Annotated in this window: 74 protein-coding genes and 1 riboswitch (1 of these 75 running past the window's edge); of the genes, 39 read left to right on the top strand and 35 right to left on the bottom strand. The window is 63.9% G+C overall.

Annotated features, from left to right (window positions below; genetic code table 11):
• The coding region (locus AC4D1W_RS13025) for a VOC family protein (protein ID WP_490899008.1) at positions 1 to 194 on the top strand (194 nt) is incomplete at its 5' end.
• 123 nt (positions 195 to 317) lie between these two features.
• Here AC4D1W_RS13025 and AC4D1W_RS13020 read toward each other — a convergent pair.
• Both AC4D1W_RS13020 and AC4D1W_RS13015 read right to left on the bottom strand, forming a co-directional pair.
• Entirely contained in the window at positions 318 to 461 is a 144-nt protein-coding gene (locus tag AC4D1W_RS13020; protein WP_490892308.1) for a hypothetical protein, read from the bottom strand.
• Positions 462 to 647: 186 nt separating this feature from the next.
• Entirely contained in the window at positions 648 to 1,592 is a 945-nt protein-coding gene (locus tag AC4D1W_RS13015) for a PLP-dependent cysteine synthase family protein (protein ID WP_490893011.1), read from the bottom strand.
• Between the two features lie 145 nt (positions 1,593 to 1,737).
• On the opposite strand from AC4D1W_RS13015, the gene AC4D1W_RS13010 reads away from it, so the two are divergent.
• Together AC4D1W_RS13010 and AC4D1W_RS13005 are read left to right on the top strand one after the other, a co-directional pair.
• Positions 1,738 to 1,926, top strand: coding sequence for a hypothetical protein (locus tag AC4D1W_RS13010; protein ID WP_490893012.1), 189 nt, complete (start codon positions 1,738 to 1,740; stop codon positions 1,924 to 1,926).
• 112 nt (positions 1,927 to 2,038) lie between these two features.
• Complete coding sequence (locus tag AC4D1W_RS13005) at positions 2,039 to 2,770, top strand: DinB family protein (protein WP_490899007.1); 732 nt, start codon at positions 2,039 to 2,041, stop codon at positions 2,768 to 2,770.
• A gap of 118 nt (positions 2,771 to 2,888) precedes the next feature.
• Here the strand turns inward: AC4D1W_RS13005 and AC4D1W_RS13000 are convergent, their stop codons facing one another.
• The 4 genes from AC4D1W_RS13000 to AC4D1W_RS12985 all read right to left on the bottom strand — a co-directional run bounded on the left by AC4D1W_RS13000 (position 2,889) and on the right by AC4D1W_RS12985 (position 7,163).
• Entirely contained in the window at positions 2,889 to 3,386 is a 498-nt protein-coding gene (locus AC4D1W_RS13000) for a hypothetical protein (protein ID WP_490899006.1), read from the bottom strand.
• A gap of 185 nt (positions 3,387 to 3,571) precedes the next feature.
• Complete coding sequence (locus tag AC4D1W_RS12995; RefSeq protein ID WP_490893015.1) at positions 3,572 to 4,663, bottom strand: SDR family oxidoreductase; 1,092 nt, start codon at positions 4,661 to 4,663, stop codon at positions 3,572 to 3,574.
• A 143-nt stretch (positions 4,664 to 4,806) separates the two neighbouring features.
• On the bottom strand, positions 4,807 to 6,120 hold the full coding sequence (locus AC4D1W_RS12990) for an Nramp family divalent metal transporter (protein ID WP_490893016.1): 1,314 nt from the start codon (positions 6,118 to 6,120) through the stop codon (positions 4,807 to 4,809).
• A gap of 107 nt (positions 6,121 to 6,227) precedes the next feature.
• A complete protein-coding gene (locus AC4D1W_RS12985) occupies positions 6,228 to 7,163 on the bottom strand; it encodes a dihydrodipicolinate synthase family protein (RefSeq protein ID WP_490893017.1) in 936 nt (311 codons plus the stop codon).
• 168 nt (positions 7,164 to 7,331) lie between these two features.
• Between AC4D1W_RS12985 and AC4D1W_RS12980 the strand changes: the two genes are divergently transcribed.
• Together AC4D1W_RS12980 and AC4D1W_RS12975 are read left to right on the top strand one after the other, a co-directional pair.
• Positions 7,332 to 8,369 (top strand): LacI family DNA-binding transcriptional regulator, encoded by a 1,038-nt coding sequence (locus tag AC4D1W_RS12980; RefSeq protein WP_490893018.1) that lies wholly within the window; start codon positions 7,332 to 7,334, stop codon positions 8,367 to 8,369.
• A complete protein-coding gene (locus tag AC4D1W_RS12975) occupies positions 8,362 to 8,658 on the top strand; it encodes a hypothetical protein (RefSeq protein WP_490893019.1) in 297 nt (98 codons plus the stop codon). The genes AC4D1W_RS12980 and AC4D1W_RS12975 overlap by 8 nt, the downstream gene beginning before the upstream one ends.
• Before the next feature lies 1 nt (position 8,659).
• Here AC4D1W_RS12975 and AC4D1W_RS12970 read toward each other — a convergent pair whose 3' ends face one another.
• Positions 8,660 to 10,381 (bottom strand): FMN-binding glutamate synthase family protein, encoded by a 1,722-nt coding sequence (locus AC4D1W_RS12970; protein ID WP_490893020.1) that lies wholly within the window; start codon positions 10,379 to 10,381, stop codon positions 8,660 to 8,662.
• Positions 10,382 to 10,494: 113 nt separating this feature from the next.
• Positions 10,495 to 10,968: a cupin domain-containing protein gene (locus tag AC4D1W_RS12965; protein ID WP_490893021.1), complete on the bottom strand. Its 474-nt coding sequence runs from the start codon at positions 10,966 to 10,968 to the stop codon at positions 10,495 to 10,497.
• A 255-nt stretch (positions 10,969 to 11,223) separates the two neighbouring features.
• On the opposite strand from AC4D1W_RS12965, the gene AC4D1W_RS12960 reads away from it, so the two are divergent.
• The gene (locus AC4D1W_RS12960; protein ID WP_490893022.1) at positions 11,224 to 11,853 is read left to right on the top strand and encodes a hypothetical protein; all 630 of its coding nucleotides are present in this window, start codon (positions 11,224 to 11,226) and stop codon (positions 11,851 to 11,853) included.
• A 38-nt stretch (positions 11,854 to 11,891) separates the two neighbouring features.
• Here the strand turns inward: AC4D1W_RS12960 and AC4D1W_RS12955 are convergent, their stop codons facing one another.
• Entirely contained in the window at positions 11,892 to 12,914 is a 1,023-nt protein-coding gene (locus tag AC4D1W_RS12955; RefSeq protein WP_490893023.1) for a DUF808 domain-containing protein, read from the bottom strand.
• A 376-nt stretch (positions 12,915 to 13,290) separates the two neighbouring features.
• Here AC4D1W_RS12955 and AC4D1W_RS12950 point away from each other — a divergent pair, with 376 nt between their 5' ends.
• From AC4D1W_RS12950 to AC4D1W_RS12935, 4 genes are all read left to right on the top strand, one after another.
• On the top strand, positions 13,291 to 13,632 hold the full coding sequence (locus tag AC4D1W_RS12950; RefSeq protein ID WP_490899005.1) for a YciI family protein: 342 nt from the start codon (positions 13,291 to 13,293) through the stop codon (positions 13,630 to 13,632).
• A 178-nt stretch (positions 13,633 to 13,810) separates the two neighbouring features.
• Positions 13,811 to 14,569: a VldE C-terminal domain-containing protein gene (locus AC4D1W_RS12945; protein WP_490893025.1), complete on the top strand. Its 759-nt coding sequence runs from the start codon at positions 13,811 to 13,813 to the stop codon at positions 14,567 to 14,569.
• Positions 14,570 to 14,616: 47 nt separating this feature from the next.
• Positions 14,617 to 15,309 carry an LmeA family phospholipid-binding protein gene (locus AC4D1W_RS12940; protein ID WP_490899004.1) on the top strand — a complete coding sequence of 231 codons (693 nt, stop codon included), beginning with the start codon at positions 14,617 to 14,619 and terminating at the stop codon, positions 15,307 to 15,309.
• A 112-nt stretch (positions 15,310 to 15,421) separates the two neighbouring features.
• Complete coding sequence (locus AC4D1W_RS12935) at positions 15,422 to 17,989, top strand: rhamnogalacturonan lyase (protein ID WP_490899003.1); 2,568 nt, start codon at positions 15,422 to 15,424, stop codon at positions 17,987 to 17,989.
• Between the two features lie 66 nt (positions 17,990 to 18,055).
• Here AC4D1W_RS12935 and AC4D1W_RS12930 read toward each other — a convergent pair whose 3' ends face one another.
• Positions 18,056 to 19,099 carry a hypothetical protein gene (locus AC4D1W_RS12930; RefSeq protein ID WP_490893028.1) on the bottom strand — a complete coding sequence of 348 codons (1,044 nt, stop codon included), beginning with the start codon at positions 19,097 to 19,099 and terminating at the stop codon, positions 18,056 to 18,058.
• A gap of 77 nt (positions 19,100 to 19,176) precedes the next feature.
• Positions 19,177 to 20,163 carry an acetylxylan esterase gene (locus AC4D1W_RS12925; protein ID WP_490899002.1) on the bottom strand — a complete coding sequence of 329 codons (987 nt, stop codon included), beginning with the start codon at positions 20,161 to 20,163 and terminating at the stop codon, positions 19,177 to 19,179.
• Between the two features lie 184 nt (positions 20,164 to 20,347).
• Here AC4D1W_RS12925 and AC4D1W_RS12920 point away from each other — a divergent pair, with 184 nt between their 5' ends.
• The 6 genes from AC4D1W_RS12920 (at position 20,348) to AC4D1W_RS12895 (ending at position 27,406) form a co-directional block, all read left to right on the top strand.
• Positions 20,348 to 21,646 (top strand): ABC transporter substrate-binding protein, encoded by a 1,299-nt coding sequence (locus AC4D1W_RS12920; RefSeq protein WP_490893030.1) that lies wholly within the window; start codon positions 20,348 to 20,350, stop codon positions 21,644 to 21,646.
• Between the two features lie 38 nt (positions 21,647 to 21,684).
• On the top strand, positions 21,685 to 22,671 hold the full coding sequence (locus tag AC4D1W_RS12915) for a carbohydrate ABC transporter permease (RefSeq protein WP_490899001.1): 987 nt from the start codon (positions 21,685 to 21,687) through the stop codon (positions 22,669 to 22,671).
• Positions 22,668 to 23,573 carry a carbohydrate ABC transporter permease gene (locus AC4D1W_RS12910; RefSeq protein ID WP_490899000.1) on the top strand — a complete coding sequence of 302 codons (906 nt, stop codon included), beginning with the start codon at positions 22,668 to 22,670 and terminating at the stop codon, positions 23,571 to 23,573. The genes AC4D1W_RS12915 and AC4D1W_RS12910 overlap by 4 nt, the downstream gene beginning before the upstream one ends.
• Positions 23,570 to 24,196, top strand: a complete 627-nt coding sequence (locus tag AC4D1W_RS12905) for a hypothetical protein (protein WP_490893033.1) — start codon at positions 23,570 to 23,572, stop codon at positions 24,194 to 24,196. Before AC4D1W_RS12910 ends, AC4D1W_RS12905 begins: the two co-directional genes overlap by 4 nt.
• Before the next feature lie 30 nt (positions 24,197 to 24,226).
• Positions 24,227 to 26,200: a beta-galactosidase gene (locus AC4D1W_RS12900; RefSeq protein WP_490898999.1), complete on the top strand. Its 1,974-nt coding sequence runs from the start codon at positions 24,227 to 24,229 to the stop codon at positions 26,198 to 26,200.
• An 84-nt stretch (positions 26,201 to 26,284) separates the two neighbouring features.
• Positions 26,285 to 27,406, top strand: a complete 1,122-nt coding sequence (locus AC4D1W_RS12895; protein ID WP_490898998.1) for an AI-2E family transporter — start codon at positions 26,285 to 26,287, stop codon at positions 27,404 to 27,406.
• A gap of 55 nt (positions 27,407 to 27,461) precedes the next feature.
• Here the strand turns inward: AC4D1W_RS12895 and AC4D1W_RS12890 are convergent, their stop codons facing one another.
• The 6 genes from AC4D1W_RS12890 to AC4D1W_RS12865 all read right to left on the bottom strand — a co-directional run bounded on the left by AC4D1W_RS12890 (position 27,462) and on the right by AC4D1W_RS12865 (position 33,651).
• A complete protein-coding gene (locus tag AC4D1W_RS12890) occupies positions 27,462 to 28,532 on the bottom strand; it encodes a hypothetical protein (RefSeq protein WP_490898997.1) in 1,071 nt (356 codons plus the stop codon).
• Positions 28,529 to 29,635 (bottom strand): AI-2E family transporter, encoded by a 1,107-nt coding sequence (locus AC4D1W_RS12885; protein ID WP_490891791.1) that lies wholly within the window; start codon positions 29,633 to 29,635, stop codon positions 28,529 to 28,531. Before AC4D1W_RS12885 ends, AC4D1W_RS12890 begins: the two co-directional genes overlap by 4 nt.
• Positions 29,632 to 29,943: a hypothetical protein gene (locus AC4D1W_RS12880; protein ID WP_490891792.1), complete on the bottom strand. Its 312-nt coding sequence runs from the start codon at positions 29,941 to 29,943 to the stop codon at positions 29,632 to 29,634. Before AC4D1W_RS12880 ends, AC4D1W_RS12885 begins: the two co-directional genes overlap by 4 nt.
• A 1,332-nt stretch (positions 29,944 to 31,275) precedes the next feature.
• The gene (locus AC4D1W_RS12875; protein ID WP_490891793.1) at positions 31,276 to 31,689 is read right to left on the bottom strand and encodes a MarR family winged helix-turn-helix transcriptional regulator; all 414 of its coding nucleotides are present in this window, start codon (positions 31,687 to 31,689) and stop codon (positions 31,276 to 31,278) included.
• Between the two features lie 132 nt (positions 31,690 to 31,821).
• Positions 31,822 to 32,244 carry a hypothetical protein gene (locus tag AC4D1W_RS12870; RefSeq protein WP_490898996.1) on the bottom strand — a complete coding sequence of 141 codons (423 nt, stop codon included), beginning with the start codon at positions 32,242 to 32,244 and terminating at the stop codon, positions 31,822 to 31,824.
• Positions 32,245 to 32,643: 399 nt separating this feature from the next.
• Positions 32,644 to 33,651 (bottom strand): M20/M25/M40 family metallo-hydrolase, encoded by a 1,008-nt coding sequence (locus tag AC4D1W_RS12865; RefSeq protein WP_490898995.1) that lies wholly within the window; start codon positions 33,649 to 33,651, stop codon positions 32,644 to 32,646.
• A 203-nt stretch (positions 33,652 to 33,854) separates the two neighbouring features.
• Here AC4D1W_RS12865 and AC4D1W_RS12860 point away from each other — a divergent pair, with 203 nt between their 5' ends.
• From AC4D1W_RS12860 to AC4D1W_RS12845, 4 genes are all read left to right on the top strand, one after another.
• The gene (locus tag AC4D1W_RS12860; RefSeq protein ID WP_490898994.1) at positions 33,855 to 35,003 is read left to right on the top strand and encodes a baeRF3 domain-containing protein; all 1,149 of its coding nucleotides are present in this window, start codon (positions 33,855 to 33,857) and stop codon (positions 35,001 to 35,003) included.
• A gap of 111 nt (positions 35,004 to 35,114) precedes the next feature.
• Complete coding sequence (locus AC4D1W_RS12855) at positions 35,115 to 35,579, top strand: hypothetical protein (RefSeq protein ID WP_490891798.1); 465 nt, start codon at positions 35,115 to 35,117, stop codon at positions 35,577 to 35,579.
• A gap of 83 nt (positions 35,580 to 35,662) precedes the next feature.
• Positions 35,663 to 36,082, top strand: a complete 420-nt coding sequence (locus AC4D1W_RS12850) for a nuclear transport factor 2 family protein (protein ID WP_490898993.1) — start codon at positions 35,663 to 35,665, stop codon at positions 36,080 to 36,082.
• A 175-nt stretch (positions 36,083 to 36,257) separates the two neighbouring features.
• Positions 36,258 to 37,946, top strand: coding sequence for a thiamine pyrophosphate-binding protein (locus AC4D1W_RS12845; protein ID WP_490898992.1), 1,689 nt, complete (start codon positions 36,258 to 36,260; stop codon positions 37,944 to 37,946).
• Positions 37,947 to 37,963: 17 nt separating this feature from the next.
• Here AC4D1W_RS12845 and AC4D1W_RS12840 read toward each other — a convergent pair whose 3' ends face one another.
• Positions 37,964 to 38,677, bottom strand: a complete 714-nt coding sequence (locus AC4D1W_RS12840) for a TetR/AcrR family transcriptional regulator (protein WP_490898991.1) — start codon at positions 38,675 to 38,677, stop codon at positions 37,964 to 37,966.
• Positions 38,678 to 38,906: 229 nt separating this feature from the next.
• On the opposite strand from AC4D1W_RS12840, the gene AC4D1W_RS12835 reads away from it, so the two are divergent.
• Genes AC4D1W_RS12835 through atzF form a run of 5 tightly spaced genes read left to right on the top strand, consistent with a single transcriptional unit; the run spans position 38,907 to position 47,482 of the window.
• A complete protein-coding gene (locus AC4D1W_RS12835) occupies positions 38,907 to 40,412 on the top strand; it encodes an amino acid permease (protein WP_490898990.1) in 1,506 nt (501 codons plus the stop codon).
• A 44-nt stretch (positions 40,413 to 40,456) separates the two neighbouring features.
• On the top strand, positions 40,457 to 41,338 hold the full coding sequence (locus AC4D1W_RS12830) for an urea amidolyase associated protein UAAP1 (RefSeq protein ID WP_490898989.1): 882 nt from the start codon (positions 40,457 to 40,459) through the stop codon (positions 41,336 to 41,338).
• A complete protein-coding gene (locus AC4D1W_RS12825) occupies positions 41,335 to 42,015 on the top strand; it encodes an urea amidolyase associated protein UAAP2 (RefSeq protein ID WP_490898988.1) in 681 nt (226 codons plus the stop codon). Before AC4D1W_RS12830 ends, AC4D1W_RS12825 begins: the two co-directional genes overlap by 4 nt.
• The gene (gene uca / locus AC4D1W_RS12820) at positions 42,012 to 45,722 is read left to right on the top strand and encodes an urea carboxylase (protein WP_490898987.1); all 3,711 of its coding nucleotides are present in this window, start codon (positions 42,012 to 42,014) and stop codon (positions 45,720 to 45,722) included. The genes AC4D1W_RS12825 and uca overlap by 4 nt, the downstream gene beginning before the upstream one ends.
• Entirely contained in the window at positions 45,719 to 47,482 is a 1,764-nt protein-coding gene (gene atzF, locus AC4D1W_RS12815) for an allophanate hydrolase (RefSeq protein ID WP_490898986.1), read from the top strand. The genes uca and atzF overlap by 4 nt, the downstream gene beginning before the upstream one ends.
• An 85-nt stretch (positions 47,483 to 47,567) precedes the next feature.
• Here atzF and thiC read toward each other — a convergent pair whose 3' ends face one another.
• Positions 47,568 to 49,292: a phosphomethylpyrimidine synthase ThiC gene (gene thiC / locus AC4D1W_RS12810; protein ID WP_490898985.1), complete on the bottom strand. Its 1,725-nt coding sequence runs from the start codon at positions 49,290 to 49,292 to the stop codon at positions 47,568 to 47,570.
• Positions 49,285 to 49,394: riboswitch (TPP riboswitch) on the bottom strand. Its footprint overlaps the gene before it by 8 nt.
• A gap of 46 nt (positions 49,395 to 49,440) precedes the next feature.
• Positions 49,441 to 51,624 (bottom strand): alpha-xylosidase, encoded by a 2,184-nt coding sequence (gene yicI, locus AC4D1W_RS12805; protein WP_490898984.1) that lies wholly within the window; start codon positions 51,622 to 51,624, stop codon positions 49,441 to 49,443.
• Between the two features lie 109 nt (positions 51,625 to 51,733).
• On the opposite strand from yicI, the gene AC4D1W_RS12800 reads away from it, so the two are divergent.
• Entirely contained in the window at positions 51,734 to 52,741 is a 1,008-nt protein-coding gene (locus tag AC4D1W_RS12800) for a LacI family DNA-binding transcriptional regulator (RefSeq protein WP_490898983.1), read from the top strand.
• 14 nt (positions 52,742 to 52,755) lie between these two features.
• Here the strand turns inward: AC4D1W_RS12800 and AC4D1W_RS12795 are convergent, their stop codons facing one another.
• The 3 genes from AC4D1W_RS12795 to AC4D1W_RS12785 are packed head-to-tail and all read right to left on the bottom strand — an operon-like array spanning position 52,756 to position 56,368.
• Positions 52,756 to 53,679: a carbohydrate ABC transporter permease gene (locus tag AC4D1W_RS12795; protein WP_490891811.1), complete on the bottom strand. Its 924-nt coding sequence runs from the start codon at positions 53,677 to 53,679 to the stop codon at positions 52,756 to 52,758.
• Positions 53,676 to 54,680 carry an ABC transporter permease gene (locus AC4D1W_RS12790; protein ID WP_490898982.1) on the bottom strand — a complete coding sequence of 335 codons (1,005 nt, stop codon included), beginning with the start codon at positions 54,678 to 54,680 and terminating at the stop codon, positions 53,676 to 53,678. Before AC4D1W_RS12790 ends, AC4D1W_RS12795 begins: the two co-directional genes overlap by 4 nt.
• An 11-nt stretch (positions 54,681 to 54,691) precedes the next feature.
• Positions 54,692 to 56,368 carry an extracellular solute-binding protein gene (locus tag AC4D1W_RS12785; RefSeq protein WP_490898981.1) on the bottom strand — a complete coding sequence of 559 codons (1,677 nt, stop codon included), beginning with the start codon at positions 56,366 to 56,368 and terminating at the stop codon, positions 54,692 to 54,694.
• Positions 56,369 to 56,606: 238 nt separating this feature from the next.
• Between AC4D1W_RS12785 and AC4D1W_RS12780 the strand changes: the two genes are divergently transcribed.
• Complete coding sequence (locus tag AC4D1W_RS12780; RefSeq protein ID WP_490898980.1) at positions 56,607 to 59,387, top strand: glycoside hydrolase family 3 C-terminal domain-containing protein; 2,781 nt, start codon at positions 56,607 to 56,609, stop codon at positions 59,385 to 59,387.
• Positions 59,388 to 59,390: 3 nt separating this feature from the next.
• Here AC4D1W_RS12780 and AC4D1W_RS12775 read toward each other — a convergent pair whose 3' ends face one another.
• The gene (locus tag AC4D1W_RS12775) at positions 59,391 to 59,675 is read right to left on the bottom strand and encodes a hypothetical protein (RefSeq protein WP_490891817.1); all 285 of its coding nucleotides are present in this window, start codon (positions 59,673 to 59,675) and stop codon (positions 59,391 to 59,393) included.
• A 190-nt stretch (positions 59,676 to 59,865) separates the two neighbouring features.
• Between AC4D1W_RS12775 and AC4D1W_RS12770 the strand changes: the two genes are divergently transcribed.
• The 6 genes from AC4D1W_RS12770 (at position 59,866) to allB (ending at position 67,108) form a co-directional block, all read left to right on the top strand.
• Positions 59,866 to 60,807 (top strand): type IV toxin-antitoxin system AbiEi family antitoxin domain-containing protein, encoded by a 942-nt coding sequence (locus AC4D1W_RS12770; protein WP_490898979.1) that lies wholly within the window; start codon positions 59,866 to 59,868, stop codon positions 60,805 to 60,807.
• Between the two features lie 201 nt (positions 60,808 to 61,008).
• Positions 61,009 to 61,809 (top strand): hydroxypyruvate isomerase family protein, encoded by an 801-nt coding sequence (locus AC4D1W_RS12765; protein ID WP_490898978.1) that lies wholly within the window; start codon positions 61,009 to 61,011, stop codon positions 61,807 to 61,809.
• A gap of 18 nt (positions 61,810 to 61,827) precedes the next feature.
• A complete protein-coding gene (locus AC4D1W_RS12760; protein ID WP_490891820.1) occupies positions 61,828 to 62,715 on the top strand; it encodes a 2-hydroxy-3-oxopropionate reductase in 888 nt (295 codons plus the stop codon).
• Between the two features lie 105 nt (positions 62,716 to 62,820).
• On the top strand, positions 62,821 to 64,599 hold the full coding sequence (gcl, locus tag AC4D1W_RS12755) for a glyoxylate carboligase (protein ID WP_490898977.1): 1,779 nt from the start codon (positions 62,821 to 62,823) through the stop codon (positions 64,597 to 64,599).
• A 20-nt stretch (positions 64,600 to 64,619) separates the two neighbouring features.
• Positions 64,620 to 65,768 (top strand): glycerate kinase, encoded by a 1,149-nt coding sequence (locus AC4D1W_RS12750; protein WP_490898976.1) that lies wholly within the window; start codon positions 64,620 to 64,622, stop codon positions 65,766 to 65,768.
• Positions 65,765 to 67,108 (top strand): allantoinase AllB, encoded by a 1,344-nt coding sequence (allB, locus tag AC4D1W_RS12745; RefSeq protein WP_490898975.1) that lies wholly within the window; start codon positions 65,765 to 65,767, stop codon positions 67,106 to 67,108. The genes AC4D1W_RS12750 and allB overlap by 4 nt, the downstream gene beginning before the upstream one ends.
• A 98-nt stretch (positions 67,109 to 67,206) precedes the next feature.
• On the opposite strand, the gene bcp is transcribed toward allB, so the two are convergent.
• On the bottom strand, positions 67,207 to 67,677 hold the full coding sequence (bcp, locus tag AC4D1W_RS12740; RefSeq protein WP_490891825.1) for a thioredoxin-dependent thiol peroxidase: 471 nt from the start codon (positions 67,675 to 67,677) through the stop codon (positions 67,207 to 67,209).
• A 158-nt stretch (positions 67,678 to 67,835) separates the two neighbouring features.
• On the opposite strand from bcp, the gene AC4D1W_RS12735 reads away from it, so the two are divergent.
• Positions 67,836 to 68,681 carry an HpcH/HpaI aldolase/citrate lyase family protein gene (locus AC4D1W_RS12735; protein ID WP_490891826.1) on the top strand — a complete coding sequence of 282 codons (846 nt, stop codon included), beginning with the start codon at positions 67,836 to 67,838 and terminating at the stop codon, positions 68,679 to 68,681.
• A 41-nt stretch (positions 68,682 to 68,722) separates the two neighbouring features.
• Here AC4D1W_RS12735 and AC4D1W_RS12730 read toward each other — a convergent pair whose 3' ends face one another.
• The 6 genes from AC4D1W_RS12730 to AC4D1W_RS12705 all read right to left on the bottom strand — a co-directional run bounded on the left by AC4D1W_RS12730 (position 68,723) and on the right by AC4D1W_RS12705 (position 76,251).
• Positions 68,723 to 69,352, bottom strand: a complete 630-nt coding sequence (locus tag AC4D1W_RS12730; protein ID WP_490898974.1) for a polysaccharide deacetylase family protein — start codon at positions 69,350 to 69,352, stop codon at positions 68,723 to 68,725.
• Positions 69,353 to 69,690: 338 nt separating this feature from the next.
• A complete protein-coding gene (locus AC4D1W_RS12725) occupies positions 69,691 to 70,773 on the bottom strand; it encodes a fatty acid desaturase family protein (protein WP_490891830.1) in 1,083 nt (360 codons plus the stop codon).
• A 221-nt stretch (positions 70,774 to 70,994) separates the two neighbouring features.
• The gene (locus AC4D1W_RS12720; protein ID WP_490898973.1) at positions 70,995 to 72,326 is read right to left on the bottom strand and encodes an ABC transporter substrate-binding protein; all 1,332 of its coding nucleotides are present in this window, start codon (positions 72,324 to 72,326) and stop codon (positions 70,995 to 70,997) included.
• A 69-nt stretch (positions 72,327 to 72,395) separates the two neighbouring features.
• Entirely contained in the window at positions 72,396 to 73,229 is an 834-nt protein-coding gene (locus AC4D1W_RS12715; protein WP_490892074.1) for a carbohydrate ABC transporter permease, read from the bottom strand.
• A gap of 65 nt (positions 73,230 to 73,294) precedes the next feature.
• The gene (locus tag AC4D1W_RS12710; RefSeq protein ID WP_490898972.1) at positions 73,295 to 74,227 is read right to left on the bottom strand and encodes a carbohydrate ABC transporter permease; all 933 of its coding nucleotides are present in this window, start codon (positions 74,225 to 74,227) and stop codon (positions 73,295 to 73,297) included.
• Positions 74,227 to 76,251, bottom strand: coding sequence for a beta-galactosidase (locus AC4D1W_RS12705; RefSeq protein WP_490898971.1), 2,025 nt, complete (start codon positions 76,249 to 76,251; stop codon positions 74,227 to 74,229). Before AC4D1W_RS12705 ends, AC4D1W_RS12710 begins: the two co-directional genes overlap by 1 nt.
• A 166-nt stretch (positions 76,252 to 76,417) precedes the next feature.
• Between AC4D1W_RS12705 and AC4D1W_RS12700 the strand changes: the two genes are divergently transcribed.
• From AC4D1W_RS12700 to AC4D1W_RS12685, 4 genes are all read left to right on the top strand, one after another.
• The gene (locus tag AC4D1W_RS12700; RefSeq protein ID WP_490891837.1) at positions 76,418 to 77,434 is read left to right on the top strand and encodes a LacI family DNA-binding transcriptional regulator; all 1,017 of its coding nucleotides are present in this window, start codon (positions 76,418 to 76,420) and stop codon (positions 77,432 to 77,434) included.
• A gap of 127 nt (positions 77,435 to 77,561) precedes the next feature.
• Complete coding sequence (locus AC4D1W_RS12695) at positions 77,562 to 78,695, top strand: Re/Si-specific NAD(P)(+) transhydrogenase subunit alpha (protein WP_490898970.1); 1,134 nt, start codon at positions 77,562 to 77,564, stop codon at positions 78,693 to 78,695.
• Positions 78,695 to 79,006 (top strand): NAD(P) transhydrogenase subunit alpha part 2, encoded by a 312-nt coding sequence (locus AC4D1W_RS12690; protein ID WP_490898969.1) that lies wholly within the window; start codon positions 78,695 to 78,697, stop codon positions 79,004 to 79,006. Before AC4D1W_RS12695 ends, AC4D1W_RS12690 begins: the two co-directional genes overlap by 1 nt.
• The gene (locus tag AC4D1W_RS12685) at positions 79,003 to 80,376 is read left to right on the top strand and encodes an NAD(P)(+) transhydrogenase (Re/Si-specific) subunit beta (protein WP_490898968.1); all 1,374 of its coding nucleotides are present in this window, start codon (positions 79,003 to 79,005) and stop codon (positions 80,374 to 80,376) included. Before AC4D1W_RS12690 ends, AC4D1W_RS12685 begins: the two co-directional genes overlap by 4 nt.
• 114 nt (positions 80,377 to 80,490) lie before the next feature.
• Here the strand turns inward: AC4D1W_RS12685 and AC4D1W_RS12680 are convergent, their stop codons facing one another.
• From AC4D1W_RS12680 to AC4D1W_RS12665, 4 genes are all read right to left on the bottom strand, one after another.
• Complete coding sequence (locus AC4D1W_RS12680; protein WP_490891842.1) at positions 80,491 to 80,757, bottom strand: GlsB/YeaQ/YmgE family stress response membrane protein; 267 nt, start codon at positions 80,755 to 80,757, stop codon at positions 80,491 to 80,493.
• 94 nt (positions 80,758 to 80,851) lie between these two features.
• A complete protein-coding gene (locus AC4D1W_RS12675) occupies positions 80,852 to 82,702 on the bottom strand; it encodes a pectinesterase family protein (RefSeq protein ID WP_490898967.1) in 1,851 nt (616 codons plus the stop codon).
• Positions 82,699 to 84,063, bottom strand: coding sequence for a pectate lyase family protein (locus AC4D1W_RS12670; RefSeq protein WP_490898966.1), 1,365 nt, complete (start codon positions 84,061 to 84,063; stop codon positions 82,699 to 82,701). The genes AC4D1W_RS12675 and AC4D1W_RS12670 overlap by 4 nt, the downstream gene beginning before the upstream one ends.
• 135 nt (positions 84,064 to 84,198) lie before the next feature.
• The gene (locus tag AC4D1W_RS12665; RefSeq protein ID WP_490898965.1) at positions 84,199 to 85,212 is read right to left on the bottom strand and encodes a LacI family DNA-binding transcriptional regulator; all 1,014 of its coding nucleotides are present in this window, start codon (positions 85,210 to 85,212) and stop codon (positions 84,199 to 84,201) included.
• A gap of 154 nt (positions 85,213 to 85,366) precedes the next feature.
• Between AC4D1W_RS12665 and AC4D1W_RS12660 the strand changes: the two genes are divergently transcribed.
• Positions 85,367 to 86,290, top strand: the 5' portion of a protein-coding gene (locus AC4D1W_RS12660; protein ID WP_490898964.1) for a Gfo/Idh/MocA family protein. The gene runs 495 nt beyond the window's last position; 924 of the gene's 1,419 nt are visible here — the first part of the coding sequence; its start codon is at positions 85,367 to 85,369; its stop codon lies beyond the right edge, outside the window.

The following is an 86,290-nucleotide window of genomic DNA, read 5'->3' as shown; positions in this document are numbered from 1 at the left end:
GGCCCAACGAGATCGGCATGCACCGCGTTGCCTTCTCGGTCGACGATATCGACCACGCCCTCGAGATTGCCGCAAGGCACGGCTGCCACCCGTTGCGCGGCGTCGCAACATACAGTGACGTCTACGAGCTCACCTATGTCCGCGGCCCCAGCGGCATCATTGTGATGCTCGCCCAGGAACTGAACAAGAGCTGAACGCAGTCAATTCGTCAGCGCGTCTATCCACGCGGACCTGATTGCAACGGACTGCCTCATCTGGCGCCGGTGCTTTCTGAACGATGTGTTCATGGAGAGGGGCGCGGCCGGGGGGAAGCTGGTCTATTTGTCCGGGCCGTTGAACAGTGGGGAATCGATGTCGTCGGTGTCGTGTTCTTCTGCGCCCTGATCGTTGTGCACCCGCTTCAGGGAGATTCCCTCTAGGTAAGACGGTACGGGAGGATCCTTCTCTTCATCACTTGTCATGGCGAAATTCTATGGGCCATTGGCAGGCTTGGCGGCCGTAGCGCTCCCGCAGTTAGGGGCAGTCTTCGATTGCCCCTAACTGCCGAACCCGGCGGCTGGTCCCGCAGGATCCCTCAACGTGCTCGGACGGGTCAATCGCGACGGACTTGAGACCCAAGTGCACTGTCACAATCTCCTGTGGAGCGATCAACTGCTTTTCTCGGGCCGGTAAAGGTCGGTGGAGAGGTAGCGAAGTCCGGAGTCGCAGAGAATAGTGACGATTGTCGACCCCGGGCCCATACGTTCAGCGGCCCGAAGAGCCGCGACGACATTCGCGCCTGAGGAAGTTCCGGCAAAGAGCCCCTCCTGCCGGGCGAGGCGCCGCGCCATATCCATCGCCTCGTCGGCAGATACGGTGAGGATGTCGTCGACGCTTTCCGGTTCCCAGAGCGGGGGAACAAAGCCGATGCCGATGCCCTCAATTCGATTGGCTCCAGTCAATTTGCCGGACAAGACAGCGGATTCGGCCGGCTCCACCGCGAAGACGCTGATGTCCGGGTTATGCGCGCGCAGCGCGCGCGTGACCCCGTGAATAGAGTGCGCGGTGCCAACCGCGTGCACGAAGGTGTCGATCTTGCCCTTTGTCTGCGCCCAGATTTCTTCCCCCATGGGGAGATACCCCGTTATCGCATCATGATTATTCAACTGGTCACACCACCACATGCCCGGTTCTTGGGATACTTCAGCGGCACGGGCGATCATCTGCTTGATCAGCGCTTCGGTGATTGCGCCATTGTCGCTGGGAACATCCTCGACGGTAGCGCCAAAGGCAAGCATCGTCCGCCGTTTTTCCTCGCTGAACGCATCCGAGAAAACGACGTGAAGGCCGAAGCCGAGCGCAGCGCATACAAACGCAAGCGAAATGCCGGTCGTACCAGACGTATATTCGACAACCGTCCCTCCCGGCTGAAGCCGACCATCCCGCACTGCGCCTTCAACCGCCGTACGGGCCATGCGGTCTTTCATACTCCCCGTCGGATTGGCCCACTCCAACTTCACAAAGACTCGGGCGCCGTTAGCCGGCACCACCCTGCGCAACTCCACCAGGGGCGTGTTTCCAATTCCCGCAAACGCTCCAACTGAATCGTTCATCTCCGAAGACCCTCTGCTTGTGCAGGCCGATAAGAGACATCGTGGCACTCCGGTAGGTCCGATACAACCGCTTCATGGCAGGCCACGTTGCAAGCGACCAATGAAGTTCGAATGCATGTGGAATCAAGTGCATTGGACCGACGGAATGCACGAGAATGTCGACGAAGACTACAGTCCCGAATGGTTCGCCGTGGAGGAGTTGTTGAGCGGACACTTCACCACTGTCGATTCCCGGTTCAATCGGGATGGAACCTGCGACGCCGTCGTCGTTACGGGCGCCGGGCGGGACCGCCTTTGGGCCCAGCTGGGATTCTTGCCCTTTTGCTTTCTGTGAGACTCATCGGGCCGCCGGCAGTCCATGGTGGAGACTGGGCCAGTGGGCCTGCCCAAAACTGTGGTGGTTTGCTGACGTAGCTCTTAGCGCCCCGTCACCGGATAATGAGGTGATGAAGACCTATTTCGGCACGAAGGAGTTCGAAGGCGCGACCTTTGTCAGGGCGAGTTTCAAGGGCGCCAGCCTGCGATTCTCCGATGTCAGCGGTGTGTCGATGCGCGGCGTCGACGTGGACGGACTCGACATTGACAGCCACGACCCGTTTTTCGGCAGCCTCTTCGTCAACGGGGTCGACGTGGTGCCGTTCGTGGACGCCGAACTCAACCGGCAGTTCCCGGGCCGCGAGCTGCAGAAGGCGCAGACGCCTGAAGGCCTGCGTGAGGGGTGGACCGCAGTGCAGTCTGCGTGGCAGGAGACGGTGACGGGTACACCGCTGGACCTAGTGGACGCGCACGTAGAGGATGAGTGGTCTTTGTCTCAAACCCTGCGGCACCTCATCCTGGCGACCGATGCCTGGCTGCGCGGGGGGATCCTGCGGAAGGAGCAGCCGTTCCACGAGATCGGACAGATATTCACCGGCGCCGGCGAGATGGGCTTTGACATGTCGATCTTCCGCGTGGACCCGCCGGCGTACGAGGAGATTCTCGCGGTTCGAGCGGAACGACAACGACAGGTAACGGATTTCCTGGTCACAGCCACGGCGGATTTGCTCGCGGAGGAACGCGAGGACCCATGGGGTGGCGGTGACTGGCGTCCCAGCGTCGGCGATTGCATTCGCGTGATCCTGGAGGAGGAGTGGGCGCACCTGCGCTACATACGACGGGATCTCGCTCGTATTCGCTAGAACGGGAGGCAGCAGCCAGACGGCGTGTTGGGAATCTTGGCCCACCACGGTTCCGGCCTTCCACAGCGCCGCTACACCTGTCGCCGACGGAGGATCCCTCGCCGTGCCTGTCGGCTCATTACGAATCCGTGATTACGAGTGGCTCTATTCGAGCTGCGCACGATGCTCGAATGAAAGGCTCCTCTGCGCCACCGACGCGGTTGTTCCTTCCTGTGTCATCACACCAGTCGATGTTGTGCGGGTAAGCCTCAACGGCCGCCTCCCCGGGCGTGGCAGTAGCCGGCAGCTGGAAGGAATAAGCAAAACCGCCGGCATCGTTCATCGGTGCGGTTTCATTGATGATCTTCTGTCCTCCCGCGTCCGTGACCGTCACTTTGACCCGGGCGTTCTCGCCGTAGCGAGGATCACAATCCGAGTCCTGCGCTTCGACGGTCACCGTCTCGCCAATCCCCGCACTCGACGGACTCACGGAGTAGGGCGGCGGCAGACAAGGAGGCGCTCCCACGAACGATGAACTGCAACCGGCTAGTACGGCGGCAATTCCTGAGAGCGCAAAGGTTGTGAGCAATGCTGCGGTATGCCTGCCGGGTGCGAGCCTTAATTCCTGCCGCTTCACTTCCCCAGTATGAGGAAGCCCCAAACCTTTTCTCGTGACATCCCTAGATTCGTCGCCGTATCGTTGCATGCCAAGACCGACAGGGCTGAGGGATACCTCGCGTTCTTGGTTCCGTGGTTGAACCTAGCCAGCAGGATCAGCGGCTATTGCTTGTTCCCCGCGGATCAGGCAGATGGCGTGGTGCCTCAGGGGATGAGGCCGTCTGCGCGGTAGCGGTCGAAGAGCGCGGTGAAGGCGTGCAGGGTGCGGCGGTACCCTGTAAACCCGGCGGTTCTGCTTTTGCCCATGTCCGTCACCACCTCGATGTTCCGGCCGAGGTCGCCGTCGGTGTGCCACCAGGACGCCACGCGGTCCAGACGCGGTTCGACGAGCCCGTGGTGTGCCGCGAGCTCCGCCCACTCGTCCTCGCGCCCGGCCATGGCCTGCTCGAGTGGCCGGGGGGCGCTCTCATACCCCTCCCAGGCGACGGCGAAGTACTCGGCGAGCCGTGGCCACATCCACCGCCACCGGAAGACGTCCCCGTTGACGATGTTGAACGCCTCGTCGGTGGCGGCCGGTGTGGTGGAGGCCCAGAGCATGTGCTCGGCGAGGAGCCCGGCGTCGGTCATGTCCGTCAGACCGTTCCACTGCGTCTCCGAGCCGGGGAAGACGAACGGCTCACCGGACTTCCTGCACAGTGCCGCCTGCACTGCGAGGGTAAGGCCCATGTTCATGGCGTTGCCCACTGCGTGGCCGATCACGGTGTGCGCGCGGTGCACGGACCAGGTGAATCCCTGCTGGGCCGCCGCCGCGAACAGTTCGTCCTCCTGCGCGTAGTAGAAGTTTCGGACCGGCAGCCTCGGCTCCTCCTCGTGAAATGGGGTGTCCGCCATCTCGCCGGCCGCATAGGCCTCGAAGGGTCCGAGATAGTGCTTCAGCCCAGTCATGAGGGCCACGTGGGCCACGTCCTTGCCGCGCAACGCGGCCAGAAGGTCGCGCACCATCCCTGCGTTGACCCGGATGTTCTCCTCTTCGGTGTCCTGCCGCGACCACGCCGTGAAGAACACATGCGTCGGGTTCTCGGAAGCGAGGACCCGCTCCAGCGACGCGACCGAGGTCAGGTCCGCCGAGAGCCAGCGCACACCGTCCCGCTTCGACCCGGGTGTGCGCGAGAGGGCCAGGACCGGCCACCCTTCCGCGGTGAGCGTGTCGATCAGGGCCGAGCCTGCGATCCCTGTGGCCCCCACCACGAGCGCCGTCCGCCGTTCACTGGGTACTGCCGCATCGCTAATAGTCATACGGGCGACAAGACGAGACGCCGGAGGGATATTCCTGAACACCCATGGTCCCTGCATTTCGTATCACCTAGTAAGCAAACAATGACTTCGACGAGGAGAGGCCCTGCGATCAGAATCGCAGGGCCTCTGGTTGACTCAGGTATTCAGCCTAAGAGCGTTGTGATGAGTCGGAGCGACAATGCCAGGATGGCGACTAGGCCGATGGCTGCGAAGATGTTGTGCCACCAGCGGTTTCGGAGGTCTCCCATGAGGGTGGACTTGTTGCTCATGATGACCAGCAGGACACCCAGCATGGGTGCTATAAGGACGGTCAGTGATTGTGCGATCACGATTAGTCCGACTGGTGACGTCTGGAAGGCGAGTGTGATGGTGAGGCCGAAGGCCAGGATTGTTCCGGTGACGATTCGTGCGGTGACTGATCCGGCTGCTGGTCCACGTCCGAGGGCATCGGAGAGCATGGTGCCGCCGGCGGTTGCGTTGGCGACCATTGATGAGAAGGCAGCTCCGGAGAGTCCGAGGGCGAAAATGGTGGCTCCGACCGGTCCTGCGAGTGGGGCGAAGACTGATGCGAGGGCGTTGATGGTGGCTGCTTCTTCGCCGGTCTGGCCTAGGACGGATGCGGCGACAATGATGACGAGGGCGGTCATGATTCCGGGGGCTACGATTCCGGGGATGGTGTCGACCAGGGTGATGTCTCGGTAGTCAGCGCGCGTGCGGCGATGCTCTTTGATGCCGTAGGAGTTGTAGAACGCGGCGTTGATGGAGAAGTTCGTGCCGACAAGCGCGACAACGAGTATTTCGCTGCCGGCTGGGAGGCGTGGTGCCATCCCTTCTAAAGCTAGGTACCAGTTGGGTTGGGCGACGAAGGCACTGGCCACAAATGCGAAGGCCATGAGGGCGACGATGACCAGGAGGACTTTTTCCACGATGCCGTAGACGTTCCGGAAGGCCAGGATTATGGCGACCGCGACGGTGCACACGACGCTCCAGAATACGGGGGAGCCGCCAAATATTAGGGAGAGCCCGAGACCGGATCCGACCGCGTTGCCCACTGAGAACATGAGGGTGATGCCGAAGACGCCGAAGCCGGCGAGGAGGCCGACGGGCTTACCCAGATGGTCCTTGATCGAGGTGATCAGCGAGGTTGGTACGGAGATGCCTAGCCGGACGCTCATGTCGGTGAAGAAGATCATCAGTACGGTGGATACGGCGATGACCCAGACGAGGGCGTATTGGTATCCGCTGCCGGCTTGGACTGCGGTGGCTAGATTGCCGGGGCCGAACTGCCATGCTCCGACCACGAACGCGGGCCCCATAAGGGCGAGGTAGCCCAGTAGCGTTCTGTGTCCGCCTTTGGCCGGTTTGGCGGGCGTCGCTTGAGGGTTGGTGTCTTTCGATGGCGCCCTCTGCTCTGATGCTGCAGGGGAATGGATCGTGTGGTTGTTTTGCTCGCTCACTGCGAGTCCTCCTTCTACAGCGTCGCTGCTGTGGGTCGTCATTGACCAAGTGGGGGAGTAGCTAAAGGAGGGGTGGCGGGCTGATCTGAACCCGCCACCCCTTGATGTTAGACCCGGGAAGTAACGTCGCCGAGGTTCGCTGACTTCAACGCTTCCGCGATCTCCGCTCCGGCGCCCGGTGCCAGCGGCAGCAGGGGAGAACGGACCGTAGCGTGCTCGAGGATGCCACGTGCGACGAGGCCTTCCTTGAGAGCGACGGTTCCTTCCATGTGCGAGCCGCGGTGGTAGACCGTCTTAGTAACGGGGAGGAGCCGGTCGTGAATAGCGCGGGCCGCGCGGTAGTCGCCTGCCTTGCCGGCTGCGATCAGTTCGACCAACGGCTCGGGGGCGAGTCCGCCGTATCCGACGAGGGCCCCATCAACATCGAACATGGTGTGAAGAAGGTATTCGTCGTGGCACGTCAGGATCTGCAGGTCGGGGTTCTCACGGCGGAGGACAGGAATCTCGGTATCCCAGCGCTTCATGTTGCGCACGCCGTTCTTCGTTGCGAACACACCCTCCTGGGAGGCGATGTCCAGCTGCGTCTGAAGGTTGTAGCTGGCCTTGGTCACGTCAGGGTACTGGAAGAGGATCAGCGGAAGGCCGCTGGTCTCATAGATTTCCTTGTACCGGTCCTGAGGAGCACCGTCCTGGAAGCCGAAACGGAGCCAGCCATGTGAGGGGTATACGAGGCCCGCGGATGCGCCGGCATCAACGGCACGCTTCGCTTCGAGAGCAGCGACCTTGCTGCCTTCGCCGGTGATACCCGCAATGATCGGAATTCGTGAATCGACTGCTTCCTTGAAGGACGCAATGACCTCGGCCTGCTCCTCGATGGTAAGGAAGGTTCCTTCTCCAGCGTGACCAAGGACGACTAGGCCCTTGACGCCTTCAACGGAGGCAAGCCATGCACCGAGCCGGCGAATCGCGTCGTGGTCCACGGCGCCATCGGTGGTGAAGGGTGTTACTGGGGCGGGAGTGAGGCCCCGGAGATCGATGGACATCGGATCTTCTTTCTGGTCGAGAAATTAGCGGCGGTATAAGCTGATGAGAACGTTTGCAGGAACGTTTTCAAGTATGTGACTTACAGCACGCCGATGTCAAGAGAATTGTTTTCGTGCCGCATCCGCGGTCCCTATGAGGGATACACTCGCCAATGATGGAGAGCTCCAATGAACCGAAACTTAGCCGCCATGGGTGATCGGCAACCCGTGACTTTGAAGGAAGTTGCTGACGCGGCCGGCGTCAGCATTTCCACAGTCAGCAGGATCCTGGACGAGCGCACTCCGCACTCCCGTTCTGCCTCCGCCGAGCGGGTTAGACATATTGCCCAGTCCATGGGGTACCGGCGGAATGTGTTCGCGTCCGTCCTACGACGCGGAACAACTGGAACCATCGGCGTCGTCGTTCCCCGTCTCAGCGATACCGTCATGGCCTTGATGTACGAGGCGCTTGAACGCGCAGCAAAACTGCGCGGGTACGTAACGATCGTGGCCACCAGCGGCGATGACGCTGAGGGAGAAAAAGCAGCCGCGGAAACCCTGTTGAATCGCAATGTCGAAGGACTCATCCTCGCCTCCACACTTCTCGGCGACACCTTCCCGCAGATTCTCGATCAGGCGGCTGTGCCCTACGCCCTGGTTCTCCGTACCGACGGAAAGAGCCCGTCATCACTCGGTGATGATGAAACGGGCGGATACCTGGCGGTTCGTCACCTGATAGACCTCGGTCATAGAGACATTGCGCTGGTGACCGGACCAGCGTTCGCATCAACAGCCCGCGATCGCCTGACGGGCGCACGACGAGCGCTCCTCGAGGCCGGGCTGGCGCTTCCCGAAGATCGTGTAGCGGGGGAGGGCTACCGCATCGAGCACGGCATCGCGGCCGCGCAACTGATTTTCCAGGCGCGCGCCGAGAAGCCAACGGCGGTGTTCGCCGCGAACGACAATCTCGCTCTTGGCGTGATGTCATCCGCACACAAATACGGCATGCAGATAGGACGCGATCTGGCATTGGTCGGGTACAACGACATCCCCCTCGCCGAAACGCTCCCAGTGCCACTCACCTCCGTGCGGGTGCCGTTCGATCAAATTGCAACCACCGCCTTCGAGCTGCTCCTATCATCTGATCAAAAGAACCCCATCCGACGGGCACTGCCAACCCTGATTCCGCGTGCTTCCAGCGGGGAGCACGTAGCAAGTCATGCATGAGTCCAGACTGGCACCCCGACCTGGCGGTAGCCCCTGGCTCTTTGTGGTCGCTGCTGTTTTCGCCGCTGCCGGTCAGCTTGGCGCTGGGTATCTGTACCTGGTGAGCGGTCTCGTCGCCCCGGGCTGGGCGGTCCTGTCGTTCCTCGTGTGGTGGCTGGTGCTCACATCTATCGGGGTTCGATTGGCCCTTCGCCGGTCATACTGGGTGCTTCTTGTTCCTGTTGTCGCGGTGGCGACGTGGGTCGGTGCGCTGTGGCTCGGCGGTGCAGTTCTGGGCTGGACGGCCTGAACTACTGTCCCGGCTCACCTTCGGGCCTGCCCACTTGGCCCTCGGGCTGGTGCTCGGTCCCGGGGATCCGGGCCTGATCATACTTCGGGCTGCCTGCCACCGCTTCCGCTTTTTGCTCGTCCTCCTCTGCTTCCTTCGGCGGTTCGCGGAAGTAGTCTGCATTCGCGAGGTTCCAGTCCTCGGCCCAGCTCCCGGGAGGGTTTCTGAGCAGTTCCCCCGGTTCCATCCATTTATAGATGTTGGCGTAGGAGCGCGTTGTAAGGTGGTCCACCCGGCGGCGGAGCATTCGTGGCGAAAGTTCGACTGGCGAGGCGCAGCCCATCGATGCCATGATCTGGACGCTCTCGTCGACGGTGAGCTTTTGGTAGTTGAAGACGCGTTCGCCTTTGTCTTCAACATTGAGCCCCCGCATGAGCCGAGGATTTTGGGTGGCTACTCCAACAGGGCATTCGTTGGTATGGCATTTCTGGGCCTGAATGCAGCCGGTGGCCATCATCATGGTCCGCGCACTGAGAGTGAAGTCGGCCCCTTCGATCAGGCGTTTTACGATGTCCGAGCCGGACGCTACCTTACCGGCGGCGCCGATACGGATCTGGGGGCGTAGACCCACACCTACCAGGGCGTTGTGCATGAGCATCAAACCTTCGGTCAGGGGCGTGCCGACATTGTCCTGATACTCCAGCGGTGCGGCGCCGGTCCCACCTTCGGATCCGTCGATGACGATGAAGTCCGGTGCTGTGTCCTCCTCGAGCATGGCTTTGCAGATAGCCAGCACGTCCACTCGGGAGCCCACGCACAGCTTGAAGCCGATCGGCTTGCCGCCGGAGAGTTCCCGTAGCTGTCTTACGAAGCGGATCAGCTCTCTCGGGGTGCCGAAAGCGCTGTGGCTGGCAGGGGAGACACAGTCCACTCCTACCGGCACTCCGCGCGCTTCGGCAATCTCCTGAGTGACCTTCGGGCCCGGAAGAACACCTCCCAGCCCGGGTTTGGCGCCCTGCGAGAGTTTTATGCTGATGCCCTTTACCTCGGGCCGGGCTGCCTTTGCCGTGAATGTCTCGGGGCTGAAGTGCCCGGTCTCATCCCGGGTGCCGAAGTACCCGGACCCTATCTCCCAGATCAGGTCCGCCCCATATTTGAGGTGGTATACCGTTAGCCCGCCCTCGCCGGTTTCATGAACAAAACCGCCAATCGCGGCGCCTTTGTTCATGGCCAGAACCGCATTCTTCGACAGCGAGCCGAAACTCATGGAAGAAATGTTCATCAGCGAAATATCATAAGGTTTCGTGCAGTGCGGACCGCCCAGACGGACGCGTGGATGCTGATTTGGCGGAGCGACCGGGGCGGTGGAGTGGATGAGGTATTCATAACCGATTTGGTTGACATCCCGCTCGGTACCGAATGCTTTGTGACTGTTCTCGCCCTTGGACCGCGCATATACCAGTGATCGCACGTCCCGGTTGAATGGTTTTCCGTCGACGTTTCGTTCAACGAAATACTGTTGAATTTCCGGCCGGATCGATTCCAGCAGGTATCGCATGTGCCCCAGGACGGGAAAGTTCCGGAGTACTGAGTGGCGGATCTGGACCACGTCCCACACGCCGATCACCAATATGGCCACTACCACGACTGCCAGAACCAGCCAGCCTACGGGACCGAAGGAGGCCGCCACGATTGTGGCGAAGCCCAAAAACACGAGGCTGACAAATACGAGGAAACGTGTCATATCTCGACTCTACGCTCGGTACGAGATCACCTTTGGGCCTGGTTCCACCTATTCAAAACTGACGCGCGAAGACGCCCGCAGTTGCTCTGCGGGCGTCTTCGAATTGCAGCGGCTCAGGCGGTCTCTTCTCCCTTGTCGTCGACTTCCTCGACCCACGACGGCGGTTCGTCGCGACCCTGGTCCTCGTCCTTCTCGGCGTCCTCCGGCGTCTCCTGCACTATGCCCTGGGCGTGGTGCGTGGGCGCGTAGATCGTGTAGAGGCGAAGTGGTTCGTCTCCGGTGTTCTCGACGTCGTGCCAAGTGCCGGCTGGTACCTGAATGCTCCAGCCGTCCTCGACATCCTGCTGGAAAGAGAGATTGTCTTTAGCGGGTCCCATCTTCACCCGGCCCTTGCCTGCATCGATGCGCAAGAACTGGTCGGTGCCGTGATGCACTTCCAGACCTATCGCACCTCCCGGCTCGATTGACATGAGCGTGACCTGCAAGTGCTTGCCCGTCCAGGCGACCCGGCGGTAGTCAGCGTTCTCCGTTGTGGCGCGCTCGATGTCGAAGGCGTTCGGCTTTGGTCCGTTGTCTGTGATGTCCATGAGTTCATTCTTAACCATCCCCCTGAGGATCACCACAACCGGGGGTGCGCTTTGCCTATATCCGCGTTCCCAGGGACCGCAATGGAGCGGTCCGTGGCCTCGTTGACAAGGGTTGGCGGCAGGAATAGATTAGCCGCGTCGGCCATAGGGCCGTTCTGCTCCACAGTCACTGGTCTCGGCGTCGCCTTGCAGGCAACCGATTTTTGCATCCATCAGGCAGGACCCGGACGCAGGATCCTGCGGTGCACAGTCCCCGTGAAAAACCCCAAGAAAACCCTTTGCTTTCCCCTTTTGCTCGCGCTCGCCTTCACAGTCGGCGCGCCTCCCGCTGCCGTCGGGCACGATGAAGAGTGGCACGAGCATTCGGGCGGTTTCCTACCAGTCCCGGCTGAGTACTACGACCCCATTGAGATCTCGGCTTGCGGCACCATGGTCACTCTCACCTCTGGCGATGTCCGGGAGGTGGAGATGAAAGAAAAAGTGAGGTGGGACGGCACAACGGTTGTGAAGTACCGAGGGGATGCCACTATTGATCTGCTCCGGGCCTCTGATGGAGCGTTCATCGACGAACTCGACATCTCAGGCGCAGGTAGCGACCGGCTTTCCTCAGATCAACGCAATCTAAGAATTCTACTGAAGGGACCATCCATCGTCTGGGCGTTGAGCGACCTTGAAGCTGAGTCCTTACGGGACGCCGGCCTACCCGAGTTCCTCTACTACAAGAGGGGCAAGCTCATTCTCGAGGCCGACTTCCCCGAGAGCATTGTGGAGAATCCGGAAGTCGCGCCCACTTCAGTGGAGATCGTCAAGAACACCATCCGCCATGCGAAAGATGTCTGCAAGATGCTCGATTACGCAGCCGAGAAGGACGGGCACCGGCACTGAACCGTTAGGGAAAGTCTGACTACACTAGTGGGTTCGAGCTAAGAGGCGGGATCGACGTTAGTTTTCCCCGGTCGATGGCCCGCGATCGCGGCGCGGACGTCGCCCTCTTCGTGCTCGCCCTTTTCCTTGCCGAACGGCAGCGCTTTCAGCAACGGGTGCACGATAGCCATGACGATGAGGCCCCAGGCGAGTCCCAGGATGGCGGAGCAAAGGGTGTTCACGAGCCAGGCCAGGAAGCCGCCCACAACCGCGATCCCGACGAAAGGGGCCTCGAGGGCATGGACCAGGTCATACGGCAGATGCCAGCCGAGATCGTATGCCCCCTGCAGCATGATGTGACCACCAACCCACAGCATGGCGACCGTCCCGATCAGGGTTATCGCTGCCAGCACGGCGGGCATCCCTTTGACGAGCATCTCGCCGAAGCGCTTGGAGCCCGCGGAATCCTTGGTGGTCAGGTGCAGGCCGATGTCGTCCATCTTTACAATCAGTGCGACGGCACCATAGACGATCACTGTGATCGCCAGCGCCACGACGACCAGAATTATTGCCCGGGCCCACAGGGACTCAGCAGCGACCTCGTTCATGGAGATGACCATGATCTCGCAGGACAGAATGAAGTCGGTGGTGATGGCACCCTTGATGACCTTCGCCTCGGCCTCAGGGCCTTTTTCAACTGCCGGCGCATCTTCGGCCGCGTGGTGGCCGCGGAACTTGTGCCAGACCTTCTCTGCGCCCTCGTAGCAGAGGTAGGTGCCGCCCAGCATGAGGATGAACGGAATGACCCAGGGTATGAAGGCGCTCACGAGGAGCAGCGCCGGCAGGATGATCAGCAGCTTGTTCCGGAGCGAACCCCAGAAGATTCGCTTGATCATCGGCAGTTCGCGGGACGGATCCGCACCGGACACGTATTGCGGGGTGACCGCGGCGTCATCGATCACTACGCCGGCTGCCTTGGTGCCGGCTCTGGCGGCGCCGGCAGCGACGTCGTCAACCGAGGCGGCGGCTATGCGGGCCAGCGCTGCGACGTCGTCCAGCAGGGCGACGAGACCGCCGCTCACAGTCCGCCCTCCAACTGCTCAAGGGGGGTCTGCTGGGCATAGGTGCCACGGGCAAGGTGCGTGATTGGCATGCTCAGAGTATAGGTGCAGGCGGCCGTCAACGGGGTGCCCTATCAGGACGGTTGCCCATCTCGGGTCCGAATGCTTTGAGGGCGTCGGTATCGGTTGCAGGACGGCGAACGAAGCCCGACGCTGCCGGGATTGATGATCATACGGTCGATGGCGAGCCGCATGAACGGCATGTGCGTGTGCCCGCAGACAATCGTCTGGATCTCGGCCAGCGTATCCTGCAGAACTGCAAGCGAGTCTGATGCGCAGCGTACCCGCATCGACGACGATGGAACGGTCCCTATAGTGCGAAGAAGGAGTCCACGCGATGACGAAGTGCCTGATCTCGTTCCCGAGCAGCGCCATGATGGTTTCCGACGAGGATCTGGAGGCAGTTTCGGATGCAGCGCACGCAGTCGTGCAGGAGGCGAAGGAGGCCGGCGTCTGGGTGTTCGGTGGCGGCATCGATGAGAGCGTTCCGCCTGTCATGGTCGATGGTAACGGGACCCTAATAGAGGGCACATACCCGCAGACGAAGCAGCTAGAAGGCGGCTACAGCGTACTGGAATTGCCCTCCCGTGAGGCAGCATTGGAATGGGCTGCGAAGATTGCAGGCGCCTGCCGATGCGCGCAGGAGGTGCGTGCGTTCCAGTACGATCCCGCCAGCTGACCGACCGCGGACTCGCTCCTGCCGTGGACAAGGAGTAGTGCATCCTCCCCGCGTGGGAACTAACAGCCCCAGTTGTCGATTAAGCCTGTAGCGGTTCCCTCCTCTTTCGATTACTGGAGTACTTCACCGCGGCGAAAGGGCACGTCATCGTAGTCAGAGCATCACGTCTGCACCTGTCATGAGGACCGGCGAGACGCATCGTGGCAGGAGCCATCCCATTCGTTGGCTCGCGGCCCTTTTGCTGCTCGGGCTGCTCGCGCTTGTAGGGGTGTCCTGCAGTTCCGGCTTGCGCACCGAGGGCGGCCCCCTGTCGGCACCCGCGGAGTGCACCGTCGAGACCTCGGAGGGAGAAGTCGGACTCGACCGTGATGAGGCGCAGCTGGCCACGACGGCCGTGGCGCTTTCGGCCCGAGGACTGGAGGCCCCGGACACCTCCGGCATCGACGAACGGGTGTTGGAGCGGCTGGCCAACGGACCGCCGGAAGACGCCGGTCCCAGCTTGACCTGTCGAGGCTCAGCGGCAAGTGACCTGCCGGAGCAGCAGATGACTGCCACGGGGTTGACACCGCGCGCCGAGCAGTTGCTCGAGGCGATGACCGAAGTGTTCGGTGAGCAAAGTCTTGGCGGGTTCGCCCCGGGCGGCGTTGACCGGGGACACGGAGCCGACTCGACGCACTACGACGGCCGGGCCATCGATATCTTCTTCCGTCCGGTCACCGAAGAGAACCGGCGTGAAGGGTGGATATTGGCCCACTGGCTCGTCGCTCATGCCGAGGACCTCAACATTCAGTACGTTATCTTCGACGACCGGTTCTGGAGCGCACACCTGTCTCGAGGGCAATGGCACGACTACGACGCACCCGAACCCGCCAATGAGATCCTGCGGCATCTCGACCACGTGCACGTGGACGTGCTCGGTGGAAGCGCTGAGTCGTGACCTGATTGGGACTCGCGCCTTGGACGGCGAGCCACCAGACTGTCCTCATGGAGTGGACGCGTGCGAAGGACTGGCTGATCGGTGCTGCTGGGATGCTCCTGCTCCTGGTGGTCACGGTCGCGATCTTCTGGTGGGTTGTGAGCGACCCGGTCGGCGGGGACGAAGGGGGACCAGCGCCGTCCCCGACGGTGGGCGCGGAAGGCCCTCCGAGCGAAGAGCCTCCCGCTGACCTTCGCGAGGATGAGGTGTGGTTCGCTGACCTCAGACTGGACGCTGGGACGGTAGTGACCTCGGGGTCGACGCTCCGCGATGTTCGGGCCGTCGGGCAGGACGTGGTCACGGGTCCGGACGGGTTGATCGCTACGCGGCTCACCGTAGACGCAACAGTGCCGTTCGGGGCTGTTGCCGATGAGCTCGGCGACGGGACCGAGGTCCGCGCCGCCGACGACGGCCAGGCCACGGTGGTTCGCACCGTTGAGGCCCTGGGTCGCGAGTTGCGTGTCACCGCCACCGGGACAGTCGAGGTTGAGGGCGGCAGGCTCGTTATGGAGCCACGCTCGATTGACATTGGCGGGCCCGACTTCCTCTCCGATGTCATCGCCACCGTCGTGCGCAGATTTGTGACCATTGAGCACGACATCGAAGGCCTGCCCGAGGGTCTAGTGCTCCAGGACGTCGCCGTCCAGAGTGACGGTTTCCGTGCCAACCTGCTGGGCGAGGACGTCAAGCTCGTCCCATAACGGCCCTCAACGGGAGCCCGAACCGGATACACATCAACGTTACAAAAACCTTGACCACCTCCTGCAGTTCGCCTAACGTTGAGAAAGCGCTTTCCGTTGAAAGGATTCAAAGATGAACTCGCGCTTTCGCTTCATCCCCGTACCAGCAACGCTCGCTCTCAGTGCAGCCCTGATCGCCGGAGGTGGCGGCGTTCCGGCCGCTGCAGCGCCGGCCCCCGATGCCCTGGTTGGCATCCAACTCGAACACCTCGACCGTGGACTCGTAGCGGCCAGTACCTCGGAGGGCACGTTCCTCAGCTGGCGGCTCCTCGCCACCGAAGTCACCGGTGCAAGTGAGACCGGCCAGACCGGAGCCGACTTCGCCGTATACCGCAACGGCGAGAAGATAGCCACGGTGACCGACAGCACCAACTACATCGACGCTGAAGGCGCGGCTGACGCGACCTACCAGGTTGCCGCCGTCGTCGACGGTGTGGAACTGCAGCGCAGCGCAGAGGTGAGCCCCTGGGCACAGGGACACACCGACATCCCGCTGCAGAAGCCGGCCGACGGCGTCACCCCCGCCGGTGAGAGCTACACCTACTCCGCTAATGACATGAGCATCGGTGATGCGGACGGCGACGGCGAATACGAGTACGTCGTCAAGTGGGATCCCTCGAACTCGAAGGACGTTTCGCAGGTGGGGTACACCGGCAACACCTACATCGACACGTACACGATGGACGGCACGCTACTGCACCGCATCGACCTCGGCGTGAACATCCGCTCCGGCGCGCACTACACGCAGTTCATGGTCTACGACTTCGACGGCGACGGCCGCACGGAAATGATGATGAAGACCGCGCCGGGCACCAAGGTTCTCACCTACGACGACGCCGGCAACGTCACCAACGAACGCTTCATCACCATGCCGGCCGATGACATCGCCGCCGGCTACAGCAACGAAGACGACTACCGGAAGAGCGCGGCCGACTACTACGAGCACGTGGTCGACATGTTCGCCGGCTGGCACGAGCACCCCGAGGTTGTCGCCGGCAACTGGCCTGCAACGCTCGAGGCGGCATTCGGTATCGAGGAGCGCTACGAGTACCCGCTTTCCGATGCTGACGCCCGTGCAATGGCCGACTATTTCATCGACGAGTACGCCCCGGGCCGCAGCACCCGCAACAACCTCCGCGCGTTCGAGGGCTTCATCCTCGACGGCCCCGAATACCTCACCGTGTTCGACGGCGCTACCGGCGAAGAGCTCCAGACCGTCGACTACGAGCCGGGACGGCACGACGACGGCCTCATGTGGGGCGATTACGCCATGAGCCGCATCGAGCCGGGCAACCGCGTGGACCGGTTCCTCGCCGGCGTCGCCTACCTCGACGGCCAGCGCCCGTCGGCGGTCTTCGCCCGCGGCTACTACACCCGCTCCACCCTTGTCGCCTACAACTGGGACGGCAAGAACCTCTCCAAGGTCTGGAACGTGGACAGCGGCTGGACGCCGATGACCAACCCGTTCAACGACGGTCCCCACGGTGTTGACGGAACGGACCCCGAGTTCGGCTCCATCACCACGCAGGGCTTCCATTCGCTGAGCGCAGCTGACGTCGACGGGGATGGGCGGCAGGAAATCGTCTATGGCGCTGCCACAATCGACGACGACGGCTCGCTCCTCAACAGCTCGTTCGCCGAGATGCCCGAGGGCAGCGGCGCACCGGGCACGCAGGCCCGACTGGGCCACGGCGACGCCATGCACGTGACCGACATCGATCCCAACCGCCCCGGCCAGGAAATCTGGACGGTTCACGAAGGTGGCCGCTGGGCCCCTTACGGCTCGGTCATGCGCGACGCCGCAACCGGTGAGGTCCTCTTCGGTGCGTACTCGGGACGTGACACAGGCCGCGGCATGATCGGCGATGTGCGCGCCGACGTCGAAGGCATTGAAGTGTGGGCCAGTATGCCGGGCGGCAGCGACGGATCGGGTCTGCTCAGCGCCGAGGGTGAGAGAGTCGATTCCAAGACTCCGGGCACCAACATGAGCATCAAGTGGGCAGCGGACCTGACCACGCAGATCGTCAACCGTTCAAAGAACGGGAACCCGACCATTGACGACTGGACCCGCGGGACGCTGTTGACAGCGGAAGGTACCCAGACCAACAACGGTACCAAGGGCAACCCCTCGCTCGTGGCCGATGCATTCGGCGACTGGCGCGAGGAACTGTTTGTCCGCACGGATGACAGCTCCGCAATCCGCGTGTACCTCAGCACCGAGGTCACCGAGCACAAGCTCACCACGCTGATGCAGGACCCGCAGTACCGCGCGGAGGTGGCACGCCAGAACACCACCTACAACCAGCCGTCGTACACGAGCTACTACCTGGCGTCGGACATGGACTTCGCGAACGTCCCGGTACCCGATGCCTGGACACCCGGTCTGGTTGCCTACCTGCAGGCCACGCTTGAGTCGCTGATTGCCAGCGGTGATGTTGCCGGTCCGGTTGCCAAGCAGCTCGAAACGTCGCTGGCCCAGGCCCAGGAGGCCGTCGAGCAGGGCAACCTCGAGAAGGTAGGAAAGGCGATGGACCGCTTCGAGAAGGCGCTCAACCAGGGCAAGAAGCCGGACGTCGTGTCCGATTCAGCCCGCGCCATTCTCGACAACGGAGTGCAGACTGTCCTCAATATGGTCCGGTAGCTTCCGGAAATTTCGGTCAGATAAGGCGGGTCCGGCGCAGCTGGACCCGCTTTATCCGCGCAATTTTCAGACGTCGTTGCGGGTGAAGGCGGCGGCGCGGACGACGTCGTCGTTCTCCAGTCCCGCTCCCAGCGCACCGCCCACCGTCGCCAGCGCTGCGGTCAGCAGGCTGAGCTGCGCGTATTCCGCGAAGCCCACCGACTCACCGACGACGGCGGCAAACACACCGGAGTCCACCAGCAGCACCGCTGCCAGGAAGGACAGGACGAAGAGCGCCCCGAAGAAGGTGACCACGCCGACCACCACGGTCGCGGTGGTCGCTAGGTTGAACAGCGCCACCTGTTCGCGCTCAATACGCCGCCGCGGACGCTCCCACAGGTCAGCGCCGATCATGAGGGTCAGCGTGACCGCGCCGACCGCAAGAACGGTCAACAGGATGAGCCGCAGCGGCCCGTAGGCGGTGGCCAGCAGCCAGAGGTCGCTCGTCGCAAGGGTCACCACGCCGGCGGCAGCCGCGGCCGTCAGTGCACGGGATAGCGTGACCGCCAACCGCCAGGGCCGGTTCGCGAGGATGAGCCCTAGCAGCACGCGAACGTTCCCCGCCACCACCCGCCCGGTGAACTGGATGGGGTTTTCATCCGCAAGGTCGGGTAGGTCCTCCACCAGCTCGCGGGCGTAGCGGGCGCGGTCCTCGGGCTCGTCGTCCTCGTCCCAGCCGACCAGCGGGCCGACCAGCCGCGCCACCGCCGTCGGAACGCTCTCCTTGCGGCCAACTGCACGCAATGCAGGCAGCGCCACCAGCCCCACCCTGTGAACGGGGCTGATCTGGGTAAGTACCGGCTTCCGCCCGCTGCGGAGGGCAAGATCGCTGACGACGACGGCGAGATCCCAGTCCTCGTCCAGCAGCCGGTCCCGCGCCGTTTCCAGCAGCTCCGACGGCGCCCGGCCATCGAGCGTTTCGACCGCGACGGACACGCGCCACCCGACGCCGGGGTGCTGCTCATGGAGCAGCCGGGGGAGGGCCTCGCCCAGTTCCTGCACGGACGCCGGGTCAAGGGATGGAGGTACGACGACGCCGAGCGTCAGAAGCGGTGGGGCACTATCGGGCACCGATCAATGATCCCCGGACCGGGCCGTCCGCGGAAATCCGGGACTGCCAGGACGGCTTCAGCTCCTCGAACCTGACCTCAGGCCGAAGCGAACACCTCGCGCTGGAAACGGATGTGCTCAGCGTTCTGGGCCGCGCCGCCGTTCTCATGCCCGTTATAGGGGAAGACGTTCATCGACTTCTCGCCGGCGTAGTGGTTGTAGGCGGCGTAAACGCACGACGGCGGGCAGACGTCGTCGAGCAGGCCTACCGAGAAGAGCGCCGGCATGGTGGCGCGGGCGGCGAAGTTGACGCCGTCGAAATAGTTCAGGGTGTTGAAGATTTCCTCCTCCCGTCCGCGCTGGATCCCGAGGTAGCGCACAAGTTCGCTGTACGGGGCGGTGTCGACGATCTCGGTTGCGCGCCGGATATGCGAGAGGAACGGCACGTCCACAATCGCGGCCAGCGGTGCATGCTCAAGGACGGTGGGGGAGAGCGCAGCCGACGCGAGCGCGATGGCCCCGCCCTGGCTGCCACCGGAAATGAGCACCTTCGTCGGGTCAACGAACGGGTGGGACTGGGTGGCCTCCACAGCCCGCACCGCGTCGGTGAACAGCCGCCGGTAGTAATACGTCTCCGGTGAGTCAATGCCGAGGGTCAGGTGGCCACCGACGTGTGGGCCGCTCACGCCCTGGTCAGGGGTGTCGCCGCTCCTGTGGCCGGCACCCTGTCCGCGGAGGTCCATAACAAAATGCGCGACACCGGCGCTCGGGATGGCGGTCCACTCGCCGACGAGGCTCCGCCCGCCGCCGTAGCCGATGTAAGTAACGACGGTGGGCAGGGGGCCGGAGGCGGAGCGGGGCCGAAGCATCCATCCCTTGATGGGGTGCCCGCCATAGCCTGCGAAGGTGACGTCCTCGGTGACCAGCTCGGAGTAGCCGGCGTCGATCTCGTCGAAGCGGGCATCTAGAGCGAAGGACGAGGCTTCGGCGAGCGTCTTCTCCCAGAAGGCGTCGAAGTCCGCGGGTTCAGTGCGGTCCGGCGCGTACTGCTCGAGCTCGCGGAGAGGGAGATCAAACTGCGGCATGTAAGGAGTCCTTCGCTCTTTTCGGTCTCGGAAGTATCACAAGTCACACTATTCTAGGAATAGGTCTTGCGCATTGAGACGATTCAATTTAGTCTCTTTGGAGAGCGCTTTCCGTGATGTGCACCACTGTACCAGCGGACCGAGAGCTTCACCTCATATCTGAGCCGTTCCCAGGAGGACAAAGATGTTCAATAAGATCTCACGACGCGCCGGATCCGGCGTAGCAGTCACTGTCGCAGCAGCTCTCATGCTGACGGCATGTGGCGGCAACGGCGGCGGCGAAGCCGGCGGCACCCCTGACCCGAACGAGGAAGTCACCCTCAACTTCACCTGGTGGGGCAATGACGACCGAGCCGAGCGTTACAACGAGGCCATCGCACTGTTCGAGGAAGAAAACCCGAACATCGACATCAACGGCACGTTCATGGACTTCCCCGCCTACTGGGAGAAGCGCCAGACAGAAGCCGCAGGCGGCGGTCTTCCTGACGTCATGCAGTTTGATTACAGCTACCTGCGTCAGTACGGGCAGAACGGACTGCTCCTCGACCTGTCGGAGTACGTCGGCAACGGTTTGACCACCGACACGATCGACGAGACCCTGCTGGCCACCGGCAAGCTCGAGGATCAGACTCTCGGCGTTCCCACCGGTTACAACGCCTGGTCGCTCTTCGAGAACCCGGCACTCATCGAGAAGGCCGGCGTCGAAGGCTACGAGGGCGGAACGTCCTGGGAAGAGTACGAGGAGTACATGGTTCGCGTCAGCGAAGCCAGCGACGAGGTGTGGGGCGGAACCGACTACACCGGCCGCATCCAGAACTTTGAGCTCAAGCTCCGCCAGGAGGGCCGCGAACTCTTCACCGAAGACGGTCAGCTCAACTTCACCCAGGAAGAGCTGGCCGAATTCTGGGGCAGCACGGCTGAGCTTCGCGAAAGCGAAGCAGTCATCCCCGCCCGCACGCTGGAGGAAGTACTCCCGAAGTCAGGCTTCGGTTCGAACCTCACCGCAAGCGAAATGACCTGGTCCAACTTCATGGGCGGTTACCTCGGTGACACCGGAGCAGAAGATCTGACCATTCTCGCTCCTCCCACCAGTGATCCGTCAGTGAAGGACCTCTACCAGAAGCCGTCCATGCTGCACGCAGTATCCGCTGGAACCGAGCACCCTGAAGCTGCTGTCGCCTTCGTCGAGTTCCTGGTCAACAGCCCCGAGGTCGGCAAGATCTTCGGCGCATCGCTCGGCGTCCCCGCTTCGGAGACTGCCCTCGAAGGCGCAGCCCTTGAAGGCCCCGAGCTTGAGGTCAAGGAATACCTGGACTCGGTTGCTGACCGCATTGGTGATCCCCCCGCCGCACCGGTTGTCGGCTACGGCGCACTGGAGAACACTTTCCTCACGCTGGGTACCTCAATCGGCCTGGGCGCTACAACTCCTGAAGAAGCCGCACAGCAGTTCTTTGACGAGGCCGCCGTTACGCTCGGCAGCTGAACATCGACCTTAGCTATCACCGCTATTAGGAGCAGTTCATGATCACGGGATCGGCGCATGCGCCAACAAACACCCGCACCAACGCCGAACCCGGCACCCGTCCGGCGGGCAACCGCCGGACGGGTGGGCAGCCCAAACGCAAACGCAGCAGGGACACCGTTGCCGGTTACGCTTTCCTTTCACCATGGCTGCTCGGGCTCTTTGCACTCACCCTGGGCCCGATGCTTTATTCGCTGTACCTCGCCTTTACGGACTACAACCTCTTCACTGCACCGAAGTGGACCGGCCTGGGCAACTTCGAACGCATGGCCGGCGACACCGTGTTCTGGGGATCGGTACAGATCACCCTGATCTACGTCCTCGTGGGAACACCTATCAAGCTGGCCGCAGCACTCGCCGTGGCCATGCTGCTGAACTTCAAGACCAAGGGCACCGCGTTTTTCCGCTCGGCTTTCTACGCACCGAGTCTCATCGGCGCCTCGGTCAGCATCGCGATCGTATGGCGGGCAATGTTCTCCGCCGACGGTCCCGTCGACAGCGGACTGAGCCTGTTCGGCATCAACCTTGGCGGCTGGATCGGCGTGCCGACCCTGATCATGCCAATGATGATCCTCCTGGCTGTGTGGCAGTTCGGCGCACCCATGGTCATCTTCCTTGCCGGCCTGAAGCAGGTACCCGCCGAACTCTACGAAGCCGCCTCCGTGGACGGCGCGAAGGCATGGCGCAAGTTCCTCAGCGTCACGCTGCCGATGCTCTCCCCGGTGATCTTCTTCAACCTGCTGCTCGAGATGATCGGAGCCTTCCAGATCTTCGCTTCGGCTTACATCATCGGCTCGGGTACCGGCGGCCCTGCCGGCGCCACCAACTTCTACACCGTCTACCTCTACACCCGCGCATTCACGAACAACCAGATGGGCTACGCCTCGGCGATGGCCTGGGTGCTGCTGATCGCGGTAGGCATCCTCGCGTTCATTCTTTTCCGCACCTCCAAGAGTTGGGTGCACTACGGAGGTGACACAAAGTGACCACGATCGAATCTAACCCCACGGCAGTACCCCCGGTCCAATCCGATCGCAAGCGCCGCCAGCCCCGACGCAAGACTGCGGCTACGGCGGCCTGGATTGTCGGCATAGTGTTGCTGACTGCGCTGGTGCTCTATCCGCTCCTGTGGATGATCTCGGCTTCCTTCAAGCCCAGCGCCGAATTCGGTTCGAACAATAGCCTCCTGCCCGAAAACCCCACCTTCGAGAACTTCGTCAAGGTCATGGAGGGTGTAGCAGGCATTCCCACCTGGAAGTTCTTCTGGAACTCGACCATCCTCGGCATCGGCGCGGTGATCGGCACAGTCATCTCCTCCTCAATGGCTGCCTACGCTTTCGCCCGTCTCGACTTCAAGGGCCGGCCGCTGTTCTTCACGATGATGATCGGAACGCTCCTGCTCCCGTTCCACGTGCTGATCATTCCCCAGTACATGATCTTCCGTAACCTCGGCATGGTGGACACCTTTTTCCCCCTCCTGGTTGGCAAGTTCCTGGCCACTGAAGCGTTCTTCGTGTTCCTCATGGTCCAGTTCATCCGCAACCTGCCCAAGGAACTCGACGAAGCGGCACGCATCGACGGCTGCGGCCACTGGCGGATCTTCTGGTCCATCACCGTTCCGCTGATCAAACCGGCGCTCATCACCTCCTCGATCTTCGCGTTCATCTGGAGTTGGAACGATTTCCTCGGCCCGCTGCTGTACCTGAACTCGCCGGAGAACTACCCGCTTCCGCTGGCACTGCGTGTCTTCAATGACCAAACCAGTGGTTCGGACTACGGCGCAACGGTTGCGATCGCCGTGCTCGCTCTGCTGCCGGTCATGTTGTTCTTCGTGATCTTCCAGCGGTTCCTCGTGGATGGCGTTGCCACCCAGGGCCTGAAGGGATGACACCCCGCAGCGCACGCAAACGGCGCGAACGACCCCAGCTCGACGGCACCCAGCTCAAGTGGCCGGGCGCCGAGGGGAAGTTCGCGCTGTTCGCGGAAGTGCTGTGGATAGGCATTCTCACCGTTGCCGGCGGACTGCTGCTTATTACCCTTCCGGCGGCGATGGCAGCCTCCACCCGGCACCTACACCGCTATCTGCTGGCCGAGCGATCCACGCTCGGCCAGTGGTGGTCGGACTTCCTTTCCGCCCTCCGTACCGGTTGGGTTGTGGGATTGGCGACGGCGGTGCTAGCCGCGGTCCTGCTCTTCAACCTCCTGCTCGCCGGCACCCAGGTGCTACCGGGCTGGCAGGCAGTACTTCTTGTCGGGCTGCTGGCACTGACCGCATTCGCGTTGGCGTTGCTGCAGGCCGCTGTCCGCTGGAGTCCCGAGAAGGGCTGGCGGCAGGCCGTGCGGGACGGGCTGCAGGCCTTTGTTGCGGACCGCGGGGCGATTGGCCCGCTGATCGTCGCGCTGGTGCTCACCGTCGTCGTAACGTGGCAATTGCCGCCGTTGATCGTGCCCGGAATGGGCTGCCTTGTTTTTGCTGTACTCGTTGTGAAGGAACGCGAGCGCAAGCTTTAGAGCTTTCCAACTCTTGAAAGGAACACCATCGTGCACTACGGCGGCGATTACAACCCTGAGCAGTGGCCCGAGTCAGTCTGGCCCGAGGACATCGAGCGGATGCGTGAAGCCGGGGTCACGATGGTGAGCCTCGGCATTTTCGCGTGGTCCCGGATCCAGCCCGCTGAGGACGTCTACGACTTCGAATGGCTTGACCGCATCATCGGCATGCTGCACGAGGCCGGCATCGCAGTCGACCTCGCGACGGCGACGGCGTCGCCCCCGCCGTGGATGACCGTCGCCTACCCGGACATCCTCGCCGCTGACGAGAACGGTGCACCGTACTGGCACGGAAGCCGGCAGCACTACGCCCCGTCGTCGCCTTCGTACCGCCGGCTGGCCTCGGCACTGGTGCAGCGTATCGCCGAACGGTACGTCGACCACCCGGCGGTGGTCCTGTGGCACGTCAACAACGAGTACGGATGCCACCTGAACCTCGATTACTCCGACTCCGCACGGGATGCCTTCCGCGTCTGGCTGAAGCGCAAGTACGGCACACTCGAAGAGCTGAACGCCGCCTGGGGAACGTGGTTCTGGGCGCAGCACTATGAGTCCTTCGATCACGTCTTCCCGCCGCGCAAGGCGCCCTACAGCCACAACCCGGGCCAGCTGCTCGACTTCCGCCGGTTCACCTCCGACATGCTGCTTGAGTGCTACCGGATGGAGCGGGACATCATCCGTGCCTCCGGAGCCACCCAGCCCGTCACCACCAACTTCATGGGTGCGTTCAAGCCCGCCAACTACTGGGAGTGGGCGGCGGAAATGGACGTCATCTCCGACGACTGCTACCCGGACCCCAACGAACCCGAGAGCTTCCGTGCCGGCGCGTTCCAGCGCGACCTGATCCGCTCCTTCAAGCCGGACACCCCTTGGCTGCTCATGGAACAGTCCACTAACGCGCTCAACTGGCGGCCCACCAACGCGCCGAAGGCCCCCGGGCAGATGCAGGCGCTGTCCATGCAGAGCGTCGGCCGCGGCGCCGACGGGGTCCTGTTCTTTCAGTGGCGGCAGTCCCGTGCGGGCGCCGAGAAGTTTCACTCCGCGATGCTGCCGCACGCCGGCACCTCCACGCGGACCTGGCGGGAGGTTGTCCAGCTGGGTCAGGATCTCGCGTCGCTGCCCGATCTTCCCGCCGGCTCCAGGGACGCCCGCGTGGCCATCGTCTTCGACTGGGAAAACTGGTGGGCGATTGAGAATCCCGACCACCCGGTTGTCCTCGACTACGTCGAGTGCGTGCAGCGCTGGTACAACGCCATCCACCGTCAGCACGTGCAGGTTGACTTCGTGCAGCCGACGTCGGACCTGGCGCAGTACGCCGTCGTCATCGCGCCGCAGCTGTACCTGCTGACGGACGACGGCGCCGCGAACCTCACGCGTTTCGTCGAGGGAGGCGGGCATCTGCTGCTGACCGCATTCAGCGACGTCGTTGACGCGTACGACCGCTTCCGCGAGGGCGGGTACCTCACCCAGTTGGGTCCGCTGCTCGGTGTATCACTTGAGGAGTTCGGCGCATTGGTGCCGCCGCAGTCAACCGGTCCGGGACAGCGGACGGCGCCCGTGGCATTCGGATCGGATACGTTCGACGGCCTGTACCTTGCCGAGGAGATCGCCGCCGTGGACGCTGAAGTGCTTGCTTCCTTCAGCGGCGGCCGCACGGAGGGTCTGCCTGCCTTCACCGGCCGCGCTGCGGGCGCCGGCCGCGCCTATTACCTCGCAACAGTGCCAGACGACGACGGCGCACGCCTGGTGAGTGCGCAGGTATTCGAGGGTGCCGGCGTCGTGCCAGTGCTCCAGGGGCTGCCCGAGAATGTGGAGGTCGCCCAGCGCGGCGATGTGGTGACACTGATCAACCATGGTGCGGACGCCGTCGCAATCGAGGTATCCGGTACGGACCTGTTGACGGATGAGGCCGTGGACAAGGTGCACCTGGAGTCCTTCGGATACGCGCTGGTGCGTCAGTCCTAGATTCCCCGAGGCTGGCGGGCGACTGGTCCGGCCTCACCACCCGCGCGGGTTTTGAATACCCGCATGGCGGTGGAGAATGGGCGGATGCAGCCCACTGATCCGGCCACGCCTGACGGAGTTCCGCCGGAATCAGCGACGTCCGGCGTGGGCGGGAGGAAAAAGCCGAAGAGATTCAGGGCGTTTCGTGTCGGGCTTACGGGCGCCCTGGGTGTGGGTGTCGGGCTTGTAGTTTGGGGTGTCGTTTCATCCCTTGCCATGCTGCTGACCTATGTGGGGCTGGCTTTTTTCGCCGCGCTGGGAATTGAACCGGTAATCCGCGCCCTCAGCAGGCGACTCCCTCGGCCGGCGTCGGTCGCCGTGGTCTTCCTCATACTGCTCGCAGCCTTGGCCTCAGTGCTGTACTGGTTGATTCCGCTGCTGGTCAGGGAAGTGGGCGATCTGATACGGGCGGTGCCGGCCTTCATCGCCTCGGTGATGGCCTCGAGCTGGTTCCGAACGACTGAGGCGCTGCTGGGCGACTTTGTGGACCTCGGTGCGGTGACCGGACAGCTGTCCGTATTCCTCAGCCGCCCGAGAAATCTTGCAATGGTGGGAGGTGGGGTCCTGTCCTTCGGAGTGGGACTGGCCGAAGCGGTCACGGGCGTCATCCTGGTCCTGATCCTCACCCTCTACTTCTCCTCCTCCCTGGGGGCAACCAAAGCGACCCTGTATGAGCTCGTTCCTGCCAGCGTACGGGCGCCCTTCGCGAGTATCGCCGAGGACATTTCCGAATCCATCAGCCGGTATATCGCCGGACAGTTCCTGTTGTCGCTGATCAACGGAGTCCTCACGGCCATTTTCCTCACGACCATCAACGCTCCCACTCCATTGCTGCTGGCACTAGTTGCCTTCCTGGGATCGGCGATACCGCTGGTGGGTACCATTGCTTCTTCCCTGATCATCACCGGAGTGTGCCTGCTCGCCTCACCGCTGACTGCGCTGGCGGCCGCCATCTACTACCTCATCTACATGCAGATCGAGGCCTACCTGCTCACGCCCCGGATTATGGACACAATGGTCAAGGTGCCCGGACCATTGGTCGTTATCGCCGTGGTGGCAGGAGGCACATTGGGCGGAATCATCGGGGCCCTCGTCGCGGTTCCCGTGGCAGCTGCGGCAGTCATTGTGCTGCGAAAAGTTGTCATCCCGAAACAAAACCAGCGATAGAGCCGTTCCGGCAGGGGCAAAGGAGCAACCGCGGTTTGCAGCGTCGCGGGGAGGGTCAGTCCTCTTCGGAATCAGCCAGTTTCCTTCGTTCGTGTTGTCGGCGGCTGTAGGTTGCTTCCCGGATTGCCTCGTCGCTGTCGAAGTTTGAGCCGAGCGCTCCTGCAGTTGTGCCGAGGGAGGCGGCAAGCCATGAAAGTTCTATGTAGTCCGTGAAGTTCACTGGGTGTTGGAGTTCCGATTGAAGATATTCAGTCGAGATGACGGCTACGGCACCGAAGAAGACCAGCGCAAAGAGGGCGGCGTACATCATTGTGACGCTGAGCAGGACTGTGAGGATTGCAGAGGCGTTGTCCCAGGCGGCATTCCGCGGTGTCGAGACATGGCTCGACGAGTTCCACAGCCCGTTGTGGACAATGAGCCAAATGCTGAGGGCCGAAATGGCAAGGGCGCTGATGAGGAGTAGCCGCACGGGTGGGAGCGCGTCAGCCATCCGCCAGATAGATGCGTAGAAGATACCGAACGCTCCGGTCGCTGCCGCTGCGGCCATGGAGCTAGAAAGCGCGGGGACCAGTCGTCCCGGACGATTGCTGCGGATCGTTCCCGTCAGCAGCCGAAGACGGTTCCACACGCCCGGAGCAGTGAGGTAGGCCACCTCACTCGGCTCTTCCAGGAACTGGAAACGAGTCCTCCCGAAACCCATGTCCTTCGACAATTGGGCGTTGTCAGGACGTTGTTGATCCTTCATAAGGTGAATCAGCGTCAGTATGAGCCTCTGGACCGAGGATTTGATGGCCACTGCCCCGAGAGTGGGAAGCGATATGAGCGCCGCGTTGGTTGCATAGTCGATCTCGCAGAGCATGGGAGTGTCGTCTTTGAGCCGGGGCAGGTCAGTCAGATAGATGAAGTAATCCCAATGCTTCTCTGCCTGCAGTCTCCTGGCCAGGGAAAGAAAGGGGATTTCACCTTCGGCGTTGAGGGGCAACTTCTCGCTGCTGGTCTCCACCTGCCAAACAGCCTGACCGGCGAAACGGTTTTCCAGCTGTTGCTTGAAGCCATTCATCAGAGAATCAACAATCTCTCGGGGAAGTCCGGGATCAGCGACCAACCCAACGGTCACATCGGTCATGAATGCTCCTCCCCGATTGATCTTCCCAGAGGCATCGGTTGATCGGGTGTGGCCATGTTCCAGCCTTTGATGACGGTCCAAATCACCGCAGCTACGGGCACGGCAAGGACTGCTCCGATGACACCGGCGAGGATCCCCCCGACGCCCAGTGCCAGGAGGACCACCAGCGGGTGGAGTTTGACGGCTTTGCCCATGATGACCGGTTGCAGGAGGTTACCTTCGAGTTGTTGGACGATGATGACGGCGGCAGCCATGGCTAGGGCCGTGCCGGCGCCATTGGTGACGAATGCGACCAGGACGACGAAGATCCCGGTGATGGTTGCCCCGACGACCGGGATAAAGCCGCCGAGGAAGACGATGGCAGTCAGGGGTAGAACGAGGGGAACCCCGAGCAGCAGCATGGCCAGTCCGATACCTGCCGCGTCGATGGCGGCGATGATCGTGATTCCGCGGACGTAGGCTCCCATGGTTTCCACGGCGTTCCTACCTGCGCGCATGGTCCGCTCGCGCCGGTCCCCGTGGAGGGTTTGGGTGAGGAAAGACCACATGGCTTTGCCGTCTTTGAGGAAGAAGAACAGGACCACAATCGTCAGTAGCAGGGCGGTCAGGAACACCGCGACGGTGTTGAGGGCTGCGATGGCATCACCAGCGGAGAACCCCCCGGTGAGGGACTGGATCGCATTCTCCCGCGCCTGCCGGATCTGTTGTTCTGAGAACGGTAGCGGGCTCTGGGCGATGGTTCTTTCAAGCCTGCCGAAGCCTGCATCAGTGTTGGCCCTCAGCTCATCCCACCGAGCGTAGATGGAATAGGTCACCGCTGCTCCCAAGCCGACCAGGGCGAGGATGCCCGCTAGCAGGGAGATGAAGGTGGCCGCCGGTTTTGGCATGCCGCTGCGTTGAAGGAAGTGAACCAGGGGACTGATCGCGGCGGTCAGCAGCAGCGCGACCAGTACTGGTACGAGGACCAGCTGCACCGCGGTCAGGGCATTGATCGCCATGACGGCAGCGAAGACGGCGAGGATCACCAGAAGTAGCTTGACCGTGGCGTGGCCGGCGCGCGTGTTCCAGATGCTGGTCATGCCGGCGGGGTTGGAGGCGCTCATGGTTTCGCTGAACTTTGGATGTCGGCGGCCTGGTTTTTCCAATGAGCCAGCAGGGCGCCGGCGATGATCGCCGCAGCCCCCGCGCTCCAGGAAGCAAGGAGTATCGTCGCGCTGAATGCCGCGTCGAAAAGCCCGGCGAGGTGGTGGGGCCGGGGAAACATCAGCCCGACTGTGAGGATGCTGAAGCCGATGGTTTCCGGTATCCCGAACCATATGGCGGCGGCCACGACGCTGAGAACGGCTGCGGGCCTGCACGCATCACCGATACGTTGCCCACGGACGTGGGCGCCATTCCTATGAGTATGCAAGGCTTATTTCTCCTTCTTATGTGCTTTCTACTGAAGGTTAGCCGTGAGGCGGCCAGCGTTGTCGAGAAATTTATCCGGGGACGCCCACCCGGGTGTCCACGACGAGAACTTTCCGGTGATTGCGCAGATCCGGCCGTTGAGGTGTCGACCGTGCTCGCTTGGACGTAGGTCTCGCCCTCCCAGTCCTCGTAGAGAGCATCGTCGAGGTCAACTCCCGACGTCCGCTCCTTCTTCCGAACCCGATGTCCCGTCGCAGGCCGTTACTCCCAGAGCGCTGATCGGCAGGATCGATAACGCCGCTGCTCTCTTCATCCAAGTGCGCTTACTCATAGTTCGCATGTCCTCCTCTAAGTTGGGTCCGGCCCATCTTGTGGATTGGTAATTTCGAGGGCGACCCTAACACCGTAAGCATCCTTAGTAGGCCGGGTTCTAGCTGAGCAATTCGCTCGTTACCTCTGTCGCAGGAGTCGATATCGCGGCGTAACCCCAGCTTTACCTACTCGTTATTCACACCGTTGCGACGTCACATACCCTGTGTCTCGCGTCAGCCGCGCTGACCTTCACACCCCGTACAGGGAATCCCGAGCTAGCTTTCCGCATCCTCCCTGAATTCTTCCACTCAGTTCCCAGCCATTTACCTGCCTCTAGCCATGCTCGCTCGATAGCTTAGGAGGCCATTGCTTCAAAGATAGGAATAGAACATGGCACGCCTAAGCAGGATACGTATTGGTATGGCCGTGTTGGATAGGACAGGGACGATCGTCGGGGTGGTGAAGGCTTTGGAGCTTGCGGAGGGCACCAAGCCACCACTGAGTCTGGTTCTTGGTGGGAGTCAGAGTCAGCCGATGCTGGAAGCAAGCTTGCGGGAAGTGGCGCGAACAAACCGGCCCGCTCGTAGGGGGCGCCTGTTGATAGAGACGAGCGAGGGCAAGGAAATCGTTGAATCTTTGGAGTCGGTTGACCGTGTCGCGGACACTGGTGTTCATCTTGCGGTGGCCAGACAGATTGACAAGACGGGTGAGGGGTCACTCGAGGGCGTATAAGACTCATGAAGCCCGGGGAGGAAACGAATGGCGCAACTGTTTCGCGTCGGACGCGGACGGCTCGAATAAAGGGTGGTCGTCACCGTCACTCAGCAGACATAGCGTCATATGTCTCGAAGCCACCCGAAACCGTGTAAGTCACTGGGCTTAGCACTTCAGGTTCCGGCGATTCAGTGGTTTCCGGCACAGCGCTTGTCGGAGCCTCGCTTGTCGGCGCTGCACTTGTCGGCCCTGCCGGCTGTGGTTCCGCGGCAGGCTCCCCGCCCCCACACCCCGTCAACAGAACGTACTAGATCACGCCTGGCTGCAGAAGTTGGGGAAGGACTTGCAGGAGTTGGGCACGTAGCCCCTCGGCTCCTGTCAAGAGAGATTTCTCGATGTCGCGGCCGACCTGTAGAACCTTTCGCCCGCGAGGAGTGATGTGGACCATCCGGCACCTATTGTCGTTTGCTGGATGGTAGGTGATGACGTGGCCTTGCTGTTCCAGCCTATCCAGGATGCCGCCGGCGGTGGGGGTTTTGACGTGAAGTGATTGTGCTATCGCAGATTGGCGAGGGGTCGGGCTGGTGGTTGCTGCTGACAAGGCGAGGTAGCCGGCATAGGTGATGCCAAGGCCGGTAAGGCGTCGGTTCCAAACGCTGGCCAAGAGGCGCGATGCGTGGCTGAGTAATTCCCGGGATGTTTCCGGTTCAGGATGCGTCACATCGTCACCTCTTGTGGTTGCCTGTAGTCGCGTGCCGCTACTAGGCTGCTTGGTTTTCGGATTCTGAGAACATGTGGTCGGCCCACGTTCCCCCTCGAGACGTCCGTTACTTACTGGGATGGCGGGCGATGATTACTCGTCCTCGAGGATCTCTCCACTCGTGGCCTCAATGTAGGGCTCTCCCACATAGTCGGCGTAGAGCTCGTCCTCCAGGTCGATCCCCAGCTTCTCCTCCGCGGTCACGACGTCAAACCCTTGCTGGACTGTGCCGGTCAGTTCGACGACCTGGCCCTCATCGAGAGGAGGAATCTCCTCCATCTCGAGGATCAGCAGCGGATCAACGGCGGTGCCGGCGGCACCGGCAATCACGAACGTGTCATCCGAGAGGGTTTCCGTCACCTCCGCGGAGACTGTGACCTCCTGGCCCACGTAGGCGTCGGCTTCGTCGTAGAAGTTCTGGTCATACGGGCCGGCAAAACCCGGCATGGGTTCGGCTACCGTTTCTTCAGGTACCGGTGAAGTTTCCGCGATGTCGCCCTCGGAGATGTCCTCCACATCGGTGCCCTGTTCGGGTGTTACACCCTGCGAGCCCGAATGCAGTGATCGGCAGGATCGACAGCGCGGCGGCTCTCTTCATCCAGGTCTGCTTGGTCATAGTGCCCATGACTCCTCCTTTGGGTTCGGGTCCGGCGGCGCGAGCCGGCCCGTCGTGCGGTTGGGTTTGTTCAGCCCCTCCCAACACCGTAAGCAGGCTTAGTAGAGAGAACCCACGAGAGCTATCGACCCGTTACCGCCGTCGCGGTCTCCGTTATCGCGGCGTTACCCTTTCTCTACTTGGACGTGACGCTGCCTGGTTCTCCGAAGCGAATTCCCTTTCCAGCATCGCGGCAGATCCTTCGATTTGGACTACACCCCGGCAAGCATGCCCAAGTACTCCCAGGGATCGAGGTAGATTCACTTGGGTGTGGCAGAGGCGAACGCCGCGGTCACATGTGCAAGGGCGGCTGTCATTTCGGCGAGCAAGTCAACGTCGACGTTGTCCAATGTGTCGCAGCGTCGGTGGTAGCACGGGTCATGTTGCTCGCCGGCAGTTCCGCCATACGCTTGTGCTTCCTGCGCCGTTTTGATTCCTACGTCGCCTGTGAAGAGGCCGCCCACGGGTATGCCGGCTTCTTCGAATGCGGCGTAGTCGGACCCTCCGTCTAAGACCGCGGGTTCGACGCTTAGGCCGGATGTGGCGAAATAGTCGAGGAACATTTCCTCGATCTGAGCCGAACCGTCGGGATACCGGCCGCCGAAGGTGGATCCGTCGCCATCATGGACAAAACGCGCGCCGTTAGGTGATCCCGCTATATCGATGTTCAGGTTCATCGCAGTCTGATCGATTTGAGCGTCGGTCAACTGATTCACGTAGTGCGTGGAACCTTCCAGGCCATCCTCCTCGGCACCCCAGAAGGCGAACCGCACGCGGTTGGCAGGCTCTTCGCCGGCCGCGGCGATCCACCTGGCAACTTCCAGCATCGCTGCAACACCGCTGCCGTTGTCGTTGATTCCTGGGCCCTTGAGCACCGAGTCCAGATGACCTCCGACGACGATGGTGTGGGCATCGCTGCCGGGCGTGTCGGCCAGTATGTTGAAGGATTCGACCCATTCGCCGTCGTCCTGGTAAGAGAAGGGTTGCCGGACGGGCGTATAACCGGCTTCCTGAAGGACCGCCTCGACATATTGGGCGGACTCCTCGTATCCGGATGTACCTGCTGCACGGTTCCCATTATTCGAATCGGCGATGTCCTGCAGCGCTGCGAGGTGCACCCCGTAATCAGCGGCCTCCAACGACTGTTGGACGGCGCTCGCGTTCGGCGCCTGATCGGGCACCAGGGGAAACGGTGCAGAACACGCAGCGGCGCCGAACAACACCGTGGACACGGCCATGATCAGACCGGTCTGGGAGAGGGCTCGCATGAACGGAAACATAGCCCCAACCGGCACCAAACGGAAGCACACTCTAACAACGATCGAGATCAATTACGCAGCTGGGAGGGTGGCCAGCAGCGAATACAAACAGTAGCGTCGAAGGTAGTGAGGAACTGACCGGTGAGATCGAGTCCGCCGTCAGTTGTCACCGCTAAGGCAGTACGGAACACGCTCTGCGGAAGGACCTTGAATTGTTCACGCAAACCGATCTGACCCGACTGATGACCATTGACTCAACCACTGCGGTATCGATTTTCATGCAGACACATCCCAAAGGGAAAGAAGTGCGGCAGGACCCCATTCGCCTGAAGAATCTCCTGGCCGAGGCCCGGACAAGGCTCATCGCCGCAGACCTGTCAGAAGCAGACGCCGACTCTATCCTTGAGCCCGCCGTCGCCCTTCTGGAAGACCGCGATTTTTGGCAGCACCAGAACACTGGATTGGCTCTTTTCATCAACACGGAACAAACAAGAGAGTTCAGGGTTCCCCTCAGCTTCGAGGAACTCGTGGTGGTGGGAGAGAAGTTTCATATCAGGCCTCTGCTGCCCCTCCTGGCTGCAGACGGTCGCTTTTCCGTCCTGACAGTGACGGCCGATGAAGCTGTTCTCTTCGATGCGTCACGTTATGAAATCACTGAGGACACAACCGCCGGTCTTCCTGAGAGAACGTCAGTGGAAAACGATTATGAGAATCCGGTGCAGGCCAGTCCTCCTGCGCGTCCCAATGTAGGGACAGCGAACATTCCGAATGCACAGGTTTATGGAGACAGCCCACCTGATTTCCGGAAAGCACGCCTCCAGGAATTCGTCGCCGACGTGGCGAAGGCGGTTGAGAATCGGCTTTCCTCGGACCCCCAACCCCTGGTGCTCGTCGCGGATGCTGAACTCAGCGGGCATTTCCAGCAAGCGAGCGGCCTTGGCGAGCTCCTGGCGGGCGTCGTGGAGACCAATCCGAGCTCACTTGATACTTCAGCGCTGCACAATCTGGCTTACGAGCAGGCGAAGGAACGGCTGGAAAGCGGACAGATGGAAGCCATCACCAACGCCGCTGAGCTTCTGGGCAGAGGCGACAATGCAGCAACGAGCCATATCGGGGACATCGTTCGCGCATCACACCAGGGGCGGGTCGGCACTTTACTCATTAACGACGGCGAGCCGATCTGGGGGCATTACGACAGCGAGGCTGACAGACTTGAGACAGGGCCCGTCTTCGAATTCCGGGGAGAGGATCTCTTGGGCGTCGCCGCAACCGAGACACTGCAACACGGAGGGATTGTCCATGTTGTATCGCCGGATGAACTTCCCAAGGAAACCGATGCAGTAGCGCTCCTGCGCTACTGAACCATAAGGCGTCTCTTCTGGATCCTTCGTTCGTGGTTCTACCCGAACCCAGAATGTGCCGGGCGGGAAAGTTGAAGGATGCGCGACGTTCGGGCGGGCTACTCTGGTTCCATGTCGCGAGCACTCCTTCGAGCCTGGGGAATTGCGCTCATCGTGCTGACCTCCGGATGTGCCTGGATCCCGCAGCCCAAGCCCGGTACGGAATCAGGACCCAACGGTGAGCTGCTGGTGGTGTCGCGTACCGGGCCGGTGGACGCCGTCATGGAAGCGCTCTTCGAGGGCACACTCTTTCTCAATGAGCACTCCTGCGTTGCCGGTCGCACCTTCGACGGCCAGGAAGTGACGATGCTCTTTCCGCAGGGCAGTTCGCTGGAGGGTGCCGACGAGTTGGTGATCCGCTCCGGGGATCATCGGATCGCCCTTCAGGTTCCTGTCGCGCTGGGTGGGGGCTTCTTACCTTCCGATGAGGACAACCTCTCGGACGTCCCGGACGGATGCAAGTACGACGAGACGTTTCTCGTCCAGACGATCGGGGGGCCGGGACCGGTGGCCGAACCGTCAGCTTCGCCTGACTGATCAATGGACAAGGTGCACCTGCAGTTCTTCGGGCAGGGAATCGAAGGATCAAAGGGAACCAGTCAGCCGAAAGGATAGCCCAGATGCGTGAAGTTATAGATCGGCTTGTGGCGGCGTTGAACACGCACGATCTCGAAGCGGCAGCGGCGCTGTTCCACGAGAAATACCATAGCGAGCAGCCTGCCCACCCTGGCCGGGCCTTTGTGGGCAGGGAACAAATGCGCGCGAATTGGGCGGCAATGTTGGCCGGGATTCCTGACCTCCACGCAGAATTGATCCGCTCGGTCGAGGACGGGAACACCACATGGACCGAATGGTTCTGGTTCGGTAATCGCACCGACGGTCAATCGGTCCAGGTGCGCGGAGTGACCCTTTTCGAGATCAGGGGTGGCCTGATCACGGCTGGCAAGCTGTACATGGAGGACGTCGAACGCGAGGCTGTGGGCATCGAGCAGGCGGTGGAGGATCTGTCCGGGCGTCGACCGGACCATGCCGGGGACTGAGTAGCATCACGGCCGACGCGGGGCACCGCCCACGGCTTCCCAGGTGCCAAGGGACTCCCATTGGCCGGCCAGCGTCGCCGCGTCGCTGGCCGGTGGCGTTTTCGGCACCCGATGCGAGCGGCCTGCCCATGACCGATAACCTATTCACGACGACACGAAGGAGTGGATAGAACCAATGACGAGCGCCAGCACACACGTTCCACAGTCCGGCAAGACTCCCACGCTTCCGGATGAGGGCCACGTTTCGGCGGCGGTGGCTGACGCGGTCGCGGAGCGGGCCGGGCACCTGTTCGGGCTCATGGGCAACGGCAATGCGCACCTGATCAGCCGGCTCACGAGGCGCGGCTTTCCGTTCACTTCCGCACGGCATGAATCCGCTACCGTCGCGATGGCTGACGCGTATCACCGGGCGACCGGCGGAGTCGCCGCAGCAACCACTACGTACGGCGCCGGTTTCACGAACGCCTATACAACCCTTGCCGAGGCGCGCTTTGCCCGCATCCCACTGGTCCTTGTTGTCGGCGACGCGCCGTCCAGCGGGCCGCGGAACTTCGACCTCGACCAGACGATGGCCGCCGAAGCGGTCGGCGTGACCACGCTCGTTGCCCATCCCGGCAACGCAGCCGAAATCACCCATCGCGCCTTCGACCTGGCGCTGCAGACGGTGCAGCCCGTCATCGTCGCCATCCCCTATGACCTGGCCACGGCACCGCTCACCGAATCCGAACCCCTCGACCCGCTGCCCGCCAAGGCAGAGTGGCCACCCAAAACGGATGACCTCGAACGCGTCGCCGACCTGCTCGCCTCGGCGCAGCGTCCGGTGGTAATCGCCGGCCGCGGTGTCGTGCTCGCGGACGCAGCCGCTGCGCTGCGGACCATCGGTGACCGCCTCGGCGCGCTCTTCATGACCTCAGTGATGGCGATCAACGCGTTCGAGAGCGAGTGGGACCTTGGCGTCGCGGGCGGATTCACCCGACGCCACCGCCTCGACGTGGCACGCCAGGCCGACGTCGTGCTGGTGGTGGGAGCGAGCATGAACATCTTCCAGACGCGCTACGGAACCCTCTTCCCGCCGGAAACACGCATTATCCGGGTGGACAACGAACCTGACGAGCATCATCCGATCGTCGTGGACTACATCCGCGCCGACATCCGCCCCTTCGTTGAAAGCCTGCTGGAGCGGGTGCAGGAAGCACCGACCACGTGGCGCGACGGCGTTCCCGAGGTCGCCGGGGAGGAGTTCCATTCTTCCTCGCCCATAGAGGATCCGGTCGAGTTCGGCCCCGACGGACGGCTGAATCCGCGGGCGGTGGTCGCTGCCCTGGAGAGTATCCTGCCGGTAGAGCGGTCGGTGGTCATGGATGGCGGGCACTTCATCGGCTGGGCGCCGATGTATCTGTCGGTGCCGGATCCGCACGCCATGATCCTCGTCGGCACGGCCTTTCAGGCCATCGGCATGGGCTTCGGGTCCGCCGCGGGGGTCTCTGTGGCGCGGCCGGAGCGCACCACCGTCCTGGTCAGCGGCGACGGAGGCGGCCTGATGGGGTTGGCGGACTTCGAGACGTTCCTCCGCGCCACCCGCAGGGGAGTGGTGGTGGTTTTGAATGACTCAGCCTATGGCGCCGAACTGCACCAGTACGCGGCCAAGGGACTGCACAACGAGGCGATGCTGATCGATGAAGTGGACTTCGCCGCCGTCGGGCGAGCCCTCGGTGCCGAGGGCGCCAAAGCCCGCACCCTGGCGGACCTCACGGAACTGAGCGACTGGCTGGCCGCCAACGACGACGGCGTCTTTGTCCTCGACGTCGCCATCTCCCAACAGGTCGTCGCCGAATTCATGGCCGAATCGGTGGCCAAGAAGTAGGAACGACGACGGCGGCGTCACCTCTCGGTATTTGCGCAGGGAACGGCGTCTGCGTGGACCGTACCGTGGGCGGCAATGAGCGCCCTGCTTTCCGCGCGGATCTCCTTCAACCGGTCGCCCAGGCCGCAAAGAATGATGCCGGCGTCTGCCACCTGCATCGGGGAGTCCGGCGTGCTCAGCCCATCGGCCCGCAGGCTCACCAGAGACTCGATCAGCCGGAAAGCCAGGTCACCGTTATGGGCGGCGTCGGATGCGCCGCTCCCGGGAAGCTCTGCGCCGAGGCGCTGATACAGGCCCCGTAGTTCCCGCCTGTCCTCCAGGAAGCTGCTGAAGCGCTCACTTCGCGCTTCCGGCAGGTGGTAGAGGACGCCCAGGTTCCAGCGAGCGGCGCACAGTTGGGTTCCGTCGTAAAGCGCCGTTGCATGTAGGCGGGCAGCCGTGGCGAGTGGTTTCTCGTGTGGAGGACGGTCCCCGGTGATCTCGCGGGCGAACGCCAGCCCGCCTGCGACCGTGCCGGAGAGCAGGACTTCGAGGATGTCGTCCTTGGTTTTGAAGTGATGGTACAGAGAGGACTGACGGATTCCGACGGCGTCGGCGATGGCACGCGTTGATGTGTTCGCGAAGCCCTGTGTGGTGAAAAGTTCCGCGGCGGCGTCGAGAATCTCATCGATGGCGGTCGCTCCGGGCCGGGAGGACTGCTGTTTGCGGGGGCGGCCCGGTCCTGTGGTCACTGCATCATTCTTGCATCACTCCTGAGGCACGATCCGGGTGGCCCCAGTTGGTGAGAAAGGCGAAATATCCGGGAAACAAGCTCTCAATGAGCCTTTCACAGAGGTGAAACCGTTCGGGCATATCCGCTTGGAAAACTATCAAGTGACCGGTATTCAGCAGCTATCGGCTTCATCGCTGCATTTGCCGGAACGATCCACTGCCTGTCCCGTTCCAGCTACGGAGATCCCGATGACGTCCACTGCTCTCCCCGCGTCCGCACATGCGGACGATGCCGACCTTTCTTCCCTCGGCTATGAACCTGCCCTGCACCGCAAGCTGGGGCGATACGCGTCTTTCGCGGCCGGCTTCTCCTTCGTCTCGATCCTGACGACCATCTTCCAGCTCTTCGCCTTTGGCTACTCCTTCGCCGGCCCCGCCTTCTTCTGGACCTGGCCCGTGGTGCTTGTGGGACAGCTCCTGGTCGCCCTCAACTTCGCCGAGCTGGCCGCGCGGTACCCCCTCTCGGGGGCGGTCTACCAGTGGTCTCGGCGCGTCGGCGGTGAAACCGTCGGCTGGTTCGCCGGTTGGTTCATGGCACTGGCCCAGGTGGTCACCGCCGCTGCTGCCGCCATCGCGCTGCAGGTAGTGCTGCCCCAGCTCTGGGACGGCTTCCAGCTCGTAGGCGGGGACCCTGCACTGAACACCGTAACCGGCGCCACGAACGCCGTCGTCCTCGGTGCGGGCCTCCTCATCGCCACGACGATCATCAACTGCCTCGGCGTCAAGCTGATGTCCCACGTCAACTCGATCGGCGTCACCTGCGAGATCGTGGGCGTCATAGCGGTTGTCCTCGCTCTGGCGACTGCCGCGCAGCGCGGTCCCGACGTGGTCATGGAAACCACAGTCCTCCAGGGCTCCGAGTTGGGTGCCGTGGGCGCGTTCCTGGTGTCCGGCCTGATGGCCGCATATGTGATGGTCGGCTTCAACTCCGCAGGAGAACTGTCCGAGGAAACGAAGGATCCGCGCCGGACTGCTCCCCGGACCATTCTTTCGGCGCTCATCATCTCCGGCATCGGTGGAGCGCTCATGATCATCACCGCGCTGATGGCGGCACCCAGCCTTGACGACGGCCGACTCGCCACCGAGGGGCTTCCCTACGTGCTTACGGCAGTCCTGGGAACCTTCTGGGGCAAGGTGCTCCTGGTGGACGTTGCCGTGGCCATCTTCGTCTGCACCCTGGCCATCCAGACCGCCGGATCACGGCTGGTCTTCTCGATGGCCCGGGACGGCAAGCTCCCGGCCTCCGCACTGCTGTCCTCCGTCCATCCGACCCGCGGCACACCGATGTGGCCCTCCATCGCCATCGGCGCCCTCGCCGTAGCAGTGCTCGGCATCAACGTCGGAAACGCTGCTCTCTTCACCACCCTCACCAGCGTCTGCATTGTCATGGTGTACCTCGCCTACCTGATGGTCACTGTGCCCCAGCTGATCAACCGCCTGCGCGGTGACTGGAACGGCGTTGGGCAGACCATGCCCGCCGGCCTCTTCTCCCTGGGGCGCTGGGGGCTTCCCGTAAACATCCTCGCCGTCCTCTACGGCGCCGTCATGGTGCTCAACCTGGCCTGGCCCCGACCCGAGGTCTACGACCCCTCCGGGGAGAACGGGATCCTGCTCTATTCGGCGCCGCTGATGGTGGGACTGGTCCTGTTCCTCGGGATCTGGGTCCGCCGCCGCACCCTGGCCGTGAAGGCCTGAAACCCGTCCGCTCCGCACGTACCCGTACCACTTACAGGATTGATATGACACAGACAGTAGAAACCGCACCGACCGGCACGGCCACCACGGCCGGTGCCCGCGCGCACGCCCGCAGCCAGCACGGACGCTCCGCCGACACCATGCGCCATGTTCCCGCTGCTTCCGCACCTGAGGATTTGACCGCCGGGCTGCCCGACGGCGGCCGCCACCGCCTGGTCTGGAGCGAATCCCTTGCCTTCGGCCGCTACACCACCCTCCCGCTGGCACGCGGGACACGTGTGAGGATCACGGACACAAGCGGGGACGCCTGCGTGCACAGCCTCCTCTACCGGGCGGGAGCAATGCATGAGCGCCTGAACATTGCGGACACAGTGAAGGTTCCGTGGCAGGCGTATCCGACACTCGGCCACCCCCTGCTGTCCGACGCGGGGCGCCTGATGTCCACCATTGTGGCGGATACCTCTTCCAGCCACGACGCCCTCACCGGCGCCACCACCGTGGCAGGCAACACCGCCCGGTACGGTACGGGCAGTGCGCACAGTGCATCACCGGCAGCCCGTGAGCTTCTCACCCTGGGGGCACTCAAGTGTGGTCTCGGCCCCCGGGACGTGGCGCCGTCGTTGTCTTTCTTCAAGGGCATCACCGTTGACCCAGCCGGCACTATCGCGTTCACCGGAAGCGCCGGTCCCGGTGCTTCGGTGGACCTGCTGCTCCAAATGGACGCCGTGCTGGTGCTGGCCAATACTGCGCACCCGCTGGACCCGCGGCCGCGCTTCACCGGCACCGCCGTCGACATTCTCGCCTGGAGCGCGCCCGAGGACCTCGACGCGTTGGCTGAGGGGCAGCTCGCCGGTCCGCTCTCACCGGAACACCTCCAGGCGCTGAACAACACCGAACACGACCTCACAGCAAGGAACGCCCGATGAACCCCGTCACGGAAATCCAGGAAACCAAGCCGGAAGCCGGCAGCACCGCCCTTGTACCGGGCGCAGTCGTCCTCGATGAGTTCGTCGAGGCCCGCGGTCCCTGGTCTGCGGTGGTCAGGGCAGGCGATGTGCTGACGATCGTTGACCTGGAGGGAAACCAGGCCGTGGATTGCCTGCTCTACGCCGCCGGAGATACCTCAGTACGCTACTCCGCAGCAACAACCATCGCCGCACAGCAGTCCATCGTCCTCACCACCGGATCAGTGCTCCGCGCCGACACCGGTGCGGCACTGATGACGGTGGTTGCCGATGAGGTGGGCGTGCACGACACCATCGGCGGGGCCTGCTCGCAGGAGTCGAACACCCTTCGCTACGGCCAGCACACCCGCGAGCAGCACGCCTGCGTCGAAAACTTCCTCATTGAAGGCTCCCGCTGGGGGCTCGGTAAACGGGACCTGGTCTCCAACATCAACTGGTTCATGAACGTGCCGGTGGACCCTGACGGCGCTCTCGGGATCGTTGACGGGCTGTCTGCTCCGGGCAAGCGCGTGGCACTCCGGGCAGAAGAGGACACCCTGGTCCTCGTTTCGAACTGTCCGCAGATCAACAACCCGTGCAACGGCTTCAACCCAACTCCCGTCCGAATGATAATCACCCGTCCGGAGGTTTCACAGTGACCCGCTTCGACACCCTGCTGGTCGCCAACCGCGGCGAGATCGCCTGCCGGATCATCGAGTCGGCAGGCGATCTCGGACTGCGCACCATTGCCGTCTTCTCAGAAGCCGACCGCGGCGCGCGCCACGTGCAACTCGCGGACGAGGCTGTCCTCCTGGGCCCGGCCCCCGCCAAGGACTCGTACCTTCGGGTGGACGCACTGCTGGCTGCCGCCGCTTCAACCGGGGCCGGCGCCATCCACCCCGGCTACGGCTTTCTCTCCGAGGATGCAGACTTCGCTGAGGCCGTGGAGCGCGCGGGCCTGGTCTTTGTGGGACCCACTGCTGAACAACTGCGAATTTTCGGCACCAAGCACACCGCGCGCGACGCCGCACGTGAGGCAGGCGTACCCATGATCGCCGGGTCCGGACTGCTGCCCGACGTCGATGCGGCCCTGACAGCCGGAGCAAACATCGGCTACCCGCTGATGCTCAAGGCAACCGGCGGCGGCGGCGGGATCGGAATGACAATCTGCCGCAACGAACACGAACTCGCCGAGAACTTCCCCCGCGTCGCCCGCATGGCCAGCGCCAGCTTCGGCACCGCAGGCATCTTCGCCGAACGCTACGTCGAGAACGCGCGGCACGTGGAGGTGCAGATCTTCGGTGACGGGAAAGGCCGGGTAGTCAGCCTGGGGGACCGTGACTGCTCCCTGCAGCGCAGGCACCAGAAGGTTCTGGAGGAAGCACCCGCACCCGATCTGGCGGATGATCTGCGCGAGGAACTGCATCGCAGCTCACGCGCGCTCTGCGCCTCCCTGAAGTACCGCTCCGCCGGAACTGTGGAATTCGTCTACGATCCGGTCCGCGGGGAAGCGTCCTTCCTGGAGGTCAACGCCCGGCTCCAGGTGGAGCACCCGGTCACCGAGGCCGTCACGGGAGTGGACCTCGTCGAATGGATGCTTCGCCTGGCCCAGGGCGGCGAGGACGCCGCCGCCGTCCTCGCAGACATGCCCGACAGTGTGCCCGTGTCCGGCGCAGCAGTCGAGGCTCGCCTCTACGCCGAGGATCCCGCCCGGGGTTTCCAGCCCAGCGCCGGAACCGTTACCAATGCCGTCTATCCCGACGCCTCAAGCGCTCGCGTTGATGCCTGGGTAGAGACGGGCAGCGAGGTCTCCACCAATTACGACCCCCTGCTGGCAAAGATCATTACAGCTGGAGCCAGCCGTGACGAGGCCTTCGACCGGCTGGCTGCGGCTCTGAGCGTGACACGCATTGACGGCATCGAAACCAACCTCGGCATGCTTCGCGCAGTCAGCGGCCTCGACGTCGTCCGCAGCGTCCTGCACTCGACGAGCACGCTCGACAGCGTCGGTGATCCCGAGCCCCGGATAACAGTGGAACGGCCCGGCCTGCAGACCACCGTCCAGGACTGGCCTGGACGCACCGGACTCTGGCAGGTGGGCGTCCCACCGAGCGGTCCCATGGATGACCTGTCCTTCCGCCTCGGCAACGTGGCGCTTGGCAATCCGGAAGGTACTGCGGGCCTGGAATTCACCATGGCAGGCCCCAGGCTGCACTTCACCCATAACACCACCGTGTGCGTGGTGGGTGCCGATGTCCTCGTTAGCGTGGACGGCAAAGCTGCACCCGCCTGGGAGCCGCTCACCGTACCGGCGGGCGGAACACTCGACGTCGGTACCGCCGACGGTGCCGGCCTCCGCGGGTACATCCTGTTCGAGGGAGGCCTGGACATCCCCGAATATCTCGGCAGCGCGTCCACGTTCACACTGGGACAGTTCGGCGGCCACGCCGGCAGGGCGCTGCGCACGGGCGACGTGCTCCGCGCGGTCCCGACCGAGCCGGTTGCCGGGGAGGTCGCGCGGCCGCACGGTCCGGTTCCACTCGATTCCCGCCCGGTCCTCACTACCGACTGGGAACTCACCGTGGTCGAGGGACCACACGGAGCCCCGGAGTTCTTCCAGCGCGAAGACATCGAGGAGCTTTACTCAGCCAAGTACGAGGTGCACTTCAACTCTGCCCGCACGGGCGTCCGGCTGATCGGACCGAAGCCGCGCTGGGCCCGGAACGACGGCGGCGAAGCGGGTCTCCATCCCTCCAATATCCACGACACCGCCTACTCGGTGGGAGCCCTGGACTTCACCGGTGACACCCCGATCCTGCTTGGGCCCGATGGGCCGAGTCTGGGCGGGTTCGTCTGCCCCGTCACCGTGGTGGCGGCAGACCGCTGGAAGCTCGGCCAACTACGGCCCGGCGACAGGGTCCGGTTTGTGCCCGTCCAGGTGAGTCAAACAGCCTCCATCAAGGATCTTGGACCCGGCCGGCAGCTGATCCTGCCCGGTGATGTGGCCTGGGCAACCAATGGGAACAGTGCCGCTACGGGACGGGGCGACGGCGACGACGGCGTACTCGGCCGGGTGCCGGAAAATACCGGACGGCCTGCAGTCACCTACCGTCGCTCCGGCGACGACAATCTCCTGGTCGAGTTCGGCGACATGGTCCTGGACCTCGGTCTGCGGGCACGTGTCCATGCCCTTCACCAGCACATCGCCGGGTTACAGCTGCCCGGCATCGTGGACCTGACTCCGGGTATCCGTTCCCTGCAGATCAAGGTTGATCCGTCCGTCCTGCCCACCCGCCGCTTGCTGGGCCTGGTGCAGGAAATTGAGCAGGCCCTGCCCGCGAGTTCGGAGCTGGTGGTGCCCAGCCGTTCGGTCCGCCTGCCATTGTCATGGGACGACCCAGCCACCCGCGAGGCGATCGAACGCTACATGGCCGGCGTTCGCGACGACGCCCCCTGGTGCCCGTGGAACATCGAGTTCATCCGGCGGATCAACGGGCTGGAGTCGGTGAATGAGGTGTTCGATACCGTCTTCAATGCCGAGTACCTGGTCCTCGGACTGGGTGATGTGTACCTCGGCGCACCCGTGGCCACACCGCTGGATCCGCGGCACCGCCTGGTGACCACGAAGTACAACCCGGCGCGGACCTGGACCCCCGAAAACGCAGTAGGAATCGGTGGCGCCTACATGTGCATCTACGGCATGGAAGGCCCCGGCGGCTACCAGTTCGTGGGACGCACCACCCAGGTGTGGTCCCGCTATGCCGATTCCGCGCCGTTCGAACCGGGTTCCCCCTGGCTGTTGCGATTTTTCGACCGCATCTCCTGGTATCCGGTAAGCCCTGAGGAGCTGCTGGACCTGCGCGCGGATATGGCAGCCGGCAGGGGAAGCGGCGTCGAGATAGAGGACGGCACCTTCTCCCTCGCCGAGCACGAGCTGTTCCTCGAGGAGAACCGCGCCTCCATCGCGGCGTTCCGTTCCCAGCAGGCGGCCGCGTTCGCAGGGGAACGGCAAGCCTGGGCCGATGCCGGCGAGTTCGACCGCGCAGACGCTGCCGCCGTCGTCGTACCCGCCACGGATGACGTGGTGGTTCCTGACGGGGGGTCCCTGGTCTCCGCGCCGTTCGCGGCGAGTGTATGGAAGGTGGATGTGGAAGTCGGCGAGCGGGTGGTCCGCGGCCAGACCCTGGTCTCCCTCGAGGCGATGAAGATGGAAACCGCACTGACCGCCCCTGACGACGGGGTGGTAGTCAGCGTCCTTTCCGCGGCGGGAGCGCAGGTAGTAGCCGGCGAGGCCGTGGTGGTCCTGGGCAGCGCTCAGGACGCCGACGTCGAAGGCGACAGGGAACTTGAAGGAGTAACAGCATGAGCGCCATAACAACCACGACGACGGCCGCCACCGAGCGGGTCCGCGCAGCTCTTGCCGCAGTGGAGGCCGTGCAGCGGCCCGAGATCTGGATTGCGCTACGGGACGGCGACGAGTTGCTGGCGGAGGCTGCCGCGGTCGACACGGCTGTGGCGGCCGGCGAGGAACTGCCTTTGGCGGGCCTGCTCCTGGCGGTGAAGAACAACGTGGACGTCCAGGGCATATCCACCACCGCGGCGTGCCCTGGTTTCGGCTACCTGCCCGAAGCCGATGCCCCCGCTGTAGCCCGGCTGAAGGCGGGAGGAGCGATCGTCCTCGGGGTCACCAACCTGGACCAGTTCGCCACCGGGCTTGTCGGCACACGGAGCCCGCACGGAGTCGTCCGCGATTCGCGGCGCCCGGACCGGATCTCCGGCGGTTCCAGTTCCGGTTCGGCAGTGGCTGTGGCACTGGGCCTGGCGGACATTGCGATCGGCACCGACACCGCCGGTTCCGGCCGGGTGCCCGCAGGGCTTCAGGGGATCGTGGGCATCAAGCCGACGTTGAATGTCGTCTCTACTGACGGCGTCGTACCGGCATGCCGTTCCTGGGACGCAGTCACGATCTTCGCGCGGGAACTGACCACCGCCGAACTGGCCATGGGCGTGATGGCAGGGAGTGCACGGCCCTGGCCGGCGGATATCCGGCTGGCAGCACCAAGCGCGCCGCGGGTTGCTTATCCGGCGCGGCTGCCGGAGCTGCCCGAGGCCTGGGCTGACGAGTTCGGGCGCCGGATCACCCGGCTTGAGGATGAGGGCGTGGTTGCCGAAGCGATCGAGTTCGACGTCTTCCTCGAAGCCGCGCGCCTGCTGTACGACGGCGGCCTGGTGGCCGAGCGGTATGCGGCCGTCGGTGAGTTCGTGAAAACGGCCTCGGGTCTATCCGGGAACCCGGAAGGTCTGGACCCAACCGTGGGCGGAATCATCGGCAGGGCCGGTGACGTGCCTGCCCACCGGTATGTCGCAGACACGGCAAGGCTGGAGAGGCTGAGGACGCAGGCGATGGAACTGCTCGACGGGTTCGATGCGCTGATTGTTCCCACGGCACCGTTCCACCCGACGCTGGCCGAGGTGGCCGCGGATCCCGTGGGGGTCAACTCGCGGATGGGGACGTATACGAACTTCTGCAACCTGTTCGATCTGTGTGCGGTCGCCGTGCCGGCCGGGGAGGTGGAAGGTTCCCAGTTCGGCCTGACGGTGGTGGGACGTACCTTTGACGACGCCGTGGTGGCGGACATCGCACGCAGGATCGAGGACACGCCGACTTCGCCGGCACTGTTCGCCGATGGTGCGGCGGTCCGTCTGACGGCACCCGGCACGCCTTGGCCCCTGGCTGCAGGAGCGACGGCGGTACCCCTCGTTGTGGTCGGTGCGCATCGCCTGGGCCAGCCGCTTGCACGGGAACTGGAAGCCCTCGGAGCGTTCTGGGATGGGCCCGTGCGAACCGCTGCCCGGTACCGGATGGTGTCCCTGGATACCCAGCCCCCGAAGCCGGGGGTTTACCGGTCGGAGGACGGAGCTGAGCTCGTCGGTGAGCGCTGGCTGCTCTCGGAGGCGGCGCTGGGCCGGTTCCTAGCGGCCCTGCCCGAGCCGATGCTGCTCGGTTCGGTGCGGCTGCAGGATGGTTCTTCCGCAGTTGGATTCGCCTGTGATGCGGTTGCCGCCGCTCAGGGCGCCGACATCACCCACCACGGAGACTGGCTGGCAGTGCGGCAGGAAGCCTAGTACTTCCGCAGATCCCAGGCGCCGTATCATGGAGCGGCCGGTTCCCCGAAGGGAACCGGCCGCCGTCGTCCGTTGAATGATGCTCCTATGAGTGAGGCAGGGCCGGAGCCGGGAGGTAGACCTTGCTGCCGGCGGCACGGAATTCGGCTGATTTGCCCGCCATGCCCGCTATGGCTTCCTGCGCGGACACTCCACCGAACTGGTCACGGATGTCCTGGGAGATGCGCATGGAGCAGAACTTCGGACCGCACATCGAGCAGAAGTGGGCGGTCTTCGCCGGCTCGGCGGGGAGCGTTTCATCGTGGAATTCCTCGGCGGTGTCCGGGTCGAGGGAAAGCGCGAACTGGTCGCGCCAGCGGAACTCGAACCGGGCCTTCGACAGCGCGTCGTCCCGCTCCGATGCGCCGGGATGGCCCTTGGCCAGGTCAGCGGCGTGGGCGGCGATCTTGTAGGTGATCACGCCGGTCTTCACGTCGTCCCTGTTGGGCAGGCCGAGGTGTTCCTTCGGGGTGACATAGCAGAGCATCGCCGTGCCGTAGCGGGCGATCTCGGTGGCCCCGATGGCTGAAGTGATGTGGTCGTAGCCGGGTGCGACGTCGGTGACCAGCGGGCCCAGCGTGTAGAACGGGGCGCCGTGGCATAGTTCCTGCTGTCGTTCCACGTTCTCCCGTACCAGCTGGAAAGGGATGTGGCCCGGGCCTTCGACCATCACCTGGACGTCGTACTTCCAGGCCCGCTCCGTCAATTCCGCGAGCGTGTCCAGCTCGGCGAACTGGGCGGCGTCATTCGCGTCGGCGATGGAACCGGGGCGCAGCCCGTCCCCGAGCGAAAACGCGACGTCATAGCGGGCGAAGATCTCGCACAGCTCGTCGAAGTGGGTGTACAGGAAGTTCTCGCGGTGATGGGCAAGGCACCAGCCGGCCATGATGGAGCCGCCGCGGGACACAATGCCGGTGACCTGCTCCGCAGTAAGCGGGACGTAGCGCAGCAGGACGCCGGCGTGGATGGTCATGTAGTCCACACCCTGCTCGCACTGCTCGATGACGGTGTCGCGGAAGATTTCCCAGGTCAGCTCATTGGCCTCGCCGTTGACCTTCTCCAGCGCCTGGTAGATCGGAACAGTGCCGATCGGCACGGGCGAGTTGCGGATGATCCATTCCCGGGTGGTGTGGATGTCGTCGCCGGTGGACAGGTCCATGACGGTGTCCGCTCCCCACCGGGTGGCCCACTGCATCTTGCTGACCTCCTCGGCGATGGAGCTGGTCACCGCGGAGTTGCCGATGTTGGCGTTGATCTTCACGAGGAACGCCTTGCCGATGATCATGGGCTCGGACTCGGGATGGTTGATGTTGTTCGGGATGATCGCCCGTCCGGCGGCAAGCTCGCTACGGACCAGTTCGACGTCGCAGTTCTCCCGCAGCGCGACGAACCGCATCTCCTCCGTGATGACGCCGTTCCGTGCGTAGTGCATCTGGGTCACCGTTTGGCCTTCACGGGAGCGCAGCGGTACCGATTGCTCACCCTGCCACTCCTGGGAGGCGCGGCCGCGACGCACTGCGGACTTGCCGTCGTCGTGCAGGTTTCTCTCCCTGCCGCGGTAGGGCTGTGCGTCACCGCGGCCCTGGATCCAGTGCCGCCGCAGCGGAGGCAGGCCGCGGACCGGGTCGCTGCCCGGGCCTGCCGTGCGGTACACGCGCAGAGGCGGGTTCGCGGTCCCGTCGGGGGAGGGGGAGAGGCTTATCTCGGTGACTGGAACAGCGAGATCGTGTTCCAGATCGCGGACATAGGCGATCGAATGTGAATTACTCAAGGTTCCTACTTCCTTCGCCGGAATTACCCGGACAGGTTCGACGGTCGCAGGCTGCATCAGCCCGATCTCAGCCCCTGCAATGGGGCACCCGTGTGGATGCTGTAGACCCTAGCACCCGACCTGCGGAAAGAAAGGATTCTCCTTTCCCTTACGAACCCACGACGACGGCGCTCACCTCGCCCCGCGCAACTGCCACCTCGTAGGAGGTCAAGGAACCGTCGGGGGAAGGCACCTGAACAGTGCTCCGATGCCCCTCCCCAACTGCGAACGCCCTGAACTCGACGTTGCTTGCCCAGTTGTAGTCCGGCCGGGTTGAGACCGTGCCCATCGGCAGCACCGTTCCGGGCCGAACGAATACCGGAGCCTCCAGAACCGGAAAGAACCGGCTGTGCCACCGAGGACCCTCCAGGGTTTCGCCGGTTTCGAGGTGGGTCCACGTTCCCTCGGGGAGGTAGAAGGAGTGCTCGCCGTCGGCCTCCAGCACCGGCGCAACCAGGAGGCTGCTTCCGAGCATGTACTGCCGGTCCAGGTGGGCGCATCCCGGATCGTCAGGGAATTCAAGGAACATCGGGCGCATCAGCGGGGTGCCCGATGAGTACGCCTCTTCCGCGGCACCGGCCAGGTAGGGCATCAGGCGCATCTTCAGTTCCGTGAAATGGCGCAGCACGTCCACCGACTCTTCATCGACCAGCCAGGGCACCCGGTAGGAGTTGGATCCGTGCAGGCGCGAGTGCGAGGACAGCAGCCCGAACGCTATCCATCGCTTGAAGATCTCCGGCTGCGGGGTGCCCTCGAATCCGCCGATGTCATGGCTCCAGAACGCGAAGCCCGAGGACGCGAGGGACAACCCGCCGCGCAGGGATTCGGACATTGCGGCGAACGTGGATTCACAGTCCCCGCCCCAGTGCACGGGAAGTTTCTGTCCGCCCGTGGTCGCGGACCTGGCAAACAGGACCGCTTCGCCGACACCCAGCTCCTTCTCGAGGAGCTCGAACACCGCTTCGTTGTACAGCTGCGTGTAGTAGTTGTGCATCCGCTGCGGATCCGAGCCGTCATGCCAGACGACGTCGGTGGGGATGCGCTCGCCGAAGTCGGTCTTGAAGGAGTCAACTCCCTGCCCGAGCAGCACCCGCAGCTTGTCCTGGTACCAGAGGACTGCATCGGGATTGGTGAAGTCCACCAGGGCCATGCCGGCCTGCCAGAGATCCCACTGCCACACCGACCCGTCAGCCCTGCGCACCAGGTAGCCGAGCTCCTGCCCCTCCCGGAACAGGTGGGAACGCTGCGCAATGTACGGATTGATCCACACGCAGACTTTCAGGCCGCGTTCGTGCAGCCGCCGCAGCATGCCCTCCGGATCGGGGAAGGTGGCCGGGTCCCAGACGAAGTCGCTCCAGTGGAACGCCCGCATCCAGTGGCAGTCGAAATGGAAGACGGAGAGCGGCAGGTTCCGCTCGGCCATCCCGTCGATGAAGGACATCACGGTCTTCTCGTCATAGTCCGTGGTGAACGAGGTGGAAAGCCACAAACCGTAGGACCACGCGGGGATACGTGCGGGCCTGCCGGTCAGCTCGGTGTACCGGCGCAGAATCTTCTTCGGGGAGGGCCCGTAAATAACGAAGTACTGGAGTTTCTGGCCCTCAACGCTGAACTGCGCCCGTGAGACGACCTCGGACCCGATTTCGAACGAGACGCGCTCCGGGTGGTTCACGAACACCCCGTACCCGGAGTTGGTCAGGAAGAACGGCACGTTCTTGTAGGCGAGGTCGCTCGAAGTTCCACCGTCCTCATTCCACACATCCACCGACTGGCCGTTCTTCACGAACGCCCCGAAGCGCTCGCCGAGGCCATACACATTGGTACCGACGCCGAGGGCGAGCTGCTCGTGCACAAAGAAGCGTCCGGCGTCGTCGGTAATGAAACCGACGCTGCGCGGCACCGAACTGGTCAGGTGCCTGCCCTCACCGGTGAAGTCAACCGTCCAGTCGCCGGTGAGACTGACAGACGCGGTCAGCGCGCCCGAGGTGAGGGTCGCGTGTGTTTCACCGACCGACACGTCGACGGCGGGGTGCGCTTCCTGTACATCGAACCGGGGACCGGGGTCGAGTGTCCCCTGGAAGTGCTCGATGGTCACGCCGATGACGCCCTCAAGCGGTGACGTGAAGGAAACCGTTAGTTGCGGGCAGTTCAACGCATCGCCGCGCGCATTGATCTGCCGGGTCGGTGCATAGACTTCCAGGCCCGAATCGGTGGCAACGACGTCGGAAATGTCCCGCGGGTGCAGGGCCGTCAGCCCCTTGCGGTACATCCAGTAACCGTCAGTGAATTTCATGCTGTTCCTCTATTTCGTGCGTGAAAGTGTGCGGGTGAGTGTCGAAGCGCTTCTGCACTCACACGTTGGTTTCCTCGATGGATAGGGATCGAACGGTGTCGAAGATAGGATGGGAGCTGTGGCCACCATGAATGACGTCGCCCGGGAAGCCGGAGTATCGCTGAGCACCGTCTCCTATGTGCTGAGCGGCAAACGGACCATCTCGGAGGAGACACGGCTGGCCGTCCAGAACGCCATCCGGAAGCTGAACTACAGCCCGCACTCCGGAGCGCGGGCGCTCGCTTCCAACCGGTCCAACGTGCTGGGGCTGATGGCACCGCTGCGCGCTGACGTGAACGTCAGCGTCATCATGCAGTTCGTCGCCGCTGTTGTCACCACCGCGCGCACCTACAACCAGGACGTCCTCCTCCTGACCCAGGACGACGCCGGTGGGCTGGAACGCGTCACGTCGCAGTCGATGGTGGACGGGCTTCTCATGATGGACATCGAGGCCCGAGACCCCCGCATCCCGCTTCTGGCGAAGCTGCGCAAGCCCGCGGTGCTGATCGGCTTGCCCGACGATCCGCAGGGGCTCAGCTGCGTCGATTTCGATTTCGCCGGCGCCTCCCGCACCGCCGTGCGGCACCTGGTCGATCTGAACCACCGCAGTATCGGCTTCATCGGGTCCCCGCAGGCCTCCCTTGAGCGCCACGCGACCTACGCGGACCGCGCCAGGAAGGGATTCACTGAGGCCTGCGATGCCGCCGGCGCGGACTCTGTGCTGCGCGCCTGCGAAGCCTCCATGCCGGCCCTCGCGGAGGCGCTCAACGCAGTGCTCGACGGCGATGCCCCGGTCACGGCTCTCGTGGTCCATAACGAGGGGCTGCTGCCGCTGCTGCACGAGGCGCTGGCAGCACGAGGTCTGCGTATTCCCGAGGACATCTCCGTGGTGGTGATCGCCCCCGAGGATGTGGCCCTTGCTGCGGTCAGACCGTGGACCGCGGTGTCCATCCCCGCGCACGACATCGGCCGTGCCGCCGTCGAAATGGTCATGGACCGGCTCAACTCGGACAAGCCCGTGGAGGTCCGGCTGATCGTTCCCAGCCTGGCGCAGCGCGAGACCACAAGCGCCCGCTGACCCTGACGTCTCCGTCATCCCTTCACCGCGCCGATCATGACGCCCTTGGTGAAGTGCTTCTGCACGAGCGGATAGACGAGGAGAATGGGCACCATCGCGATCACAATGACGGCCATCTGCAGCGCGAGCGAGGGTGCTACGCCCTGGCCGAGGTCAATCTGCCCCGGCACGGATACGCCCTGCAGCACATAGGAGCGCAGGACCACCTGCAGCGGGTTCTTGGCGCTGTCATTGATGTAGAGCACCGCGTTGAAGAAGGCATTCCAGTAGCCGACGCCGTAGAACAGCGCGATCACGGCGGTCACCGCTTTCGACATGGGAAGTACGATCTGGGCCAGGATGCGCCACTCGCTCGCCCCGTCGATGCGCGCGCTATCCAGAATCCCGCGGTCGATGCCCATGAAGAATCCGCGCAGGATGATGATGTTGAAGACCGACACCGCGCTCGGCAGGATCAGCGCCCAGTAGGAGTTGATGAGTCCCAGCCCTGAGACCAGGAGGTAGGACGGGATCATGCCCGCGCTGAAGAACATGGTGATCAGCAGGGTGAACAGCAGCGGCGTGTGGGCGAAGGAGCCGGGCCGTGAGAGGCCGTAGGCGCACAGGATCGACACCACCATGCTGAGCAGCGTTCCGACGACGGTGACGCCGACACTCACCATCACGGCGCGCGTTACGACGCCGCCGTTGAGGATCTGGCGGTAGGCGTCGACCGTGATCTCGCCCGGAATGAGGACGAGGCCGCCCGCCTGGGTGATGGTGCCCTGCGAGGAGATGCTGGTGAGCACGATTGTGTAGAGCGGGCCGAGCACCGCGAGCACCACGAGGCACAGCAGCACCGCCTTGCCTGCCTTGGCAGCTATTCCCGGTTCTTCTTCCCATGCCGGTCGTGAAACACCTGTCCGGCGGGCCGGGGCTGGTTTGATGATCGTTGTCATGACTTGGAATACACCCCGTTTTCACCGAAGAGATGTGCCACCTTGTTGGCGGCGAGAATGAGGGCGAGCGAGATGACGCCCTTGATGAGACCGGCGGCAGCCGCGTAGCTCCAGTCGCCGTTCTGGATGCCGGTGTAGTAGACGAAGGTATCGAGCACTTCTGCTGCCTCAGCGCCGACCGCATCGCGCTGCAGTATCAGCTGCTCGAACCCGACCGTCAGCGCGTCGCCGAGGCGGAGGATGAGCAGCAGGACGATAACCGACCGCAGGCCGGGGAGCGTCACGTGCCACATGCGGCGCCAGCGGTTGGCGCCGTCGACGGCCGCAGCCTCGTACTGCTCGGGATCGATCGCTGCCAGGGCGGCGAGGAAGACGATGATGCCCCACCCCGCGTCCTTCCAGACGGCCTGTGAGGTGATGAGGAAGAGGAACGTATCGGGATTTGTCATGATGTCCATGCCGCTCCACCCGTTTGCCCGCAGCATCTGGCTCAGGAGTCCTGCACCGCCCAGCAGCTGCTGGAAAACCGACACCACCAGCACCCATGAGAAGAAGTGCGGGAGGTAGACGATCGCCTGGATGGTGGCCCGCATTGCCGGCTGAAGCAGCGAATTGAGCAGGAGCGCCAGCGCAATCGGGATGGGGAAGAAGAACACCAACTGGAAACCGGTGATCATCAGAGTGTTCCGCACGGCGTTCCAGAAGTCCGGATCCCTGAACACACGCCCGAAGTTCTCGAGGCCTACCCACGGACTGGCCGGGATGCCGATGAACGGCGAGTAGTTCTGGAAGGCGACCACGTTGCCGAACATCGGTATGTAGGCGAAGACAGCCAGGAGAACGACGGCGGGAAGCGCCATGAGAACGAGCGAGCGGTCCCGGCGGAACCGCGTCCGCAGGCCCTGTTTGCGCCGCACCGGCGGCGGGGCAGGCGGGCTTGTGACGCCGTCGTGCGTTTCTGCAGTCCGCTGCCCGTTTTGGGAGAGATTCGTGGTGGTCATGGCGGCGGCGTTTACGCGGTCAGGAAGCCGGCGTAGAACTCGCGGAGTTCCTCGCCGCCGTTCCGCTTCCAGGTCTCTATCTCGGAATCGAGGTCCTTGATGCTCTTGCGGCCGCGGGCGATGTCCTTGGCGAGATCGTCGAACGGCGCGCCCAGTGAACCGTACTGAGGCGGCTCCTGGATCTGCATTCCGAAGAAGACGTCCTCCTGCACAAAGGCTGCCTGCCGTGCTTCCCATTCCGTCTTCGCCTCGACGAAGCCCGGGTACTGGACCTGCGAGTTGACGGCCGGCGGGCTCACGAGGAACTGGTAGGTGCTGGTGACTTCCTCGCGGCCGAGGTCGGTCATCTGCGGGATGTTCTGGTCGTCGCGCTTGAAGTGCTTGCCCTCGACGCCGCTGCTGATGAGGAGGTTCTCTTCCGTCCCGAACGGTGCGGCCATGAAGTTGGCCAGTGCCAGCAGTTCCTCGACCTTCGCGGTGTCCTCGGTCTTCTTGATGAAACTGAAGATGCCGGCGGGCTGGCCGCTGAAGAGGACGGGATCGCCGCCGTCGGGAGAGAAGTAGTCCATGGGCTGCATCTGGAAGTCGGGGTTGGTGGGAAGGACCCGGCCGAGCGCTTCATGCCAACCACCGACGCCGTCGACCGTCATGAGCGTGGCACCCGACTCGAACCGGGACTTCGCCTGCTGCGCGTTGCCTGCGACGGCGTCCGGGTGGACAGCGCCGGACTTGAACAGCTTCACGATCCATTCCAGGGCGGCGCGGTACTCCTCGGTCTCGAACTTGTGCACCAGGGTGCCGTCCACCAGTTTCCACTTGGGGACAACGCCGTGCATGATCTGCGCGCCGTTCCAGACGTCTTCGGATCCCCAGCGGTTCTTCGACGGATCGGTGACTTCCTTCGCGATGGTGATGTATTCCTCGGCAGTCTTCGGCTGCTCCAGTCCCATTTCGTCGAACAGGTCCTTGCGGAAGAAGAACGCGTCGTTGAGCAGTGTGGTTGGCATCGGCAGCCCGTACAGGCCGCCCTCGAAGCAGCTGTACTTCCAGGCTGCCGTCGGAATGTTGGCGAGGTTGGGATACTTTTTGACCTTGTCGCCGGCCAGGTAGGGGGAGAGGTCCGTGAACAGGCCCTTGGCCGCCTGACCGAAGCGCGGCGGGATGTTCCAGGAGGGAATGACCACCCAGTCGGGAACGTCGCGTGGGGAGGCAAGTACGGTCTGGATCTTGTCACCGTATGTGTTGCCGTCATTGGCCTGGAAGTTGATGGTGGCACCGAGACGCTCATTGACGGCCTGGTAGTAGGCGTTGTCCGGCAAGCCGCGGGGAATTGCCCACCACGCCGGAGTCATGGCCGTGTAGGTGCCGCCGCTGCCGGGCGCCTTCGGGACCGACTTGACCAGCTTGGTGGGAATGGTGGTAAAGCCGGGGGTGGACCCGTTGACGCCCGGGATATCGGGCTGGACCAGGTCCATCGGAATGTAGCTGGGCACCAGCTTGGCGACGGCGTCAGCCAGGCCGCCCGCCGTCGTCGCCTGCGGAGCTGACGCGCCGGTACTGCAGGCGGTAAGGAACGTGGGGGAGGCGGCGAAGAAGGCGGCTCCGCCGAGCAGGCCGAGGAAAGACCGCCTGCCCAGCGGTTTGCGGGCGACGCCTTCGAGGCTGGGGCCGTGTGAATTCATTGGCATGGTGCACTTCCTTGTGTCCAGGCGCGCTGGTATGGCGCTTGCGTGGTTTGCAGCAGAAATTGGAGCGCTATGACCATCGAATCAGTCGAAGCGCTTCGATTGTTCCCACGCTAGGGCATCTTCCGGGTTCAGGCAAGAGGGAATTATGTTGCGTATCACAGCGCTTGGTGTCAGCATGGTGGTCGAGAAGCGCTGTGCAAGCGCTTAAACAAACTTCCCCAGCGATCGGAAAATCTTCGTGACCGAAACCCCTTTGGCTACCCGTACCGCCGAAAGCATTCTCGCGACGCTGTCCCCGGCCGAAAAGATCTCCCTGCTCCATCAGCATTCGCCCGCTGTTCCCGACGCCGGCCTGGCGTACTTCCACACGGGCGCAGAGGCGGCGCACGGCGTTGCCTGGCTCGGCGAAGCGACGGTATTCCCGCAGACAGTGGGACTCGCAGCCACCTGGGACGAGGAGCTGCTGCGCCGGGTGGGGCACGCCGTCGGTACGGAGATGCGCGCCAAGAAAGCCTCTGACCCGACGGTGAGCCTGAACGTCTGGGCCCCCGTGGTCAATCCGCTCCGGCACCCGCTCTGGGGCCGGAACGAGGAGGGGTTCTCCGAGGACTCCGGCCTCACCGCCCGGCTGGCGACTGCCTACTGTGAAGGCCTGAAGGGCGATCATGCCGAGCAGTGGCTGACCGTCCCCACCCTGAAGCACTTCCTCGGCTACAACAACGAGCGCGACCGCAACGTCACCTCCAGCCAGCTGCCGCCGCGCGTCCTGCACGAGTACGAGCTTCCCGCCTACCGCCTCCCGATCGAATCGGGTGCAGCGGGCGCCGTCATGCTTTCCTACAACCTGGTCAACGGTCGGCCGGCGCACGTTTCCGACCTGGTGGCCGATCACCTTCGGCAGTGGCGCAATGGGGATTCCCTCGCGATCGTCACCGACGCAGGCGCACCCTCCTCGCTGTTCACGGCGGAGAAGTATTTCGACGACGGCCCCAGTGCCTACGCCGCGGCCCTCCGGGCCGGCGTCGACAGCTTCACGGACGACGGCGACAATCCGGCACCGTCGATCGCCTACCTGGAGGAGGCGCTGGCACGGGGGCTTCTGACCATGAACGATGTCAACGCTGCGGTCCTCCGCCTGCTCATTCTGCGCGAACGTACCGGGGAGTTCCTCGCCGACGGCGGCGTGTACGGATTCATTTCTGCCGACGCGCTGCTGACGGCTGAACACGGCGCGTTGGCCCGCGAGGCCGCGCGCAAGTCCGTGGTGGTTCTCCGGAACGCCCCGGTCGACGGCGGTCCGGTCCTCCCGCTGGGAGATGCGCCGGGTACCGTTGCGGTGATCGGTTCCCTGGGTTCGGACGTGCTCACCGACTGGTACAGCGGATCACTTGTGAACCCCGTCAGCATCGCCGACGGTCTCGCTGAACGGTACGACGCCGTCGTCGCAGAGGAAGCGCTGGACCTCGTCGCGCTTCGCAGCGTAAGAACCAACCGATACCTCAGCGTGCCGGACGGTTCAGCCGCGGTGACGGCTGCCGCCGCCGGTCCTGGAACGGCTGAAACCTTCGCGCTCAAGGACTGGGGAAGCGGCGAATATGCGCTTCGGTCCTCCGCGAATGCGTGCTTCCTTTCCGGGGAGAGCGGGTACCTTCGGGCATCGGCGGAGCGCGTCGGCGGGTGGGTGGTGCAGGAGACCTTCGCACTGCACCGCTCGGCCGATGGGTCGCTTGCCCTGCGGCACATCGCCTCCGGAAAGTGGGTCCGGGTTGAGGAAGGGACAGGCAGCGCCGTCCTTGTCACCGGGTCCGAGCAGGATGCCGACCGGTTCACGCTGAGGACCATCCGGTCCGGAACCGAAGCGGCACGTGCGGCCGCGGCGTCGGCGGAGGTCGCCGTCGTCGTCGTCGGAAATGATCCGCACCTGGGCGGGCGGGAGACGCTGGACCGTTCCACGCTGGACCTGCCGCAGGGTGAGCAGGAGCTGATCCGGGTAGTGCGGGAGGCGAACCCGCGCACGGTGCTGTTGATTGTTTCGTCCTACCCTTATGCGCTCGGCGAGCTCGCGGAGGCGCCGGCGGTCGTGTGGTCCTCCCATGGTGGGCAGGAGCTGGGGCGGGGTGTGGCCGACGTGCTGAGCGGTGACCATGAACCCTCCGGGCGATTGCCGCAGACCTGGTGGGCGCGGGATGCGGACCTGCCTGACATTCTCGACTACGACATCATCGGCGCCCGGTCGACGTATCACTACAGCTCGGCGGAACCGCTTTACCCGTTGGGTCACGGGCTCGGCTACGGCACTGTGCAGTACCAGTCGGCCTCGCTGGCGCCGGATGCCATCGAGGTCGCCGTACGGAATGCCGGCGAACGGGTGCTGCATGAATTGGTGCAGGTGTATGCGACGTCCGACCTGCCCGGGTACCCGCGGCGGAGGCTGGTTGCCCACGCACGGGTCTCCCTGCAACCGGGTGAGCAGACGGTCGTCTCCATCCCGGTAGAGGTGGAGAAGCTTGCGACGTTCAGTCCGGCGGCCGAGCGAATGCTGGTGGAGCCGGGATCGTATTCCTTGCTGGTTGGCGGTTCGGCGGAGGACCTGCCGTTGGCTGTGACCCTCGAGATCGACGGCGAGCGCAGCCCGGCACGGAGTCGTGGAATGTGGATTCGCGCTGAGCTCTTCGAGGAATCAGCCAATGCCCTGCTGGTGCCGGAGACGCCCCTGCAGGGAACCGCCGTAACGGTCGCCGATCCCGCGCTGCTGCGGAGTACGCTGACCTACCGCGGGTGGGAAGGTTCCGCGCCTGAGGCCGTCACGGTGAGAGTTATTCGGAGCGAGGGCGGCGTGCTGCGGATCCGGGTCCCGGGGCCTGGTGGTACCCGGGTCGAGTGGGGTGCTGTGCCGGTAGCCACCGGGTATGTCGGAGACGTGGAGATTCACCTCTCCGGCACTGCCGGTGCCATGCCTCCGGTGGTTCAGGTGGTGCTTGAAGGCTCCGTCACCGTGAGCGAACTCCGAGTGCCCTGACGCCTACCTGTCCTCTGCGGCGGGCCCGTCATTGCGTTCTTCGTTGCGCTCCTGTGCGCGACGCTGAAAGAACCGCCGCGCCGGTCCTGCCCAGGTCAGGAGGAGGATGATCGTGAAGAGGTTGTTCGCGAGTCCGCCGAGCATCTGATACGGAATGATCTGCAGGAGGGCGGTGACCACGAGCACGCCCAGAAGTACGGTCTTGATTACCTTGAGGGCCTCGGCGCTGAGCGGCCGTGGCCACTCGACCATTGCCGTTACTTCTTCATCCCTGTCCGCGCGTTGCATCGGTCCCCTTTCCTTACATTAAGGCTATCGCGCGGATCTGGCCCTTGGGTACGTGTACGCTGCCTCGAATCGGCGAATCTGACGCTATGGGCCACTTCTGGGCGGTGTCGCCTCGTTGCTGTCGGGCGCGTTGTCCACATAACAGAAACGGGCGCCTGATCGGTACCGGGGAGCAACGCACGCTTGACCCATGGAAGAACCTCCCTGGCTGTCGCGCAACGCACTATGGCTTACCCGGATGCTCAGGGAGCGAGGCCTGTCAACTGTCCAGATCAGAGAGCTGACGGCCGCCGGGTCTCTGGTGCGGCTTCGGAGGAGCTGCTATATCCACCACTCCCACTGGAGCGGCCTGTCAGCAGGGCAGCGCGCTACTCGGATGATCTATGCCCACAGGCTGGTGACGGCGGTTGCGGCCGTCGCGGAGAGAACCTACAGCCACACCTCTGCCGCACGATTGCACGGGCTGCACCTGTGGGGCGCCGATTCTCTTATCCATGTCACCCAGCAGGCGGCTCTATCCTCAGCCAGCCAAGCACCCGATGTCAGGACACACCAGGCGCGGCTTTCTGAGTTCGAGGTCACGGAGGCACGCGGCGTGCGGGTCACCTCGCTCGAGCGGACCGTCGTCGACTGCTCCCGGATTCTCCCGCACAGGTCGGGACTGATCGTTGCCGAGCACGGATTGTGGTTGGGCGCGGACAGGGCGGTGATGGAAAAAACGATTGCGGAGCACCCCGGCCACAAGGGGGTCCACAGGGCGCGGAGGGTGCTGGAGGTTGCCAGTTCACTGTCCGAGTCGCCCGGCGAGACCCTTGCACTCCACGCCATGAAAGTCATGCGGCTGCCGATGCCGGAGCAACAACTCGTCGTCCACACGCGCCATGGCCTGCACCGGCTCGACTTCGGATGGCGCGAGCGGAAAGTGGCCCTCGAGTTTGACGGGAAGGCGAAGTACTTCGCTTACAGCCCCACGGAGCAGGCCATCTTCGAGGAGCGACGCCGGGAGAAGGCACTGATGGAGGAGGGGTGGACGTTCCTGCGCGTCGAGTGGAAGGACGTCTTTGATGAGGTGAAGCTCAAAGAACGGGTGCTTCGGGCTTTTGCGCGCGCGGTCGTGCGCCCGGCGGCATAGTGCTTGCCCAAGCTTAGAAGTGGCCCTTAGCGACGAAGACGTTGGTTCGCACCCACGGACCTGGTGCGAAGGGCCACTTCTGCGCGAGGACCCCGAAGAGAAGGTTGACTCACATCCCTCCAACGCCCTACCATTTCATTAGACAGAAAGTTACTTCCACATTACGGAAGAACAAACAAAGCTAAGCACAAGGGATCGACGATGACCTACACCGTGAACTGCTCCATCCTCCTCACCGAGCTGCCCCTGCTGGAGCGGCCGGCTGCTGCGAAGAAGGCCGGCTTCGACGCCGTCGAGTTCTGGTGGCCCTTCAGCACCTCCACCCCGTCCGACGCCGACATCGTAGCCTTCGAGAACGCCATCACCGATGCGGGCGTCCAGCTCACAGGTCTCAACTTCAACGCCGGCGACATGCCGGGCGGCGATCGTGGCCTCGTTTCCTGGCCCGAGCGGCAGGAGGACTTCCGCGCCAACGTGCCGGTCGTCGTCGGAATCGGTGAGCGGCTGGGCTGCAAGGCCTTCAACGCCCTGTACGGCAACCGGATCGACGGCGTCAGCCCCGAGGAGCAGGACGCTATCGCCGTCGAGAACCTCGCCTTCGCCGCGGAAGCAGTAGCCGCAATCGGCGGCACGGTCCTCGTGGAACCGGTGAGCGGCGCTGAGAGGTACCCGCTGATCACCGCGCAGGACGTACTCGACGTCATCGAGAAAGTCACGGCCACGTCGGGAAAGAGCAACATCAAGCTCCTCGCCGACTTCTACCACCTCGCGGTCAACGGCGACGACGTTGCACAGGTCATCGAGAATCACGCCAGGGACTTCGGCCACATCCAGATCGCCGACGCACCCGGCCGCGGAGCACCCGGCAGCGGCGACCTCCCCCTCGGTGAGTGGATCGCCCGCAGCCGCGAACTCGGCTATCAGGGCCCCATCGGACTCGAGTACAAGGAGCCGGCCGAGGCCGCCTTCACCTGGACCATCCGCGAACACGCCTCCCGCTAAGAACCTAAGGATTCGACAATGAGCACCTCCACCAAGAACGTAACCGTCATCGGTCTCGGCATCATGGGCCTGCCCATGGCCATCAACCTCGTCAAGGCCGGCCACACCGTCACCGGGTTCAACCGCAGCTCCGACAAGATGGACAAGCTCGCCGCCGAGGGCGGAGCAGCGGCAGCCAGCATCGCCGACGCGGTGAAGGATGCCGACGTCGTCATCACCATGGTGCCGGACTCACCGGACGTAGAGGGCGTGGTCAAGGGCGACGACGGCGTCTTCGCCAACGCAAAGAAGGGCGCCCTCTGGATCGACGCCAGCAGCATCCGCCCCGACGTCGCCGCTGAACTCGCGAAGCAGGCCCGCGATGCCGGCCTTCGCCCGCTGGACGCACCGGTTTCGGGAGGCGAGCAAGGTGCAATCGACGCCGCCCTCTCCATCATGGTCGGGGGCGCGAAGGAAGACTTCGATGCCGCCCAGGACGTACTCAACGCCGTCGGCAAGACCATCGTCCACGTTGGCCCGTCCGGCTCCGGTCAGACCGTGAAAGCCGCGAACCAGCTCATTGTCGCCGTCAACATCGGCGTCCTGTCAGAAGCGATCGTCTTCCTCGAGGCCTACGGCGTGGATACCGACGCCGCCCTCAAGGTCCTTGGCGGCGGCCTCGCCGGCTCCAAGGTGCTCGACCAGAAGGGCCAGAAGATGCTCGACCGTAACTTCGACCCCGGTTTCCGACTAGCCCTCCACCACAAGGACCTCGGCATTGTCACCTCAGCCGCCCGTGAAGCCGGCGTTGCCACCCCACTGGGTGCCGTCGTCGCACAGCTGGTTGCCTCACTCGTCAACACGGGTGACGGCGGCCTGGACCACTCCGGCCTGTTCAAGCTGATCAACCAGCTCTCCGGCAAATAACCACCCCCACTTCCCGTTCATTTGGCAGGGCACGCCTCGAAAGACACCTCATAAGGGGTGTGTCCTGCCAACTCGACGGACCGCAGACTCAAGTAGGAGCACACCATGCCCAAAATGCGCGCTGTTGACGCAGCCGTTGCGATCCTGGAAAAGGAGGGCGCCACCACGGCGTTCGGCCTGCCGGGCGCAGCGATCAATCCCTTCTATTCCGCGATGCGAGCCCACGGCGGCATCCACCACGTCCTCGCCCGCCACGTCGAGGGCGCCTCGCACATGGCCGAAGGCTTCACCCGGGCCAAAGCCGGCAACATCGGCATCTGCATCGGCACCTCCGGCCCGGCCGGCACCGACATGATCACCGGCATGTACTCGGCCTGGGCGGACTCCATCCCCATCCTGTGCATCACCGGCCAGGCTCCCGTGGCCAAGCTGCACAAGGAAGACTTCCAGGCAGTGGACATCTCCTCGATCGCCAAGCCGGTCACCAAGATGGCCATGACCGTGCTCGAAGCCGCGCAGGTTCCGGGTGCGTTCCAGAAGGCGTTCTACGAGATGCGGACCGGCCGCCCCGGACCAGTGCTGATCGATCTGCCGATCGACGTGCAGCAGACCGAGATCGAATTCGATCCGGACACCTATGAGCCGCTCCAGGTCCACAAGCCTGCCGCCACGCGCAAGCAGCTGGAGAAGGCACTGGACATGCTGGTTGCAGCCGAAAAGCCGCTGATCGTGGCCGGCGGCGGCATCATCAACGCCAATGCCTCCGAGCAACTGGTGGAGCTCGCCGAACTGCTGAACATCCCGGTCATCCCCACACTCATGGGCTGGGGCACCATCCCGGATGACCACGAGCTGATGGCCGGCATGGTGGGCCTGCAGACCTCGCACCGCTACGGCAACGCCACCATGCTCGAGTCCGACTTCGTGATCGGCATCGGCAACCGCTGGGCCAACCGCCACACCGGGGCCCTCGACGTCTACACCAAGGGCCGCAAGTTCGTTCACATCGACATCGAGCCCACCCAGATCGGCCGCGTCTTCGCCCCGGACTTCGGAATAGTGTCCGACGCCGGCGCAGCACTGAGCGGGCTTGTCGAGATCGCCCGTGAACGCAAGGAGCAGCAGGGCCTGCCCGACTGGAACGCCTGGGTGAAGGACTGTGCGCAGCGGAAGTCCACGATGCAGCGCAAGACCAACTTCACCAACGTGCCGGTCAAGCCGCAGCGCGTGTACCAGGAGATGAACCAGGCATTCGGCCGGGACACCCGCTATGTCTCGACCATCGGGCTCTCCCAGATCGCCGGCGCCCAGTTCCTGCACGTCTACGAGGCCCGCAACTGGATCAACTGCGGTCAGGCCGGCCCGCTGGGCTGGACCGGACCGGCAGCGCTCGGTGTGGTTCAGGCAAGCCCGGGGGAGACCGTCGTCGCACTGTCCGGTGACTATGACTTCCAGTTCATGATCGAAGAGCTGGCGGTCGGCGCGCAGTTCCAGCTGCCGTACATCCACGTGGTGGTGAACAACTCCTACCTCGGCCTGATCCGTCAGGCGCAGCGCGGGTTCGAGATGGACTATCACGTCTCCCTTGCGTTCGAGAATGTGAACGCCCCGGAGCTTGCCGGCTACGGCGTGGACCACATCAAGGTCGCCGAGGGCCTGGGCTGCAAGGCGATCCGCGTCCGTGAGGCCGATGACCTGCAGGCTGCGTTCGAGAAGGCCCGCGCGCTCATGCAGGAGTACCGCGTGCCGGTGATCGTCGAGGTCATCCTGGAACGCGTCACCAACATCGCGATGGGCGCCGCAGGAATCGACGCGATCAACGAGTTCGAGGACCTCGCCGAATCCGCCGACGACGCACCCACAGCCATCTCCCTGCTGGTCTAGAGGGCTGGTTCAATAGCGTCATGCGAATCGTCATCGCACCGGACAAGTTCAAGGGATCGCTGACCGCTCCCGAGGTAGCGGAACGGCTTCGCGCCGGGCTGCTCGCCGCGGATCCGCTCCTCACCGTGGACGCTGTTCCCGTGGCCGACGGCGGCGAGGGCACGCTGGATGCTGCCCTCGCCGCCGGGTTCGACCGTCACACCACGACGGTTTCAGGGCCGACCGGCGAACCCGTCGAAGCACCGATCGCTATCCGCGATTCCACCGCGGTGATCGAGATGGCCCTCGCCTCCGGACTCGCCGTTCTTCCCGGGGGAGTACGGCGGGCCCGCGAGGCCACCAGTCTCGGCACCGGTGAACTGATCCGTTACGCGCTCGACCAGGGCTGCACCAACATCGTGCTCGGCGTCGGCGGCAGCGCCAACACCGACGGCGGCGCCGGGATGTTGGCGGGACTCGGAGCGGTTCTGCTCGACGACGCAGGCGCACCGCTTCCTCCTGGAGGCGCGGCGCTGGCTGAGCTCGCCCGGATCGACCTGTTCGGGCTGGACCCCCGGCTCGCCAACGCGGCGTTCATCCTGGCGTCCGACGTCGACAATCCCCTTCTCGGCCCCACCGGGGCCGCGGCGGTCTTCGGCCCCCAAAAAGGAGCCACGAACGACGACGTCGCGCACCTCGACCACGCGCTCGCGCGGTTCGTTGAGGTACTGGCGAAAGAACTGGGGTCGCGGGTGCAGGCGCAGGCCACGGCTCCCGGTGCCGGCGCCGCAGGTGGTGTCGGGTACGCCGCCCTCGCTGTACTGAACGCGGAGCGCAGGCCGGGCATCGACGTCGTACTGGAACTTACCGGGCTTGCAGCGAAGCTGTCCGGGGCGGATCTTGTGATCACGGGCGAAGGCAGCCTGGACGAGCAGAGCCTCGGCGGCAAGACTCCGCTTGGGGTGGCAAAGGCGGCCGGTGGAATCCCTGTGCTGGCCGTCTGCGGGAGGACCACGCTGACGCAGCAGCAGGTTCAGGAGGCAGGGTTCGTGGGTGCGTATGCGCTGACGGATCTGGAACCGGACGTCGGGAAGTGCATCGCCAATGCCGGCGACCTGCTTCAGCAGGTAGGACACAACATCGCTGCCTCCCTTGGCATCGGTGTCGGATCAAGCGGAGGAAATCCATGAGTACGGAAGCGTTTGACCTCGTGATCCGGGGCGAACGGATTTTGACGACGGCGGGAATCGCCCCGCGTGAGATCGGCGTGCGGGACGGCGTCATTGTGGCGATGGAGCCCCTCGGTAATGGTCTGGACGGTGGGCGCATTGTGGAACTCGCTCCGGACGAGACGCTGATCCCGGGCCTCGTCGATTCCCACGTACACGTCAATGAACCCGGCCGCACGGAGTGGGAGGGCTTCGCGTCCGCCACGAAGGCCGCCGCAGCCGGGGGAGTCACCACCATCATCGATATGCCGCTGAACAGCATCCCGCCGACGGTGAATGTGGACGCGCTCGAGCAGAAGCGGGCCGCGGCGGAAACGCAGTCCTTCGTCGACGTCGGATTCTGGGGCGGTGCGATCCCCGGTAATACGGCCGATCTCCGCCCGCTTCACGACGAGGGCGTCTTCGGCTTCAAGTGTTTCCTGCTTCACTCGGGCGTGGACGAATTCCCGCACCTCGAGGCAGACGAGATGGAACAGGACATGGCGGAGCTGAAGACGTTCGACTCCCTCATGATCGTCCACGCCGAGGATTCGCGTGCCATCGACCGGGCCCCGTCCGCCGAGGGCGACCAGTACGCCAGATTCCTGGCCTCCCGCCCGCGCGGCGCGGAGAACGTGGCCATCGCGGAGGTTATCGAACGCGCCCGCTGGACCGGGGTGCGGGCGCACATCCTGCACCTGTCGTCGTCGGACGCGCTACCCATGATCGCGTCGGCGAAGCGCGACGGCGTGAACCTCACCGTGGAAACGTGCCCGCACTACCTCACGCTGCTCTCGGAGGAGATCCCGAACGGCGCGACGGCGTTCAAGTGCTGCCCTCCCATCCGCGAGGCGTCCAATCGGGAGCTGCTGTGGCAGGGCCTGATGGATGGGACGATCGACTGCATCGTGTCCGACCACTCGCCGTCGACCCTGGACCTGAAGGACCTCGAGAACGGCGACTTCGGTGTGGCCTGGGGCGGCGTGTCCTCACTGCAGTTGGGCCTCTCGCTGATCTGGTCCGAGGCGCGGAAGCGGGACATTCCGCTTGAGCAGGTTGTGGAGTGGATGTCTGCCCGCCCGGCGGCGATCGCGCGGCTCCAGCGGAAGGGAAAGCTCGCGCTCGGATACGATGCCGATTTCTCGGTGTTCGCGGCGGACGACACCTTCGTGGTGGACGTCCACAAGCTCCACCACAAGAACCCGATCTCGCCCTACGCGGGCAAGGCGCTGTCCGGCGTCGTCCGCTCCACCTACCTGCGAGGTGAGGTGCTGGACCTCGAGAAGCCAACGGGCCGCCTGCTCCGCAGGGGCGCGGCGTAAGCCGCCCACCAAAGACTCCGGAAGGGTGCTAGCACGTCCATCCGGGAACGCAGAAGGCCCTCCCCTCTCGCCGGGGGAGGGCCTTTTGCATATGAAAACTAGGCGACGCTCAGCTGTTCACGCAGTCGTGTGACGTGGCCCTTGGCTTCGACGCCGTACTCGGCGTGCTGTACGGTGCCGTCCGGGCCGACAACGATGGTGGAACGAATGATGCCGACGACGGTCTCACCGTTGCGCTGGCGTTCGCCGTACGCGCCCCATGCTTTGGCGACGGCGTTGTCCACATCGGAGAGCAGGGGGAACGCCAGCCCGTGGTTGCTGGTGAAGGAGGCGAGTTCTTCCGGCGTATCCGGCGAGATGCCGACAACGCTGAAGCCTGCGCCCTGGAGCGATGCCAGGTTGTCGCGGAAGTCGCATGCTTCCGTGGTGCACCCCGGCGTCTCGGCCTTGGGGTAGAAGTACACAACAACGCTGCGTTGGCGGAACTCCGCGAAGCTTACCGGCTGTCCATCGGCGTCGGGGAGGGTGAACGAGGGAGCCGGATCTCCGACTGCAAGCTGGGTGCTCATGCTCTTCTCTTTCGTCTGGTGATAATTAGTTATTATATTGCGAAAAGGCTTAATGAGGGTGGTCAGCACGGCCAGAAGTCTCTTTTGGTCGTAGTGTTTACCGTCCTAAACCGTCGTGCGGTGGATTACGACGACGCCCGTTGCGTAAGGTTCTAGGTATGGCCCCCCTTCGTAATAGCCGCGCTGCCGCGCTTCCCGCCAAGCTGTCCCGTTCCTGGCTGCTCGCCTCCGCGGCGTCGGAGGAAAACTTCGCGCCGGCGCTGGCTTCCGAGGCGGATTCGGTGGTCTTCGACATCGAGGACGCGGTGCCCACGGAGTCCAAGGCTGAAGCACGCGAACGTGTGGTGGAGGCCCTTTCCACCGGCATGACCGCCTGGGTCCGGGTGAACGGCATCGAGACCGACTACTGGGCCGATGACCTCGCCGCGCTCTCCGGGGCACCCGGCCTGCGCGGCGTCATGCTCGCCATGACCGAGAAGCCGGAGCAGGTTACGCATACCGCCATGCGCCTGCAGGCCGGTACTCCCGTGCTCGCCCTGGTCGAGTCCGCCCTCGGCATCGAGAACGCCACGGCAATTGCCAGCGCTCCCGGCACGTTCCGTCTGGCCTTCGGTGTGGGCGACTTCCGCCGTGACACCGGTGCCTCCGATGATCCAATGGCCCTGGCCTACGCCCGTGCAAAGCTCGTGGTCGCCTCCCGGGTGGGTCAGTTGCCCGGGCCGATCGACGGACCCACGGTGGGCGCGCTGGGTGAAGACCTGCTCGAAGCCTGCAAGGTCACGGCGTCCATGGGGATGACCGGGAAGCTCTGCCTGCGGCCCGAGGCGGCGGACACGATCAACAAGGGCCTGTCGCCCAGCGAGTCCGAGATTCTGTGGGCGCACGAACTCCTCGATGCCCACGCCTCCGGTGCGGTGGTGGGCGATGGTTCCTACCTGCCGCGCCTTGCCCGCGCGCAGAAAATTTCCTCCCTGGCGGACTCCTACGGACTCTGGAACGCCTAGAGGCTGTTTAGACGACGCCGGCTTCCACCCCGGGCGGTCGCTCAAGCTGTGAAGATGTCGTTCAGGGTCACCGTTGTCAGTTGGCGGTCGCTGATGAGCTGTCTGAGTTGTGGGAACGCGTTCGTGACGGGCAGAAAGTTGAGATGCCCTATAACGATATGAGCGGGTAAAAACCATTCTGTAGCGTGGTCGATGATTTGCTGCTCAGTGAGTAATCCGGAATCGGCGAGAGAGCCGTACCACATGATGGGGGCGGTGTAACCGATCGAGGCTGCAACGGCGTCCGTGCGTGCGTCGCGGTATCCGTACGGTGGGCGGTAGTAGGGGCGGGCGTCCACGCCGAACGTGGAGGCAATGAAGTCGTGGTTGCGTTGCAGCTCCGCGACGATATCTGCGTCACTGAGGCTGGTGAGGTCGGCGTGGGACCAGGTGTGATTGGCGACCTGGATCTGTCCGGAAGCGACGAGCGGTCCAAGTAGCGCCGCGTGCTCTGTCCACCCGGGGTATGAGCCGTTGAGGAAAAACGTGAGTCGGGTGCCACTTGTCCGGGCGAACTCGGTGTACCGCCGAATGACCTCGCTGTCCGATCCGTCGTCGACGGTCCACGCGAGGACTCGTTCGGCTGTGGGGAGGCCGGTGACAACTCCAGCCGGTAGCGGCACTTTCGTCACGGCTGGTGGTGCCGGCGGTGGGACGGGGGTGGGTGTCGGTACCACCGGTGATGGTTGCGGGGCCGGTGGTTTTGTAGGGAGCCTGGATTCTGTTGGAAGCTTCGAGGGGCTTGTGCAGGCGGCCAGCCCAAGACTCATACCTGTTGCAGCGATTGCTCTGATGAATCTCCGGCGTTCCACAGCGAGCCCTTTTCCTAAACGTGAACAGAAATGTGGGGCACACTCCTTTTCATCGGATACTACCTGCGAATAAGGCGCAGTTCCCCAAACGACGACGGCGACCGCTCACCGATTGGTGAGGGTCGCCGTCGTAATTGGCTAGGTGAAACTAGGTGAGATTAGCGCCTGCGGTACCGGTTGACCATCGGGCAGTCAAAGGGATCGCGGGCTGCGAGGCCTACCCGGTTCAGGTAGGAGACAACCGCGCCGTACGATGCCGCAACTCCCACTTCGGTGTAGGGAACCTTGAGCCGATCGCAGTGCTCGCGGACAATCACAGCCGCCTTGCGCAGGTGTGGGCGCGGCATGTCCGGGAAGAGGTGGTGCTCGATCTGGAAGTTCAGGCCGCCGAAGGCGTTGTTGATGAAGTTGCCGCCGCGGATGTTGCGCGAGGTCAGGACCTGCTTCTGGAAGAAGTCGAGCTTGCTGTCGCGGGGGATAACCGGCATGCCCTTGTGGTTCGGTGCGAACGAGGCACCCATGTAGACGCCGAAGACCGCCATCTGCACGCCGATGAAGGCGAACGCCATGCCGACGGGCAGGAACCAGAACAGCACGCCGAGGTACAGGCCGAAGCGAATCGCGAGTAGGGCAAGCTCAACCCAGCGGCCCTGGATGGCGCCGGGCCGGAACAGGGTGGCGATGGAACGGGCGTGCAGGTTGATGCCCTCGAGCGTCAGGAGCGGGAAGAACAGGTAACCCTGGCGGCGGGTGACCCAGGCATGGATGCCCTTCGCCTTGGCGGCGTCTTCCTCGATGAACGAGATGGTGTCTATCTCGATGTCCGGGTCTTTGCCCACCACGTTGGGATCATTGTGGTGACGGGAATGCTTGTTCATCCACCACTGGTAGCTGATTCCGACGACGCCGGCAGCCAGGATGCGCCCGGACCAGTCGTTGGCGCTGCGGGAGGCGAAGATCTGGCGGTGGGAGGCTTCATGTGCCAGGAATGCGATCTGCGTCAGGACAATGCCTAGGACGCCGGCAATCAGGAGTTGGAACCAGGTGTCGCCGAGGAGGGCGAATCCGGTCCAGGCTGCGACGAGCGCCAGTCCCAGGGACACCATGACGGTGATATAGAACCCGCGCTTGCGGGTTAGCAGGCCCTCTTTCCGCACTTCCTTGAGGAGGGTGGCGTAGGAGGCAACGACGTCGTTTGGTTTTGAAACGCGAACCGTACGGGCGGGTGAAGTGATTGTCATGAAAAGTCCTGAAGTCAATAATCGACTTCCCAGCCGCGGAGGGTCCCCAATTTCCCGAAGATTCCTCAACGGTACAGCCACAGTCTGATGGTGCGCTGTGAATATGCCGTCCGCTGACTATTTCGGGGAACAATGCGGGTATACAATTATCGGCTTGTCGCATGACCGCCGTGAATAAATGACGTTCATGCGACAGGCCGACAAATGTGGAAATGGAGGAGTTACTCGACCACGGGAATGGACTGGGCCTTCAGCGCCTCGACGGTCTGCTCCTCGCCGCGCTTCAGAGCTTCGGACAGCGTGGACTCTCCGCCGATGGCAGCTCCGAACCCATCGGAAACATCCGTGTAGGTCTGAGTCATGGTCGGGCCCCAGGTGAACTCGGGATCAACGTTCCCGGATGCCTCGGCGAAGACGTCGTAGACGGCCTGGCCGCCGAAGAACTCTGACTCTTCGTTGAATGCCTCGAGATCAGCGCCCGCCTTTGCAGCCGGGTAGAGCCCACCGAGCTCGTTCGTCAGAGCGAGCGCCTCGGGGTCGGTGTTGAGCCAGAGGGCAAACTGCGAGGCCTCGTACGGGTGCTCGGATCCCTTCAGCACTGCCGTGGAGGAACCGCCCCAGTTACCTGCGGAGCTCTGGTCTGCGTCCCACTGGGGCATGGGTGCAACTGCCCACTTGCCCGCGGTGTCGGGCGCTCCACTCTGCAGTGTCGAGGTGCCCCAGACCGCTGAGACCCAGGTCCACTGATCGCCCTCGTTGAAGGAAGCGTTCCACTCATCCGAGAAGGAGGGGAGCGTGGACACGAGGTCGTCCTCGAGCAGTCCCTGCCAGTACTCGGCCACCTGCGTGGACTCTTCGCCGGTCAGGTTTACTTCCCAGCCGTCTTCCTCGCTGCTGAACCACTTGCCGCCCGCCTGCCACACCAGGCCGGCGAACCAGTTCACGTCCGAGCGCGGGAAGTTGGTGATGTAGCCGCCCTCTTCGCGGATCTGCTCGGCAGCAGTTGCGTACTCTTCCCAGGTGGTCGGGACTTCGATACCGGCCTGCTCGAAGAGGTCGGCGCGGTAGAACAGGGCCATGGGGCCGCTGTCCTGCGGGACCGCGTAGACGGCGTCTTCTTCTCCGAAGGTCACCTGGTTCCAGGTCCAGTCGATGAACTGGTCGCCGGCGTCACCAATGCCTTCGCAGCCGGCGATATTCTCGAGCCCGTCCTGCACGCGGAAGTTCGGCAGGGCGTCGTATTCGATCTGACCCAGATCGGGTGCATTACCCGCCTGCAACTGGTTGAAGAAGTTCTGGTAGGTGCCGGAGTTCCCGTTGGGGCCCGTCTGCACCGTCACCTGGATGTCCGGATTCTCCTCGTTCCACAACTCGACGACCTGGTCCATACCAGGGACCCACGTTGTGAAGTTCAGCTCCACGGGCTCGGTGGACGGCTCGCACGCCGCTGCTTCTGGAGCCCCGGCGGAGTCGCCTCCACCGGAGCAGCCCGCGAGGGCTAGCGCGGAGACCATGACGACGGCGGCGGTGGTCTTTCCGTGATGCATACGCATTCTGTATTTCCTTCTTGTATGGACGGTGCCGGCAGGCGGGTGCCTTCCGGCGATTTCATGCGGTCTGTGTTACTTGACGCTTCCCGCACCGAGCCCGCTGCTCCAGAATCGCTGCAGGCCGAGGAAAGCGATGATGAGGGGAACGATTGAGACCAGCGCACCGATGATCACGTAGGTGCGCAGTTCGGGGATCTGGCTGATCTGGCTGTTCCACGCGTACAGGCCGAGCGTGACCGGGAACAGCGCCTGGTCGCGCAGCATGATCAGCGGGAGGAAGAAGTTGTTCCAGATGGCGACGAACTGGAACAGGAAGATCGTGACGAGTGCCGGTGCCATCAGGCGTGTGGACACCGTAAAGAAGGTCCGTACTTCACCTGAGCCGTCGAGCCGCGCAGCTTCCAGGAGTTCACCGGGGACGCTGGCTGCAGCGTAGATCCGGGCGAGGTAGACACCGAAAGGGCTTACGAGGCTGGGCAGGAAGACCGCCCAGTAGGTGTTCGTCAGGTTCACTTCGCTGAAGATCAGGAACAGGGGCAGAGCCAGTGCAGTCGCGGGCACCAGCACGCCGCTGAGGACGACGTTGAAGATAAGCTCGCGGCCCTTGAACTCGTACTTGGCCAGGGCGTAACCACACATTGCCGCAATGACCGTGCCGAGCAGTGCGCCCGCGCCGGCGTAGAGGGCGCTGTTGAGCAGCCACTTGATGAACAACCCGTTCTGATACTGGAACAGTCCGGTGAGGTTGCTGAAGAAGGTGGAGAGGGAGTCCGGTGTGAACCACAGTGGTGCGGATCCGGTGATCTCGCCGCCTGTTTTTGTGGAGGTGACGAGCAACCACCAGATGGGGGTCAGGAAGTAGAGGGTGAAGACTCCCATGATCAGCATCGCTGCGGCGCGCGACATCCCGTTTTGCCGGGGGCCTCGTGAGTGTGCCTTCTCTGCGGCGGACAGGGGAGGGGCTGCCGTGGTCATTGGGATACCTTCCGCTGGGTCGCCTTCAGGAAGACAAAGGAGAGGATGAACGTGGCGAGCGCCAGCACAACCGAGAAGGCGGCGGCCAGGTTGTAGTTGGGGATCGACGCCGTGGTGTACACGGCCAGGTTCGGCGTGTAGGTGCTGCTGATTGCCGAGCTGAAGCTCCGCAGGGTCTGCGGTTCGGCGAGCAGCTGAAGTGTGCCGATGATGGAGAACACCGCGGTAAGAATGATGGCCGGCGTCACCAACGGGATCTTGATGCGCCAGGCGATCTGCGCGTTGGAAGCGCCGTCGAGCCGTGCCGCCTCGTAGATCTCAGTGGGAATGGCGAGCAGTGACGCATAGATAATGAGCATGTTGTAGCCCACGTAGACCCACGTCACAATGTTGGCGATTGACCATAGCACCAACGACCCGTCGAGGAAGTTGATCTCGGATGTCACGGCGCCGAAGGGCGACAGGGACGGCGAGTAAAGGAAACCCCACATGATGGCGGCGATGACGCCGGGCACGGCATAGGGAGCGAAGAATGCCAGACGGAAGAACCGCTTGCCCTTGAGAAGCGGCGAATCGAGCAGCAGCGCGAACAGGAGCGCCATGCCCAGCATGACCGGAACCTGCACCACGCCGAACAGCAGTACCCGGCCGACGGAAGCCCAGAATGCCTGGTCCTGGAAGACGAGGGTGTACTGGGTGAACCCGCCGAATACCTGCTGCGGTGGTCCGAACGTTCCTTCGCGCTCCACCGTGAGCAGCGACTGGATCACAGCGAAGATGATCGGCGCCGCGTAGAAGAGGATGAAGAGCACGGCAAACGGTGCAACGAAGACGGCTACCGCCCTGCGCGTACTGCGCCCCTTCTGCGTCTTGCGCGGTGTTTTCCCTTTAGCGCCCGGCGGCGTGTGGGTCTGGTCCAGAGTAGCCATCAGTTGGCCTCCTTGCCTGTTGAATCGGTGCGCACAACGCGTACGGTGCCTGCCGGTACAACGACGACGTCGGCGACCTCGGTCCCGAGCACCATTTCGTTCCCGGTGATTCGGTGTTTGTAATCCTGCGTGGTGTGGTTGATGAAGAAGACGTAGCGCTGGTCCCCGGACACCCGCTCGACGGTTTCGACGCCACGGGTTCCGGAAACGCGAATTCCGGCGTGGCGGGCGGCGTCGCTGATCACTTCAAGAAGTGATTCCTTCGCAAGCGAGGTGCCAAGGTACCAGGCGGCGCCGTCGTGAAAGGAGTTGCGCGTGACAGCCGGGGTGCCGGCCAGCGGGCCTTCACTGATTGTCAGAACTGCTTCAGCGCTCGTCACGTGAAGCGCCTCGCTCCAGAGTGCCGCCGTCGTGCCGTTTGATAGTGGCAGCTGCTGGCCGGCGGCCAGCGGATGGAATTCTTCCACCCGGACGCCGAGCAGGTCACGGAAGGCGCCGGGGTAGCCTCCGGGCCGGACCCGCTCGTTTTCGTCCACGATGCCGCTGAAGAAGGAGACGACGGCGTTGCCTCCCTGGCGCACATAGTCCGTGAGCCGGCGGGCGTCCTCGTCGGACACGAGGTACAGCGCCGGAACGAGCACGAGGTCGTAGGCGGTGAAGTCGCCGTCGGGCGGCAGGAAATCGGCCGTGATGCCCGCGTCCCAGAGCGCACCGTAGAGCGCGTGCACCTGATCGAGGTAGCGCAGGTCGGAGGAGGGGTGGGAATCGGAATCGCAGGCCCACCAGGCTTCCCAGCTGAAGACCACCGCGGCACGCGCTGTGACCGTGCTTCCGGCGATTTCGCGCAGGCGGCCCAGCGTGGCGCCAAGCTCACTGACCTCGCGCCAGATCTTCGACTCGGTCCCGGCGTGGGGGAGCATGGCGGAGTGGAATTTCTCGCTGCCCTGCAGCGATGCCCGCCATTGGAAGAAGCACAGCCCATCGGCACCACGCGCGAGGTGGGCCAGGGAGTTCCGCAGCAGCTCACCGGGCGCCTTTGCAATGTTCCGGGGCTGCCAGTTGACGGCGCTGGTGGCGTGCTCCATCAGGATCCAGGACTGGTTCCGGGCGAGGCCGCGGGTGAGATCCGCCGCGAAGGCAATCTCCTGCACCGGGTCATCCAGGCGGTGGTCGGGGTAGTGGTCGTTGGCGATGACGTCCATCTCCGGCGCCCACTGCCAGTAGTTTTGCGTGCGGATGTGCGCGGTCACCATGAAGTTGGTGGTGACGGGAACGTTGCTGGAGGTTCGTAGCACCTCGGCCTCGGCCCGGTAGTACCCGAGGAGCTCGTCCGAGCTGAAGCGCCGAAAGTCCAGTGTCTGCGTCGGGTTGGGGGTGGCGTGCGGGGTGCGCGGAGGAAGGATTTGCTCCCACGCTGAGTACCGCTGGCTCCAGAAGGCGGTGCCCCAGGCGGTGTTGAGGGCCTCAAGGCTTGCGTAGCGATCCTGCAGCCAACGGCGGAAGGAAGCGGCGGAGGTGTCGCAGTAGCAGAGGGCGTTGTGGCAGCCCAATTCGTTCGAGACGTGCCAGAGGCGGAGCGCGGGGTGCTCGCCGTACCTGCGCGCGATTTCCTCGACCAGCCGGATCGCATGGGAACGGAAAACGGGGGAGCTGGGGCACCAGGCCTGGCGTCCGCCAGGCCAGCGGGTGTCGCCGTCGACCGTTACGGGAAGGATCTCCGGGTATGCGGTGCTCAGCCACGGCGGTGGGGAAGCCGTGCCGGTTCCCAGGTTCACGCCGATGCCGTTGTCGTGGAGGAGGTCCATGATGGCGTCGAGCCGGGTGAAAGTGAAGGTCTCGGCGTCGGGCTGCAGTTCTGCCCAGCCGAAAATGTTGATGGCAACCAGATTGACACCGGCCTCCCGCATCAGCCGGACGTCCTCTGCCCAGGTGGCTTCATCCCACTGCTCGGGGTTGTAGTCACAGCCGAAAACCAGATCGCCGTTTGGGGCGAGCTGGGCGATCGGAGAGGTATTGGTGAGCACACTGGTCCTTGGCTGGTTGTCTTCGCGTTATGGGAACGTTCCCAGAGGCGGTCGCGTGGTATGAAGTGCGGTGATCTGGGAACGTTCACAGAGTAGTGTGCGTCACAACGGCATGTCAACGTTTATTCTGATCCTGCCGGATTCCCAGCTCCGTTACAGTAGCGGTATGGACTCCACTCGCACGCGACGGCGGCGGGCAACTATCAACGACGTTGCCTCTGCTGCAGGCTTGTCGCGGGGGACCGTTTCCCGCGTGGTGAACGGGGAAAAGTACGTCTCGCCCGAGGCAAAAATGGCGGTCGAATCCGCAATCGCCAAGGTCGGTTACGTACGCAACTCGGCGGCGCGGAACCTCGTGCGGCAGGAGTCCCGGGCCATCGGCCTCATCATCCATGAGCCACACTCGCTGTTGTTCGAGGACCCCAACATCGGGTCCATTCTCCTCGGCGCCAACTCGGTGCTCTCCGCAGCCGATTATCAGCTCGTGTCGCTGATAATCGACACTGCCCGCGACAGTGACCGGGTGGCCGACTACCTGCGTGGCGGGCTGGTTGACGGTGCCGTCATTATCTCCGCCAGAACCGCCGATCCCATCGCGACGGCGGTGCGGAACCTCAGGATCCCGGCCGCTTTTGTGGGTCACCCGCCGGGCACCCCCGACATTCCGTACGTGGGGATCGACAACGAGACCGCTGCCCAGACCATCGTTCAGCGGCTGCTGGACACCGGCCGTACCAGGGTGGGCATGATTGCGTGCGCACTTGATCGTGACTCGGGCCAGGACCGGCTTGCAGGGTTCCGGAAAGCGCTCGGCCCGGCGTTCGATCCCGAGCTCGTTCTCGAGTTCCCGCTGTACACCTATGCCGCAGGCGCGGATGGCATGGCCGAGCTCCTGCGCCGGCGGCCGGACCTCGACGGCGTTTTCGCCGCCTCGGATGCGGTGGCAGCGGGTGCCATGACCACCCTGCAGGAGCAGGGGCGCAGGGTGCCCGACGACGTCGGAATAGTCGGCTTCGATGACAGCAGTTGGGCGCTGCGCTGCAAGCCGCAGCTGTCCACGGTGAAGCAGCCGGCGGACCTGCTGGGACGTGCGGCCGCCGAACTGGTTCTCGCGCAGATCGAAGGCAAGGACGCCGAGGTGCGGATGCTCAGTACGTCCGTGGTGTGGCGGGAGTCCGCCTGACCCGGCGGAACCGCACATAACCTTCCCGCAACACCGCAGGGTGTTCCGTTCCGCGAACACGCGTGCTGTGTGATGCTAAGTTCCAGCGGCTGGGCGACGGCGCCCCCGTTCGGAAGGGTGCCAGATCGTGTTGGTGGGAGTGAAGCGGGAAACCCGTGCCGGTGAACGCCGTGTGGCGGCTACGCCCGCCTCCGTCCGCCAACTCACGAAGCTCGGTCTGGACGTCGCCGTGGAATCACTGGCCGGTGTTCAGGCAGGTCACGACGACGACGCCTACCGCGCCTCCGGAGCGGACGTCGCTCCCCGCCTCGGCCAGGTCGACGTCCTGTGCCACGTAGCACCCCTGACAGCGGATGACGCCGGCCAGTTGAGCCCTGGCACGGTCACCGTCGGCTTTGCGTCACCGGCCGCCGAGCTTGCCACCGTTCGGGCCCTGGCGCAGGCCGGAGTCACCTCATTCGCGCTCGAACTGGTCCCGCGGATATCACGTGCCCAGTCCATGGATGCGCTGTCCTCCCAGTCCCTCGTTGCCGGGTACCGCGCGGTTCTGGAAGCCGCGATCCGGTTCCCGCGCTTCTTCCCCCTGTACATGACCGCCGCGGGAACCGTGCCGCCGGCACGCGTCCTGGTGCTCGGCGCCGGGGTTGCAGGACTTCAGGCAATCGGCACGGCGAAGCGGCTTGGCGCGCGGGTGTCCGCCTACGACGTCCGTCCTGCCTCCGCCGAGGAGGTCACCTCCCTCGGCGGTACCTTCATCAAACTGGACCTGGAGACCATTGAGGGCACCGGCGGGTATGCCCGCGAGATGAGCGAGGACCGTGCCCAGCGCCAGCGCGAACTCCTCGCGCCGCATATTGCCGCCTCCGACGTCCTCATCACCACCGCCGCCGTACCCGGCCGGCGGGCGCCGCTGCTCGTGACCACCGCCATGGTGCAGGGGATGAAGGGCGGTGCCGTCGTCGTCGATCTGGCCGCCGAGACCGGCGGCAATGTGGAGGGCGTGCAGGCCGGGCACGACGTCGTCGTTCCCGCTTCCGGCGGCGACGTCACCCTGGTGGGGATGAAGGATGCTGCATCGGCGATGGCTGCCGACGCCTCCCGACTGTTCGCCGCGAACGTTGCGAATCTGGTGGAGCTCATGACCGTCGATGGGCGTGTGGTGCCCGACTTCACCGACGACGTCGTTGCCGGTGCCTGCCTCACCCACGACGGCAAGGTGATGCACGAACCCACGGCGGCTGCGCTGAAAGGAGAACCCTGATGGACCTTCCCGCCTTGCTCACCGTGGTGGTGCTTGCCGTGTTCGTCGGCTTTGAGGTGGTCTCCAAAGTGACGAGCACGCTCCACACTCCGCTCATGTCCGGAGCGAACGCAATCCACGGGATCATCCTCATCGGTGCCATCCTCGTAGCCGGCCATGCCACTGAACCGCTGCTGCTCGGATTGGCGCTGCTGGCGGTGCTGCTCGCGACGGTGAACCTCGTGGGCGGATTCGTGGTGACCGACCGGATGCTCCATATGTTCAGGGGCCGCAACCAGTCAAGGCAGTCCGTCAGGAAGCCTGACGCATGAACATCCTCCCGGCGGAAGCGACTGCGTTGCTTTACCTGGCTGTGGCCGTGTGCTTCATCCTGGCGCTCAAGGGCCTGAGTTCTCCCCGCACTGCCCGTCGCGGGAACCTGATCGGGGCCGGTGGAGCTGCGCTCGCCGTCGTGACGGTCCTCCTCTCCGCCCGGCTGGAAAACCTGCCCGCCATCCTCGTGGCGGTCGCCCTGGGCGCCGGGATTGCCGCACCGATCGCACGGCGGGTTCAGATGACCCAGATGCCCCAGCTCGTGGCTCTCTTCAACGGCGTCGGCGGTGGTGCAGCGGCGCTGGTGGCAATCCTTGAACTGGCCGGAACCGACGCCGCCTGGGTGCGCGCCGCCGTCGTCTTCACGCTCGTGGTGGGTGCGGTGTCGTTCGCCGGGTCGGGTGTCACGGTGGCGAAGCTGCAGGAACTGATCACCACGCGGCCGGTCATCTTCAGCGGCATGCGATGGGTGATGACGGCCGTCGTCGTCGTACTCCTGGTTGCGGCGGTACTGGTGACGGTGACGGGGAACGTGGTGTGGGCGACTGTCCTGCTGCTGCTTGGGCTGGCAGGCGGCGTACTGCTGGTGTTGCCGGTCGGCGGGGCGGACGTCCCGATTGTTATCTCGCTACTCAACGCGTTTACGGGGCTTGCCGTGGCGGCGTCGGGCATCGTGCTGGACAATGTGTTGTTGTTGGTCGCAGGGACGCTGGTTGGCGCGAGCGGCACCATCCTGACCCGGGCGATGGCGGCAGCGATGGGGCGCGGCGTCGGAGGAATTCTCTTCGGTGCGTTCCGCGGCGGTTCGACCGCGGGGGCAGGTGCGGTGAGCGAGCGTCCGGTGCGGGCGTCGGGGCCGGACGACGTTTCCGTGATGCTCGGGTATGCGCAGCGGGTGGTGATTGTGCCGGGATACGGCCTCGCGGTGTCGCAGGGACAGCACACGATCGCGGAGCTCGCCGAGGCACTGGAGGCCCGCGGAGTGGAAGTGTCTTTCGCAATCCACCCGGTCGCGGGACGGATGCCGGGCCACATGAATGTGCTCCTGGCGGAAGCCAATGTGCCGTACGAGTCGCTGAGGGAGATGGCCGAAGTGAATCCGGAGTTCCGGAACATGGACGTCGCCCTGGTTGTGGGCGCGAACGACGTCGTGAATCCGGCCGCGAAGTCATCACCGGGTTCGCCGATCTACGGGATGCCGATTCTCGAGGTGGCTGATGCCGGGCAGGTGGTATTCCTGAAGCGGTCGATGCGCCCGGGATTCGCGGGCATCGAGAATGAGTTGCTGTACTCGCCGAAAACCACCCTGCTGTTCGGCGACGCCAAGGAGTCGCTGACCCGGGTGCTCAGCGCGGTGAAGGCGCTGTAACCGCGTGCACCTTGCACGTCTCCGAGGTTAAGTCTGCGGCGCTAAACAGCTCAATCCGGACACTCAGGAGAGGTTTTGCCTCCAGAATGTCCGGATTGAGCAGGTTTCCGCTGGTTACCGGCGGACGCTGCGGTTGCGACGCCCTGACATGCTCTCGGCAACGCCGATCAGCAGTACGGCTGCGATGACCGCAACAATGAAGCCGAGGACGTTCAACTCGAAGATGTCGCCGGTCCCGAGCAGATTCGCAATCACGCCGCCGATCACCGATCCGGCAAGTCCGAGCAGAAGTGTTGCGAGTATTCCGAGGTTCTGCTTGCCAGGCTTGATGAGCCGGGCAAGCGCCCCAATGATCAATCCGGCAATGATGAAGCCAATCATGATGCCTCCTTCAGGTTAGTGTTCCTTCAAAGAACAGTAAGCCTGCTTTGTAATGCAGCGCAAACTGCCTCGCATCAGCTCTGCCGGCACGCCACTACACGGTGGTGTCTGCAGTTGATCGAGCGAGCTGTGGTTGCCACCAGTCCTGACCCCGGAGGTAGTGACTGGCCGTGAAACTCGCAGCCTGTTCGTTGGTCATCTGCGGACGATCGGCCGAGTGCGCTGAACCCGGTCCGCTGTTGTGGAACTCGTGGAACCGCGCGTCCTTCCAGGAGAAGCCGCTCATGTCCGTCCAGGGCGATGGTTTGACGTGGGCGCCGAGGTGGCTGTTTCGGACCAGAACCTGTGCGATGGCTGCGGGATCGCCGCTGGGATGCCATGGCCGCCCCAAGTGCACGGTGCGCCGGGCGGCGTTGGACTCGAAGCGGCACTCGTCGAACAGGTACCCATATTGGAAGCGCTGGTTGATGCTTCCCGCCGTAACATAACCGTTGTTCGAGGACGAGCCCCGGTCGAGCGACTCAATCGAACAGCGCTGGAAGACCGCCGTCGCCCGTCCGAAGATGAAGTCGACGTCTCCCTGCACGTGTGTATTGATGAAGAACTGGCGGGACATGGTTTGGGCGTTCGGGGTGTTGACGAGCAACGAGTCCTGATTTCCGAGAATGCGTACATCTTCGAAAACGCAACGGTCAGCCGTCACATGCACGGCCACGGCCTGCCGGTTCCTGATGTGCCCATTCGCCGCCTCGTCGAAGTCATTGCTGAAGGTGAGGTTCCTCGCATGGAAATCCGCTCCGTCGAGTCGCGTTGAAGCACTTCCGCTGGTTCCATAGGTGCCGGAGCCGTCAGGTTTGAGGGTGCCGGCCGCATTGTCGAAAACGAGAACGACGTCGTCGGGAGTCGCTCCCGTTCCAACCAGGCTCACCCGCGGCTTGGTTCGCGGGACGAGGACCAGCTCCCTGTACTGCCCGGGTGCGATGTGGATTTCATGACGCTTCTCCGCCTGGTCCGGCACCGCGTTAATCGCGGCCTGCACGCTGCCGAATTGCCGTCCAGGGCCGACGTCGAGGACCACAGGTCTGTCGACAGGGCGTTCAGACGGCCAGAACATGCCTGTCAGGAGGCTCTCGGCAGGAAGCGCGACAGTCCGGGGATCCTGCGGAGCGAACTCCAGTTCAGACAGTCCGGCGGAAACCAGATGGGCGACGGCGAGCGCGCCTTCGGCCCGGAAGTGGGTGTTGTCCTGCACCCCCGCCGGATACTGCGGGAACTCACCCGGTGAGGTGTAGAGGAACATCCCGGTGGTGCCCTCGGGGCCCAACTGTTGCCACAGCCCGAGCGATGAGCGCGTCAGGTCAATCAGCGGTGTTCCGGTGGCAGTTGCCAGTTCGCGCATCGCGGCCGGATATTCGCCGTGAGACTCCCTGACATTTCCCGCAGTGTCGAAACGGCGGCGCTCTACGGGAGTGACCAGGATCGGGTGCGCTCCGGCGGCTCGAGCACCGCGGATGAAACCGCTCAGGTACTCCTTGTAGGTGGTTTGCGGATAGGTTCCGCGAGTCGGATCAGTAGTCTTTTCGTCGTTGTGGCCGAAGGAAATGAGCAGGTAGTCTCCGGAGCTCAGCATCGCGAGTGTTTCGGCGGCGAGCCCGGAATCGGTGAAACTCTTCGACGATGCGCCGGACAGCGCCCGGTTCACCACCCTTGAACCCGAGTTGAGCGCAAGGGGGAGGGCCTGTCCCCAGCCTGCCCGCGGCAGTTCCCGATGTGCGTAGGTCGACGCGGTGGAATCTCCTACAACGAAGATGGTGGGTTGTCCTGGGCCACCGGTTGGTGTCCCTGATTCCGCGGCGGATACACCGGCACCCAGAGTCAGGAAGCCGGCAGTACCGGCGATCCCGGTGAGCACCGTCCTGCGGTTGATGGATTGATCGAAGATCACCGGGTGCCTCCCGCAGTGAAGACAGGACCGACATTGCCCTTGAGGATTGCCGGTACCGCCTGCGCGGGGTGGACCTTTGTGCGCAGGACCGGCTGCCAGGAGGTGTCCTCGGCGAGCTGCTTGTCCGCAGGAGCACTGGCGTTGTAGGCGGCGCGGAGATCGAGCACATGGCCGTTGACGGTGTTGTCGATCGTCGTGATCGTGGTGCCCTTCCAGTGCGCAATGATCTCCGCCGGGTCAACGTCCGGTGTCAGGGAGAAAGCATTCGCTTCGGCCCAGATGTGGGACTGGACGCCAACCCCGAGGCTGTACTGGTAAGGGACCCTGGCCTGATCGTTGACAACGAAGTGGTTGTTGTACGCGTCAACCTGTCCGTAGCGCAGGCGCGGTGCCCGCTGCCCCACGTTCACGAACTCGTTGTGGTGCAGGGTGACACGCAGCTTCCCTGGATCTCCGCGCCCCGGTGAATCCGTAGAACCGATCAGCATGAGCTTGTCCCGGTCAGCGAAACGGTTGTAGGAGACGGTCACAAGATCCGAGCCGTTGGTGATGTCGATGGCGCCGTCATGCTGCTGGTAGGACCGGCCGAAGTAGGTTGGGGCCTCGTCGTCGAAATACGGGTCGTCGGTGTAGTGGTTATGGTCCATCCAGATGTTGGTCGCCCGGTTGATGATCTGGACCATGTCGTATTCGCTGTTCCAGTTTCCCGAACTGCCATCGGTCGGGTCCCACTGGGGGAAGCAGTCAATAACGCCTTTGTGGTGGAGGTTCCGAACTATTACGTTGCTGGCACCGTTGATGCGCAGGGACAGCCCATTGAGTGCCGCGTCCGGTGAAGCGCCCACAATGGTGGTGTTACTCGGCACGTCAACGAGGATGGTTGCGCGTTGCTTCTGTGCCGCCCGTTCTCTGGCTTCTTCCTGGGTCCCCTCGGGCTCACGGTCCCAGCCCCAGGTGGCAGGATCATACGCCGCAAGGTACGCAGCGAGGGAATAGCCCGTGCCCGTTGCGTACTGGTCGCAGGAAAGTGCGTTGCCGGCGTCGTCTGCGTTCCCCAGCAGTTCGCCGTGCACGCGGATGATCTTCGCATTGTCGCCGGCACTCGCAAAGGCGGCCTTGAGTTCGGTGCGGGTGGAGACGTCGAAAATCCGGTCAGCGGCAGCCCCGGATCCTCCGGTGGTACCGGCCCCGAAGGAGCCCCAGCCGTCGTTGGCGGGAAGGGTCTGGTGCTCGAGCGGAACGGATGCCGTTTGTGCTGGTGGAGCCGCGTGGGATGGCGGCTGGGCGTTGGCAGGTGCGCCGGCTGTCGAGACCAGTGTCGCGACGCACAGCAGTGTGAGGGCAGGACGAAACAGACTCACTGAGATTCTCCTCATTGAGATTGGAGTGATTGTTCGAAAGCTTTCTTGCGGCGACTCGACGAGGCGCCGACCCCGGTAGCCGCAACTATAGGAAAGCGTTTTCTCGGCTGTCAACCACCCGGGTCTCCGGAGGGATCAGCGCGCCGACCGCGCAGTGCTCCCGCGGCGGCGAACCTCCGGCTGGAAAGTGGTGTGCGCCGGTTCCGAATCAGCTTCACCCAGGAGGCGCCGCATCTCGTGCCAGGCCTGCTCGCCGATATCGTTGATCGGCACAGCCGCCGTGGTGAGCGGCGGAGTGGTGTAGTTGGCGAACGGAATGTCGTCGAATCCGGTCACGGAGATTTCCCCGGGGACGTCGATGCCCCGTTCATGGAGGCCGCTCAGCAGACCCATGGCAACGAGGTCATTGAATGCGAGGACGCCGGTCGCGCCGGTTTCCAGGACGCCGTCTACGGAGCTATGCCCGGCTTCGAAGCTGGAGCCGCCGGGCAGCACGGCCAGTTCAATGCCAGGGTGATCGACGCGGAATTTCTCGAGACCCTGGAGCCGTGCCTGGTTGCCTGCGCTTCGCTCCGGCCCGGCGAGGAAGGCAAGCGAGGTGTGGCCGAGGTCTATGAGATACGCAGCCAGGTCCTGGATGCCCTGGCCGTAATCGACCACAAGGCTGGGGGTCTCGGCGTCCGCCGTGGAGCGGTTGATGAGCACCAGCGGGCGCAGCGAGGGCACCAGGGCCTCAAGTTCAGTCTCATTCATGCGCGGTGCGCAGAGCACGACGCCGTCACACCGCCGTCGTGCTTCGCCTGCCAGGATGGATTCTTCGCTGGACACCTCGGAGGAGTCAGCGATCAGGACACGGTAGCCATCCTGCGCGGCGGCGCGGCTCACGCCGCGGAGCATGCCCTGGAAGGTGGGGTTGGCGAGGTCCGGAACGACGACGCCGATCGTGTCGGTCTTGCCCAGCGCCAGGCTGCGTCCCACTGCGTTGGGTTGGTAGTTCAGTTCCGCAGCAGCGGTCCTGACCCGGGCGGCGATCTCGGGGTCAACCGAGAAGTTGCCGTTCATGACGCGTGAGACCGAGGCCAGCGAGACTCCTGCCCGCTGTGCGACGTCGGTGATGCCTACCCTGCGGTTGGCAGTTTTCCTGGCCATAGGTTCCTCATCCGGGTGGGGAATCGGCGCCCCCGCAGCAAATGGTTGACGGGTGCACCGGTGTGTTGATAGAAAGCATATAACCTTTTCCAGAAAACGTTTTCTCGCATCAAGGCGTCGCATCATCGCCGATGCAGGCGACTGAAGGAGCCCCATGAGTACCGCCCCGCACACACTTCCCGCCGCGCAGCAGGCGCAGGAGCACGAACGCACCCGTCTGGCCCTGATCGGCACCGGCTCCCGCGCTGAGATGTACGTCCGCGCCGCGCTTGGCGATCACGCCTCCTCAGCCGAACTGGTGGCCATCAGCGACACCAATCCGGGGCGGGTTGAGTACTACCTCAACCTCGTTGCGGAATTATCACCGGCAACACAGGTTGCGCAGTTCCGGCCGGAGGATCTGACGCAATTCATCCGGGATAACAGCATCGGCCGCGTCATTGTCACCACGCCTGATTTTACCCACGCCGACTACATCGTCGAGGCTCTGGAAGCTGGCGCCGACGTCGTGGTGGAAAAGCCGCTCACCATCAACGACGACGGCTGCCGCCGGATCTGCGACGCAATCGACCGCACGGGACGCGACGTCGTCGTGACCTTCAACTACCGTTACTCGCCCCGGAACAGCGCCCTGAAGGAGATCATCCAAAGCGGCGCGATCGGCACTGTCACTTCCATCGACTTCAGCTGGATGCTCGACACCGTCCACGGAGCCGACTACTTCCGCCGCTGGCACCGGCAGAAGGAGAACTCCGGCGGCCTCCTGATCCACAAGGCCTCCCATCACTTCGACCTCGTGAACTGGTGGATCGATGACGTTCCCGAACGCGTCTTCGCCAGTGGGGGGCTGCGCTTCTACGGCGACAGCAACGCTGCCGGGCGCGGGCTCACGAACCGCCCCGAGCGCGGCACCACGGACTCCGCCGCGGGTGATCCGTTCGCCCTGGACCTCCGTGAGGATGAGCGACTCAACGCCCTCTACTACGCCAACGAACACCACGACGGGTACCAGCGCGACCAGGACGTCTTCGCCCCCGGAATCACGATCGAGGACAACCTCGCCCTCGTGGTCGACTAC

The sequence above is a fragment of the Arthrobacter sp. TJ-170 genome, from assembly GCF_058269305.1.
This window is presented reverse-complemented; position numbering and strand designations above follow the sequence as displayed.

Bases quoted from the DNA above. Each gene is read 5' to 3' on its own strand.
- AC4D1W_RS13020 (WP_490892308.1), bottom strand. From the start codon at position 461: ATGACAAGTGATGAAGAGAAGGATCCTCCCGTACCGTCTTACCTAGAG.
- AC4D1W_RS13015 (WP_490893011.1), bottom strand. From the start codon at position 1,592: ATGAACGATTCAGTTGGAGCGTTTGCGGGAATTGGAAACACGCCCCTG.
- AC4D1W_RS13010 (WP_490893012.1), top strand. From the start codon at position 1,738: ATGCACGAGAATGTCGACGAAGACTACAGTCCCGAATGGTTCGCCGTG.
- AC4D1W_RS13005 (WP_490899007.1), top strand. From the start codon at position 2,039: ATGAAGACCTATTTCGGCACGAAGGAGTTCGAAGGCGCGACCTTTGTC.
- AC4D1W_RS12995 (WP_490893015.1), bottom strand. From the start codon at position 4,663: ATGACTATTAGCGATGCGGCAGTACCCAGTGAACGGCGGACGGCGCTC.
- AC4D1W_RS12985 (WP_490893017.1), bottom strand. From the start codon at position 7,163: ATGTCCATCGATCTCCGGGGCCTCACTCCCGCCCCAGTAACACCCTTC.
- AC4D1W_RS12980 (WP_490893018.1), top strand. From the start codon at position 7,332: ATGAACCGAAACTTAGCCGCCATGGGTGATCGGCAACCCGTGACTTTG.
- AC4D1W_RS12975 (WP_490893019.1), top strand. From the start codon at position 8,362: ATGCATGAGTCCAGACTGGCACCCCGACCTGGCGGTAGCCCCTGGCTC.
- AC4D1W_RS12970 (WP_490893020.1), bottom strand. From the start codon at position 10,381: ATGACACGTTTCCTCGTATTTGTCAGCCTCGTGTTTTTGGGCTTCGCC.
- AC4D1W_RS12965 (WP_490893021.1), bottom strand. From the start codon at position 10,968: ATGGACATCACAGACAACGGACCAAAGCCGAACGCCTTCGACATCGAG.
- AC4D1W_RS12950 (WP_490899005.1), top strand. From the start codon at position 13,291: ATGACGAAGTGCCTGATCTCGTTCCCGAGCAGCGCCATGATGGTTTCC.
- AC4D1W_RS12945 (WP_490893025.1), top strand. From the start codon at position 13,811: ATGAGGACCGGCGAGACGCATCGTGGCAGGAGCCATCCCATTCGTTGG.
- AC4D1W_RS12940 (WP_490899004.1), top strand. From the start codon at position 14,617: ATGGAGTGGACGCGTGCGAAGGACTGGCTGATCGGTGCTGCTGGGATG.
- AC4D1W_RS12935 (WP_490899003.1), top strand. From the start codon at position 15,422: ATGAACTCGCGCTTTCGCTTCATCCCCGTACCAGCAACGCTCGCTCTC.
- AC4D1W_RS12925 (WP_490899002.1), bottom strand. From the start codon at position 20,163: ATGCCGCAGTTTGATCTCCCTCTCCGCGAGCTCGAGCAGTACGCGCCG.
- AC4D1W_RS12920 (WP_490893030.1), top strand. From the start codon at position 20,348: ATGTTCAATAAGATCTCACGACGCGCCGGATCCGGCGTAGCAGTCACT.
- AC4D1W_RS12915 (WP_490899001.1), top strand. From the start codon at position 21,685: ATGATCACGGGATCGGCGCATGCGCCAACAAACACCCGCACCAACGCC.
- AC4D1W_RS12905 (WP_490893033.1), top strand. From the start codon at position 23,570: ATGACACCCCGCAGCGCACGCAAACGGCGCGAACGACCCCAGCTCGAC.
- AC4D1W_RS12895 (WP_490898998.1), top strand. From the start codon at position 26,285: ATGCAGCCCACTGATCCGGCCACGCCTGACGGAGTTCCGCCGGAATCA.
- AC4D1W_RS12890 (WP_490898997.1), bottom strand. From the start codon at position 28,532: ATGACCGATGTGACCGTTGGGTTGGTCGCTGATCCCGGACTTCCCCGA.
- AC4D1W_RS12885 (WP_490891791.1), bottom strand. From the start codon at position 29,635: ATGAGCGCCTCCAACCCCGCCGGCATGACCAGCATCTGGAACACGCGC.
- AC4D1W_RS12865 (WP_490898995.1), bottom strand. From the start codon at position 33,651: ATGCGAGCCCTCTCCCAGACCGGTCTGATCATGGCCGTGTCCACGGTG.
- AC4D1W_RS12855 (WP_490891798.1), top strand. From the start codon at position 35,115: ATGTCGCGAGCACTCCTTCGAGCCTGGGGAATTGCGCTCATCGTGCTG.
- AC4D1W_RS12850 (WP_490898993.1), top strand. From the start codon at position 35,663: ATGCGTGAAGTTATAGATCGGCTTGTGGCGGCGTTGAACACGCACGAT.
- AC4D1W_RS12845 (WP_490898992.1), top strand. From the start codon at position 36,258: ATGACGAGCGCCAGCACACACGTTCCACAGTCCGGCAAGACTCCCACG.
- AC4D1W_RS12835 (WP_490898990.1), top strand. From the start codon at position 38,907: ATGACGTCCACTGCTCTCCCCGCGTCCGCACATGCGGACGATGCCGAC.
- AC4D1W_RS12830 (WP_490898989.1), top strand. From the start codon at position 40,457: ATGACACAGACAGTAGAAACCGCACCGACCGGCACGGCCACCACGGCC.
- AC4D1W_RS12825 (WP_490898988.1), top strand. From the start codon at position 41,335: ATGAACCCCGTCACGGAAATCCAGGAAACCAAGCCGGAAGCCGGCAGC.
- atzF (WP_490898986.1), top strand. From the start codon at position 45,719: ATGAGCGCCATAACAACCACGACGACGGCCGCCACCGAGCGGGTCCGC.
- yicI (WP_490898984.1), bottom strand. From the start codon at position 51,624: ATGAAATTCACTGACGGTTACTGGATGTACCGCAAGGGGCTGACGGCC.
- AC4D1W_RS12800 (WP_490898983.1), top strand. From the start codon at position 51,734: ATGGGAGCTGTGGCCACCATGAATGACGTCGCCCGGGAAGCCGGAGTA.
- AC4D1W_RS12795 (WP_490891811.1), bottom strand. From the start codon at position 53,679: ATGACAACGATCATCAAACCAGCCCCGGCCCGCCGGACAGGTGTTTCA.
- AC4D1W_RS12790 (WP_490898982.1), bottom strand. From the start codon at position 54,680: ATGACCACCACGAATCTCTCCCAAAACGGGCAGCGGACTGCAGAAACG.
- AC4D1W_RS12785 (WP_490898981.1), bottom strand. From the start codon at position 56,368: ATGCCAATGAATTCACACGGCCCCAGCCTCGAAGGCGTCGCCCGCAAA.
- AC4D1W_RS12775 (WP_490891817.1), bottom strand. From the start codon at position 59,675: ATGCAACGCGCGGACAGGGATGAAGAAGTAACGGCAATGGTCGAGTGG.
- AC4D1W_RS12770 (WP_490898979.1), top strand. From the start codon at position 59,866: ATGGAAGAACCTCCCTGGCTGTCGCGCAACGCACTATGGCTTACCCGG.
- AC4D1W_RS12765 (WP_490898978.1), top strand. From the start codon at position 61,009: ATGACCTACACCGTGAACTGCTCCATCCTCCTCACCGAGCTGCCCCTG.
- AC4D1W_RS12760 (WP_490891820.1), top strand. From the start codon at position 61,828: ATGAGCACCTCCACCAAGAACGTAACCGTCATCGGTCTCGGCATCATG.
- gcl (WP_490898977.1), top strand. From the start codon at position 62,821: ATGCCCAAAATGCGCGCTGTTGACGCAGCCGTTGCGATCCTGGAAAAG.
- AC4D1W_RS12750 (WP_490898976.1), top strand. From the start codon at position 64,620: ATGCGAATCGTCATCGCACCGGACAAGTTCAAGGGATCGCTGACCGCT.
- allB (WP_490898975.1), top strand. From the start codon at position 65,765: ATGAGTACGGAAGCGTTTGACCTCGTGATCCGGGGCGAACGGATTTTG.
- bcp (WP_490891825.1), bottom strand. From the start codon at position 67,677: ATGAGCACCCAGCTTGCAGTCGGAGATCCGGCTCCCTCGTTCACCCTC.
- AC4D1W_RS12735 (WP_490891826.1), top strand. From the start codon at position 67,836: ATGGCCCCCCTTCGTAATAGCCGCGCTGCCGCGCTTCCCGCCAAGCTG.
- AC4D1W_RS12725 (WP_490891830.1), bottom strand. From the start codon at position 70,773: ATGACAATCACTTCACCCGCCCGTACGGTTCGCGTTTCAAAACCAAAC.
- AC4D1W_RS12720 (WP_490898973.1), bottom strand. From the start codon at position 72,326: ATGCGTATGCATCACGGAAAGACCACCGCCGCCGTCGTCATGGTCTCC.
- AC4D1W_RS12715 (WP_490892074.1), bottom strand. From the start codon at position 73,229: ATGTCGCGCGCCGCAGCGATGCTGATCATGGGAGTCTTCACCCTCTAC.
- AC4D1W_RS12710 (WP_490898972.1), bottom strand. From the start codon at position 74,227: ATGGCTACTCTGGACCAGACCCACACGCCGCCGGGCGCTAAAGGGAAA.
- AC4D1W_RS12700 (WP_490891837.1), top strand. From the start codon at position 76,418: ATGGACTCCACTCGCACGCGACGGCGGCGGGCAACTATCAACGACGTT.
- AC4D1W_RS12690 (WP_490898969.1), top strand. From the start codon at position 78,695: ATGGACCTTCCCGCCTTGCTCACCGTGGTGGTGCTTGCCGTGTTCGTC.
- AC4D1W_RS12685 (WP_490898968.1), top strand. From the start codon at position 79,003: ATGAACATCCTCCCGGCGGAAGCGACTGCGTTGCTTTACCTGGCTGTG.
- AC4D1W_RS12680 (WP_490891842.1), bottom strand. From the start codon at position 80,757: ATGATTGGCTTCATCATTGCCGGATTGATCATTGGGGCGCTTGCCCGG.
- AC4D1W_RS12665 (WP_490898965.1), bottom strand. From the start codon at position 85,212: ATGGCCAGGAAAACTGCCAACCGCAGGGTAGGCATCACCGACGTCGCA.